The sequence below is a fragment of the Pseudomonas sp. Irchel 3E19 genome, from assembly GCF_900187585.1.
GTDB classification, from domain to species: domain Bacteria; phylum Pseudomonadota; class Gammaproteobacteria; order Pseudomonadales; family Pseudomonadaceae; genus Aquipseudomonas; species Aquipseudomonas baetica.
Genome location: NZ_FYDT01000002.1, coordinates 115,344 through 227,364 on the forward strand (window position 1 = coordinate 115,344; position 112,021 = coordinate 227,364).

The following is a 112,021-nucleotide window of genomic DNA, read 5'->3' on the forward strand; positions in this document are numbered from 1 at the left end:
GCCCAGAGGGAGCTTATTACCGTACGCATCTGGATCAGGGCTTTGTCGCCGGGGTGCCAGTGGCCAATGTTGTCGACACTGTGGGTGCCGGGGACGGCTTTGCGGTGGGGATGATCAGTGCCCTGCTGGAACACCAGAGCTTTGCCGAGGCAGTGCAGCGGGCGAACTGGATTGGCAGTCGTGCGGTGCAGAGTCGTGGAGATATGGAGGGGTTGCCGACCCGCCTGGAGTTATCGGTTGAATTTGAGTCTGCCTTCGCGAGCAGGCTCGCTCCCGCGTTTGAAATGCATTCCCTTGTGGGAGCGAGCCTGCTCGCGAAGAGGCCAGCCTAGTCAGCGAAAAATTTGAACCTGCTGCGACAAAAACAACAAGCTCAGGAGCAACACCATGAAAACCGCAACCCTCGCCGCCCGCCGCTGGTGGTACATCATGCCGATCGTGTTCATCACCTACAGCCTGGCGTATCTCGATCGCGCCAATTACGGTTTCGCCGCCGCGTCCGGCATGGCCGAAGACCTGATGATCACCCCGGGCCTGTCTTCATTGCTCGGCGCGCTGTTCTTCCTCGGCTACTTTTTCTTCCAGGTACCCGGTGCGATCTACGCGCAAAAGCACAGCGTGAAGAAACTGATTTTCGTCAGTCTGATCCTCTGGGGCGGCCTCGCCACGTTGACTGGCGTGGTCTCCAACGCCTATTGGCTGATCGTCATCCGGTTCATGCTCGGCGTGGTCGAAGCCGCCGTCATGCCGGCAATGCTGGTGTACCTGTGCCATTGGTTCACCCGTGCCGAACGCTCACGAGCCAACACCTTTCTGATCCTCGGCAATCCGGTCACGATGCTGTGGATGTCGGTGGTTTCCGGGTACCTGGTGCAGCATTTCAGCTGGCGCTGGATGTTCATCATCGAAGGTTTGCCGGCGGTGCTGTGGGCGTTTATCTGGTGGCGTCTGGCCGATGACCGTCCGGCCCAGGCCAAATGGCTGACCGACCAGGAAAAGCAGGATCTGGAAAGCGCCCTGGCCGCCGAACAGGTCGGCATCAAAGCGGTGAAGAACTACGCCGAGGCGTTCCGTTCGCCGAAGGTGATCATCCTGGCGTTGCAGTTTTTCTGCTGGAGCATCGGCGTCTACGGCTTTGTGCTGTGGCTGCCGTCGATCCTCAAGGCCGGCGCGCAAATGGACATGATCGAGGCCGGCTGGCTGTCGGCGTTGCCGTATCTGGCAGCGGTGATCGGCATGCTCGCCGTCTCGTGGGGCTCGGACAAACTGCAAAAACGCAAACGCTTCGTCTGGCCGCCGCTGCTGATCGCCTCGATTGCGTTTTACGGCTCCTACGCGCTTGGCGCGGAACATTTCTGGTGGTCGTACACGCTGCTGGTGATTGCCGGCGCCTGCATGTACGCGCCTTACGGGCCGTTCTTCGCGATCGTGCCGGAGATTCTCCCGGCCAACGTCGCCGGGGGGGCCATGGCACTGATCAACAGCATGGGCGCACTTGGTTCGTTCGGTGGCTCATATCTGGTCGGTTACCTGAACAGTTCCACCGGTTCGCCCGGTGCTTCATACCTGCTGATGAGCGGCGCGCTGATGCTGTCGGTGGTGCTGACGATTTTCCTCAAGCCCGGCGCCAGCGATCGCGTCGTCGCCAAAGCCGTGGCCACGCGTCCCGTGCCGGCTCACTCCTGAAGAGATTTTTGCCATGAAAAAACAGGTCGTTCTGTACAAGAAACTCTCGCCCGCGCTGATGGCGCGCCTGCAACAACAGTTTGACGTGACGTTGATTGAACGCCTCGACGCTGACGGTCTGATGCAACTGCGCGACGCCTTGCCCCGCGCCCACGGCTTGCTCGGTGCCAGCCTGAAGCTCAACGCCGCGCTGCTGGATCTGGCGCCGCAACTGGAGGCGATTGCCAGCGTCTCGGTGGGCGTCGACAACTACGACATCGACTACCTGACCCGGCGCAAGATCCTGCTGACCAACACGCCGGATGTACTCACCGAAACCACGGCTGACACTGGTTTTGCCTTGATCCTCGCCGCTGCCCGGCGGGTGGTGGAACTGGCCAATATGGTGCGCAGCGGTCAGTGGCATCGCAACATCGGCCCGGCGCATTTCGGCACCGATGTGCATGGCAAGACATTGGGGATTATCGGCATGGGGCGCATCGGTGAGGCGCTGGCTCAGCGTGGGCACTTCGGCTTTGGCATGCCCGTGATTTATCACAGCCAGTCGCGCAAACCTGCGGTTGAAGAGCGCTTTGATGCGCAGTACCGCAGCCTTGAAGATCTGTTGAAGCAGGCGGATTTCATCTGCCTGACTTTGCCGCTGACCGCGCAGACCGAAAAACTGATCGGCGCCGAACAGTTTGCGCTGATGCGCCCGGAGAGCATCTTCATCAATATCTCGCGAGGCAAGGTTGTCGATGAAGCGGCGATGATTGAGGCGCTGCGGCACAACCGGATTCGCGCGGCGGGGCTGGATGTGTTCGAACGTGAGCCGTTGCAGCATGATTCACCGTTGTTGCAGCTCAACAATGTGGTGGCGACGCCGCACATGGGTTCGGCTACGCATGAGACGCGCGAAGCGATGGCGCGGTGTGCGGTGGAGAATCTGTTGGCCGCATTGGGTGGGGAGAGGCCTGTGAATCTGGTGAGTCCATCGACTTGGCAGGGCTGAATTAATCAGTGACCGTAATGCCGCCTTCGCGAGCAGGCTCGCTCCCACACTGGATCTTCAGTGTTCACAAAACCAATGTGGGAGCGAGCCTGCTCGCGAAGAGGCCGGTACTGGCAACCCTAAATGTCAGGCACTGCGCGCCTGTAACAGCTGCACCGCACACAGCGCAATCCGCGCACAGGCATCTGCCAGTTTCACCCGATCCACCACCAGCCCGATGCGGATATGCCCTGCCGCACTCGGCCCGAAGGCTTCACCGGCCAGCACTGACACGCCATACCCCTCAAGCAAACGCTCGGCAAACGCCTGCGCGCCGAGCCCGGTCTGGCGCACATCGACCATCACGAACATCCCGCCATCCGGGCAAATCGGCTGCAACCCCGGGCAGCCGCGCAAGCGTTCGCACACCAGATCCCGACGCAGACGATATTCCTCGCGCATCTGCGTCACTTCCGGCAGATCTGTTTCCAGCGCCACTTGCGCGGCTTTCTGCACGAAATCCGGCAAACCGAACAGCATGCTCAATGACAGATTGACCAGATGTTCGGCCAACGATTTCGGCCCGATCATCCAGCCGACACGCCACCCGGTCATCGCGTGGGATTTCGACAGGCTGTTGATCGTCGCCGTGCGGTCGGCCATGCCCGGCAGGCTCGCCGGGCTGATGTGTTGCCCTTCATAAAGAAGTTCGCTGTAAACCTCGTCGCTGATCAGCCACAAGTCGTGGCGAATGCACAGCGCCGCCAGTTCCTGCCAGATGAGCAGTGACAGGCTCGCACCGCTGGGATTGTTCGGACTGTTGAGCAGCATGGCACGGGTTTTCGGCGTGATTCGCCCGGCAACATCCGCAGGATCGACGCGAAAACCGTTTTCCGGTCGCACCGGCACCGGCACTACGGTCGCTCCGCAAGCGCCGAACACGCCTTCATAGGTCACGTACATCGGCTCAGCGACAATCACCTCGTCGCCCGGATCGAGCAAGCATTGCGCCACCGAATACACCGCGCATTGCGCACCGGGCATGACGATCACCTGATCGGCATCGACCGTTTGCCCGCTGCGTCGGTGATGACGCTGGGCGATCAACTTGCGCAGCGCCAACCGGCCGCGCACGTCGGAATAATGCGTATCGCCGGCCAACAGGCTGTCGATGGCACCGTGGACGATCGGCAACGGTGTATCGAAATCCGGATCGCCGACGCTCAGCAGCAAAATATCGACACCCTCGGCGCGCAGTTCCAGCGCTCGGTCATGAATCTGCCAGGCCGCTGCTCCCTCGCCGGCGATTCGTTGGGTCAAGGCTGAATAGCGCATGTACGCCTCCTGGTTGCGCGGTCTCCAGCCTTCACCCTATCTCAAATCACATAACACGCCAGCGCGAAAAGCGAACTGTCAAGTTTGACAGTAGCGGGAAAAAAAATGCTTCGGCCTAATGTTGACTCTGAACCCAAAGGAGGTTTGACAAATGGAAAAACTCTCGCCGCTGAAAATCGTTGATGCGATGCCCAATTACGGAGTGAAAGAAGATTCCGGCAAAAGGATTGAAGCTGCCCATTCCGGTTATCGATGACAAACTGCTGGAAAACGGCGTGACCACTGATTACCTGAAAAGGCACTGTGACGTTGTACAGTTGGGAATTCCCCGTTACCCGCAAAGCCAGGCAGGGGATTACGTGGTCGTATACTTCGGACCGCCAAATCCTTACCCCGTGGCTGGAGCTGGATTTACAGCTGGGGCGCTGATTGATATCAATGCCCATATCAGCATGCTCGCTGTGCCTGGAGCGCTGTTCCGTGGCGTGGAGAAGGGCGTTCATTTAATGCACTACAGAATCTTCAGCCGTGCGGGCGGAGCCTCCGATATGTCGGTAGGGAAATTCATACGCGTCGATCTGGATACCGAAACGCCATAACCCATGAGCGTCGCAATGCCATTGGAGGGCCGGATAACGCCGGCCCTCCAATAGCGCGCAGTGCTCAAATCACAAAACGCGCCACCATGGCATTCAAATTCACCGCCAGACGCGACAGTTCGTGGGTCGCGGCGCTGGTCTGGTTGGCGCCGTCAGCCGATTGCGTGGCCAGGTCACGGATGTTGACCAGGTTGCGGTCGACTTCACGCGAGACCTGCGCCTGCTCTTCCGAAGCACTGGCGATCACCAGGTTGCGTTCGTTGATCTGGTGGATCGACTGGGTGATCTGCTCCAGTGCAACGCCGGCAGCACGGGCCATTTCCAGGGTGGACTGAGTGCGCTGGTTGCTTTGCTGCATCGAGGAAACCGCTTCGCCGGTGCCGTTCTGAATGCCGGCAACCATTTTCTCGATCTCTTGCGTCGACTGCGCAGTGCGGTGGGCCAGTGCGCGTACTTCGTCCGCGACCACGGCGAAACCACGTCCGGCTTCACCTGCGCGAGCGGCTTCAATGGCGGCGTTGAGTGCCAGCAGGTTGGTCTGTTCGGCAATCGCCCGGATCACGTCGAGCACTTTGCCGATGTCGCGACCTTGCGCGGCGAGGCCTTCGATCATTTGCGCGGTGTTCTGCACGTCGTGGGTCATGGTCTGGATCGCGTCGACGGTTTTCACCACTTGATCGCGACCTTCACGGGCGGCGTGGGTCGACTGGTTCGAGGCTTCGGAAGTCGACACGGCGTTACGCGCCACCTCCTCCACTGCGGCGGTCATCTCGTTGACGGCGGTGGCCGCCTGTTCGATTTCATTGTTCTGCTGTTGCAGGCCACGGGAGGCTTCTTCGGTGACGGCGCTGAGCTCCTCGGCGGCGGCGCCCAATTGCGTGGCGGAACCGGCGATCTGTTCGATGGTTTTGCGCAGGTTGGTCTGCATCGCGGCAAGGGCCGTGAGCAGGCGCGCCGGTTCGTCCTTGCCGTCGACTTCGATAAGCTTGGTCAGGTTGCCATCGGCGATGGTTTGCGCCGCCTCAACGGCACGGTTCAGCGGGGTGACGATGCTGCGCGTCAACAACAGCGCCAGCAACACGGTGGCGAGCGCGGCAACCACCGCGACGATGACGATGCCGGTGATGGCGCTGTCGTAATTATCGCCCGCCTGAAGCGATGCAGTTTTCGCATCGGCAGCGTTGATGGCGATCAGTCTATTCAACTGCTCGCCCATCTGGTCGGTACCGTCCTTGATCCGCGTGTTCATCAGAGTGCGCATGTCTTCGAGTTTGTCTTGACGCGACAGGTCCATCATCTGTTTTTGCGCTTGCAAGTAGTTATCCAGCGTCGATACGAAGGTCTGGTAGAGCGCTCGTTCCTCACCACCGGTCGGCAGCGCAGCATAGCTGGCTTGAGCTGCGCGCAACTTGTCGAGCACCGCGCCAATGAGCCCCGCAGTATCCTGCAAGTCGGAGGGTTCGCGATTGACCAGTGTGCGGTAGGACAAGATTCGCAGACGCAGAACGTTTTCCGTCACCGCGCTGAGTTGAGCCACGCCGGGAATCTGGTTCGACTCCATGTCGATGGAAGCCTGGCGGATGATCGACATGCGGTTGACGGCAAACACACCGAGCACGATCACCAACAAGGCAATAAACGCAAAACCAAGGAAGGCACGGGGCGCGATATTCAGGTTACGTAAGGACATGGTTGGGCTCTCGAAAGATAGAAGCTACGAGCGTCCATGCCCTGATCACTGGCCCGGAGGGCGGGCTACAGTGCGGCGTCACTGTTTTTGAGGATTTTTGTGCGCGCCTATTGGCTGTATCGGCCCGGCTTTAGAAAGGATGAGGGTAAAGATGAAATATTTTTCAGGGCGTTACAGCAATGAAACAGCTGACCGCCGATGTCGACAGCTCCTACAGTGCGGACGTCTCAGGGTTTTGCGGCGAGTTGCCACACGCGGGCGATATCGGTAGCGCGTTCACGCAGCAATCGTGGTGCTTCAGCGCAGGCCTGCTCCAGCGTCATGGGGCCACTGGTGACGGCAAACGCCGCATCGATACCGTGGTTGTAGAGTTCCTGATAGCCCTCTCCCAGCGTCCCGGCAATGACGATCACCGGCACGTCGTGTTGTCTGGCAATCCGCGCCACGCCGAACGGAGTTTTGCCACGCAACGTCTGCGCGTCGAAGCGCCCTTCCCCGGTGATCACCAGATCCGCGCCTTTGACCGCTTCGGCCAGCCCGACTAACTCGGCGACTACCTCGACCCCAGCTTGAAATTGCGCACCGAGAAATGCCTTGGCGGCAAACCCCAAACCACCTGCGGCACCGCTGCCGGGTTCGTCGCGAACGTCTTTGCCCAAAGCCTGCGCACTCAACTGGGCGAAATGCCCCAGGGCCTGATCGAGTTGTTGCACTTGCGCAGGCGATGCCCCTTTCTGCGGGCCGAAAATTGCCGAAGCACCGTGCGGGCCGCACAGCGGATTGTTCACATCAGCGGCAATATCGAAGCGCACGTGCGCCAGACGCGGGTCCAGTTCGCTCAAGTCCAGGTGCGCCAGTTGTGCCAATGCCAGACCACCGGGCACCAACGACTGGTTTTGCCCATCCAGCAATTTCCCCCCCAGTGCCTGCATGGCACCGGCGCCGCCATCATTGGTTGCGCTGCCGCCAATCGCCAGAATCACCCGTTGGGCACCGGCATCCAGCGCCGCCCGAATCAGCTCGCCCGTGCCGAACGTGCTGCTGATGCACGCATCGCGCTGCCCCGGCGGCACCAGTTGCAAGCCACTGGCCTCGGCCATTTCAATGATTGCGGTGTGGTTGTGCGGCAACCAGCCCCACGCGGCGTCAACCGGCGTGCCCAACGGGCCACGCACACGGTTACGGCGCAACTCGCCTTCGCACGCGGCGAGAATCGATTCGACCGTGCCTTCGCCGCCGTCAGCCATCGGGCATTTGATCAGCGTGGCGTGCGGCCACACTTGCGAAAGGCCCAGGGCAATGGCCTCGGCGACGCCTTGGGCACTCAGGCTGTCCTTGAACGAATCGGGGGCAATGACGATCTTCATGCGAATTCTCCAGTTCCAATGCCCCTCATGCTGCCAGTCGGCATGCGCCTTGACGCCTGTCCGCTGCACAATTGGCGCGGGGGGTTATTGTTCATTTCTACAAAACCCCCGGAAATGTGTGTTGGATACACCGGCCTCTTCGCGAGCAAGCCCACTCCCACAATGGGAATGCACTCCACCTGTGGGAGCGGGCTTGCTCGCGAAGGCGTCAGTGGCATCAGCCGATTAACTCGGATCAGTCTGCGGCAGCAGTTGCACGCCAAGGTACAGCGCCAACATCCCTTCCAGCCTTAACGGATCGACCCCACTGATCTCGGCAATCCGTTCCATCCGATAGCGCAGGCTGTTGCGATGAATCCCCAGCGCGTCGGCACACGCCTGGCTCTGTCCATCGTGTTCACACCAGCTGCGCAGCGTCGCGAGCAACTGACCGTTGCCGTCCTTGGCGATTACTTTGCGCAGTGGCTTGAGGAGTTCATCGAGCGCGTCATCGTTGCGATGGCGCCAGAGCATGACAGGCAATCGGTAGCGGTTAAGGTTGAGCAACCTGGAATGCGGCAAGACTTCGCGGCCATAGGCGAGCAGATCCGCGACCCGTCGATAACACCGGCGCAAACCGCTCAACCCCTCCGCTTGCCCGCCCACGGCGATGCGCAGAATGTTCCAGCCCAGACCGTCGAGTTTCTCCAGCAAACGATCATGTTCAATGTGCTGGCTCGCCGGGCGGCACCACAACAGTGACGACTTCGCCGAACTCACGCACCAGCTGTCCGGATAGCGCGACATCAGCCACGCACTCAGCGCATCGACGGTTTGCCCCGGCCCGTGTTCCAGACCCAGTTCAAACAGATACGGCACCCGCGTCAATTGTGGTTTGAGCCCCAGTTGCTGTGCCTCATCGAGCAACCGTGGCGAATCCCCGGCCTCACTCAGCAGCAATGCCAGCAAGTCATCGCAGCGTTGCCGCCGCCATTGCTGCTCGGCCTGCTGATTGCGCTGGCCGACCAACATCTCTGCCGTCATGCGCACCAGTTCGGCGTAAGTGCGCAGTTGCTCGGGCTCGCCGGTGATGCCAAGCACGCCGATCAAGCGTTGGTCGAGCATCAGCGGCAGGTTGATTCCTGGCTGCACACCCTTCAGATGCATGGCAGTCGGCGCGTCAATCTCCACCACCCGACCGTTGGCCAGCACCAGTTGCGCGCCTTCATGCCGGGTATTGATCCGCTCCGCTTCACCGCTGCCGAGGATCAGGCCCTGGCTGTCCATGACGTTGACGTTGTACGGCAAAATGGCCATGGCCCGGTCGACGATGTCCTGAGCGAGGTCGTGGTCGAGTTCGAACATAACGAAGCAAATCCTTATAAACAGGCACGGGCGGTTGTTCACGCGCACAGGGCTTGGCGACAAACCCTGTGCTCAGGCACAAAGACAATCCGGCCAAGGGTGGTCGAGACTCTCAGGGCGATCAACGTTACCCTTTGCATCGCAAAAAATCATAATAAAGAGAGAGCCGCTATGTCGCAGAGCGCCGCAGCTACCCAGACCATCGACGACGATAAAAACGCCGTTTATAAACGCATCACCCTGCGTTTAATCCCCTTCATCTTCATCTGCTACCTGTTCAACTACCTCGACCGGGTCAACGTTGGATTTGCCAAACTGCAGATGCTCGACGCACTGAAATTCAGCGAAACCGTTTATGGCCTTGGCGCCGGTATCTTCTTCATCGGCTACGTGCTGTGCGGCGTGCCGAGCAACCTGGCGCTGACCAAATTTGGCCCACGGCGCTGGATTGCCGTGATGATGATCACCTGGGGCACGCTGTCGACCTGCCTGCTGTTCGTCACCACCCCCACCGAGTTCTACACCCTGCGTCTGTTTACCGGTGCGGCGGAAGCCGGGTTCTTCCCGGGTGTCGTGTTGTATCTCTCGCAGTGGTTCCCGACCTTCCGCCGTGGGCGGATCATGGCGCTGTTCATGTCGGCGATCCCGGTTTCTGGACTGCTGGGTAGCCCGTTCTCGGGCTGGATTCTCAATCACTTCGCCGCAGGCCAGGGCGGTTTGGCCGGTTGGCAGTGGATGTTTCTGCTGCAAGGCATTCCGACCGTGATCCTCGGGGTGCTCGCCTACTTCCTGTTGAGCGACAGCTTCGCCAATGCCAAATGGCTGACTGCGCATGAGCGTGCCGTGCTCGAAGCGGATCAGGCCGAGGACCTGGCGAACAAGCCAAAGACCACCTCCGACTCATTGCTCGCGGTGTTCAAGAACCCGGCGATCTGGGCGTTTGGCTTGATCTACTTCTGTATCCAGAGCGGCGTGTACGCGATCAATTTCTGGCTGCCGTCGATCATCAAGAACCTCGGTTTCAGTGACAACCTGGTGATCGGCTGGTTGAGTGCGATTCCGTATCTGCTGGCAGCGGTATTCATGCTGGTGGTCGGGCGTTCGGCGGATCTGCGCAAAGAGCGCCGCTGGCATCTGGTGGTGCCAATGCTGATGGGCGCGATCGGTCTGGTGATCGCGGTGAATTTCGCAGCCAATCCGGCAATTGCGATTCTCGGTTTGACCATTGCCACCATGGGCGCGCTGACCGGGCTGCCGATGTTCTGGCCGGTGCCAACGGCCATGTTGAGCGCCGGCGCCGCTGCCGGTGGTTTGGCGCTGATCAACTCGATGGGGCAGATGGCCGGGTTCCTTAGCCCTTATCTGGTGGGTTGGGTCAAGGACAGCACCGGCTCGACCGATGCCGCGTTGTATCTGCTGGCGGGTGTGATTGTTGCCGGCAGCTTGCTGGCGTTGCGCATGACGCGGACGTTGCGGGCTTGATTTAAAAGATCAAAAGATCGCAGCCTACGGCAGCTCCAAGGGATCGGGGGCTGGCGCGGGCGTGGATCTTTTTGCTGTCAAGCGCGAGCATCCAGCTCAATCACCAACCCGCCCGGCATCTGTACAAAAATCTGCCAGATCCCATCCTCAGGCACTTGCGCCAACTGGTACGGCAAGCCACTTTCTCGCACCCGCTGCAACACCCTTTCTGCCGGCTCATCGGTGCGAAACGCGATGTGGCTCAGTGCGGTGTCGGCGAACGTCGACTGCTCGATCACATGCACCACGGCGTGCGCATCCTGATACAGCCAGCGACCCGGAAACGGGAATGGCGGACGACGCCCCGGTGCAAGGCCGAGCAATGCCGCGAAATTATCCTGCAAGGTCTGGCCGTCAGCGGCGTTGAAGGCCAGATGATCGAATGTCCAGGTCATGTTCCTCTCCTGCGCTTATTCATTGATTGCAGTATCCACACTTGCCAATCACGGAAAAATCCGGCTAAAACGCAAAGATCTTTAAAGGATTTTTACTAATGAGCTCGATTCTCGATCTGGAAATCTTCGTCCGCGTGGCCGATTCCGGGAGCATTTCCGCCGCCGCCCGGGATCTGGATCTGACCCCTGCGGCTTGCAGCATCGCCTTGAAACGCCTGGAAACCCGCCTCGGTATCCGCTTGCTCGCCCGCTCCACCCGCAGCATGCGCCTGACCGAAGAAGGCCGGCGTTATCTTGCAAGCGTGCGTCTGGCGCTCGGCACCCTGGCCGAGGGTGAACAGGCCTTGAAGCAACAGACCGAAGGCCTCAACGGTGCTTTACAACTGGCGGCGCCCTCGGACTTCGGACGCAATGTGCTGCTGCCGTGGCTGGACGATTTCAAGCGCGAGCATCCGCGTATTCAGTTGCAGCTGCTGCTCAACGACCGGCATGCCGATCTGTTTCGCGAAACCGTGGACATCGCGCTGCGCTTCGGGGTGCCGAGCGATTCGACGCTGGTGGCATTGCCGATTCTGCCTGCGCATCGTCGCGTTGCCTGCGCCAGTCCCGACTATCTTGCGCACCACGGTACGCCGCAAGATCCCCGCCAATTGAGCCAGCACAGCGCCCTGCTCTATCTGCGTAACGGCCGGCCTTACAACACTTGGCGCTTCAGTCGCGACGACGAAACGCTGGAAGTCGAAGTGCGCGGCGACTACCTCAGCGACGACGGCGAAGTCGCCCGCCGCTGGGCGCTGGCCGGGCATGGCATCGCCTACAAGGCCTGGCTCGATGTCGCCGAAGACGTGCGCGCCGGACGGCTGGTGACATTGCTCGATGACTGGCAAGGCGAGAGCGCGCCGTTCAATCTGCTTTGCCCGCATCGAATGCAGGTGTCAGAACGGGTTAAAGTCTTGCAGCTGTTTTTGCAGGAACGCTGCCGTGGGTTGAACCGATAATTCACTTTGCCGCATTGCAAGCATCTGGTATTTGATTAGCGTTCTCCCACCGACAAAAAGGATTTCGGCATGAGCTATCGAACACTGGGCCATTCGGGGTTGCAGGTCTCCACCCTCACCCTTGGCACGATGATGTTTGGCGAGCAGACCAGCACCGAGGAATCGCTGCGCATCATCGACAAGGCCTGGGATCAGGGCATCAACTTCATCGACACCGCTGACGTCTACACCAATGGCCGCTCCGAAGAGATCGTCGGCGAAGCGATTGCCGGCAACCGCCATGAATGGGTGCTGGCGACCAAGGTCGGTTTCGGCCCGGTGGACGGTGTGCCGAACCGTAGCGGTTTAAGCCGTAAACACATCTTCAACGGACTCGATGCCAGCCTGACCCGGCTCGGCACTGATTACCTCGACATTTATTACCTGCACCGCGAAGACCACAACACGCCGCTGGAAGTCTCGGTTTCGGCGATTGGCGACCTGATCCGTCAGGGCAAGATTCGTTATTGGGGCTTGTCGAATTATCGCGGCTGGCGGATTGCCGAGGTGATTCGCATCGCCGATAAACTCGGCGTTGATCGGCCGGTGATCAGCCAGCCGCTGTACAACATCGTCAACCGCCAGGCCGAGACCGAACAGCTCAGCGCTGCACAGACTTATGGTCTGGGCGTTGTGCCTTACAGCCCATTGGCCCGTGGCGTGCTCAGCGGCAAATACGCGCCAGACGTGACGCCGGACGCCAACAGCCGCGCCGGACGTCAGGACAAACGCATTCTGGAGACCGAATGGCGTGTTGAGTCGCTGCGTATTGCCCAGCAGATTCAGCAATACACCGAAGGGCGTGGTGTTGGCATTATCGAGTTTGCGATTGCCTGGGTGTTGAACAACAGCGCGGTGACCTCGGCGATTGTCGGGCCGCGCACTGAAGCCCAATGGGATGCGTACACCAAGGCGCAGGCGGTGAAGATCACGGCCGAGGATGAGGCGTTTATCGATTCGCTGGTAACACCGGGACATGCGTCGACGCCGGGGTTCAATGATGTGAGCCATTTTGTGTCGGGGCGTAAACCGCGTCAGGCTTGAAGTAAGCAGATTGCGGGAGCAATACAAATCCATTGTGGGAGCGTGCCTGCTCGCGAAGAGGCCGGCACATTCAACATCTGCGTTGTCTGACACACCGCTTTCGCGAGCAGGCTCGCTCCCACAGGTTTTGCGCTTATCTTCAGGATGTGGGGAATATTGATCACTCGGCCAATATTCAGCACAAAAACCACGTATCCTGCGCGCCCCGTTTGATCACCCACCCGCGAGGACAGTTTGTCTAAAGGTATCGCTTTATCGGTTTCGGCCTCGGTGCTGTTTGCCGTCATGTATTACTACACCTCGTTGCTCACCCCGTTGAGCGGCGTGGAGATCTTTGGCTGGCGGATGCTGCTGACCGTGCCGTGCATGACCGTGTTCATGCTGGTATCCGGGGAATGGCGGCGAGTGCTGGAGCTGGTCCGCCTGATGGCGGCGAAGCCGAAACTGATCGGCGCCTTGATCGTCTCTGCGGCCTTGCTCGGCGTACAACTGTGGCTATTCATGTGGGCGCCGCTCAACGGCTACAGCCTCGACGTTTCGCTGGGCTACTTCCTGCTGCCGCTGGCCATGGTGCTGACCGGACGGATTGCCTACGGTGACAGCCTGTCGTACCTGCAAAAGATTGCCGTGTTCTTCGCAAGTTTAGGTGTGTTGAACGAGTTGTATCAGGTTGGCGGGTTTTCCTGGGCAACGGTGGTGGTCGTGGTCGGCTACCCGCTGTATTTCGTTCTGCGCAAATACCTGAAAACCGACAACCTTGGTGGCTTGTGCAGGGTGGCGAGCAAGGCTTTGGCGTGTTCGATCAGTATCCGGGCTTGCTGTGGCTGATTCCGTTGCTCGGCCTGATCAGCGCATCGGCGCTGGTGGTGTACATCATTGCCAGCCGATTGCTGCCGTTCAGTCTGTTCGGTTTGTTGAGTTACGTTGAACCGGTGCTGTTGCTCGGTGTGGCGTTGTTGCTCGGCGAGAGTATCAAGTCGGGTGAATGGCTGACGTATATACCGATCTGGCTGGCGGTTGTGGTGCTGGTGTTTGAAGGCTTTAAACACCTGATGCGGCAGCGCCGTCCTTAAGCCCAACGCAAACAAATGTGGGACCAAGCTCGCTCCCACAGGGTTTGAGTGAAACAAAAAAAATCCCGACCCTGCATCGCAGCAGGTCGGGATTTTTTTATTTCAATTGCGGATTACTCGGTGGCAAGTACACCACGACGCACCTGGTCACGCTCGATCGACTCGAACAGTGCCTTGAAGTTGCCTTCACCGAAACCATCGTCGCCTTTACGCTGGATGAATTCGAAGAACACCGGGCCCATCAGGGTTTGCGAGAAGATCTGCAGCAGCAGGCGCTTGTCGCCCTGCTCCGACGAACCGTCGAGCAGAATGCCGCGTGATTGCAGTTGGTCAACCGGCTCGCCGTGATTCGGCAGGCGGCCTTCAAGCATTTCGTAGTAGGTTTCCGGCGGTGCGGTCATGAAGCGCATGCCGATTTTTTTCAGGTGATCCCAGGTCTTGATCAGGTCGTCGGAGAGGAACGCGACGTGCTGGATGCCCTCGCCATTGAACTGCATCAGGAACTCTTCGATCTGCCCGGCGCCCTTGGACGACTCTTCGTTCAGCGGGATGCGGATCATGCCGTCCGGTGCGGTCATCGCTTTCGAGGTCAGACCGGTGTATTCACCCTTGATGTCGAAGTAACGGATTTCGCGGAAGTTGAACAGCTTCTCGTAGAAGTTCGCCCAGTAAGCCATGCGACCGCGGTACACGTTGTGCGTCAGGTGGTCGATGATTTTCAGGCCGGCACCGACCGGATTGCGATCAACACCTTCGATAAACACGAAGTCGATGTCATAGATCGAGCTGCCTTCGCCAAAACGGTCGATCAGGTACAACGGCGCGCCACCAATGCCTTTGATCGCCGGCAGGTTCAGCTCCATCGGGCCGGTTTCGATGTGGATCGGCTGAGCGCCGATTTCCAGTGCGCGGTTGTAGGCCTTTTGCGAATCCTTGACGCGGAACGCCATGCCGCATACCGACGGACCGTGCTCGGCCGCGAAGTACGACGCCACACTGTTCGGTTCGTTATTGAGAATCAGGTTGATCGCGCCCTGACGATACAGGTGCACGTTCTTGGAACGGTGGGTCGCGACTTTAGTGAAGCCCATGATCTCGAAGATCGGCTCCAGGGTGCCAGGAACCGGCGATGCCAGCTCGATGAACTCAAAGCCCATCAGGCCCATTGGGTTTTCGTATAAATCTGCCATGGTGACGCCTCATCATTTCTTATCAATTAACCAGGGTTATTTGTCAGTCATGCCGAGACGTGGGTGGCGCACAGGAGATGCCGCGCACACTGCGGGCGAGGAAGTCACCGTAGATCAGTTGAAACCCGAATATCTTCATTGTCGACCCAAGGCTCTTGCGGGCGAGGCTTCTGCTGCCAGAAGACGATTATTATTGTATGCGTAACCCGATTCTACACAGCGTAAATAGGGTTGTCTGCCCTCTCTATAAAATCCGCTTTTTCAACGCCGGTGCAAGGGGTTTGTTACACAGGTAAATGCCTGCGAGGATCAGTGCGCCACCCAGGCACATGGCCAGTGTCAGTTGCTCACCGAGCAATAGTGCGCCGAGGATCACGGCGGTCAATGGGTTCAAGGCGATAAAAACGCCGGATCGGGTGGCGCCGATTTTGCGGATGCCATCGTAATAGCCGATGTAGGCCAGCGCCGAGCCGAGCACACCGAGATAGCCCAGACTGAGCCATTGCGCCGCGCCCAGCTGGACCAGCGCCGTCCAGCTCAATTCACCGCGAACCGCTGCCAATGTCCACAGCATCAGCGTGCCGATCAGGATCGAGTACGTCACGGTCTGCACCGGCCCAAGTGTCTGGTTGAGGCGGCGGGAAAACAGCGAATAAACACCCCAGCCCAATACGCAACCGAAAATCAACAGGTCCCCCATCCACGCATCCGGTGCCGCTGTCATCAGTTGCGGATGACGGCTGACAATGACCAGACCGGCGCCGGCAATGCAGATCGTGATACCCGCGACCTTCATACGTCCAAGGTGCTCTTTGAACAGCAGCCATGAAGCGAGGCCAATCACCGCAGGATTCAACGCAACAATCAACGAGGCCCGCGACGCGTTGATGTACTGAAGGCCATAAAAGAAGCACACGTTGTAGAAGAAGATGCCGAAGAACCCGAGCAGCGTCAGTTGCGACCATTGCCGTGGCGTCGGCCGCGCCAAGGGGATCCGCGCGAGCCACAAGAAACCGAGCAGCGCGGCACTGGCCAACAGGAATCGAAGGCTTGCAGCAAACATCGGACTGAGACTACCGGCCAGAAACCGGCCAGCGACAAATGTTCCCCCCCACACCATGGTGACGGCCGCGAGGCTCAGATACACCGGCATGTCTGATGGGGGTGTGTGGGCTTGCTCGGCATTAGGCATGACGCTCCAAACTGAGTGGCTGACAGATGACGTATCATTGGCCTCATGTCCAGTCATCGTAAAATGAGCAAAAACTCATGACCCTCACTCAACTCGAGATCTTCTCGCTGGTCGCCGAGCTGCGTGGATTCACCCTCGCCGCGCATCGCCTGGGCATTTCGCAATCGGCGGTGTCCCACGCGATGAAGTCGCTGGAGCAAGAACTGGGCGTTGAATTGCTGCGCCGGCATCAATCGCAGGTGGAACTCAGTGATATCGGCGAGCAGTTATTGCTGCGCGCCCGAGCGATGCTCGGTCTGGCCAACACGCTGCGCCAGGAAGCGGCGGACGCACGTGGCATGAAACGTGGCACTTTGCGTATTGGCTCATTCGGGCCGACTTCGTCAATCAGGTTGCTGCCGAGCATTTTGCGACGCTATCGCGAGGCCCACCCCGGGATTGAAGTGCACATCAATGAGGGCCCCGATCGGCAAGTCATTCAGTGGCTGGAAGAACGGCGGATCGACATCGGTTTCGTGGTGTTGCCCGAAGAACGATTCGATACTTTTGCCTTGATCGAGGACCAGATGGTTGCCCTGCTCCCCACCGCGCACCCCTTGGCGGCGCGGCCCGCGCTGAGCCTGAAAGAACTTTGTGCTGACCCATTCGTTCTCACCGAGGCCGGATCCTCAGAGTTGGTTTTAAGATTGTTTAACGCGGCGAAGCTGCAACCGAACATCCGTTATCGGTGCTCGCAATTGCTCAGCACGCTCGACACGGTCAGTCGGGGCGACGCGATCACCCTGGTAGCCGAAGCTTCACTGCCGGACACACAACAGCGCGATTACGTAACAATACCGTTGGTACCCACCGTGAATCGCCAGGTCGGTCTCGCTGTGCTCGACCGGCGCCAGGCCTCACCGGCAGCGCTGGCCTTTATCGAACTGGCCGCCCGCATGAATCACCGATGAGCGGCGCGAGCGTCATCTGCCATCTATCATCCCTTCTGGTTGAAATGTTTCCAGCGGCGCACCGATGACCGGCCCGCATTCGATAGCCCCACCTTTTCGCGACAGGATGCGCCCATGCCGTTGACCGTCAGCCCCCGCCGCAAACGCAGCACCCGCCTCGTGGTAACGCTGCTCAGTGGAATGCTCCCGGTGTTGCTGGGCGTCGCGATTCTTTACATGCAGGCCGAGCGTACGCTGGAGCACAGTTCACAGCAGACCGCCGAAGAGGCATTGCATCAATTCGAGTTGATGCTCGACAACACCGCTCAGGCCGCCCACGAGCTGCTGCCGCTGGCCGGACAACCGTGCGAAAGCGTCAAACTGGCGTTGCGCGAACAGGTCACTCGCCGCCCTTTCGTGCGCTCGACCAATCTGGTGTGGGACGACAATCTCTATTGCAGCTCATTGTTTGGTGACTATAAGGAAGCCGTTAACCCCGGTGACTACAACCAGGGCAAGTTGTGGTTGATGAACGGTAATCCGGTCACGCCGAATACTGCGCTGCTGGTTTACCGGCTCAGCGAAGGTCACGGCAGCGCGCTGACGACACTGGACGGCTATCACCTGAGCAACATGTTGCGCCTGATCGGCCGGCAAACATTGCTGATGCTGCAAGTGGGCGATAACTGGCTCTCCGCTGACGGAAAAGTACACAAAGGCGACCTGCCTGCGCTGCCGGTAGCGCAAAGCATGCTCGACTCTTCGCGCTACGCGTTCAGTATTTCAGCCGGTTTTCCGAAGGGGGAAATCTGGCGCTACATGGCCGAGGTTTATCCTCCCCTGTTCAGCTTGCTGATCTTTTTTGGTGTGGTCTCGGGTGCAATCGGTCATGTCGTGCAGATGCGCTCCACTTCGCCGAGCCATGAAATGCTTCGCGCCCTGGAAGCCGGGGAATTCATTCCGTACTTCCAGCCAGTGGTGCATGGCGACAGCAAACAGTGGTCGGGGGCCGAAGTGTTGATGCGCTGGAACCACCCAAAGGAAGGCCTGGTGCGTCCGGATCTGTTTATTCCGTTCGCCGAGCATTCGGGTTTGATCGTGCCGATGACCCGCGCCTTGATGCAGCAGACCGCTACCCTGCTTGGCCCGCTGTCATCGAACTTCGACAAACCGTTTCACATCGGTATCAACATCACCGCAAGCCATTGCAAGGATCTGCAACTGGTCAACGACTGCCGCGTGTTTCTCGCCGCGTTCGCGCCAGACAGCGTGAATCTGGTGCTGGAGTTGACCGAGCGCGAGCTGATCGAGCCGACCGAGATCACGCTCCAGCTGTTCGAACAATTACATGCGCTGGGCGTGATGATTGCCATCGATGACTTCGGCACCGGCCACTCGAGTCTCGGATACCTGCGTACATTCAATGTCGACTTTCTCAAGATCGACCAAAGCTTCGTCGCCATGATCGGTATCGACGCGCTGTCACGGCACATTCTCGATACGATTATCGAACTGTCGGCCAAGCTTGATCTGGGTATTGTTGCCGAAGGTGTAGAAACCCAGGCGCAGGCCGATTATCTGACTGCCCATCACGTCAACTTCCTGCAAGGCTATCTGTTCGGCAAACCGATGCCTGGCGCCGACTTCATCAATGCATTACGTCACCATTAACTAAATACAATTGAGCCTTGCGCATCACAAAGGCGCACCAAATTGATACAAAAGACCACCGTAGTTACATGAAGAAAAAGTCAGGATTTACTCTTGGCGCATTAACTACTACAATTTTTCTACCTGCGTAGAACCTGCAGGTGAGCCATTATCATCGAGTCGCCTCAAGGCTCTTGGCTTATAGCTTTTGTTTGCGGTTGGTATCAGCCAAACACACTATTGGAGTAAAGATATTGTCCAGACTCGCTGAATTTCGCGCAGCTGAAAAGGCCCTTCAGGAACAGCTCAAGCAGTTGGAATCGCTGAAGAACGATGCCGGGCTCAAGAAAGAAATCGAATTCGAAGAAAAGCTCCAGGGGCTGATGAAAAGCTACGGCAAAGGCTTGAAGGACATCATCGCCATTCTCGATCCGAATCCGGCAAAATCCGGCCTGCAAATCTCTGCAGCCCCGAAAACCCGCCGCGCTCGCGTGGTCAAGGTTTATCACAACCCACATACTGGCGAACTGATCGAAACCAAGGGCGGCAACCATCGCGGCCTGAAGGCCTGGAAGGAGCAATACGGTGCAGCCACCGTTGACTCCTGGTTGCGTGGTTAATTTCACGGCAACAAACAAGCCCCGCTTTATGCGGGGCTTTTTTTTGACAATATCTAACAAAAGCATCGAATTTCGCAGAGCAAGTTTGGATCTCCCTGTAACGCGCAGTTGACACCTGGCTAAACATTTTGCGCCCGGATGTTGCAGCGGCAACGATTACTCAACTTTATGCTTAATTCCTTGGAGTATCTAACCCCGCCACGCAGCGAACAGATGACTAAAGTTTCAGGCTGTTTCTAACCGCGACTATTTCGTCTGCGCTCGCCTTATAAGCCTCGGCCTGCCCAGCATAGGAAAGTACATAAGCCCTGTCGGCCTCGACCGCAGCGACCAACGTTTGTGACAACACATGCCGTCCGTTCTCTGTAATGGTGCAAGTGGTCTCCAGCGCCGACAACGAACCGAGCGACGCCGGGTGCACCTTGTTGCAGACGCTTTGATAGCCACCCCGGAAGAAGTCCTTCTGGATCGACTTGCGCATCTCCAACAGCACGCCTTGCAAATTGACCTGATGACCACTTTCAACTTGAGTCATGGTCAACTCCATGACCATGACCTGATTACCCTCGGCATCGTTTTTCACCGCTCGCTGCCGGGAAACCTGCGGTGCAGAATCGGTTAATGCCTCGACCTCCCAGCCTGCCGGCCAGGTGATGCTCGGCTCAGCCGCAGACGCGAATGCGCCGAGCACAAGCAAACCAAAGAAAACCAACAGGGATTTGAACAGTCGGATCATTGCCGGGCGCACTCACGAATTGAGCCGTAAAGTCTGAGCCCCGCCCGCGTTCAGGGCAAGCCTGCCCTTTCATTTGGCGATGCCGGCAGGCATGCGTATCATTACGTCCATTCACTCGCCCCATTTGTTACGGAGGGCTCATGAGCCTGCAAGAACTGAACACCTTCCCCGGCGTTACCGCCACGCCAGACAGCGCAACCCGCAATTTCGTGTTCAACCACACCATGTTGCGTGTGAAGGACATTACCAAGTCGCTGGATTTCTACACCCGCGTGCTGGGTTTCTCGCTGGTTGAGAAGCGCGACTTCCCGGAAGCCGAATTCAGCCTGTATTTCCTCGCTCTGGTCGACAAAGCGCAGATCCCGGCCGACGCTGCTGCCCGCACCGAGTGGATGAAGTCGATCCCGGGCATTCTGGAGCTGACTCACAACCACGGCACCGAAAACGATGCTGACTTTGCCTATCACAATGGCAACACCGACCCACGCGGCTTCGGCCACATCTGCATCTCGGTGCCGGACATCGTTGCCGCGTGTGCGCGTTTTGAAGAACTGGGCTGCGACTTCCAGAAGCGCCTGACCGATGGCCGCATGAAGAGCCTGGCGTTCATCAAGGACCCGGATGGCTACTGGGTCGAGATCATCCAGCCGGCGCCGATGTAACTGATAGCACTCCTACAATTGGATCTGTGTCAGGCATAAAAAAACCCATGATTGCTCATGGGTTTTTTCATTTCAGGCTTGGGGCTTACGCCGGCGCCGAAGTCCGGATCAGGTGATCGAAAGCACTCAGCGAAGCCTTGGCGCCCTCGCCCACCGCAATCACGATCTGCTTGTACGGCACAGTGGTCACGTCACCGGCAGCGAAGATGCCCGGGACCGAAGTCTCTCCACGGTTATCGACGATGATCTCGCCCCGCGGCGACAGCTCGATGGTGCCTTTGAGCCAGTCGGTATTAGGCAGCAAGCCGATCTGCACAAAAATCCCTTCCAGCTCGACGCTACGCAGCTCGTCGGTGTTGCGATCCTTGTAGCGCAAGCCGTTGACCTTCTCACCATTGCCGGTGACTTCAGTGGTTTGCGCACTGGTGATCACAGTCACGTTCGGCAGGCTGTGCAGTTTGCGCTGCAACACGGCGTCGGCACGCAGTTGCACATCGAACTCCAGCAGCGTGACGTGAGACACGATACCGGCCAAATCGATGGCTGCTTCAACGCCGGAGTTACCGCCGCCGATCACCGCGACGCGTTTGCCTTTGAACAGCGGGCCATCGCAGTGCGGGCAGTACGCCACGCCTTTGTTGCGGTATTCCTGCTCGCCCGGCACGTTCATCTCGCGCCAGCGCGCACCGGTCGCCAGAATCACGCTCTTGGCTTTGAGGGTCGCACCACTGGCGAAACGGACTTCATGCAGCTCGCCGTTTTTGCCCGGAATCAGTTTGTCGGCGCGTTGCAGGTTCATGATGTCGACGTCGTATTGCTTGACGTGTTCTTCCAGCGCCGTGGCCAGTTTCGGGCCTTCGGTTTCCTGCACGGAAATGAAGTTCTCGATGGCCATGGTATCCAGCACCTGACCGCCGAAACGCTCAGCCGCGACACCGGTGCGAATGCCTTTGCGCGCCGCATAGATAGCCGCCGAAGCACCGGCCGGGCCACCACCGACGACCAGCACGTCGAAGGCTTCTTTAGCGCTGATTTTTTCGGCCTGACGCTCGATGGCGCCAGTGTCGAGTTTGGCGAGAATTTCTTCCAGGCCCATGCGGCCCTGACCGAAGTTCTCACCATTCAAGTAGATGCTCGGCACAGCCATGATCTTGCGATCGTTGACTTCGTCCTGGAACAACGCACCGTCGATAGCGACGTGGCGGATGTTCGGATTGAGCACGGCCATCAGGTTCAGCGCCTGGACCACGTCCGGGCAGTTCTGGCAGGACAGCGAGAAGTACGTCTCGAAGCTGAACTGGCCTTTGAGCGAACGGATCTGCTCAATGACTTCAACACTGGCCTTCGAAGGGTGGCCGCCGACTTGCAGCAGGGCCAGCACCAGCGAAGTGAATTCGTGGCCCATCGGGATGCCGGCGAAGCGCAGACTGATGTCCGCACCCGGACGATTGATCGAGAACGATGGTTTGCGTGCATCGTCACCGCTGTCGATCAGAGTAATCTGGCTCGAAAGACTGGCAACGTCTTTCAGCAGTTCTAGCATTTCACGGGATTTCGCACCGTCGTCGAGAGAAGCAACGATCTCGATCCGCTGGGTGACCCGTTCCAGGTACGATTTCAACTGGGCTTTAAGATTGGCGTCCAACATACGGGCGATTTCCTTTATTTGAGGCGAAAAAAAGCCCGAGCGAATCTCGCCCGGGCTTTTCTATTGGGCGGTGCAGCTTACTTAAGTAGGTGCGGAGTTCCGCCCTGCGTTGCGTGTCACAGACTTAGATCTTGCCGACCAGGTCCAGGGACGGTGCCAGAGTGGCCTCGCCTTCTTTCCACTTGGCTGGGCAAACTTCGCCTGGGTGAGCAGCAACGTACTGAGCAGCCTTGATCTTGCGCAGCAGCTCGGAAGCGTCACGGCCAACGCCGCCATCGTTCAGTTCAACGATTTTGATCTGACCTTCCGGGTTGATCACGAAGGTGCCACGGTCAGCCAGACCGGCTTCTTCGATCAGCACGTCGAAGTTGCGGGAGATGACCTGAGTCGGGTCGCCGATCATGGTGTACTGGATTTTGCCGATGGCTGGCGAAGTGTTGTGCCAGGCAGCGTGGGCAAAGTGGGTGTCGGTGGAAACGCTATAGATTTCTACGCCCAGTTTCTGGAAGGCAGCGTAGTTGTCAGCCAGGTCTTCCAGTTCGGTTGGGCAGACGAAGGTGAAGTCGGCTGGGTAGAAGAACACGACCGACCACTTGCCTTTCAGGTCAGCGTCCGAGACTTGAACGAAGTCGCCGTTTTTGAACGCGGTAGCTTTGAACGGTTTTACCTGGCTGTTGATGATAGGCATTGATGACTCTCCGTCAGGGGTTAAGAAGTTGATGGGGTGAATCCTACCCACTCACTCGACGGATGGCTCATTGGCAAACCTGATGCTGCTGATTTGTTTTCGCTATTAGCTGACTGTATTAATAGAAGAAAACGTTATCTAGGCCGGTTTATCCGTAATCCGAGCCATTCCTTGAAAGGGGCTGGCTTCAACATAGCGCATTGCCGACTTCATATCCTTCCAACCAACGTAACTCATCAACGATTTCAGATCCCATCCACTCTGATGCGCCCAGGTGGCGAAACCACGACGCAGGGAATGACTGGTGTAACGGTCGGCAGCAATCCCCGCACGCTCCAGCGCCTGACGCAGTAACGGAATGATGCTGTTGGCGTGCAAGCCCTCCTCGCTCAGATTGCCCCAGCGGTCGATGCCACGAAACACCGGGCCGCGCACCAGTGCCGCTTCAGTGATCCAGTCGATGTAAGCCTGCACCGGGCACAACTTGAGAAGTGCCGGGGTCTGGTAGGTCTGGCCGAGGTTCTCTCTGTCACCCTTGCTGCGCGGCAGATACAACGTAATGCCGCTGCCGGCGTGCGCCTTTACATGCTCGATCTGTAATCTGCACAGCTCATCGCTACGAAAACCGCGCCAGAAGCCCAACAGAATCAGCGCACGGTCGCGATAAGCCTTGAGCAGTGCCGGACGATCCTGTTGCGCCTTCGCCACCTGCGCTTCCTGCTCCAGCCAGTCGATGACTCGCTCTAGATCCTGCAGTTGCAGGGGTTCTGCCTGCTTTTCCTGCGCCGGATGCAACGCACGAATGCCTTTGAACACCTTGCGCACCACCGGCGCCTTGGTGGGGTCGGCAAACCCCTGACTGTTATGCCACTGCGCCAATGCCGACAGGCGCAGCTTCAACGTGTTGATCGACAACACCCCCGCATGCTCGACCAGATAACGCGCGACGCTGTCAGCCGTGGCCGGCAGGAACCCACCCCAAGTGATTTCGAAATGCTCGATGGCTGCGCGATAACTGCGGCGGGTGTTGTCACGGGTGGCGGCTTGCAGATAGCGATCCAGATCGCTCATGGGCTGTTTTCTCGCTGGCGTACTGGTTCTGGGATGCAACAATGCATTTTGCCGCCTGACACGGGGTAATACCAGTATATCCCGCCCCTTTATTATCAAATATTTACCTTTATAACTGGCATGGTACACTGCGTACTTTAGTGGCATGTACCACAGTACGTAACCGTAGGAGTTCACATGGCCCGTGGCGGCATTACCAAAGCATTGGTTCAGATCGCGCGCACAGCGATCCTGGCCCGCGGCGAACACCCGAGCATCGATGCAGTACGCATTGAAATGGGCAATACCGGCTCGAAAACCACGATCCATCGCTATCTGAAAGAGCTGGATGACGGCGCTCAGCCGATCGAAGCTTCAGCCGAACCCATCGATGACGAGCTGACAGCGCTGGTTTCGCGCCTCGCCCAGCGCTTGAAGGAGCAGGCCCAAGAGCCCATCGAGCAGGCTCGCGAGCAGTTTGAGGAACAGCGCGACGCGCTCGAATCAGAGCTCAAGCAGGTGCGTCAGGCACTGGAACTACTGGAGCACCAGCACGACATTCAAGGCGCTGCGCTGGAGCGTGAATCCGAGGTGCTAAGCAACACCCGCTCGATGCTGCAGACTGAGCAAACCCGCAACGCCGGGCTGAATCAGGCGCTGGCCGATTTCGAATTGCGCTTGCAGGACAAGGACGAGCAGATCCGCTCGCTGGAAGAAAAACACCTGCACGCCCGTGATGCGCTGGAGCATTACCGCAACGCCACGAAAGAACAGCGCGAACAGGAACAGAGTCGCCACGAAGGGCAAGTGCAGCAATTGCAGGCGGAACTGCGTCAGGCGCAACAGAGTGCACTGGTACGACAGGATGAGATCACTCAGTTGCACCGCGACAACGAACGCCTGCTCACCGAAAACCGTGGTACCCAGCGCGAACTGAGCCTGATGCAGGATCAACTCAAGCAAAGCAATCAGCGTCAGGACCAACTGCTGGAGCAAGCGACCCGCGTCGACAGCGAGCGCACTCTCCTCCAGGAGCGTCTGCGCGTAGCAACACTGGAAAGCCAGACACTCAAACAGAGCGTCGAGGAGCAGACGCTACTCAATCAGTCACTGGAAAAGGATTTGACCAAGGCTCAGGCAAGCCTGGAAGACAGCCTGCGTCTGGCAGCTACCGTTGCGGCAGCGCCAGACTCAGCCAGACCGAAAGACGCTTAAGCGCCTACCGGCGTACGCAGGGTGACAAACTCTTCGGCGGCCGTCGGGTGCACCCCGATCGTGTCGTCGAAGTCGCGCTTGGTCGCGCCAGCCTTCAACGCAATCGCCAGGCCTTGCACGATCTCGCCGGCATCTGGACCGACCATGTGGCAACCCAGCACTTTGTCGGTCTTGCCGTCGACCACCAGCTTCATCAGCGTTTTCTCCTGGCACTCGGTCAGGGTCAGCTTCATCGGCCGGAAGCGGCTTTCGAAAATCACCACATCGTGACCCGCTTTGCGCGCCTCTTCTTCTGTCAAACCTACCGTGCCAATGTTCGGCAGACTGAACACCGCCGTCGGGATCATCTTGTAGTCCACTGGACGATATTGCTCGGGCTTGAACAGACGGCGCGCCACGGCCATACCTTCGGCCAACGCCACCGGCGTCAGTTGCACGCGACCGATCACGTCGCCCAGCGCCAGAATCGAAGGCTCACTGGTCTGGTATTGCTCGTCGACCTTGATGAAGCCCTTGTCATCTAGCTGCACGTCGGTGTTTTCCAGCCCCAGATTGTCCAGCATCGGACGGCGTCCAGTGGCGTAGAAAATGCAATCCGCTTCCAGCTCGCGGCCATCCTTGAGGGTGGCCTTCAAGCTGCCATCGGCCTGTTTGTCGATTCGTGCGATGTCGGCATTGAATTGCAGATCCATGCCACGCTTGGTCAGCTCTTCCTGCAAATGCTTGCGCACCGAACCGTCGAAACCGCGCAGGAACAGATCACCGCGATACAGCAGCGTGGTGTTAGCGCCAAGACCGTGGAAAATCCCGGCAAACTCCACCGCGATGTAACCGCCGCCGACCACCAGAACACGTTTCGGCAATTCTTTGAGAAAGAAAGCCTGATTGGAGCTGATCGCATGCTCGTGCCCCGGAATCTCCGGAATTTGCGGCCAGCCGCCGGTAGCGATCAGAATATTTTTCGCGGTGAAGCGTTCACCGTTGACCTCAACCTCGTGCGGGCCGACGATCTTCGCGTGTGCTTCGTGCAAGGTCACACCACTGTTGATCAGCAGATTGCGATAAATGCCGTTCAGACGATTGATCTCGCGATCCTTGTTGGCGATCAGCGTGGCCCAATCGAAATTCGCTTCGCCCAGGCTCCAGCCAAAACCTGCAGACTGCTCGAAGTCTTCGGCAAAGTGCGCGCCGTAGACCAACAGCTTTTTCGGCACACAGCCAACATTGACGCAGGTTCCGCCCAGATAACGGCTTTCAGCCACCGCCACTTTCGCGCCGAAACCGGCCGCAAACCGCGCAGCGCGCACACCGCCGGAACCGGCACCAATTACATAAAGGTCAAAATCGTAGGCCATTTCTATCTCCTCGGCAGGCGATCAGCATACCTGCAGATGCCCATTGAGCAAGCCTCTGCCGTTATGCCGATGACCAATGCCAAGGGTTCGAGCAGCAAGCTTTTGATCAGTGACATTCTGCGGACTGAGCCTTTGGTAACCGCAGCGTACGCCAGGCGATCAAAACCGCTATGAATGCCAAACCGAAAGCGACCCACGATACCAATGCAATTGCGCCTTCAAATGCACTTCCCGCCTGTTGCATTAACTGTTGCGCTTGATCCCCCGCCAACCCCGTCGCCACATGATGAGCGCCAGCCAGCGTTTCACTTGCCAGCATCGTCTGGGCATCGCTCAAAAACGCTGGAAGCTGCAAGTCTGCCCGATAGTGAGCCGTAACCAGGCCGCCAAGCAGGGTCGTCCCCAAAACGACTCCGACCTCATAGGCTGTTTCACTGATAGCGGAAGCTGCACCGGCCTTAGCTGGGGGCGCCGCCGACAAAATCACGTCATTGGAAACCGTAGCGATCGCGCCCACGCCGATATTCAGCAACGCGAACGCCGCAACCAGTACCGCAAGACTACTGCCCACGCTGGCCACGAGTAAAAACGCCGCAGCGGCGAAGGCGACCAGAATCGGTATCAGCACATGCACAGGCAGACGCTGAGCGACCGGGACGACCGCCATTCCAACCACAATCGCCATAATTTGACCCGGTACCAACGCCAGGCTCGCACTCAAAGGCGACATCTGCAGGACAATCTGCAAAAACTGAGTGGTGAAGAAAACAAAACCGACGAGGAACGCAAGACTCATCAAATTGATCAGAACAGACCCGCTGAAAGTCCCGTTGCGGAACAGAGTCATATCCATCAGCGGCACGGGAAGACGTAACTGGCGCCGGACAAACATCCAGCCCGCCAATACGCCGACCAGAAAGGCCCCCAGTACGACCCCGTCAAAACCCTCACTGGCGGCATGCTTGATGCCGTAAACGATGCCACCCAAGGCGGCCATCGACTGAAGAATGCTGATCGGATCCAACGGCCCAGATACATCACGCTCCGACTCAGGAAGCAATAGTGGACCCAACACCAACAGCGGAATCAGAACGGGGACCGCCAACAGAAAAATCGCGCCCCAATCAAAGAACTGCAACAACACTCCGCCCACCAAAGGCCCCAGAGCCGAACCGACGGTCAATGTCGTGGCCCAGATCGCGACAGCCAGCCTGCGCTCCTCTCGATCCTCAAACACCGAGCGTATCAATGCCAACGTGGAAGGCATCAGCATCGCCCCGAAAATCCCCATGCAGGCACGCCCGATAATCAACTGCAAGGCCGTCTCGGAATAGGCGGTCAGCACCGATACCACAGCAAATCCTAGCGAACCGATAAGCAGCAACTTGCGGTGCCCGACCCGATCTCCCAGACTTCCCATGGACACCAGTAGCCCGGCGAGAACCAATGAGTAGGCATCGATCATCCACAACTGCTGACTGGCAGTCGGACGCAACGCTTCTGCGATTTTGGGTAAGGCGAAACCCAGCACTGTGTTGTCAACGGTCACCAGCAGGACTGGCAACATTAATACGCCGAGGCCGAACCAGCGTTTTGATGTATTACTGCCGGTAGACTCATTTGTTAATGCCATGGATAAAGCTCCTTAGACAAAGATAATTTCACGGAGCATTTTTGATGACCCCGTGAAACTTTTTCCTACGCACTTCCCCGGCGTATATGGATTAGTTCAGCAGTGAAAACACGTGCTGACAATCGACTGCCCCCGAATTCAAACGGCGACCCAATGCATTTGAAACACCTTGCAGATCATTGCTAAATCCATCGTAATCTTGGCTACTAACACTCTCCATCAAGCGCCTCATTCCCTCTGCCAACGCCTCGCGCTGTTTGATGGCGTGGTCATTTTCCAGCTGAATATCCCAATAAACTTCGGGTGGATTCACCAATACGCGAGACAACAACGCCATCATGGTGCGCATAGGTGGCGGCATCACTTCCAGCGCGCTTTCAAGGTCCAGTGAGCACTTGGACAACGCAAGGCCAAAGCCAAGAATGGCGGCGTGAGGCAACGCCTGACAAAGCGCCATCAATTCGTCGTGGGCAACAGGCGTCATTCGCTTGATCTTCATTCCTGCGCCGAGCAGGTACTGCTCGATAAAGGTTGAAGGCGAATCCTCCTTATCCAAGCAAACAGCAACGGTACGCCCCTGAACGGAAAGCTTGGGTGAAAACATCGGGTTAATCCCGACAAAGGGCTGTTGAGGAGACTCATTCTTCAGAGCTCGGTAAAACGGATCCTGAACAGAACAGGTCGGAACAAATACAACATTGCTCGAAACAGCCCCAAGCACCCAAGGTATTGACCGAATCGCCACACTCTCAGGCAAAGCAAAAACAACCGCCGTCGCCCCTTCAAAAATGTATCCGGTATTATTGAACGGGCTGGTGACATCGACCTCATGAAAACCACTGGACTGTTCTGGAGGCCTACGATCTACCACGCGGACATTGCATCCGTATTGCATAAGTATGCGGGTGATGAGGGACCCCACCAGCCCCGCACCACCCAGCACGACTACCGTGTCGTTCATCACGCTTCGCTCCCTGCGATAAAACTGTAGTAAGGCACGCTAGCCTTTACCAATGTCTCTTCAAGTTCCTGTTGCGGATCAGAGTGTGCAACGATCGCGCCGCCAATACCAAAGGTCGCCTCGCCGTCCTGGACAACCGCTGTGCGTATGACAATGCTGAGCTCTGCAGCACCACTGAAAGATAACCATCCCAAAGCGCCAGAATAGATACCTCGTGCCGAGGATTCCAACACGTCAATGATTTCCATCGTGCGCTTCTTAGGTGCTCCGGTCATAGAGCCGCCCGGAAAACAGGCGCGAATTGCCTCCAGCGTTGCCACTTCAGATCTAAGGTGCCCGCGAACAGTGGATACCAGTTGATGTACCGACGAGAAGCTTTCGACCGAAAAAATCTCGGGAACATGTACGCTTCCTGGACGACACACCTGATTCAAGTCATGGCGGACCAGATCGACGATCATCAGGTTCTCGGCTCTGTCCTTAGATGAAGCCTGCAGTTCATCACGCAGCCTCTGGTCTTCAACAGGCAGCTTACTGCGCGGTCTGGTTCCTTTGATAGGCCGGGACTCGATCATCCCGCTGTCATCAATTCTAAGAAAAGTCTCCGGCGATGCACTGAGCACCGAGAACTGCGCAAATGAAAGATATGCCCCATAAGGTACGGGGCTGGCATGACGCATTCGCTTGTAAGCACTCAATGGAACACCGTCGTATGCCATTTTTGCGCGATTAGTCAGACAAATCTCGTAAGACTCGCCATCGGTAATGTACTGCAGCGACTGAGTGATCTTGGCAATGTAATCATCCGGTCCATCATCAAGTGAAAGCTTCAGTTGATCTACAGCCCCTGGAACGAACTTTTCACCAAAGAGGGCGGGCGTTTCTACAAGCTCGGCGATGCGAGGCAGCGCCGGCCAAACGCCCGCCTCTCCCGTGGCAGTGATCATGCACTGATAAGCTTTACCGTCCTGATGATCGAAGACCAGAAAGTGCGGCGCAAACATGAATGCCGCATCCGGATGACTCGACCGATAGATCTCTCCTCCCCCGGTCAGTGCTTTCAACTCATATCCTAGGTAACCGACAAAACCTCCCTTGAAACCAAATGGTAAGTACTGCGGAGTGGCGATCTGAACGGCTTCGAAAATTTGTGCAACCAAGGTGAAAAAGTCGCCTTTGATACTTTTTTTGCCTTTTGGCCCATCGAGTGTCAGGTATTCATCAGTGACATTGTAATCAAGCCTTATAGTGCCCTGCCCCTCCCCACTGCCCATGATCGAGTAACGAGCATTCGGTCTCTCCGACTTTTCGCTGTCCAGCCAGAACGCGAAACGGTCATTTGCATAAAGGGACGAAAATACCGCCTGGGGATCCAGGTTTTCGGGCAGCTCGCGGTACGCAAGCTGCATATTCAGCTCGCCCCCCACCGCGACATAGGCGCTTTTTGACGAAGCGCATTCCGTATCGGACTCCAGCCGACTTCTCACGCTGACATTGTGTTCAAGCGCCATGCGTATGAAGTTGCTCAGTAACGCATGCCCATATTCCGAATCTATGGACTCCGGGTGGAATTGTACGCCCCATATAGGCCGAGTGATGTGCTCGATTGCCATCACCACGCCTTCGGGCGTCCAGGCTGTGCATTGAAGCTCTAATGGCAAACTTGTGCACATCAACGAGTGGTACCTGACCACATCAAACTGCTCAGGCAAGTCCCGAAAAAGCCCTTTACCTGTATGCGTAATGGGGCTGCGATAGCCATGCACGGGACTTGGGGCATGCCCGACAGAACCGCCAAGGAATTGTGCAATACCCTGATGCCCTAGGCATATACCAAGTATCGGTACAGGAGAATGCAAAATGACGCTACCACAGACACCGAAATCCTCCTCTTCGGCGGGATGTCCGGGGCCCGGCGACAGCACCACAGCGTCATATCGTTCGATGCCCAGCTCGCTGTAGGAAACAGAGTTCTTTACGATGTCTGCAGATACCCCCGTTACCTCGAACAGATATTGGGCGATGTTATGGGTAAAGGAGTCGAAGTTATCAATCAACAGTATTTTCATGAGGACACGCTCTGGCTCAGACGCTGATTTATCAGCACGTCTTCCCGCACACACGTCTCCGCAATGATCAGATTGAATATCGATTCGGTGTATTCCGGCCTGAGCCCCGAAGCCAATGATCGTTCCTTGATCATATCGAGCACATAGGAAATTCGCCCGGGTTGCATCATCGCTATGCCATGTGCGGCTTTAAGCTCGGCAATATCCATGCACAATTTCATGCGCTCCGAAAGCAGATCAACCACCTGCAAATTTATCGAATCGAGCCTTTCTCGCAATGGTTGCAAAATGTTTGACGTTCCTGTCTGTGTTAACTGTCCATGTTGTTGCATACATGCACCTCCATTAGCCAATCTCTACAAGGTATACGACGGTCATATTCAGGCTGGTTCGCTGAGATTCGGTGCCCACGTCCCGTTTCGCGACAACTCTTGCAACGCAACCCCGAGCGATCTGATCTCTTGCTCACTGTGGTCAGCCGACACTGCAAATCGCAGCATTGCCTTACCTTTGGCGATGATCGGGTAAAAGACCGGGAACAGCAGCATGCCCTGATCGCGCAGGGCCCGTGCAGCCTGTAATCCGGCCTCTTCAGTTTCAAAGAAGGCCCCCCTGACTGGCGATTGGATGCCCGCATTGAGCAACTGGTGATCGGTGACAGAATCTAAAAGGCTGACGTTGTTCCAGAGGCGTCGTTGCAGCACCTCAATTTCATCAGTGAGATGAATTTGCGCCGAGGCAACATTCGCCGCGAGCATCGGCACCATAATGGAATGACCAAATATCAATGGGTTTGCTGAAGTTCGGATGATCTCGACATCCTGCGATTCCGAGACCACGACAAAACCACCTGCACCGCCGAAAGCCTTGGAAAGTGACCCGGCCAGAATAATATTTGCAGGCAACGAATGATCTACCGCAGAAAACGCATAACCCGCACCATGTCGGCCGACAATAGAAATACCGTGCGCATCGTCTACATATAGATATCCCTGCGCAGACTCTAATCGCCGGGAAAGTTCGGCAATGGGTACCAGACCACTCATTGATCCAATGCCATCAATCAAGAGCACTGGGGTTTCGCCCCTGTTCGAGCACGCTTTCAGCGTGTCGGTCAGCGACTCCAGGTCAGTCGATTCAACTCTGGAAACAGAACCGAATTGCTCAAGAATCCCCCTCAGAACTTGCATCGAAGCATGGGCAGTTCTGTCCATTAGCCAATGCACTCTCTTTCTGACAGGATAGCCCGCCAATGACCCACTGCCCAACAGAGGCAGAACACCTAGATGCACACTGCTGGTAGAGGTGAACACTGCAACCGCGCTACCTCTGTAAACCTGACCAAGCAGATCCTCCAAATGAGGCAGATAATGTGGACGCATCGCACTCCGAGAAGAGGACAGGTGCAGCCCGCATTTATTGAGTGCCCGTTGTGCAGCCTCAATCAGTGCAGGATGGGTTTCGAGCCCCAAATACGAGCACGACACAAATTCTGTGTACACACCTCCTTCCTGAAGGGTGATCTGCTTGCCGATACGACTCGTAACTGTAAAACCCGTCAGCCCTTCCTCATAGGCAGTTGTCAGTGCACCGGTGGTGTTGCCACGGCGAATGCTCATCCAGTCTTGCTTGACTTGCACATCCATTGCTTAAGCTCCTTTCCAAATTCACTTGGACTTGCGGCCGATAGTCATTACCGAGCTGCCCGACGCATCAGACTCGTCCTTGTCAATCACTGTTTGTATCTCTGCCAGATGAGCGCGCCTGAACAGTTCTCGCAACGCTTCGGCCTGATCTTCGCCGTGCTCCATCACAAGCCAGCCATCGCGAACGAGCAATCGGTCGGCGAGAGCAATAATCTGCCGAATCAACTCAAGACCATCGGACCCGGAATAAACAGACGTATGAGGATGGTGCTCACCCCATTCGGGCAGCAACTCCTGGGCCTGCGGAACGTAGGGAGGATTGGCGACAATAAGGTCGATCTGCTGATCGAATTGCGCAAACGCCTTTCCGTCGCGAATATCTGCCTGCAGGTGGTCTGCGTGTACGCCCTTGAACGACAAGCGATCAATATTGCGTTTGAGATACTGGATGGCTATCGGATCAAACTCTACGCAAGTGACGTCGAGATCAGGTCTGCGCCGGGCAATCGCCAGACCGATGGCTCCGCTGCCCGCACACAGATCCAGAACCTTTGAGCCCGACTCCAGCGCTGCACTGCGCTCGATCCATTTGTGAATGACTCTGCTATGAGGTCGCGGGATGAACACCCCACTCCCGACGACAAGCGACAAATCGTCAAAGTCCACCTTGCCGACAATATGTCCGAGCGGAATCCGGTTGCAGCGCTCTTTGACCGCCAACATGAACTCCTCCAGTGCCAAACTTTTATCCGCGCGCTCGATAAAGCGATCCACAAGACAACTCAGGTCTTCTTCCAGACTCCAGACGCCGGACTTTTGCAGCAGCTCTCGTGCCTGGTCAATAGCGAGGAATTCACGTTCAGTAAGACTCATGTCCACTCCCGGTAATATTGGGAGAGTTTATTCAGGATTGACTCGTATAGATAAGAAAACGCTACCAACTCCGGTGGCGGAGTAAACGACGGGTGCAAATCATCTATCAACTTTTGATAGTTGCGCGACAACCCCTCATCCAGCAGTGGAAACCAATAAGGCTTTATATCCCAGCGATACTCATAGCCCGTGGCAAACATCTGTTGCACGGTTTCTTTAACAGTATTTTCGCGGGCAAATCCGGCCAGCGGAGCGCGCACTGGCGTAAACGGACTAAGATCAAGACTATTACTTTTCATGCCAGTCAAACAGTCAGCTATATAGCCTGCCAATAACGGCGACTGATGCAACCCGTCCCGATAAGTGCCTGTTGCGAGCCAAAGCCCCTCTATACCGCACTCACCTATCAATGGGAATCCGTCTGCCGGAATGGGCCTGTTGCCGACCTGAATGGAAATGACTTCTGCTCCATGGAGATCCAGACTCAACTGATCGACAGCGCAATCAAGTAAGAACTGCACATCCGAAATCAGTGCGTGCTTCTTAGGCTGCTCGGAAATAATATTGGTCGCCCCAAGGTAAAGAATTCCATCACCACGGGGGACGCAGTGCAGGCCGCAGGCAAATGCACGGTTCGGGGTACGAATGACGGAGTTAGGCAGATCGCCCCCCTCCGGCATTTTCACCAATATGGACACGCCATACCCACTGAACAATGGTGGAATCCTCTTAACCACCTCGTCAAAGTGACTCAGCAGATCCAGAGAGTGAACGCCCGCAGCGACGATGACTTTTCGTGCCCAAAGTACCTCCCCACTGCCCAACTCCACGCCAGTGACTACACCGCCCTCTGCCAGCACTCGCTCGGCATTCTCATTCTTCAGAGTGCCCCCCTCAGCGACAAATGCAGCATCCAGTTTTTCCAGTAACAGGTGGGAATTCACTGAATGTTCGTTCGGAATGTACAACCCTCGTAGAGGACGAACGAGATGATTCGGCTTAAGCCACTCCATTTTACGTGGATCGATGACTTCGAAGGGTTCGCCATACTCAGTCAACGTGCTCTCGATGGTGTCGTAGTTGACGCTATCGACTTCGTCCATGCCCGCCGTATTGAGCAAAACGTGAGTCCCCATTGCAGTGAACAGGGATGTCGTATTACCAGAAGAAACGGCCAAACGTTCCGCCCAGCTTGGCCATAGTTGCTGGGCTTGACGATCCATATCCAGCTTCAGCCGGCCAAAATCACTCGCAAGCAACCCACTGGTAACCTCACCAAAGCAACCGTTCATTGCCCCGGCAGCCCTCGATGCTGCATTCGCACGATCGGTTTCGCCGACCCGACAGACTTTTAAACCTCGCGATGACAACTCATACGCGATTGAACCACCCACAGCACCCGCCCCTACAACAATGACGTCGAACTCCATGTTTTGACCTCAAAATATTACTTACGGCTTAAGAGAATTGAATTCCCACCTTTTAAAAACAAAACATTTCTATAGTTTCGTTACATACCAGCTCAACAGCGTATTTGTTTCATATTGTATCTTTGAAATAATTTCACATACTCATCTAAAAAAAAAACCAGCAAAGCCTAACAAATACGACGACTAACCAATCGGTTAATCATCGATAACTTAAATAAATATTTTTTCGACCGCACACCAAACTTAAATGTTAAGTTACAAAATATCGTTTTTTTCGGAAAAACCACTAACGCTGGCCGAACTTAGATATGGAAAAGACTGGAGACTAATTTTCCTTCTTGCACAAACGCAAACGCCCCGAACAAGTCGGGGCGTTTGTTTTTTGCGTCACACGAGCCGAGCCGTGTGACATACCTACAAACCAATCAAGCGCTATCAGTAAGCCTTGCCAGTCTTGTAGAAGTTTTCGAAGCAGAAGTTGGTCGCGTCGATGTAGCCTTCAGCGCCACCGCAGTCGAAACGCTTGCCTTTGAACTTGTAAGCCATCACGCAGCCGTTCTGGGCTTGCTTCATCAGGGCGTCGGTGATCTGGATTTCGCCGCCCTTGCCTGGCTCGGTCTGTTCGATCAGGTCGAAGATATCCGGGGTCAGGATGTAACGACCGATGATGGCCAGGTTCGACGGCGCATCTTCCGGCTTTGGCTTCTCGACCATGCTGTGAACACGGTAGATGTCGTCGCGGATCATTTCGCCAGCGATGACGCCGTACTTGCTGGTTTCCTGAGGGTCGACTTCCTGAATGGCGATGATCGAGCAGCGGAACTGCTTGTACAGTTTGACCATCTGGGTCAGTACGCCATCGCCTTCCAGGTTGACGCACAGGTCGTCCGCCAGCACCACGGCGAACGGTTCGTCACCGATCAGCGGGCGACCGGTCAGAATCGCGTGGCCCAGACCTTTCATTTCGGTCTGACGGGTGTAGGAGAAGGAGCACTCATCCAGCAGTTTGCGGATGCCAACCAGGTATTTCTCCTTGTCGGTGCCCTTGATCTGGTTTTCCAGCTCGTAGCTGATGTCGAAGTGGTCTTCCAGAGCACGCTTGCCACGACCGGTGACGATGGAAATTTCCGTCAGGCCAGCGTCAAGCGCTTCTTCAACGCCGTACTGGATCAGTGGCTTGTTTACCACCGGCAGCATTTCTTTGGGCATGGCTTTAGTCGCTGGCAGGAAGCGAGTACCGTAACCGGCTGCTGGGAACAAGCATTTCTTGATCATATAAGTCCTTGAAAGGGCTGTGTGTACGAGTTTCGGCGCAGTCTAATCAGGCGGCGTGCACCTTACAATGCCCCGCACTGGCTAACCGATGCCAACATAGAGAAATATTCTCGCTGATAGTTCCATCGGCAATTTTGCGTAACCCGATCAGCGTAGCTCAAAGATGCCGGCAAGCAGCCCCACCATACGCTCATCGTCCCCCAATGTGAGCATTTGCCGGTATCATGGCGACTTTGAACCAGCGAACGAGACAGACTAGATGGCCGCGGTAAAAATCATCAACGGGTACGTGATCGACAAGAAAGACGGCAAGTGGACACTGACCACTACCAATGGCGAGCACATCGCCGGTCCTTTCGACAGCGAGCAGATGGCGACTGATGTAGCGTCGGTGTTCACGGACACGCCAGCATCGGCCAAACGTCGTGGCAAAGATCAGGACTGATCAACTGCGGCGCGTGCCAAGCCCTGCCCTTGAGCAGGGCTTTTTTTGTGCTCAGGTACAAACAAGTGGCCAATCGCTATAACCTTTTCACCGCGGCGCTGTCAGAGCGTCTAGTCCCCCCCTCGCTGAAGACGACAAATATGAACATGAACAAATTTTTGCCATTGATTGCGGTACTGGCGTTAGGCGGCTGTGCCACTTCAGAGCCGACCACTCTGAACAACGGCGAACAGGGCCTGACCATCGACTGCTCCGGTGAAGCCAACTCCTGGGCCACCTGCTATGAGAAGGCAGACGCTTCGTGTGCCGGCACCGGTTATCGCATCGTTGGCACTGACGGAACACCCGCGCCGAAGGAAAGCGACAAGACCCTGGGGGTCGACGTCGGCAACTACAAGAACCGCAGCGTGGTCGTCGTCTGCAAGTAGACCTACATGTGGATTTCGGCGAACTTGATCCCGAGGCCGCGCACAACCTCAATGAGATCGTCGAGTCTGCTGAAGGACTCGACTTCGTCGTTTTCGTCCACCAGAAAGTAGCTGCGGCCGGCGCTTTTCTTGAAAAACACGATCCACTCGCCCGGATTTGCCGGGTTCTGGATAACGTGTGTGGCAGAGATCAGACCCTCTACATGGCGTTCCCGTACTTGCTCTCGCTTCATCGCGACTCCAGAAATGAAAATGCCGTCACAGCCTGGCTGCGACGGCATTGATGCTGATGACCAATAGTCTATCAGCCGGAAATGCACGCATTGGCAGCGTTACGTACATCGCGCGGGCGCACGGGCACATTTGACATGCGTTCATGCAGCTTGATGCTGCTGCCTCCCGAGCGGTCTTCGATATCGAACACGGCGGCCGGGCCGGAAGATAGTTTCCCCGGCACGATGACCCTGACGCCATCCTTGAACGGCTGCATTTGCAACGCACCGCGGCTTTCCGCCAGTTTCTCTGTCAGGCACTGAGCGTATTCATGGGGCTTCTTGCCGGAGATTACGCTCACGGTCGGTAGCGTTTCATTGATTTCGGAAACGCTCGCACAACCACCCACAGCCAAAACCAACGGCAGACACACCACACCCCACTTCATACAAAACCTCCGTTAAAGACCGTCCGACAGCACAAATGCCGTTTTTCTCCGGGGCCTTCTGCATTTAACCCGCATCCAATCGCGAATATCTGTTCAAAATTGTCAAACCAACGCCCGACGGCCAGATAATAACCCGTGCGGGCTGATAAACTGCGCGCAATTACAAGCTATCGTTTTGATTTAGTAGAAAAAGCCCTTCTGGAGGCGCCCATGAAATTCATTCACCAGCGCGAGCACCTCAACGAAGACGACATCGTCGTCATCCAGTGCTCGCAAACCTGCAACATCCGTTTGATGAGCGACGCCAACTTCCGCAGCTTCAAAAATGGCGGTCGTCACTCTTACCACGGCGGCGCTTTCGACACGTTCCCGGCGCGCATCACCGCACCGAGCACCGGTTTCTGGAACATCACTATCGACACCGTCACCACCCGCGCAATCAGCGTTACACGCAAACCGACGCTGACGCATTCGATCAAGATCATCCGCCGCTCCAGCTCCAAACTCAGCTGAGCCGCCCCGCCCACACAGACAGGTATTCATGACCGTGGCCCAAACGACCAAATACGTTATCAAGTACAAACTCAACGGTGAGCGCCGCTTCGAGTTCGCGCAACTGGAAAACGGCACCGCCGAAGAAGCCAAGGCTGCGCTGGATGCAATTCACGACCAGAGCGACGTGATCAGCGATATCGCCGTCAGCAAAGCGCTGTAAGGCACCGAACGGAGTTCGTCCGCAAGCGGCGCAGGGGCGAACGGGTATTTCCACTGCAAGTGGCGATTCTTCTGTCGGAACCCGGCCAGGACTTTACCGGTGGCGAGTTTTTTGCTCACCGAGCAGCGCCCGCGCATGCAGTCCCGGCCGCAAGCGCTGGACTTTAAGAAAGGCGACGCGGTGATTTTCGCCGTCAACCAACGTCCGGCCACAGGCGTGCGCGGCGATTATCGGGTGACCATGCGTCATGGCGTCAGTCGCCTGCACAGTGGAAAAAGGCATACCCTAGGCATCATCTTTCACGACGCCACATCAACGCCATGCACCCTCACACCTTCGATCTGTTCGCCGACAGCGAACCCGAACAGCAACCCGGCGCCGAACAGATTGGCGAACAAGCGTGGCTGCTGCGCGGTTTCGCCCTGCCGCTTATCGACCCGTTGTTGCCGGCGCTGGATGCCATTCTTGCCACGGCCCCGCTCCGACACATGATCACGCCCGGCGGTTTCAGCATGTCTGTGGGCACCAGCAGTTGTGGCGAACTGGGCTGGATCACCGATCGCAGTGGCTATCGTTACTCGCGTGTCGATCCGCTCAGCGGATCGCCCTGGCCGCAGATGCCGGCGGTGTTTGCCAAACTGGCGCATTCGGCGGCGATGGAAGCGGGGTTTTCCGACTTCAACGCAGATTCCTGCCTGATCAACCGATATGTCCCCGGTGCCAAGATGTCATTGCATCAGGACAAAGACGAAAACGCCTACGCGGCCCCCATCGTTTCGCTGTCGCTAGGCTTGCCGGCCATGTTTCTGTTTGGCGGATTCGCGCGGAGCGACAAGAGCCAGCGGATTCCCTTGCTGCACGGCGATATGGTGGTCTGGGGCGGCGTCGATCGTTTACGTTTTCACGGGGTGTTGCCGATCAAACAGGGTCGGCATTCGCGACTGGGTGAACAACGGATCAACCTGACTTTTCGTGTTGCTGGATGAACTGCAAAAGTTTGACCGCAAGGCCCGGAGTGTTGCGCTCACCCACCTTGGTTAACCTGTATCAAACAGGTCAACGGATTACCCGACATGAATACGCTTTCGAGCCATCTCAATACTGCAGACGATCCACGTTGGGCCGCCGTGCTGGCAAGGGATCCACGGGCAGACGGGCAATTTGTCTATGCCGTGAAAACCACCGGCATCTACTGCCGCCCAAGCAGTCTTGCGCGGTTGCCGAAACCGCAGAATGTCGAGTTCTTCGACACCGCCGAACAGGCTGAGGCCGCCGGTTATCGCCCCAGCAAACGCGCGAGTAAAGACCAGAGTGAGGTGAGCGTTCAGCATGCCGCCACGGTGGCAACAGCCTGTCGGCAGATCGAGTCCGCCGAAGCCCTGCCGGCACTCAACGAACTCGCTGAAACGGCCGGGTTAAGCCCCTTTCATTTTCACCGGGTATTCAAAGCCGTGACCGGACTGACGCCCAAGGGTTACGCCAGCGCCCACCGCTCGCGCAGAGTCCGTGAGCGCTTGGCCAACGGTGGTTCGGTGACCGAAGCGCTGTACGACGCAGGCTTCAATTCCAACAGCCGCTTCTACGAAGCCGCCGATCAACTGCTAGGCATGAAACCCGGTGACTATCGTGCCGCCGGGCAAAACAACGACATTCGTTTCGCCGTCGGGCAATGCTCGCTCGGAGCGATTCTGGTGGCGCAAAGCGACCGCGGGGTTTGCGCGATTCTATTGGGTGACGATCCTCACCAACTGGTGTGCGATCTGCAGGATCAGTTCCGCAAAGCCAATCTGATTGGCGCCGACACCGGGTTTGAACAACTGATCGCCAAAGTGGTGGGATTTATCGAAGCTCCCGCGCTTGGCCTGGATCTGCCGCTGGACGTGCGCGGGACGGCGTTTCAGGAGCGCGTGTGGCAGGCGCTGCGGGAAATTCCCGTGGGCAGCACCGCCAGTTATGCCGAGATTGCCCAGCGCATCGGCGCGCCAACTTCGATGCGCGCCGTGGCCCAGGCTTGCGGGGCGAATCGCCTGGCAGTGGCGATCCCTTGCCACCGCGTGGTGCGCAGCGATGGCAATCTTTCCGGCTATCGCTGGGGCGTGGAGCGCAAACGGCAATTGCTTGAACGTGAAACGCAGCCTTAACGATTGAGTCAGCGGTTGACGTCAACCACAACCCGCCCGCGCAGTTGTCCGGCCAGCAGTTTCGGCGCGGCATCGATGACTTCGCTCAAGGCGATTTCATGGCTGATCAATGGCAGCAAGGCAACGTCCAGATCCTTGGCCAAACGATCCCAAGCTTGCAGGCGACGCGCCTTGGGCTGAGTCACGCTGTTGATACCGGCCAGCGTGACTCCGCGCAAAATGAACGGTGCCACCGAAGCTGGAAAGTCCATGCCCTGAGCCAGACCGCAGGCAGCGACGGTGCCTTCTGCGCGCGTACTGGCGCAGGCGTTGGCCAAGGTGTGGCTGCCGACCGAGTCGATCACCCCCGCCCAACGCTCCTTGGCCAGCGGCTTGCCCGGTTCAGACAAGGTTGCCCGGTCGATGATTTCTCCGGCGCCCAATTGCTTCAGGTATTCATGCTCGGATACCCGGCCAGTGGAAGCCACGACCCGATAACCGAGTTTGCTCAGTAGTGCGATGGCGAAGCTGCCGACGCCGCCATTGGCGCCCGTCACCAGCACTTCGCCTTGATCCGGCGTCACGCCGTTACGTTCGAGGGCCAGAATGCACAGCATGGCGGTGTAGCCAGCCGTGCCAATCGCCATTGCCTGTGCCGCAGAAAACGCCTCGGGCAACGGAATCAGCCAGTCGCCATTGAGCCGGGCCTTTTGCGCCAGACCGCCCCAATGGCTTTCGCCCACACCCCAGCCGTTGAGCAGCACCTGATCGCCCACCCTGTAATCCGGATGCGAACTGACTTCGACCGTGCCCGCCAGATCGATTCCCGGCACCAGCGGAAATTTACGCACCACCGGGCTGCTGCCGGTAATCGCCAGGCCGTCTTTGAAATTAAGCGTGCTGTACGCGACGTTCACCGCCACATTGCCTTCTGGCAACTGCTCTTCGTTGATCCGTTGCAGGCTGGCGCGATAACCGCTGTCGTCTTTATTGATCAAAATACCGTTGAACATGATGGCCTCTCATGGATGGGTTTGCGGTTTCATGCCTTTCAAATATCACATCGCAACCTGTTGCCACACTCGACTTTCAGCCAATCCGCCAATCCACCGGATGTTTTCAAGGCGGGCGACTATGCTTTTTCGACGATGCTGCTTTTGCTGTTTTCTTTCAGAAACCGGTCTGTCGATGGAGCTGACAATGTTTTACAAACGCTCGCTTTCGGTGATGCTGATGCTGTGCCTGATGGCCTGTGCCAATGCCTGGGCGGCACCGGCTACCACGAACGCGGAAGCGGCGCCAAGCGAACCGACATGGCCGCAAGTCATCACCAGCGGCAAGGCCACGCTGACCGTGTATCAGCCACAACTCGACAGTTGGGACGGCTACACCCTCAATGCCCGCGCGGCCGTCGAAGCCAGGGGCGCCAATGGCAAGTCTACTTACGGCATCGTCCAGTTCAGTGCCAACACGCTGGTCGACAAGGCCACGCGTTGGGTCGCGCTCGATCAATACAAAATCATCAAGGCCGACTTCCCGGCTGACACCCGCCAGGCCGACATGTGGGTCGCTGCATTGCAGAAAGATGCGGCCAATCGCAAGAAAACCATTTCGCTTGATCAGCTGGAGGCCGCCGTCGGCGTGCTCTCGGCAGAACAGAGGGCTGACAGCGCACCGCTGGAGAACGCGCCACCGACTGTCATCAGCGCCGATGTACCCGCCCTGCTCGTTTATATCGACGGCGATGCAGCCTATCGGCCGGTGGAGGGTACGACGCTGCAACGGGTGATCAACACACGCCCGCTATTGCTGAAGGACACGCAGGGCAAACATTACCTGCATGTATTCGATGGCTGGATGGTCGCTGGCCAGATCAATGGTGACTACACGCGTCTGGCCATGCCATCCGCAGACCTCGAAAAAGCCATGCAGGCTGCCATCAAGAGCCGGCAGGTGGATCTGCTGACCGGACAAAGTGACCCGAAAGACAAGATCCCAAGCCTGACCAAGCCACCGCAGCCGAAAATTTTTGTTGCCTCCACGCCCACCGAGCTACTGGTCACCGACGGAGCTCCACAGTGGCAGCCAATTCAGGGCACAAGCCTGTTGTATGTCAGCAATACCACCGGACATATCTTCAAGGAAATCGCCGATCAGAACAGTTACGTGCTGATCTCAGGTCGCTGGTTTCGCGCCAGCGACATGAACGGGCCCTGGACATTTACCCCGGCGGACAAACTGCCGGCAGATTTTGCCAACATCCCCGACGACAGCCCGAAAGAAAACGTCAAAGCTTCGGTTGCCGGTACCCCACAAGCCAAGGAAGCAGCGATTGCCGCAACCATCCCGCAGACCTCGGCGATAAAGAAAAGCGCAGTAAAACTGACCGAACCGCAGTTCGATGGCGAGCCGCAACTCAAGGCCATCAACACCACATCGCTGCAATACGTAATCAACAGTGCTACGCCAATTATCCGGGTCGACAACAGCAGTTGGTATGCAGTGGAGAACGGTATCTGGTTCACTGCTACCACAGTCAACGGCCCGTGGGTCGTGGCCAGTTCCGTGCCAGCGGTGATCTATTCGATCCCGCCGAGTTCACCCATGCATTACCTCACTTACGTCAAAGTCTATGAGGCCAGCGGCGACACCGTGGTCGTCGGCTACACCCCCGGTTATCAGGGTTCGAATCTTGACCCGGCTACCGGTGTCGTGGTGTATGGCACCGGTTACCCGTACACGCCATGGGTCGGCAATGTCTGGTACGGGCCGCCGGTAACTTATGGTTTCGGCGTTGCCATCCGGTACACGCCATGGACTGGCTGGACCTTCGGTTTCGGCTTTGGCTGGAGCTGGGGCGGCAGCACCGTCGCCATGGGTTGGGGCTGGGGCGCGTATCCGTGGTGGGGCAATTACGGTTGGGGTTACGCCTGGGGCCCGCGCTTGTATCCAGCACCTTTAGCCTGGGGCGGCGCCGCTTACGGCTATCGCGGCGGTGCTGTGGCCTGGGGGCCGGGTGGATGGGCCGGTACTACTGGAAATATCTATCGTCAGTGGGGTGATCGAGCGACAGTCAGTCGCACTGGCGCCGGTTACAACGCATGGACCGGCAATCGTTGGGCGGGTCAGGTCGGCTCTTCCTATAACTCACGCACCGGCGTAGCGGCGGCTGGCCAGCGCGGCGCTGTGCACAATGTCTACACCGGCAACTATGCAGCCGGACGCAGTGGTGTGGCGACCGGGCCGAACGGTGGCGCGATTGCCGGTCAGAAAGTCACTGCAGGTAATGTGCGTAATGGTACGCAGGTCACTGCCAGTCGCGGCGCGGCGTACAACCCCAATACAGGCAATACCACTCAATATGGCGGTGTTCGCGGGAAAAACGGCGGCGCCGCGCGCGTTGGCGACAACGTCTATGCCGGCCGCGATGGCAATGTCTACAAGAAAACCGATGATGGCTGGCAATCAGTGGCCAAGAGCCGCGCTCCGCGCACCGCTCCAATCAATAACAACGCCCAGTTACAAAACCTGAACCGTGAGTCCGCCGCTCGTAATTTCGGCAACCAGCGCACCCATAACGTTCAAAACTCCTCACGAAACATGAACCGTTCCTATGGAGGAGGCGGCGGTGGCGGACTTCATCGACGCTGAGAGCCCGCGCTGGGCGATGTTCTGAATTTCAGAGTGGCCCTGAATTCGGTTTTACTGTTAAAAAACCGGCTGCGCCGTCCCTGCCCCGTTTCATCGTTCGGAGAACCGTTTCCATGAGCCAATGGCCAGATACTCGCATGCTCGACCTGCTCGGCATTGAATTACCGATCATTCAGGCCCCAATGGCCGGCGCCACGAACTCTTCAATGGTGATCGCGGTGTGCAACGCCGGTGGTTTGGGGTCAATGCCGGCGGCAATGCTGAGCACTGAGCAATTGCGTGAAGAGCTGCAGACGATTCGCGCCAACACCGACAAGCCTTTCAACGTGAATTTCTTCTGTCATCAGCCACCCGCAGCCGATGAGCAGCGCGCACGCGACTGGAAGAACTTGCTGGAACCGTACTACCGCGAACTGGGCGTCGACTTCGATGCGCCAACACCCGTGTCCAATCGTGCGCCATTCGATGCGGCGGCGTGCGAAGTGCTTGAAGAGTTCCGCCCTGAAGTCGTGAGCTTCCACTTCGGCCTGCCGGAAAAAACCTTGCTGGATCGGGTGAAGGCCACTGGAGCAAAAATCCTCTCTTCTGCAACCACTGTCGATGAAGCGGTATGGCTGGAACAGAACGGTTGCGACGCGATCATCGCCATGGGCTACGAGGCCGGTGGCCATCGCGGGATGTTTCTCAGCGATGACTTGAACAGCCAGGTCGGTACATTTGCGCTGGTGCCGCAGATAGTCGATGCGGTGAAAGTACCGGTGATAGCTGCCGGCGCAATTGCCGATGCCCGCGGTGTGGCGGCGGCGTTCATGCTGGGCGCCTCGGCAGTACAGGTCGGCACTGCGTATCTGTTCACCCCCGAAGCGAAAGTCAGCGCCTCGCATCACAAGGCATTGCGCACTGCCAAGGAAAGCGAAACAGCGATCACCAACCTTTTCACCGGGCGTCCCGCTCGCGGCATTCTCAACCGCGTCATGCGTGAACTGGGGCCGATGTCGCCGAAAGCACCGGCATTTCCATTGGCCGGTGGGGCATTGATGCCATTGCGTGCGAAAGATGACGCACAGTTCGCCAACCTGTGGGCCGGTCAGGCGTTCACGCTGGGCCAGGACGTCAGCAGCGCCGAACTGACGCGGCAGTTGGCCGAAGGTGCATTGATCAAACTGGTTCGACGTTGACGGCAATCGAGGTAAGCCATCAAAAGTCCTTACCCGCTTCTCACCAGCGCTTCCTGTTCGGCGGTATTTCGCTATATATTCCTATATATAGCGATTTCACCTCTGCATCGGCGCAGTCCATTCCAATAAAAACTGCCCTCTGCACCGCCAATAACGGAGCTGTTACATGACCATTCGTGCCTCACTTTTTGCGCCTGCCTGCCTTACTTCTTTGCTCGCAGCCTTCGCCGCCGGCGCCGTTCAGGCTGATGAAGTGCAGGTGGCGGTTGCTGCCAACTTCACCGCGCCGATCCAGGCCATCGCTGCCGATTTCGAAAAAGACACCGGGCACAAACTGGTCGCAGCCTATGGCGCCACCGGACAGTTCTACACCCAGATCAAAAACGGCGCGCCGTTCGAAGTATTCCTCTCGGCCGACGACACCACCCCGGAAAAACTCGAAAAAGAAGGCGACACCGTCAAAGGTTCGCGCTTCACCTACGCCATCGGCACGCTGGCACTGTGGTCGGCGAAGGACGGTTACGTCGATGCCAAGGGTGATGTGCTGAAGAAAAACGAATACCAGCATCTGTCCATTGCCAACCCAAAAGCCGCGCCATACGGCCTGGCCGCCACGCAAGTGCTGGAAAAACTGAAACTGACGGAAGCGACCAAAGCCAAGATCGTTGAGGGCCAGAACATCACTCAGGCCTATCAGTTCGTGTCCACCGGCAACGCCGAGCTGGGCTTCGTTGCGTTGTCGCAGATTTACAAGGACGGCAAAGTCAGCAGCGGTTCGGCGTGGATCGTGCCAGCCAGCCTGCACGACCCGATCAAACAGGACGCAGTGATCCTCAACAAAGGCAAGGACAGCGCCGCTGCCAAGGCGCTGGTTGAATACCTCAAAGGCCCGAAAGCCGCGGCGATCATCACGTCTTACGGTTACCAACTCTAAATGTCGCTGACGAGTGCCGATTTCGCGGCGATCTGGCTGACCCTGAAACTGGCGTCCCTGACCACTGTGATCCTGCTGGTTGTCGGCACTCCGATTGCCCTGTGGTTGTCGCGCACCCGCTCCTGGCTGCGCGGCCCGATCGGGGCAATCGTCGCCCTGCCCCTCGTGCTGCCGCCGACCGTCATTGGTTTCTATCTATTACTGATGATGGGCCCGCACGGCTTTCTCGGCCAGTTCACCCAATGGTTGGGCCTGGGCACGCTGACCTTCAGCTTCACCGGACTGGTGATCGGTTCGGTGATCTATTCCATGCCGTTCGTAGTGCAACCGTTGCAAAACGCGTTCTCGGCGATCGGCACCCGCCCGCTGGAAGTGGCCGCGACGTTGCGCGCCAATCCGTGGGATACCTTTTTCAGCGTGATCCTGCCGTTGGCCCGACCCGGTTTCCTCACCGCGGCGATCCTGGGTTTTGCGCATACCGTCGGTGAATTCGGCGTCGTGCTGATGATCGGCGGCAACATTCCTGAGAAGACCCGCGTGGTCTCGGTGCAAATCTACGACCACGTCGAAGCGATGGAATACGCCCAGGCCCACTGGCTGGCTGGCGCGATGCTGGTGTTTTCGTTTCTGGTGTTGCTGGTGCTGTACTCCAGCCGCAAAACCCGCGCGGGCTGGAGTTGATCGATGATTGATGCACGTCTGAACATCACTTATTCAGGCTTCAGCCTGGATGTCGATCTACGTTTGCCAGGCCGTGGTGTCAGCGCACTCTACGGTCATTCAGGTTCGGGGAAAACCACGTGCCTGCGTTGTATTGCCGGGCTTGAGCGCGCCGACCACGGTTTTATCCGGATCAACGAAGAAGTCTGGCAGGACAGCGAAAATGGGATTTTCGTCCCGCCGCACAAACGCGCACTGGGTTATGTATTTCAGGAAGCCAGCCTGTTCCCGCATTTGTCGGTGCTGGCCAATCTGCAATTCGGCCTCAAGCGCATCGCCAAGTCGCAGCGTCGCGTAGACATGACGCACGCTACCGAATTGCTGGGGATTGGCCATTTGCTCGAGCGGCATCCGCAGCATCTGTCCGGCGGCGAACGGCAGCGTGTCGGCATCGCCCGCGCGTTGCTGACCAGTCCGAAATTGCTACTGATGGACGAGCCGCTGGCCGCGCTCGACAGCCAGCGCAAAAATGAAATCCTGCCGTATCTGCAACGTCTGCATGACGAACTGGATATCCCGGTGCTGTACGTCAGTCATGCGCAGGATGAAGTCGCACGTCTGGCCGATCATCTGGTGCTGCTCAGCGACGGCAAGGTCTTGGCCAGTGGCCCGATCGGCGAAACCCTCGCCCGTCTCGATCTGCCGATGGCGATGGGCGACGACGCCGGCGTGATCATCGAGGGCCAGGTCAGTGCCTACGATGCCGATTATCAGTTATTGAGCCTGCAACTGCCGGCCACCGAAATGAACATCCGCGTGACTCACGCGCCGCTGGCGCTGGGCCAGGCCTTGCGCTGCAAGGTACACGCCCGGGACATCAGCCTGGCCCTGCACAACGACGAGTTCAGCAGCATTCTCAATCGCCTGCCGGTGACCGTGATCAGCGAGCAAGCGGCAGACAACGCAGCCCATGTGCTGATCCGTCTCGACGCCGGCGGCACCCCGTTGCTGGCGCGCATCACGCGCTACTCGCGCGATCAGCTGGGCGTGCATCCGGGCCAGCAACTCTGGGCGCAAATCAAGGCAGTCGCGGTGCTCGCCTAAATCATTCGGCACCACGGCTTCGGCGTGCGGTCAATCGTTTTACAGACCGCCGCGCTACAGGAAGCCGCCATGCCCGACACCGAGTTGACCGTCGAACTGCCATCCGACCTGCATTATGTCGATGACACGCAGCCAGGCATCACCCGCAAAAAACTGCGTGGCAAGTTCAGCTATTTCGAACCGTCGGGCCAGCGCATTACCGATGCCGATGAAATCAAACGTATCAATGCCCTCGCCGTGCCGCCGGCCTATGTCGATGTGTGGATCTGCCCAGATCCGCGTGGTCATCTGCAAGCGACCGGCCGCGATGCCCGGGGCCGCAAGCAATATCGCTATCACGCGCGCTGGCGCGAAGTGCGTGACGCCGACAAATACTCGCGGCTGCGCGAGTTCGGCATGGCGCTGCCAAAGTTGCGCAAACAGCTGGAAACCCTGTTGGCGGCTCCCGGTTTCAGCCGCGACAAGGTCATGGCCACGGTGATCACCCTGCTCGACGCTACGTTGATCCGGGTCGGCAACACGCAATATGCGCGAGACAATCGCTCTTACGGCCTGACCACCCTGCGCAGCCGGCATGTCGAAGTCAACGGTAGTGCGATCCTGTTCCAGTTCCGCGGCAAGAGCGGCATCGAACACCAGATCACCGTGAAGGATCGCCGTCTGGCGCGGATCATCAAGCGTTGCCTGGAGCTTCCTGGCCAAAACCTGTTCCAGTACCTGGACGAAAACGGCGAACGGCACACCGTCAGCTCTTCCGACGTCAACACCTACCTGCAAACCCTGACGGGCGCCGACTTCACCGCCAAGGATTATCGCACCTGAGCTGGCAGCGCCTTGGCACTGGCGGTTTTGCGCGAGCTTAAACATGAATCCGAAACAGAAGCCAAACGGCACGTGGTGGAAATGGTCAAAGGCGTCGCCAAACAGTTAGGCAACACGCCGGCGGTGTGCCGCAAGTGCTACATCCACCCGGCAGTGGTGGAAAAATTCATGCTCGGAGCCCTCGCCGAATTGCCCCGGCCACGTGTGCGCAAGGGCCTGCGCGCCGAGGAAGTCGCATTGGCAATGTTTCTTGAACGCATGAGCGAGATGACGGCTACGCCTTGATTGATATAGCGTCGTCCTCTAGGCTAGCCACCTTTCCCCTCCTCAGGACGACCGCAGAAGTGAACAACCCAGCCCTCTGAAAATGTAATCGCGGCACGCCGTAAACGGCGCTTGTCAGTTTTCACGACATTTTTCTGGAGGTGCCGATGACTCACGTCTCGCGTACGCCCGCACTCGTCTCGCTGAATCAACTGGGTTTTCAATTCGCCAATGGCGAGACGATTTTCAACGACCTGAATCTGAAATTCGATCATCTGCCGACCGCTATTGTCGGCCGCAACGGTGTCGGCAAAAGCGTACTCGCCCGGCTGATTGCCGGGCAGTTACGGGCAACTACCGGCAGCGTCGTGCGCTCAGCATCAGTGCATTACGTCCCACAAACCTTCGTCGCATCGCCTGGGCAAACCGTGGCGGACGCACTGGGGGCGGCCTCCGTTCTGGCGGCCCTGGGGCGACTCAACCAAGGCGACGTCAGTGCCGATGATTTCGACATCATTGGCGAACACTGGGACTTAGCGGAACGTTTGCGCCAGTTACTCGATGAGTCTGGACTAACCGGTATCGCGGCGAGCGATTTGACGGCGCCCCTCAGCGGCGGCCAGCAAGCCCGGATCGCCCTGATTGGCGCGCTGCTGAGCGAGGCGCAATTACTGGTGCTGGATGAGCCGACCAATCATCTCGACAGCGCGGGCCGGCAGTGGCTTACAAAAACGCTGGAACAATGGCGCGGCGGCTCGATCATCGTCAGCCATGACCGGCAGTTGCTGGAGCGAATGCGTAAAATCGTCGAACTCACACCTTTGGGCGCCAACGTCTTCAGCGGTCGTTATTCGGAATTTGCCGAACAGCGCCGAATCCATCAAGCCGCTGCGCAGGCTCAACTTGATCAAGCCCGGATCGAACGCCAGCGCGAGCGTTCGCGACTGCAACGCGAGCACGATGCAATCCAGCGCCACGCTGCCACCAGTCGGCGTAAAGCTGAAACCGCCAACGTCGCCAGCTTCGAACGGATGGCCGCCAAAGCCGCTGCGCGAGAAATCATGGGCAAGGTGCGGCGCGGCCACCAGGTACGTAAATCCGATCTGGATAATCGTGTACGCGACGCCTATGCGAACGTTGTGCCCGACGGCGCAGTCCTGATCAATTTGCCGGGGAGCGGCGTCCCCAATACGCGCCAGGTCTGCACGTTAGTCGACGCCTGCCTGCCACGGCTGCCGGTGGATGCGCCATCGTCGCGGCTCACCTTCGCCATCCACGGGCCCATGCGCATTGCTGTCAGCGGCCCCAATGGCTGCGGCAAATCAACCCTGCTGAACATGCTCGCGGGGGCGCTGGTGCCAGTCTCCGGTGAGTGCACCACTCACGTACCGTTTGCCTTCCTTGATCAACAACTGACGTTACTGGAGGCGCGGTCTTCCATTGTTGAACAGCTACAAGCGCAGCAGACACCGCTGAGCGAAGGCACCTTGCGCACTTATCTGGCGCACCTGCAATTGAATGCGCAACGCGTCACGCTGCCCTGTGCCTCACTCAGTGGCGGCGAACGCCTGAAAGCCGCGCTCGCGTTGGCATTGTGGTGCCAGAACCCGGCGCAATTGTTGCTGCTGGATGAGCCGACCAATCACCTTGATCTGGCTTCGGTGGAAGCTTTCGAACACGCCCTGCGGGCATTTCCCGGAGCGATTGTCGCGGTTTCCCACGATCAGGCATTTTTACAGGCATTAAACCCGACCCATGTTTTGCACTGGCACCCTGAAGGCTGGCAACTGCAACCGACGAGTTGACCTGTCTATTTTTTGCACGATTGCCGAGGGCTTCTATAGTTGATGTGACACGAATCAGCTGCGGTGACGCCATGGAAGACATTTTTGTCGTGAAGCGTTGCAACAAGATCATCATTCACGGTCGACGCGCCGGTGACAGCCAGCATGATCCTGCTGAACCCGTTGGCTGGTTTCGCATCCTCGATACCCGCACCGCGGGGTTCATCGGCGATGGCTACGACGCCGAAGAAGACGCCCGACGCGAATGCAAGCGTCTCAACGCAGTCAGTTCACCCATACCGGCCCGCGAGTCTTCCGGCTGATGCCGTTGCGCAGCGGGTCTATACTGAAACCAGCTGAGGGAGCAGCGCCCCAACGGCAGAAGGCTCGCGACTCGCGGGCTTTTTGCTGCCCCTCAGCGGTTTCATGAACGGAGGTGTTCCATGTCAGAGAAAGAGTCCATCACCACCCTCCTCACCCTGCTCGACGCCCGCCAGGCGCGGCTCGCGGCAGCTTGCAAAGAGATCGCCGACTGGGTCGATCACCAGGGCGGGCACCCCACCGCGCTGCGCATCCGTGATCGGCTGAACGATATCGAAAAAGATGCGCCGCTGATCCGCAGCACGCTGACAGCGCTCAAGCCAATCGATCGGCCGCTACCTCGATTCAGATAACAGCGGTTGGCAATAAGGCTTTGTATACGGTGCCCCTTGTGCCACCGCATTGCTGCGCGTTCGCTATTTATTGTCTTTGCATAAGGGCGAGGTTTTTTTCACGTAATCATCACATCGGTGCGCGTACATTCAAATCACTCCTTTGCAAAGCAACGTTTATCACCCGCCCGCATGCGGGTGTTTTTTTGCCTGCAGTTCCAGCTACCGAACGGCGCCATGGGGAAGTTGTCATAACCTGTACACGTCACTGAAGGAGACAGTTCATGGTTATCCACTTCAACGTCGACGGCCATCTGGCTTGTGGCCACAAGGGCGAGCAACTCACCGCGAGCAAAGAGCTCAATCGCGTGAAGTGCCGCAGTTGCCGCAATACCGATGCCTTCAAACAGGCGAGAAAAGACCAGCGCAACGCAGCTCGCCGCAGTGCAAGGCACGCCAAAACCAGTCATGGCGCAACAGACTGGCGCGCAGCATGGATAGAACGGCTGACGGCGATAGCTGGACGTCAGCGATTGCCTCGCGGATTTGCCGGGCAGGCATTTGTTTAGATCTTCATAAAAAAGGGCCGATTGAATCGGCCCTTTTTTCGTCATACGCAGGGCCGTTCCAAAGCTATGCGGACTGGCTCGCTGAAAGTAAAGAAATAAAACGACGTCAGTGTCAGTTGGTATTTGAAATCCAGCATTTCGATGTTCATCGATACGACACCGTTGTGCTGGAAGAAGAGTTGGTTCAAGCGTGACAAGTTATCCATTTTTTTACGACCTGTAGCACATATCGAGCGTGCGAGGATGAACATACGTTCACCGACAACATGGTTCAACGCGTCTACCCTGCGGTTTCCGACATAGTGACTACAGGAGTACCCACCATGTTCTCGCACGAAAGCATCCCGCTGATTATCATCTTCATCATCATGCTGCTTGGCGTGCTTGCGGCCTTTCTGCACCCGGTCCATGCGCTGTATAGCTGGCTTCGCAGACGGAGGGAAAGATTAGCTGCCGAGATCGCAGAAGACGTGGATTTGCGCTGAATGCTTATCCTGACAGGGCTAGCCCCGTGCGGGCTATTTGCTTGCTGATGGGGCGAGCGACTGGATGAATCAGAGGATTTTTACTGAGCAAAAAATAAGGGCTCGCATGAGAAATCTCGTGCGAGCCCTTGGTATTTCAATACGAGTCCCTAAAGCCGTCGGAGTCGAGTAATCGCATCTGTCATCGCTTTTACATTTGTGTCCAGGGCCTCCATGGCCATGAGTTTACTCTCCTGGCTAAATCTGAATCTGCTCTGCCACGATTTCGATGTTGTCTTCAGCTTTAATCAGGACATTACTATCCTCATCAATCTGATACGGAACATCCGCCTCTACACCGTCGGTCCCAGTCTTGACGACCACGTTGTTGTAGCGCTTGCCATCCCAGCAGCGGAAAACCAGAGTCGAATTCTCTCCGCCCGAAAGCGTCGAGCCGAGGCTACCTACGAGTCTGCTGTCGGCGCCTGCGGTCAACACGCAGTTTTTGCCCGCCGTCAGCTTGCTGCGATCACCGGCCATCAACACGCAATCGTCACCGGCGGTGAGTTTGCTGCGGTCACCAGCAGTGAGGTAACTGTTGCTACCCGCCAAGAGTTTGCTGCGATCGCCCGCAGTCTGAGTGCTGTCTGCGCCGGCAGTGAGCTTGCTGCGGTCTCCTGCCATCTGGATGCTTTTGGCGCCGGCTATTAACGTACTGCGAGAACCCGCTGTTTGCGAACTGCCTTTGCCGGCGATCAACATGCTTTTGTGTCCGGCAATCTGGGTGCTTTCCTGGCCCGCAATCAACGAACTCTTATGACTGGCAATCTGGTTGCTGCCATACCCGGCAGTCAGGCTGCTGTGCATGCCGGCAGTCAGGCTGCTGCCGTAACCGGCCGTTAGCACGCTTTCAAGGCCACTGATCAGAGTGCTGCCATAACCCGCGGTGAGGAAGCTGTTCATGCCACTGGTCAACGAGCTGCCGTATCCGGCAATCAGTGAGCTGTCTTGTCCCGCAGTACCGGTACTTCCATAACCGGCGGTGAGCGTGCTGTCGCGCTCCGCCATCTGAGTACTGCCATAACCTGCAGTCAACGTACTTTGGTAACCGGCTGTCTGCGAACTGCCGTAGCCGGCCATCAGCGAACTGCCAAATCCTGCTATTTCCGTACTGCCATAGCCTGCGGTCAGCGTACTGCCATCCAGGGCGGTCAGCGTACTGCCATAACCGGCGGTGAGGATACTGTCGTAACCCGCGGTTTGGGTGCTGCCATAACCCGCGATCAGCGAGCTTTCATAGCCTGCCGTCGAAGTACTGCCATAACCTGTCGTGAGACTGCTGTTGTATCCAGCGGTTTGAGTACTGCCGTAGCCTGCAGTCAGTGTGCTTTTGAAGCCCGCAGTTTGTGTACTGCCGTATCCGGCAATCAGACTACTTTCGAAGCCAGCGGTTGATGTACTGCCGTAGCCGGTAGTTAACCAACTGTTCTCTTGAGCCGTCTGGCAACTGCCATAACCCGCGGTGAGCGTAGAGTCGTAGCCTGCGGTCTGGGTGCTGCCATACCCGGCGATCAGCGAACTCTGATAACCCGCAGTCGAGGTACTGCCGTAGCCCGTGGTCAGCGAGCTGTTTTCCTGAGCGGTTTGCGTGCTGCCATATCCGGCAGTCAGCGTGCTCTCATACCCCGTTGTCTGAGTGCTGCCGTAGCCTGCAATCAACGAACTGTTGAAACCGGCAGTCGAGGTACTGCCATATCCTGTGGTAAGAGAACTGTCCTCTTGAGCCGTTTGGGTACTGCCGTAGCCTGCTGTCAGCGTGCTTTCATAACCTGCAGTCTGAGTAGTGCCATACCCTGCGATCAGCGAACTTTCAGGGCCTGCAGTGCTCGTACTGCCGTAACCTGCAGTGAGTGAACTGCCTTCCTGTGCCGTTTGCGTGCTGCCATAACCGGCAGTCAGGATGCTGCCGTGGCCGGCAGTTTGTGTACTGCCGTACCCGGCGATCAATGAACTGTCGTAACCACTGGTTTCAGTACTGCCGTAGCCGGCTATGAGATCACTGCTTTCCTGGGCTGTCTGAGTGCTGCCGTAGCCAGAGGTCAGAATGCTTTTGTAGCCCGCCGTCTGAGTGCTGCCGTAACCTGCAATTAACGCACTTCCGTGCCCGGCGGTTTGCGAGCTGCCGTAACCGGCAGTCACCATACTGCCTGATCCAGTCGTAGCCGTACTGCCGTAACCTGCGGTGAGATCACTTCCTTCCTGAGCCGTCTGCGTACTGCCATAACCGGCGGTCAGTGTGCTTTCTCCCCCCGCAGTCTGGGTGCTGCCATAACCCGCGATCAGCGAACTGTCGGAACCAGCGGTACTCGTGCTGCCATAGCCAGCGGTGAGATCACTGCCCAGTTGTGCTGTTTGCGTACTGCCATAACCTGCGGTCAACGAGCTGTCTTCGCCGGCGGTCTGCGTACTGCCATAGCCTGCGATCAGCGAACTGTCGGAACCTGCGGTGCTTGTGCTGCCGTAGCCGGCAGTGAGATCGCTACCATATTGAGCTGTTTGCGTACTGCCATAACCGGCAGTCAGGGTGCTATCTTCCCCGGCAGTCTGCGTACTGCCATAACCGGCGATCAACGAACTGTCGGAGCCAGCGGTGCTCGTACTGCCATAACCGGCGGTAAGATCGCTGCCCAATTGAGCTGTTTGGGTACTGCCATAACCGGCAGTCAGGGAGCTATCTTCCCCGGCGGTCTGGGTGCTGCCATAGCCTGCGATCAGCGAACTGTCGGAGCCCGCGGTGCTCGTACTGCCATAACCGGCGGTAAGATCGCTACCCAATTGAGCTGTTTGCGTGCTGCCGTAACCGGCAGTCAGAGTGCTGTCTCCGCCAGCAGTTTGAGTACTTCCGTAGCCTGCGATCAGCGAACTGTCGGAGCCCGCGGTGCTCGTACTGCCATAACCGGCGGTAAGATCACTACCTTTCCGAGCCGTTTGGGTGCTGCCATAACCCGCAGTAAGGGAGCTTTCTCCGCCGGCAGTTTGCGTACTGCCGTAACCTGCGATCAGCGAACTGTCCGATCCTGCGGTACCCGTGCTGCCGTAGCCAGCGGTGAGATCACTCCCCACCTGAGCCGTTTGGGTACTGCCGTAACCGGCTGTGAGTGAACTGTCTCCACCGGCAGTTTGGGTGCTGCCATAACCGGCGGTCAGAGAACTGTCTCCCCCGGCAGTCTGAGTACTGCCATATCCAGCAATAAGCGAACTGTCGGAGCCAGCCGTGCCAGTACTGCCGTAACCAGCGGTGAGATCACTGCCCACCTGAGCCGTTTGAGTACTGCCGTAACCGGCGGTCAAGGAACTTTCGCCTCCAGCAGTCTGCGTGCTGCCATAACCAGCAATGATCGAGCTGTCTGAGCCGGCCGTTCCAGTGCTGCCATAGCCCGCGATGAGATTACTGCCTAAGTTGGCTGTTTGTGTGCTCCCGTAACCCGCCATCAGGGAGCTTTCATCTCCGGCGGTTTGTGTACTGCCATAACCAGCAATGATCGAACTGTCAGAGCCCGAAGTTCCTGTACTGCCATATCCCGCGATAAGCGTGCTGCTATCTCCAGCAGTCTCCGTGCTGCCGTAGCCTGCAATAAGCTGACTTTGATTGGTACCCGTGAGGGTACTGCCATAAACAGCTGTTTCCAGTGTTTGCACAGCTCGCACGGTTGTCCGGCGCTTGACAGTCACGGGAGGACTGTCAGCTGTCAGCGCCAAGACTGGAATTACGCCACTGGTGTCTGACTGCACTTCAGGGGCAACAATCTTTTCAACCAAATTCTTCGTCGAAGATTCAAACTTTGAGGCATTCTCAGAAATGTAATCTAAGGCACTGCTTCGTGTGCCCACATGAACTACTTCAGCACGGGGAAACTTCACGCCCGCATCGTCATCCAGAAAAATCAGGTCACCCACAGCCACTTCGCAAACTACCCACTTCGCGTCTGCCTGCATGCTCAGTTGAGCATCCGCGCCTTGCCCCCACAGGACGCCAGCCAAACCATTTTCTAGCTTTATCGTAGGCTCCCAAAACTTGCACTCGACCAACCCTGAAACAGGCCAAATCAGACCGCAATGGTCGGCCATATTGTTGGCGCATGTCCGCAGACCCAGAACTTTTTCGGTTTTCATTTTGCAACACCTTCACAACTACTTTCTCTAAAATCCCTTGGAGACAAACGTCCATGATATGTACATATACAAATTCAAGACGGCCGATATTGCGCGCACTGACAAATTAAATTCACTGCGTCACGTTGGAAGCCGATCTCTTAAATACTGAGACTTGAGGGCAACTGTTACAACTTGAATTTACCGGCAAGAAACTCGATAGACTAGCGAAGTTACCACTGCCGGTCACATAAAACTTTGGTATTCATTGCCCGACATAACCCTTAAGACGCATGCAATCGTTGACAAGCTCGACCTGTTTTTCAGCAATGATAATGCCATCACCAACGGCATTGCCCATGCCGTGCGTTTCGTCGTTGGCCGACGGCGAGGAGTGGTAGCTTGCCGTCGCCCCTTTGGCTTCATACTGACATTGAGCTTTGTCATGCGCCGTGTCAGTTGTTCGCCCATCTGCTCTAGTCCAGTTCTGGACAGAAGTCGTGCAAGCACATAATGTCAAAGTGAAAAAAATCATAAACATAAGTTTCATGGCTTACTCCTGCGGGGCAAAAAAACTTTCGCTCCGCCATCCTTCAAATGTGGATGACGACTGGGTTAGACGTTGCACTGGCGAAAGCCACATTGTGTCGTCATGCAGCTATCATTGAACGAATTACGAAAAAAGTGAAGTAAATCGAAGTATATTTCATTTCCAATAAAAAATACTTAACCAGGAATGAAACCATGAAGCTTGATGCGAAGCAAATGCAGGCATTTTTAGCCGTTATCGAAAACGGTAATTTCGAAAAGGCAGCGGAACATCTGAAAGTTACTCCTTCGGCAGTATCGCAACGAATACACGCACTGGAGGTTTCATTGGGCAGTTCGGTGGTGCTGCGCGGACGGCCTTGCGAGCCGACTGAGATGGGGAAAAATTGATGGGTTATCTTCGACGCGCCACGGTGCTGGAGGACGAACTGCTTAACGATTTAGCAGGCGACGAAAATGAGTGTTTACGTTTGGTTATTGGCGTCAATGGCGATACTTTAAATACTTGGTTTTTTCCAGCACTTGCCGACGTTTTTATCAGAGAAAACATACTCTTGGATATCGTGGTCGATGACCAAGATCATACATATGCCTTGCTGGAGCGTGGTCAGGTTATTGGCTGCATCGGCACACGATCAGTGCCCATGCGCGGCTGCTTTGCAGAACCTTTAGGGTCGGTTAGATACCAATTAGTGGCGACGTCGGCTTTTCGGGCACGATGGTTTAACAAGGGGCTGACGCGCGAAGCTGCACGCAAAGCTCCAGTGTTTGCATACTCGCGCAAGGACACGCTGCAATCGGATTTTCTTCAGTCGCGCTTCGGTTTGCTTGCGGACGCTTTCCCGAGCCACTACCTCGCGCTCCCCGAGGCACGTTTTAGGGCAATATGTCATGGTCTCGGTTACGGAATGGTTCCACACATGCAAGCAAGTGCTTTGCTGCAAAGTGGAGATCTGGTTGATCTGATCCCTGGTCATTTTACCGAAGTGACGCTGTATTGGCATGCCTGGGTTTTGCAATCACCGCGGATGGAAATGCTTTCAGAGCATGCTGTAAATGCCGCCCGGCGCATCTTAAACTTCAAGGGATAGCAGTATTTTTGGCCTGCAACGCAGTAAATTAAATGTGGCTGCCCATCCGAGATGCATCCCTGCGTCAGAGAGAGGTAAAGTCTTCAGTGATTCTGACGAGACGCTTGCGCGTTCAGTCAGCCGAACGATTCCTAGTTTTTAAAATCGATACTGCAAGCCTGCAGACAGAGTATAAAACTTATTTTTGAGTCCGCCGGCACTAGGAGCTGATTGCCCGACCTCGTTTGCTTCTACATTGTAAACATCAACCGTACCTTTAGCTTCTGTATATTCAGTCTAGGTTCCATTTATGAATACGTTAGCCTCTGGGACGAAATAGTACGCCAGGTTCAACTCATAAGAATAGTACCGAGCATCTTCCCCCCTGGCTTCATAAATCATTCCTGTTTTGTAATGGTTGTCGTGATCATCCGAATTGACCCAGTCGCTGAACCTGGCTAGGCCACCCACCTCAAATCCCCAATCCGATAGTTTCCAATCACGCCGATAAATGGAATGTCATACGATTATTTGCATCCAATTATATTCTCCCCGTGCATGAAGCTTCCGATGTCCGTACCATTTTTGTAATTACAAGAACCCCCTTTCGCTTTCCAACTGAATTTAGACCATTGATAGCCGGCCTGTAGTCCAAGTCTGTAGTCATCGGTTCTGAACAGCCAGCCAGTCAAATGCCCTTCAACTTCGCTGGCAAACTTAAAGTTGTATCATTATGAATGAGCCTATCTGTGAAACGATTCTGATTTGTTTGCCAATCAAGGACCTTCAGTTGAACGTTGCCGTTACCAAAAGTTGACCACCCACGTGCACCGATAGACAGGTCACGAGGATTTTGGCAACTGTTTCACGCATGAAACATACTAGGCTCACGTATGATACATATCAGAAAACCTTACACTATCGACGGTGTCAGGGTCGAAGATGCCATTTGTCTGATTAAACTGCGTGTCTGCCAAAAAAAAGGGACAAGCGCGGGCTGCGCTAACAAGGTCTGCACTATAAAGAAACAGTGACGGACCTGGCTCCTGAGGTTCCTTTTTTTCAGTGCACATGTCGGCCGGTGAAAAAGGCTTCAGGTTATGTATTTTGATACACGGCCTGAGATTGACTTTTATTGAGATTCTTAGGGATCACTCTATGAATAACTTCCGTGTTTCCTTACCACTTTCGGCCACCGATCTGATAATTATCGTAGCTGTCGCTGCGTTGAGTGGTTGTCTAAGCGCAGCACAACAGGCTGCCGAAGATCAAAAGACTTGTGCCAGCTACGGTTACCAAGAGGGCTCGACGGCGTTTTCAAACTGCATGATGATTTCAGACCAGCGGCGCAAAAAAGCTCAAGCGGACTGGCAAGCAGAACAAAATCGGAAATGGGATCAACAAACTGCGCCACCCGCCATGCAAGAGTGCAGTACTACCGAGAGTGTTGATGTCCAAGGTGATGCGTCAATGGATGGTCAAAGCACCCGAACAAAAACCAAAACAGTCTGCGTAGGGCAGTAACACTCGACAAAAAAGACTAACAAGTAGCCCGACTAATTACTATCAGACGCGTATGCGATGTGCAGTTATAGACCATTGCCAATAAAACTCCGGTCGAGATGCAAATCGCTCTGGATCAGGAGCCTGAATGTGCGAAAGGCTGGACACAGAATCAGATCAACACGTCTGGTAGTAATCGACTCTGGGCAGCCGATGACGACCAGCATGCTCAGAAAAAGGTTCGATGACGCCAGGGAAGCAGCCGGGATTCCAAAAGCAGAATTTCAGATGCGCGACCTAAGAGCGAAAGCGGCGACAGATTAGGAGGAGTCAACAGGCAGCATCCGGGAAGCTCGGGATCAGCTCGGACATACAACCGTTAGGATGACAGAACAGTACATCCGAATGCGTAAGGGGATGAAGGTCACCCCTACGAAGTGACTGACGGTCACGAATTGCGGAAAAGATTTTTTGATTGCGGAAAAAAACAAAGGGCTCGCATGAGAAATCTCATGCGAGCCCTTGATATTCATGGTGCCCGAAGCCGGAATCGAACCGGCACGCCCTTACGAGCGGGGGATTTTAAGTCCCATGCGTCTACCAGTTTCGCCATTCGGGCGGTAGCGCGGTATTGCTCTGCTCAACCGCTGAGTCGCGATCCTGAAAGGATCCAGGCTTTAACAGTCGAGCGGGAAATATATACATCCGTTCCCGGTGAAGCAAGTTCACAGTGGCCATTTTCAAGACTAAATCTTGCAGGACACTGGAAATAAAAAAGCTCCGTAAATCATGGATCTACGGAGCTTGTTTATAGTGGAGGCCGAGGTCGGAATCGAACCGGCGTAGGCGGATTTGCAATCCGCTGCATAACCATTTTGCTACTCGGCCTCAAACGATCGCTGTCAGTAGCACAACAACAACCGCGTACAAATTGGAGCGGGAAACGAGACTCGAACTCGCGACCCCGACCTTGGCAAGGTCGTGCTCTACCAACTGAGCTATTCCCGCTTGGTGGTGCGCATTCTATAGAATTAAGAACGCTGGTCAACCCCTTGATTCAAAAAAGTTTTATTTCTTTTCAACGTCAGTCTTCAGATGTGGCCAGGCAGCGCGCAGGTATTGAACCATCGACCACAACGTCAGGCCTGCGGAGATCAATAGCAAGGCATAACCGAGCACAACCCAGAAGCTGAAGTCTCGCGGATTGGCCAGCAGGATCACCAGCGCGAGCATCTGTGCGGCGGTTTTCCATTTGCCGAGGTTGGACACGGCGACATGCGCGCGGGCACCGAGTTCGGCCATCCATTCACGCAAGGCTGATACAACAATCTCGCGACCGATGATGACGGCGGCAGGCAGTGTCAGCCACAAGTTGCCATGCTCCTGCACCAGCAGCACCAATGCAACGGCCACCATCAACTTGTCGGCGACCGGATCGAGGAACGCACCGAATGGCGTGCTTTGCTCCAGACGACGGGCCAGATAACCATCCAGCCAGTCGGTAGCCGCCGCAAAGGCAAATACCGAGGCGGAGGCCATATAACTCCACTGGTAAGGGAGATAGAACAGCAAAATGAAGATCGGAATGAGCAGGACGCGTAGAACGGTAATCAGATTAGGGATATTCATCGGCACAACTGGCTACGAGGTGAAGGGGCATTCTACTCGCTATGCAGGTTCGCATAAATCGACTCTGCGAGCTTTTTACTGATCCCCGGGGCTTTGGCGATCTCTTCGATGCTTGCACGAGACAGCTCCTGCAATCCACCAAAATGTTTCAACAAATCCCGACGTCGCGTTGGCCCTACTCCCGCAACGCCTTCCAGCGTTGACGTTCGGCGGGTTTTGCCACGGCGGGCGCGATGTCCGGTAATTGCAAAACGGTGGGCTTCGTCACGAATCTGCTGAATCAGGTGCAGCGCCGGCGAGTCGCCACGCAAGATGAACTCATGCGCGGCATCATTCAGATACAACGTTTCGAAGCCAGCCTTGCGCGTCGCCCCCTTCGCTACACCAAGAAGGATCAGATCCGGCACCGCCAATTCGTTGAGCACATCACGCGCCATCGACAACTGACCCTTGCCACCGTCTACCAGTAATATGTCCGGCAACTTGCCCTCGCCGTCCTTCAGCTTGCTGAAGCGTCGTGTGAGCGCCTGGTGCATGGCGGCATAGTCGTCGCCCGCGGTTACGCCTTCAATGTTATAGCGACGGTAATCGGATTTGATCGCGCCCTCCGGCCCGAACACGACACAAGAGGCGACCGTCGCCTCGCCGCTGGAATGGCTGATGTCGTAACACTCAAGGCGCTGCGGGGGCTCGTCCAGGTTCAGTACTTCAGCCAGCGCGTCGAATCGCGCAGCGGTGTGCTGACGGTTGGCCAGACGCGCGCCCAGCGCCTGCTCGGCATTGGTCACGGCCAGTTGTTGCCAGCGTGCCCGGGTGCCTCGCACCCGATGGCTGATGGCCAATTCACGGCCACGCAACTCGTGAATGGCCTCGATCAGTGTCGGAAAGTCTTCATGCATCACATTGACGATCAACTCGCTCGGCAAGTCGCGTTCCGGGCTGCTGATGAAATACTGACCGAGAAACGCGGCCATGACTTCAGACACGTCCTCTTCAATCCCCACTTGCGGGAAGAAATTCTTGCTGCCAAGGACCCGTCCGCCCCGCACGCTGATCAGATGAACGCAAGCGCCACCCGGGTTGACGAAGGCTGCGATGACATCGATATCACCCGTGCCGCCCTCCATGCTTTGCTGGTCCTGAACCCGGCGCAGCAGGGCAATCTGGTCACGCAACTCGGCAGCCCGCTCGAACTCCAGGTTAATGGCCGCCTCCTCCATCGCCGTTGACAGTTCGTTGGTCAGGGCATGACTGCGCCCCTCAAGGAACATCACCGAGTGACGAACATCGGCTGCGTATACATCCGGCTCGACCAGACCGACACAAGGCGCCTTGCAACGCTTGATCTGGTATTGCAGACAAGGACGAGTACGGTTCTTGTAATAGCTGTCTTCACACTGTCGGACGAAAAAGGTTTTTTGCAGCAGGCTGAGACTTTCACGAATCGCACCCGCACTTGGATACGGACCGAAATACTTGCCCTTGGCTTTTTTTGCGCCGCGATGAATGCTCAGGCGCGGGAACTGTCCGTCTGACAGAAACACGTAGGGATAGGATTTGTCGTCGCGCAACAGAATGTTGTACGGCGGCCGCCACTCCTTGATCAGCGTCTGCTCCAGCAGCAGCGCTTCAGTTTCGTTGGCCGTAATGGTGGTTTCGACCTGGGCGATACGCCCCACCAGCGCCGCGGTTTTCGGCGCGAGTCCGGTTTTGCGGAAGTAGCTGGCCAGGCGTTTCCTGAGGTTCTTGGCCTTGCCGACGTACAGCAGACGCGCATCGCTGTCGAACATCCGATACACGCCGGGGCGCCCGCTCACGGTCGATAGAAAGGCGCCGGAATCAAATGTTTCAGTCATGATCAGGCGCTGGCATCAACCATACCGTGACGAACCGCCAAGAGCGTCAGTTCGACATCGCTGCTGATAGAGAGCTTCTCGAAAATGCGATAACGGTAGGTGTTGACGGTTTTCGGCGACAGACACAACTTATCGGAAATGATCTGTACTTTCTGACATCCGACAATCATCAATGCGATCTGAATCTCTCGCTCGGACAAGGCGTCGAAGGGCGAATCGTTGGTGGGCTGGAAAGACTTGATTGCCAACTGCTGGGCGATCTGCGGGCTGATGTAGCGCTGACCGGCAAACACCAGGCGAATCGCCTGCACCATTTCCGGCAACCCTGCGCCCTTGGTCAGATACCCCGCGGCGCCAGCCTGCAACAGGCGAGTCGGAAAGGGATCGTCCTCACACACAGTCACCGCCACCACCTTGATATCAGGATGACTGCGCAGCAATTTACGCGTGGCTTCCAAGCCGCCGATGCCGGGCATCTTGACGTCCATCAGGACCACGTCGGGCTTCAACTCACGAGCCTTGATCAGGGATTCTTCCCCGGACTCGGCCTGCCCCACCACTTGCAGGCCATCGATATCGGCCAGCATACGTGTAATGCCTGTACGAACGAGATCATGGTCATCGACCACTAGCACCCTAATCAAGCAGACACCTCGCGATATGGTCTTATTGGGATGCCGGACACCTTAGCAAAAAGAGCCAGACAGACCTAGCGGCAAGCAGCATTTAAAAAGTTTCAATTCATCATTGAGGGCTTGTTGGCCGTGGCTTTCAGAGCACAGGTGTACTGAAATCGAGCTGCATCCTCAGGAAACACTCGTCCTCACCCTGTACCCGCATTCCTTTTCTCAGATACAAATTTTTCGCCGGATTGTTTTTGAACACCGTCAGGCGCAACGCAGGTCGGCGGTAGCGGTGGCTCATGGCGATAACCTGATCGATCGCCCAGGATCCGCCGCCCTGCCCCTGAAAGGTTTGTGCCACTTGCAATTCTCGAATGTACAGTGCCCGAAGATCCTTACTCAGACTGAAAAAGCCTATCGCGACGTCACTACGCACTATCAGCCAGTTCTCACGCCCGGCCCACGCCACGTCGAACGCCTCATCCTGCCACAACAAGTCGTGATCGATGTAATAGCGCAGCATGTTCTGACAGGTCAGTTCGCGCGCAAATGCCAGATCAGCGGCAGTGGCTCGACGCAACTCAAAGGCTGTATCTACGGCGTTCGGGCAGCTGCGATAAGTCAGTGTCGACATGATCGATCCTGGGTGCTCAGGCAAAGCACAGAGTGTGTCACAACGCTGAAGGCACTCAAGCAATAGGCTTTGTGTTGAATACGCGATAGCAATTTCTGATTGCTGATGCGCACCGGCCTCTAGTAAGCTCGGCGCATTCATTGGAGATCATCATGTTCAACGCCCTCTCACAGCTTCGTACCGCCAGCGCCCTGCGCTCGGTTGCGGCTGTCCGGGCAAATGACGTCTGCGCTCCAGTCAGCTTTTATTTTGGGTATTGGTTTAGCCACTGGCGCGCCTGATACCCAAACGGCGCCCATCATAACGGGTCGCCTACCAGAGAATTCTCAACCCCCGGTCGGCCTCCCGACCGGGGGTTTTGTTTTTTCAGGCTCCAGACTTTTCAGCAAGACACCAGACACTTTGAGGAATCACGAAATGAACTACGCCACTTATTACCGTTACGACACTTTTACCGCCTGGCGATTTACCAGCCTCCGCTCGGGACAGCCTGCCACCTCCGATCGGTCACCCACAGGTGGCAAACGCACACACGCAGCCAATACGGCAAATTGTCGAACATCCCAATAGCGGCCGAATGAGCGGGAAGTACCCGCCGCCAGCCCAGGAAGACCGAATATGAACTCGTCCGTTTCTGCTCTGCCACTGACCACCCGTGACTGCGCCAACGAAGCACTGACATTGCGTCTACCCAGCTCGTTGCAACTCAAGCAGCAATTGCCTTTGACCAATGCCTTGAGTCATCAGATCGCCGCCCACCGCCAGGCGGTCCGCGCGATTCTCAATGGCGAAGACCAGCGTCTGCTGGTGATCGTCGGCCCCTGTTCGATCCACGATGCGCAATCCGCCCGCGAATACGCTGAAAAACTCGCCCGCCTCGCCGAGCAGGTCAGCAACGAAATGCTCCTGGTGATGCGCGCCTATGTCGAAAAACCACGAACCACCGTCGGCTGGAAAGGCCTGGCGTATGACCCGCATCTGGATGGCAGTGATGACATGGGCGCAGGCCTGACGCTGTCGCGCGAACTGATGCTGGAAATGATCAGCCTTGGCTTGCCGGTAGCTACCGAATTGTTGCAACCCATGGCGGCCGGCTACTTCGACGACCTGTTGAGCTGGGTGGCCATCGGTGCAAGGACAACCGAATCGCAGATCCATCGTGAAATGGCCAGCGGCCTGAGCATGCCGGTCGGTTTCAAAAACGGTACCGACGGCGGTGTCGCCATTGCTGCTGATGCCATGCGCTCGGCAGCCCACCCGCACCGTCACTTTGGCGTCGACAGCCAGGGCCATCCGGCGATCATTCAAACTCCCGGCAATCCGGACACCCATCTGGTATTGCGCGGCGGTCATCAGGGGCCCAATTACGATCGCGTCAGCGTCCAACGGATTCACGCCGATCTCATCCGTTTGAAAATACCGGGCCGAATCATGGTCGATTGCAGCCACGCCAACAGTGGCAAGGATCCCCTGCGCCAGCCTGCAGTCTTCAACGATGTACTCGAACAACGCTTGCGCGGCGATCGCTCGCTGATCGGCATGATGCTGGAGTCCCACCTGTTCGAGGGCTGCCAGCCTTTGAGTGCTTCACTGCGCTACGGAGTTTCGGTGACCGATGGCTGCCTTGGCTTCAACGCAACGGAGCGCTTGCTTCTGGATGCGGCGCAGCGCCTCGCCGCAAACGTACAGGGCTGACGCCACCAGCCGTCCTCCGGCATCATACAAAACCGGAGGACGGACATGGGGTTATCAGCCGTCTACGCGTACCAGCGTTACCGCAGACGTCTGACTGACATCATCCAAACGCTCCACCGTATAACTCACGCGTATCGTTGAGCTCAGATGTTCACGCCAGAATCGGTGAGGCACGATGAATACCAGCGGCTGGTCAGCCGTGTCCCGGGTGATTTCCCGGTCGTCCCGGTGATTGAAAAGCTCACCGTCACACTTGAGATAAATCAGCTCCCCTTCTTGCGCCTGTACATTGCCGATCACGATGGTCACCCCATCAATCGCGTCCGCCATCGACAGCACGCCATCCGCCGCTTCAAGTACCTCGGGTGCGCCTGGTTCCTCGCGCAGGACCGGACCAACGAGAATCCTCGACACCTCGGATTCCTCAAGCGTTCCGGATGTTTTTTCGACTCGATAACTTACGCTCACCTCGCCGCCTAGATGGGCAACGATACACAGCGGATCGATCCAGAATGACAGCACTTCGCCAACGGCAAAGGCTTCAACCCTCAACGTGTCATTGAAAGACACGGGCGATGTTTCTCCTCGCCAAAACAGCGACACCTTGTCTCCTGGCGCCATGCGGGCGTATGGCTGAAGCGTGACCAGCGCGCCCTCGACCACCGTGTCCGGATTCAGTGCGCCACTCATCACGCTTTCAACCTGTGGCGCGCGAAGCTGGATCCGGACATCCCCGACAGTCAGTTGCTGGCGAACAGACGGTATCGGCTCCGGCCATCGAGTACTGACAAGCATCCAGTAGAGCTGGAGCGAACCACCATCCAGAGCAGCAACGTGCAGGCCTTTGATCACGAATATGACGTCTTTGCCAACCTGAGCCTCGCTGACGTATCGGACACTCTCGTACTGATACGAAAAGCCTTCGATATCCAGGCCGTCCCATCGGAGTATCAACTGATCGCCACACGCCATGTCTGTGTAAGGCGCCACGCGAACCACGACTTTGCTCAGGGAAGGATCAAGGACACTTCCTTCAAGGGCGTCGAGGGTGGCGGCGGGCAGCAGATCGGCTGACACACACAGGTTGACGGGATGGCAGGTGCGGTAGCGGGATTCGATTTCATGAGAGGTCATGAGTGGTTCCATTCCTTGGATAAGGCGCCGTCTTCATTGACGACGTCGGCAATGCCCATTGAACGCCACTCTTCGCGATATCGATGTCAGTTCGATGCACCGCAGGCACGCGGCAAAAGCATCTGTTCAAGTAGGCAAGTGGCACGAAAAACCATGCATTCAAGCTGCGGACGTCCAGAAGTTCCGATTCGTATTTCGCAAATATCGGAAATCCCCTACAAGCCCTAATGCGGATTCCACTGCCCTGTGAAGCCTCTTCGTACATCTTCAACGAGATGAGTGTTTTAGAGTGCCCAACAGATTTCTCCGACGAACTTCTGCGAAAAAGGTAAGAACATGCAACGGAATGCTACAACTCGTTATCCCATCCTGTTGGTACATGGCCTGTTCGGCTTCGAACGCATCGGCAGCTTCGAACTTTTTCAAGACGTCAAGGACGCGTTGAAAACCGCTGGCAACCGAGTGTTTGTACCGCACCTCTCGGCCACCCACAGCAATGAAGTACGGGGCGAACAGTTGCTCGCCCAGATTGATCGCGTACTGCAGGGCACAGGCGCCAGTAAAGTCAATCTCATTGGTCACAGCCAAGGCGCATTGGCCGCTCGATTTGCGGCGGCGCTTGCACCACACGCAGTGGCCTCGGTGACTTCGGTCAGCGGTCCGAACCACGGCTCGGAGCTGGCGGACTTCCTGCGCAAGGCGCTGATTCCCGGGCGCCTGCCAGAGGTAGTTGCGCAGAATGTCGCAACACGCTTCTCCGACTTTCTGTCATTGCTCAGCGGCAACCTGACCTTGCCGCAAAATGCGCTGGCAGCACTCAATGCATTGACGACCGAGGGTGTGGGCGAATTCAACGACAAATATCCGCAGGGATTGCCCGACACATGGGGCGGGAACGGGGCCGGGGAAGTCAACGGTGTCTATTATTACTCTTGGAGCGGCACGCTGCAGACCACTCAAACACTCGATCCGATCCAGAAGGCGTGTCAGGGGCTGGCGGCTTTTTTCACCACCGAAGCGCAACACAATGACGGCTTCGTCGGCCGTTTCAGCTCGCACCTGGGCACGGTGATTCGCTCCGACTATCCGTTCGACCATCTGGGTAGCCTGCGTCGTACTGCCGGTAAGAGTTCCGCCCTTCTCGACCCGATCGAGCTCTATGTCGAGCACGCCGCCCGCTTGCAGGCAGCTTATCTATGAACAAACCTTCGAAGCGACCGAACGGAACTTTGCCGAGAATTCGCCCACTGAATCCGGTAGGCTCCGCACTTTACTGAAATAGATTGGAGAGTTTCATCATGGCTAAAGCCACTGCCCGCCACATCCTGGTTTCCAGCGAAGACAAGTGCAACGAACTCAAGGCCCAGATCGAAGGCGGCGCTGATTTCGCCGAAGTCGCCAAGGCCAACTCCACCTGCCCGTCCAGCCGTCAGGGCGGTGATCTGGGCTCGTTCGGTCCTGGCCAGATGGTCAAGGAATTCGACACCGTGGTTTTCAGCGCGCCGATCAACGTCGTGCAAGGCCCGGTGAAGACCCAGTTCGGTTATCACCTGCTGGAAGTCACCAGCCGTCAGGACTGATCCGTCGCCTGATTGCTGTCCAACGGCCCGCCTTTTGGTGGGCCGTTGTGTTTCAGTTACACATACGGCTGGCGACTGACGCGCCTCTCGCGTACAACTTGCGCTTATCGATTACCCGGTTTCAAGGCTGACAATGCGACTGGTTTTCCCCACATTGATGCTCACCGCCCTCGCCCTGCTGTCGGGCGCCGCCGGTGTGAACGCTGCACCGCAACATGCGTTGACCGTGTATGGCGAACCCGCCAAGTACCCCGCAGGCTTCAGTCACTTCGACTACGCCAACCCGCAGGCCCCCAAGGGCGGAACGATGCGCCGCTCGGCGATCGAAATCGGTCACTTCGACCACATCCTTCCTTATATAGATAAAGGCATCGGCGTCACCCAGATTGACGGCTTGCTGTATTCGCCGCTGGCCCAGCGTTCGATGGATGAGCCCTATACCGTTTACGGTCTGGTCGCGCAAAAGATAGAACGCTCGGACGACGGCCTGTCGCTGCGCTTCTTCATCAATCCCAAGGCGCGTTTCGCTGACGGCAAACCGATCACCGCTGAAGATGTGCGCTACACCTACGATCGGTTGATGACCCAGGGCAGCCTGCGTTATCGCACCCAGTTCGCCGACGTCAAAGGCGTCGAAGTGGAAGCGCCATTGACCGTGCGCTTCGACTTCAAGAGCAACGAAAACCGCACCCTGCCACTGGATATCGCGACCCTGCCGGTGTTCCCCGAACATTGGTGGAAGAGTCGCGACTTCGCCGGCGGCGGTGGTTACGAGCCGCCCTTGGGCAGCGGCCCCTATCGCGTCGGCAAAGTCGATTCGGGGCGCAGCATCACGTTCGAACGCAATCCCGACTGGTGGGGCAAAGATCTGCCGGTCAGTCGCGGCCTGTACAATTTCGACCACTTCAGCATCGAGTATTTCGGCGACACCGACGTTGCGCGCCAAGTGCTGCGCGGGGGCGCCTACGATTACAACCGTGAGTTCTCCGCCACCGGTTATTCCATCGGCTACGACAGCCCTGCCCTGAGCGACGGACGCCTGCAAAAGGCCCACCTGGCGACTGAGGCCCCGCAGTCCGCCCAGGGTTTTGTGTTCAACCTGCAAAAGCCGATGTTCCAGGATCGGCGTGTGCGCCAGGCGCTGGCCATGCTGTGGGATTTCGAGTGGAGCAACCGGCAGATGATGCGCAACCTGTACATCCGCCAGCAAAGCTACTTTTCCAATACCGAACTCGCGGCTCGGGAACTGCCCGATGCGCAAGAGTTGAAAATCCTTGAGCCGCTGCGCGGACAGGTTCCAGACGAAGTTTTCACAAAAGTTTTCGAAGCGCCAAAAACCGATGGCAGCGGCCTGATCCGCGACAAGCAGTTGCAAGCCCTTGAGCTGCTTGAGCAGGCCGGCTGGAAACCCAAGGGTGATCAACTGGTAAACGCCGAAGGCGAGCCGCTGCGTTTTACCTTTCTGGTCAGCCAGAACGGCCTGGATCGCCTGCTGCTGCCATACAAGCGCACGCTGAAACAGATCGGTATCGAGTTGAATATCCGCCGCATCGACTCCTCGCAGTACGTCAATCGCCTGATGAGCCGCGATTACGACATGATCGTCACCGGCTACCCCGTCACCACTTCTCCGGGTGGCGAGTTGCTCAACTACTTCGGTTCAGCGTCGGCCAACGATCCGGGGGCCAACAACTACATGGTGTTGAAAAATCCGGCGGTCGACACCTTGATCAACGGCCTGATCCGCGCCTCGACGCAGTCCAACATGCTGCACTACGCCCATGCGCTGGACCGCGTGCTGCAATGGAACTACTACTGGATCCCCAACTACTATCCGCCGGGCACTTCAACCGTCTGGTGGAACCGTTTCGGCATTCCGTCGGTGCAGGCGAGCAATGACGAAGCCATCGAGAGCTGGTGGGAAATCAGCCGCACACCGCTGACCAATCAACAGATGACCGCTGAAAAGATCTCGCGCGGCAGACCCGGAGGGCCGCACTGATGTGGGGTTACATACTGCGGCGTCTGCTGCTGATCATTCCGACGCTGGTGATCATCCTGCTGGTCAATTTCGTGATTATTCAAGCCGCGCCTGGTGGTCCGGTCGAACAGGCCATCGCGCATTTGCAAGGCATCGGCGGCGCCAGTGTCGGCGGCGGCGCGAGCGAAACCATGAGCGGCACCTCTCGCGCCAGCCGGGGCCTCGATCCGCAATTGATCAAGGACATCGAAAAACAGTACGGCTTCGACAAGCCCGCCCATGAGCGCCTGTGGCTGATGCTCAAGAACTATGCGCAACTGGACTTCGGCAAAAGCTTCTTTCGCGGTGCCACGGTCACTGACCTGATCCTGGAAAAAATGCCGGTGACCATTTCACTCGGACTGTGGGCGACGCTGATCACCTACCTGGTGTCGATCCCGCTGGGCATCCGCAAAGCCGTGCACCACGGCAGTCATTTCGATATCTGGAGCAGCACGGCGATCATCATCGGCTACGCAATGCCGGCGTTCCTGTTTGCGATGTTTCTGATCGTGGTGTTCGCCGGCGGCACGTCGCTGAACTGGTTCCCGGTGCGTGGGCTGGTGTCGGACAACTTCGACTCGCTGTCGACCCTCGGCAAGATCGCCGACTATTTCTGGCATCTGGTGTTGCCGGTGACGGCGCTGGTCATCGGTGGTTTTGCGACTCTGACGATCCTGACCAAGAACTCGTTCCTTAATGAAATCACTCGCCAGTACGTGGTCACTGCCCGGGCCAAAGGCCTGAGCGAACGCCGCGTGCTCTACGGGCATGTGTTTCGCAATGCGATGCTGCTGGTGGTCTCGGGCATTCCCCAGGCCTTCATCAGCGTGTTCTTCGCCGGCTCCTTGCTGATCGAAGTGATCTTCTCCCTCGACGGCCTCGGCCGCATGAGCTACGAAGCCGCCGTGTCCCGGGATTACCCGGTGGTATTCGGCTCGTTGTTCATCTTCACCCTGTTCGGCCTGCTGATAAAACTGATCGGCGACCTCTGTTACACCCTGGTCGATCCGCGCATCGACTTCGCCGCGAGGAACGCCTGATGTTCAAGCTCTCGCCGTTGGGCCGTCGCCGCTTCGAGCGATTCAAGAAAAACCGCCGTGGCTGGTGGTCGCTGTGGCTGTTTATCGGTCTGTTTATCGTCACGTTGGGTGGCGAGTTGATCGCCAATGACAAGCCGCTGTTGGTCAGCTATCAGGGCCAGTGGTACTTCCCGGTGTTCAAGCGCTACACCGAGCAGGAATTCGGCGGACAACTACCGTTCCAGGCCGACTACCGCAGCGACTACGTGCAGAACCTGATCCGCCAGGACGGCGGCTGGCTGCTGTTTCCACCGATTGCGTTCAGCGACGACACACCGAATTACGACCTCACCAAACCGGCACCGAGTCCGCCCACGGCAGTCAACTGGCTAGGCACCGACGACCAGTCGCGGGATGTGCTGGCACGGGTGATTTTCGGCGCACGGGTGTCAATTCTGTTTGCCCTGATGCTGACGGTTGTCAGCGCCCTGATCGGTATCGCCGCCGGTGCGTTGCAGGGCTACTACGGCGGCTGGGTCGATTTGATCGGGCAACGCCTGCTTGAGGTGTGGTCGGGGTTGCCGGTGCTGTACCTGCTGATCATCCTCTCCGGTTTCGTCGAGCCGAATTTCTGGTGGTTGCTGGGAATCATGGCGTTGTTTTCCTGGCTGGCACTGGTCGACGTGGTGCGTGCCGAGTTCCTGCGCGGGCGCAATCTGGAATACGTCAAAGCCGCGCGAGCATTGGGTTTGACTGACCGCAAAGTGATCGTGCGGCACATTCTGCCCAACGCCATGAACGCCACGCTGAGCTACCTGCCGTTCATTCTGACCGGGGCGATTTCCACCCTCACCGCATTGGACTTCCTCGGTTTCGGCATGCCGGCCGGCAGTGCCTCGCTGGGCGAACTGATCGGCCAGGGCAAGCAGAATCTGCAAGCACCGTGGCTTGGGCTGACAGCGTTTTTCACTTTGGCGCTGATTCTTTCTTTACTGGTGTTCATCGGCGAAGCGTTGCGTGACGCCTTCGACCCTCGATCCTGAAGCGTGGCCATGACTGACAACCTGATTGAAATCCGTAATCTCAACGTTGCCTTCCATGGCCAGAACGTGGTGCGCGACCTGTGCCTGGACATTCGCCCCGGCGAGTGCCTGGCGCTGGTCGGCGAATCGGGCTCGGGCAAATCGGTGACGGCCCATTCGATTCTGCAACTGCTCCCCGACAGCGAAGCGCAAACCACCGGCAGCATTCGCTATCGCGGGCAGGAACTGGTCGGGGCCGACCCCAAGGTCTTGCGTGAACTGCGGGGCAACCGCATCGCGATGATCTTTCAGGAGCCGATGACCTCGCTCAATCCGCTGCACACCATCGAAAAGCAGATTGGCGAAACCCTGCTGCTGCACCGCGGCCTCGGCGGCAAAGCCGCGCAAAAGCGCATTGTCGAACTGCTCGAACTGGTGGGTATCCAGAAACCCAAGGAGCGTCTCAAGGCTTATCCGCATCAACTGTCCGGGGGACAGCGGCAACGGGTAATGATCGCCATGGCCCTGGCTTGCGAGCCAGAGTTGTTGATCGCCGACGAGCCGACCACGGCACTCGACGTCACCGTGCAACGCAAGATTTTGCTGTTGCTCAAATCCCTGCAACAACGTTTGGGCATGTCGCTGCTGCTGATCAGCCACGACCTTAATCTGGTGCGCAGCATTGCCCAGCGCGTCTGTGTGATGAAGGCGGGTGAGATCGTCGAGCAAGCACCCTGCGAAACCCTGTTTACCGAGCCGAAGCATCCTTACAGCTGCGTGCTGCTTAACGCTGAACCCGAAGGCGAAGCGCTGCCCCGGGATGAGCGCGAAAATGTGCTCGAAGTCGAAAACCTGAAGGTTGAGTTTGTCGTCGGCGCAGGATTGTTTCAGCGCAAGCAATACCTGCGCGCGGTGGACGGCATCAGCCTGAACATCCAGCGCGGCAAGACTTTGGGCATCGTCGGTGAGTCTGGCTCGGGTAAGTCGACGCTGGGTCAGGCGATCCTGCGCCTGCTCGACTCCGAAGGCAGCATCCGTTTTCAGGGTGAAGCGCTCGACGGTCTCAACCAGAAGCAACTACGACCCTGGCGCCGGCAGATGCAGGTAGTGTTTCAGGATCCGTTCGGCAGCCTCAGCCCGCGAATGTCGGTGGCACAGATCATCAGCGAAGGCCTTGAGGTCCATTGCGAGTCCACCGCCGATGAATGCGACGAGCAAGTGATCCGTGTACTCAAAGAGGTCGGCCTCGACCCCGAGAGCCGACATCGCTATCCCCACGAGTTTTCCGGCGGGCAACGCCAGCGCATCGCCATCGCCCGCGCGCTGGTGCTGAAACCGGCGCTGATCCTGCTCGATGAACCGACCTCGGCACTCGATCGCACGGTACAGAAACAAGTGGTCGCCCTGCTCCGCCAGCTTCAGGAAAAACATGGCCTGACCTATTTGTTTATCAGTCACGATCTGGCGGTGGTACGTGCACTGGCTCACGACATGATCGTGATCAAGGACGGCAAAGTGGTCGAACGTGGCGCCAGTCATGAGGTGTTTGACTCGCCGCAGCATCCGTATACCAAAGAGCTGTTGGCGGCGGCGCATCCGGGGTAGGCATAATCTGCGCATGACTTGGGACCGCGGCGCGGCCTTCGCGAGCAAGCCCGCTCCCACAGAATTTTCGCGTGTACACGATTTTTGTGAGCAACCGAGAAACCTGTGGGAGCGGGCTTGCTCGCGAAGAGGCCGGCACTGGCAACATATAATCAGGATCAGCCTCCATGAACACCACCGAAAGCCTCAAGGACTACCAACGGGTTCGCACGCTGGCGATCCGTTCGCTGTTCGAAATCATCGAGCAATCGAGCGAAGGCACGGTGATTGTCGATCGCGACGCCAATATCGTCTGGATGAACGAGCGTTACGCCCGGCGTTTTGGTCTGGCGTCGGCCGAAGGGGCCATCGGCAAGCCCTGTGAAAGCGTGATCCCCGGCAGCCTGTTGCGTGAAGTGGTGCGCACCGGGCGACCGATTTTGCTCGACATGCAGGACACACCGAAAGAACCGCTGGTGGTCATGCGCCTGCCGATCCACGACGACGCCGGCAGCGTGATCGGTGCCATCGGCTTTGCCCTGTTCGACGAGTTGCGAACCTTGTCGCCGATGCTCAAACGCTACCTGAGCATGCAGGAAGAGTTGGCCTCGACCCGCTCCCTGCTGCGGGCGCGCCAGACCAAATACAACTTTGCCCACTTTATCGGTACCAGCGCCGCCAGCCTCGAAGTCAAACGTCGCGCCCGGCGCAGCGCCAGTGCTGACTCGCCAGTGTTGCTGCTCGGTGAAACCGGTACCGGCAAGGAGCTGCTCGCTCAAGCGATTCACAGCGCCTCGCCGCGGGCGCACAAGGCGTTTGTCAGCATCAACAGCGCGGCGATTCCCGAGGCGTTGCTGGAGGCCGAGTTCTTCGGCACGGCGCCGGGGGCCTTCACCGGGGCTGATCGCAAGGGGCGCACCGGCAAACTGCAGATCGCTCAGGGTGGCACGTTGTTCCTCGACGAAATTGGCGACATGCCGCTGCCACTGCAAAGCAAATTGCTGCGCGTCTTGCAGGAAAAGGAGTTCGAGCCCGTGGGCTCCAATGAAGTGATTCACAGCGATGTGCGGGTGATCGCCGCCACGTCGACAGATCTGCAAGCGGCTATCAAACGCGGCGAATTTCGCGCAGATCTGTATTACCGCCTCAATGTCTTGCCGATCAACGTGCCGCCGCTGCGTGAGCGCCTGGACGATCTGCCGGCGCTCAGCGAAGCGATCCTTGAAGAACTACGCAGTCAGCATGAACTGCACCGCGAAGCGTTGGCATTGCTGGGACAGCATGCCTGGCCGGGCAATATTCGCGAGTTGCGCAATGTGCTGGAACGGGCGGCGCTGCTCAGTGATGACTTGATGCTGACCGAGCATGACATCCGCGCGGCTATTGGCACGTTTACCCCGGTGGAGCGTACTTCGCAGCCGCTGGTTGAAGCGCTGGCCGAGGAAACATTCGCTCAGGCGCGGGAACGTTTTGACCGGCAGTTGATTCAGGCGGCGCTTGCGCAATGCGCGGGTAAGGTGCCGGAGGCGGCGGCTCGGTTGGGGCTCGGGCGGTCGACGTTGTACAAAAAAATGGTTGCACTGGGGATTGCCGAGTCTCAATAACGAGACACCAATCTCTCCTTGTAGATATCCCATTGAAGATCAAAAGATCGCAGCCTGCGGCAGCTCCTACATGGGAATTCGAATCCCCTCTGTAGGAGCTGCCGCAGGCTGCGATCTTTTTTTGCCTACAGAAATCCACAATTTGAGACAGACACCTCGATCTTTTCCTTAAAAATAACAAAATATTCATATATTTCAGATAGTTAATGAGTTGGCACGCATCTCGCAATCGGATTTGCCTACAACCGTTTCACCCACAAAAATAACAATCCTGGAGAGACACACCATGAGTGTGATCATTGCCTTGGCAGCCCTCGCGCTGCTGATGCTGGCTGCTTACCGCGGCTACAGCGTTATCCTCTTCGCCCCGACCGCTGCCCTCGGCGCTGTCCTGTTGACCGACCCGTCCGCTGTCGCTCCCGCGTTTACCGGGGTGTTCATGGAAAAAATGGTCGGTTTCATCAAACTGTATTTTCCGGTGTTCCTGCTCGGTGCCGTGTTCGGCAAGTTGATCGAACTCTCTGGGTTCTCGCGCTCAATCGTTGCAGCGGCCATTCGCCTGTTAGGCACAAAGCAGGCCATGCTGGTGATCGTGCTGGTCTGCGCCCTGCTCACCTACGGTGGCGTCTCGCTGTTTGTCGTGGTGTTTGCGGTTTATCCGTTCGCGGCGGAGATGTTTCGCCAGAGCAACATTCCCAAGCGCCTGATTCCGGCGACCATCGCCCTCGGCGCATTTTCGTTCACCATGGACGCCCTGCCGGGCACGCCGCAGATCCAGAACATCATCCCCAGTACATTCTTCAATACCACCGCATGGGCCGCGCCATGGCTCGGTGTGATCGGCACGATTTTCGTGTTCTGCGCCGGCATGCTGTTCCTCCAGCGTCAGCGCAACAAGGCTCAGCGCACCGGTGAAGGTTATGGCACCGAACTGCGTAACGAGCCGGAAACCGCCGAAGACCTCAAGCTGCCAAACCCGTGGATTGCCCTGTCGCCACTGCTGGCGGTGGGCATCATGAACCTGCTGTTCACTCAGTGGATTCCGCAGTGGTACGGCAAGACCCACAGCCTCGCACTGCCAGGCATGACCACACCGGTAACCACCGAAATCGCCAAACTGACGGCGATCTGGGCCGTGCAAGCCGCATTGCTGGTCGGGATTGTGATGGTGCTGGCGTTCGGCTTTACGGCCATTCGCAGCAAGCTCGCCGAGGGCAGCAAAAGCGCGGTCAGCGGTGCGTTGCTGGCGGCGATGAACACCGCGTCCGAATACGGTTTCGGCGCGGTGATCGCCTCGTTGCCGGGTTTTCTGGTGCTGGCCGACTGGCTCAAGCAAATCCCCAATCCATTGGTCAATGAAGCGATCACCGTGACGTTGCTGGCCGGTATCACCGGCTCGGCTTCGGGCGGCATGAGCATTGCGCTGGCGGCGATGTCCGAGCAATTCATCAGTGCGGCGCACGCAGCGAACATTCCGCTGGAAGTGCTGCATCGGGTGGCGGCGATGGCCAGTGGCGGCATGGACACCCTGCCGCACAACGGCGCGGTGATCACCCTGCTGGCCGTCACCGGGCTGACCCACCGTGAAGCCTACAAAGACATTTTCTGTATTACGCTGATCAAGACCCTGGCGGTTTTCGTCGTGATCGGCACTTTCTACGCCACTGGCATTGTGTGAGGTATTGATGACCACTCTTTCCGGCAAGACCGCACTGGTTACCGGCTCCACCAGCGGCATCGGCCTGGGTATCGCCCTGAGCCTGGCCAAGGCTGGCGCCAACCTGATTCTCAACGGTTTCGGCGATGCCTCCAAAGTGATTGCCGAGGTCAGCCAGTTTGGCGGCAAGGTCGGTCATCACCCGGCCGATGTCAGCGACCCGGCGCAGATCGCCGAGATGATCGCCTACGCCGAGCGTGAGTTCGGCGGCGTCGACATTCTGGTCAACAACGCCGGGATTCAGCATGTCGCCGCCGTGGAAGAATTCCCCGTCGAGCGCTGGGATTCGATCATCGCCATCAACCTGTCTTCGGTGTTTCACAGCACACGCCTGAGCCTGCCGGGCATGCGCAGCAAAGGTTGGGGGCGCATCGTCAACATTGCGTCCGTGCATGGCCAGGTCGGATCAACCGGTAAAGCGGCTTACGTTGCCGCCAAACACGGGGTGATCGGCCTGACCAAAGTCGTCGGCCTGGAAACCGCCACCAGCAATGTCACCTGCAACGCCATTTGCCCCGGTTGGGTGTTGACGCCACTGGTGCAAAAGCAGATCGATGACCGCGCCGCCACGGGGGTTGATCCGCAGCAGGCGCAGCATGATCTGCTGGCGGAGAAACAGCCTTCGCTGGAGTTCGTCACGCCGCAGCATCTGGGCGAACTGGTGCTGTTTCTGTGCAGCGAAGCCGGCAGCCAGGTACGTGGCGCAGCGTGGAATATTGATGGCGGGTGGTTGGCGCAATAACCTGCGATCCCAGTAGGCGTGAACCTGCTCGCGATGGCGGACTGACATTCAATCTTGATGTTGGCTGATACAGCGCTATCGCGAGCAGGCTCACGCCTACAAGGGATGACTACCCTGGCTTGTGTGTACGAATCAGATAACAAGAGGCAAGCAATGTCCGACGCCCTCTGGCAACCCGACGCCCACCGTATCGCCCACTCGCGCATGGACGTGTTCCGGCACTTCATCAATCAGCGTCATTCGCTGAACCTTGACGGCTACCCTGCCCTGCACCAGTGGAGCGTCGAGCAGCGTGAAGCGTTCTGGCAGGCCATCGTCGATTTTTTCGATATCCGCTTTCATAGCCCGCCCGACGCGGTACTGCGCGAAGGCCAACAGATGCCCAGTGCCGAATGGTTTCCCGGCGCGACCCTGAATTTCGCTGAACATCTGCTGCGCCGCCGCGACGATGCCGTTGCTGTCATCGCGGTCGCGGAAAACGGTCAGCGCGAGCAACTGACGTGGGCCGAACTGGCGCATCAGGTCGCCGGCTTTCAGACCAGTCTGCAAGCCGCCGGCATCGGACTCGGCGACCGGGTGGCGGCGTGCATGCCCAACACCTGGCAAACCCTGGTGGCGATGCTCGCGACCACCAGCCTGGGTGCAATCTGGTCGTGCTCTTCACCCGATTTCGGTACCCATGGAGTGATTGATCGATTCGGTCAGATCGAACCGAAAGTGTTGATCACCTGCGCCGGCTATCGCTATGCAGGCAAGGCGCTCGACCAGACCGCCAAACTCAACGAAATCCTTATGCAACTGCCGTCGCTGCAACAGTTGATCATCGTGCCCTACGCACGCGAAGAGGCGCGTGCCGAGGATTACCGGACGCCAGCCGATGTGACGCTGTGGAGTGATTTTTATCAGCCCGGCGATGAGCCGCGCTTCGTCCCGGTGCCGTTCAATCATCCGTTGTACGTGCTGTATTCCAGCGGTACCACGGGGGTGCCGAAGTGCATCGTGCACAGCACCGGCGGCGTGCTGCTGCAGCACGTCAAGGAACACGGCTTGCACGTCGATCTCGGCCCCGGCGACCGCCTGTTCTATTACACGACGTGCGGCTGGATGATGTGGAACTGGCTGGTCTCGGCGCTCGCCGTCGGCAGTGCCGTGGTGCTGTACGACGGCTCGCCGTTTCACCCCGGCAACGAACGTTTGCTCGATTTGATCGACGATGAACGCATCAGTGTGTTCGGCACCAGCCCCAAATTCCTCGCGACACTGGAAAGCAGTGGCGTCAAACCTCGCGACAGCCATGATCTGCGCAGCCTGAAAACCCTGCTGTGTACCGGCTCGGCGTTGTCGCCGCAAAGCTACGACTTCGTCTATCGCGACGTCAAAACGGATGTGTGCCTGGCCTCGATGTCCGGTGGCACCGATATCGTCTCGTGTTTCGTCAATGGCAATCCGCTGCTGCCGGTACGGCGCGGCGAAATCATGGGTAAAAGCCTGGGCATGGCGGTTGAGGTGTGGAATGACGCCGGCCAGCCAGTGGTCGGTGAAAAAGGTGAACTGGTGTGTACCCGGCATTTCCCGGCCATACCGATTGGCTTATGGAACGACCCCGACGGCAGCCGCCTGCGCCAGTCCTATTTCAGCCTGTTTCCTGGCGTATGGGCGCAAGGCGATTACGCCGAACAACTGCCTCACGGCGCGATGCTGATTCACGGCCGCTCGGATGCCGTCCTCAACCCCGGCGGTGTGCGCATTGGCACGGCAGAAATATATCGTCAGGTCGAGAAGGTCCCGCAAGTGCTCGACAGCGTGGCGATCGGGCAGCACTGGCAGGATGACGTGCGCGTGGTGTTGTTCGTACGTCTGAAGGATGGCGCCGAACTGGACGAGGCGTTGCAACAGCAGATCCGTCAGGTCATTCGCGCCAACACCACGCCACGGCATGTGCCGGCGAAAATCCTCGCGGTGACCGACATCCCGCGCACCATCAGTGGCAAGGTGGTGGAGCTTGCGGTGAGAAACGTGGTGCACGGGCAAGCCGTGAAGAATACCGATGCGCTGGCCAATCCCGAAGCGCTGGAGCAGTTTCGGGATCGGCCGGAGCTCATGAGCTGAATCGCTCGAACGCACAATCTTTGAGCGTTACCGCCGCAAAGTCTGCGGTAACGTCCTCACTTATTTGGCATTCATGTTGACCCATACCTCACCGCCATCGTTACTGGCAACCGCACGCGTCAGTGTCTCGATATTCTCCGAAAACTTCGGATAATCAGTTATTACCTGACTGAGCAAGGCGGTGGTCACTGCGTAGGAGTCGGCATTGGCCAAGGCTTCGTTACGGCTGTGGAAGTCGGTGCTCTGCACGTCAGGCGACTTCGGTAGACGACCCGCTGCCAGCTTCAACAGAGCGGCCACATTTAAACCTTGAGCATTCTCTCCCGCCGCAGCGGCAGTCACCCTGTCGACCCGACCCGCACCGGCACGGAACATTTCATGAATCAGGTCATCGGCAATTTCACCGTACTTGAAGCCGGCAGCACCTAAACGGTCATTAAGGTTTTGAGCATTGACCGCCAGAAATTGATGAGAAGCCTTATCTGCGCCTGACAGCTCCTTCCACTGTGTGAAATTCACAGGCCTGACCTCAACAATAGTCACATCGTCCTTCAGCGGGTCCAATATGAAATTGCTCAAGGAGATACCACCAAAATCTGCTTTGATGACTCGCAGACAGTTGAGCAAACTGTCCCGCGCCTCTGCTGTAGTGCCCAGAAACAAACCAATGGCGGGGTCGGTTTTAAGGTTGAGCCGAGCGTTTGACAGGACCGCAATGGCATTGTCGATTTTACGAGTGACCAAGGGAATGCTTTGCTCGATAACATGTTGGATATAGCTGGCCGGCAACTCTCTGCGAATTTCAGGCCCCTTGAATGCTTGCTTGAAGTCAAATTCGAGTGGCTTGCCCCATGGTCTGCCGAAACGGTTGACGCCATACCAGCGATTGTTTCTGGCGATGGCAGAGACATCAAAAATATCGACTGAATGACCACGAGGTCGCCATTTACCCTTGCCGATTTGAGGCAGCGCACTCGCCTTTAGCAAGTCCGCACAGTCCACTTTGCCGGTCAGAACCTGTATCTGTAGTGTGGCCAGTTCTATCAGCTGTGCGCCTTGCTTGCCCAGTTGTAAACCGTTTCTCAAGAGCTTTCTGGTTAGTTGGTAGCCTAAGGTTGGCACCCCATCAAGCGGGTTGAGCGTCGACACCGTCAACTTCAAACCAAACTTCAGACTGCTGACCAACTTCGACGTCATTGACGCCGTTCTGGAGGCGATGCTCAATACTTTGGAGGTCGCTCCCAGGACCGTAAAGAGGATGCCGATGGCATCCATTGTGCAGCCGAACACGCCATCGGCCACCCGGTTTTTATCGCCCGAGGACAAGTCCTCAATACATTTTTTGAAGGGTACGACCAGATCAATGATGAACGTCACCACTTTGTCGGTAGTCGCACGGGTCTGTTCTCGCTCTGTGTAGACGGTGAGCGCTTCGGTGTACTCCTGAACGGTTGCCAGCGGACGATGAGTCGTAATGAAGTGCGCAATAGCGTGAGCGCGTGGGCTGACGTAGTACTGGTAAGCACTGGTTTTCAATGTCGGCGTGAACGTGGGTGCCTTCAAAGTGCCCAGTTTGTCAATCACGGCATGGCTGAACTGTTTCGATCGAGGTGCAGTGCCATTGGTGTAACTGTCGAGGTCGACTGGTGTGTTTGTTCCAGCATACGCGGCTGGCATGTCTTCATTCATGGACCCTTTGAAATCCAGTCTTGCGGGTTGATTCACGCACCCACGATTATGAATGTAGCCGCCCAGATTGTTATTTCTTCGACATTCACCGCGCAAGTTGAACATTTCGTAGCAAAGGTACTGATCCCGGCCGATCGAAACATACATCACGACCCCGAAACGACCTGTCGCTGCATCTATCCTCGCCTGAGTTTCCTTGGGTCGCGCGGTGCTAAGGTTAGCTCCTGTCAGCCCTATACTTGAACTCGACTGGCCGACAATTTCAGCAACCGGCGGACGAATCGTAAAGAAATGGATCTCGCTTTTATCAAAAATATCGCGATCCTGACTCGGCATGGATGCAATCGCCAATCTGACATTTGACGCCAGCGCCTCATGAAGCTTTTGGTGATGGCTGTGAGCCTGTCTCTGGAAGTTGACCTGATTGGAACTCATACGGGTCAAGCCTGGATAAACATCGTAAAGGCTGCGCGCTTCGCGCCAGTCCCATTCCCCACCCACCAACTCACCTTCCACGTGCAAGTCGAGCATGGACATCTTGTATGAGTTTCCTAGTGTATCGGTGTAGTGCCTGAGTATTTTCTTGCTCAGGAAGTCACAGCCCGGCGCAGCCGCTTGCAGTGCCTCCAATGCTGTCTCTATCCGATCCGGCGGTGCTGTTGCCCATATTTGAGCACATTTGGCCAAGTACTTTACGTGGGCTTGATAAACATCAAGGGCAGTCTCAGAGGCAACCGGTGCATCGGTTTTCAGGTCTTCATGGCTGATGACATCGTTGACTAACCCCCAATCGATGATCGCGTCGACAGACACCAGACTCTGCAATTGTCCCAATGTCGAACTGAACTCCTCCATATCGGCAAACTTCATGACCTGGTCGTACGTCATGAAACGGGATGCACCTTTGGCGTTCATTTCGACGAAGGCTACCGCCTGGCAAAACGTCACCCAGCCAATCGATCCCAATGTGATGCCAGGAGGGACGTCTTTCACCAGTAGCGCTGGAGCAAGGTTGGCCAATAGTAGATGAGATGCCAGAGGCGCTGTCTCGTTGGAGACCGTTGGAGAATGTGACAAATACTCGTCCAGTCCCTTGCGAATTACGCTCCCCGGCTTGTCTGCGAACAGCACAGGATCGTGAAGATCAAAGGTGCCTACGAAGTTGCGTTTTTGCTCTGTGCCAATGAAGTGATTGAGTTCGACAAGAATCGCCGTGAGCAGAAACTGCGCCAAGTCATGCGCTTGCCCTTCATCACCGTCACGCACACCGCACCAACCCAAAGCATCGATGTATTGTTTTGCCAGCGCTTGCGAAGAAGTATGGTTCACCAGCTTCACTAACGTTTCATTTGCACTCTGCCAGTCCGGATTCCCGGAAAGCGTAGACCGTACTTTTGCATATAAGGTGTTCAACAGACCCACCCCACCAGGACACAGTGTGGCGGTCAACCTGCGAATTTCTTCGTAGTCGTCTTGAACCAATACAACTGATTCCGAATCCTGACCACTGATATAACTCCAGTAGTTTCCAAACTGATCATTTTCCGGCCACTTCCACGCCATAAAGGATAAAAGTTTTCTGGTTCCTCCTACTGTTGTCGGCACCTTGAAACCATGGAAACGCAACCATTGCTCTACAGTAGCTGTCAGGCCCTTTCGAATACGGCCGCCCGAAGCATTTACCGCTTCGGCCAAGCGCTTTAACTTTGGTGCATCATAAGGATCGGCTTTCAGTTCTTCAGTCAGGTCGTCCCAGCTCCCCGGCCCCAGAGGAAAGATCAGGGAACCATAGTAGGTGACATAAACGTCGTCGCGGTTAGAGTAGCCTTTCGATTCGGCTCGATCTATAAAGGCGTCCGAGTCGACAAAGTCGCTCAGCATTTTACGCAGCGGAATACAGATTCGATTCAGCGAGGAATCTTCCTCCATCCTGAAATCGATGTTCGCCAGATTTATTTTATCGCCATCTGCCTTCCCGTCAAGGTAGGACCCAAGGATGCTGACTAAACGATCTCCCTCCACCCAATCACCGTCACCACACATCAATTCACTACGCCCGTCGAACAACGCCAGCGGAGTTTCTGAACTTCTGTTTTTCATTGCAACTTCCAAACTACAATTAATGGAAGACCAACTTAACAAAAGTGCAAAAGTTGCAAACCAGGATTATGTTAATCCGTATTGCGATTCAGAAAAACAAAATCTACCAACTCTAATCCAACACCTCCCAACTTCCCGAATTACCGACAACCGCCCCACCCGAATCGGCGTGAAGTTTCAGGCGCAACCTTAAATCATTAATAGAGTCTGCATATTTCAGCGCTTCACTCTCAACAACAACCCCCTCCACCACCAACTTATAAAGTGCAGCATCAAACGTTTGCATCCCGGATTCTGCTGACTTATCCATGATCGTTTTCAACTCACCCAATTCATTGCGGCGGATCAAATCAGCAATCGTCGGCGTACCCAGCATCACCTCAACCGCGGCCCTGCGTTGCCCGTCAACAGTGCGCACCAAGCGCTGCGAGACAAATGCTTTCAGATTGTTGCCCAAGGCATGCAGCAACTGCGCACGACGTTCTTCGGCGAACATATTGATGATGCGCTCCAGCGCCTGATTGGCATTGTTGGCGTGCAAGGTCGAGAGCACCAAATGTCCGGTTTCGGCAAACGCCAACGCGTGTTCCATGGTCTCGCGATCACGGATTTCGCCGATCAGCACCACGTCCGGGGCCTGGCGCAAGGTGTTCTTCAGCGCCGCATGAAAACTGCGCGTGTCGACGCCGACTTCGCGCTGATTGATGATCGACAACTGGTGCCGGTGGATGTACTCGATCGGGTCTTCGATGGTGATGATGTGCCCGGCACTGTGCCGGTTTCGATAGTCGATCAGCGCTGCCAGCGATGTCGATTTGCCGGAGTCGGTGGCGCCGACGAACAGGATCAGGCCTTGCTTGAGCATCACCGTTTCGAGCAGCACCGGCGGCAGTTTGAGGTCTTCGAAGCGGGGAATATCGAGTTTGACATTGCGGATCACGATCGACACATCGTTACGCTGTTTGAACAGGTTCACCCGGAAGCGGCCGATGCCCGGCCGTGAAATCGCCAGGTTCATTTCCAGATCGCGGTCGAACTCCTTGCGCTGCTCGGCGTCCATCAGGGTGTTGGCGATGGCGGCGACTTCACCGGGTTTCAAAGGCTGCTCACCCAGCGCGCTCAGCACGCCCTGGAAACGCGCACTGGGCGGCGCGCCGGTCGACAGGTACAGATCGGAGCCATGCCGGCTGGCCAGTTGTTGCAACAGTGCATCGATTTCCATGGCAAAAATGACCTGCGAAGCATTCAATGATCAGAAGATGGCCAGACGCGTGACGCGACGGGCCATACTGCGTCTACCGCTTTGCAACAATAGTAGACGCTGCCTTACCGACTGACGCTCAGGACTCACGTGATGAATGCTACACCCGCCAACGACGACGCTCAGGCGCTGATTGCCCGCACAGACTGGAGCAACAGCCCGCTGGGCGCCTCCAGCACCTGGCCGCAAAGCCTGCGCACGGCGGTCGACATCGTGCTGCACTCGCCGATGCCGATGCTGTTGCTGTGGGGGCCGCAACTCACGCAGATTTATAACAACGGCTTTGCCCTGCTCGCCGGCAGCAAGCATCCCTATGCGTTCGGCCAGCCAGCGCACCAGACATGGCCGGAACTGCACGACTTCACTGACCCGATTTACCGCGCCGTCCTGCAAGGCCAGGTGCGCACTTACAGCGAGCGACGTTTCACTCTGCAACGCGATGGCAAGGAGGCCGACTTCTGGCTCGACCTGACCTACAGCCCGATTCGCGATGAAACCGCCGAGGTCGCCGGTATTCTCGTGACCGCCATCGAAACCAATGAACGCCGGCGCATCGCTCTGGAACTGCAACAACGCTCCGATGAAAGCCTGCGCGTGCAACGGGAAACCGAAGAGCGCCTGCAACTGGCGCTGGCCGCCACCGACGCCGTCGGCACCTGGGACTGGGACATCGGCGAAGACCGCTTCATCGCTGACGCGCACTTCGCCCAGCTGCACGGCATCGATCCGGCGCAGGCCGGGCAGTTGCCGATCAGCGATTACCTGCAAGGCGTGCACCCCGAAGACCGCGCCATGATCGCGCGCAGCATCAAGCATTGCATCACCCATGGCACCGAATACGCCGAGGAATATCGCTTGCTGCAAGCCAATGGCGAGTTGCGCTGGGTATTCGCGCGCGGGCGCTGCTACAAGGATCACCATGGCCGACCGGTGCGTTTCCTCGGCGCCGCACTGGACCTGACCGAACGCAAAAACACCGAGCAGGCGCTGCGTCAGAGCCAGACCGAATTGCAGTTGATCATCAACGCCATGCCGATCCTGATCAGCTACGTCGACTGCGAGGAGCGGTTTCGCCTGAACAACGCGGCCTACCTCGACTGGTACGGTTTGACGCCACAGGAGCTCTACGGCCGGACGATTCGCGAAGTGATCGGTGAGGAAGCCTATTTTCTGCGCGCACCGTACATTGCCGAGGCGCTGGCCGGGCGCTCCTGCTCATTCAGCCTGTACACCCCGCACCGCGATGGCAGCAACCGCCATGCCCTGATGAATTACCTGCCACGCTACGGTGCCGACGGTGCGGTCAACGGCTTTTACATCTTTGTGATCGACGAAAGCGAACGCAAGAAAACCGAAGAAGCGCTGCGCAACCTTAACGAAACCCTGGAGGAGCGGGTCACTGCCCGCACCGAGCAACTGGCCCAGGCCAACCAGCGTCTGCAGAACGAGATGTTCGAACGCGAACGCGCCGAGGACGCCCTGCGTCATGCGCAGAAAATGGAAGCGGTCGGTCAACTCACCGGCGGTATCGCCCATGACTTCAACAACATGCTCACCGGGATCATTGGCAGCCTCGACCTGATGCAGCGTTACATCGCCAACGGTCGCGCCAATGAGATTGGCCGCTTCACTGAGGCCGCCGTGGCCTCGGCCAACCGCGCCGCCGCATTGACCCACCGGTTGCTGGCGTTCTCGCGGCGGCAGTCGCTGGATCGCAAGCAACTGAACGTCAACGAGCTGATTCACTCACTGGAAGATCTGATCCGCCGCACCAAAGGCGACCCGATCGACCTCAAACTGCGGCTGGCCGATGACCTGTGGCCGGTCAGCACCGACGTCAGTCAACTGGAAAACGCCCTGCTCAACCTGGTGATCAACGCCCGCGACGCCATGCCAGAGGGCGGTGAACTGCTGATCGAAACGGCCAACGTCTACCTCGACGGCAGCGACATCACCACGCTGGAACCGGTCAAGGCCGGCGACTACCTGATGCTCGCGGTGAGCGATAACGGGACTGGCATGACGCCGTCGGTCAAAGCCAAGGCATTTGATCCGTTCTTCACCACTAAACCGATCGGTCAGGGCACCGGCCTCGGTCTGTCGATGATTTATGGTTTTGCCCAGCAGTCAGGCGGCCACATCAGCCTCGACAGCCTGCCGGGCCAAGGCACATCTGTGCGGCTGTTCTTGCCACGAATGTTCGGCCTGGAGCCCGAGCGTCCGGCCAGCGCGCCGGCGCTGCAATCGGCAGCCGCCGAAACCGGCGAAACGGTGGTGGTGGTCGAGGACGATCCGGCGGTGCGCATGCTGGTGCTCGACCTGCTCAAGGAGCTGGGTTACCAGGCTCACGAAGCCGAAGATGCCAAGACCGCCCTGCCGCTGCTGGAATCGGCGTTACGCGTGGATCTGCTGGTGACCGACGTCGGCCTGCCGGGCATGAACGGCCGGCAATTGGCGGAAATCGCCCGCCAGCATCGCCCGGGCCTGAAGGTGTTGTTCATGACCGGTTACGCGCAAAAAGCCGCCGAGCGACAGGGTTTTCTCGAGGACGGCATGGACATGGTCGCCAAACCGTTTTCGATTGAACTGCTGGCCAGCAAGATTCGCATGATGATCAACCAAACCGCGTGACTTGAGGCATAATCGCGCGCCCCGCCGTCACCCCGTTATCAGGTACCGCAAGATGAAAGCCCAAGCCCGCCATATTCTGGTGAAAACCGCCGAAGAAGCCGAACAGCTCAAACAGCGCATCGCCAAGGGCGAAGCGTTTGATGTGCTGGCGAAGAAATTTTCCACCTGCCCGTCCGGCAAGCGCGGCGGTGATCTGGGTGAAGTGCGGCCGGGGCAAATGGTCGGCGCGATTGATGCGGTGATTTTCAAGAAGCCTTTGCGCACCGTGCATGGGCCGATCAAGAGCAAATTCGGTTATCACCTGGTGCAGGTGTTTTACCGCGATTAGGGGATGGCTTTCGGCCCCCTTCGCGAGCAGGCTCGCTCCCACAGGAGAACGTATTCCAATGTGGGAGCGGGCTTGCTCGCGAACCGATTGCGCAGCAAGCGGCCATTCAGCGTTTACTTCGCAATCAACGCACCCGGCACTTGAATCACTTGGCTTGCCAGTCGGTGGCCGGCCTCGGCAGCCTCCGCCGGACTGCCACCCGATAGTCGACTGGCCAGATACGCCGCACTGAACGAATCCCCCGCCGCCGTGGTGTCCACCACCGTTTCAACCTTCTGCGCCGGCACCTCGAATGACTCGCCATCACAGCGAATCAAACAGGCTTCAGCGCCACGCTTGAGCACCACTTCTGGCGTGCCGATATGCGCATAAGCCTCAAACACGGTCTCGGAGTCAGCAAAACCGAACAGCGCCTGCTCGTCATCCAGCGTCAGCAATGCCAGATCAATGTGCGGCAACACGCTGCGATAGGCCGCTCGTGCGTCTTCGGGTGACGCCCACAGACGGGGCCGATAGTTGTTGTCGAAGACGATTCGAGCATCGCGCTGGCGCGCTTCGAGCAAGGTCTGGATCAACCTTTCGCGGCCCTGCGCACCGAGTACGGCCAGGGTGATGCCACTGAAATACAGCACGTCATAATCCGGCAACGCCGCCAGAATCGGTTCGGCGGCCGGGGTGGTGAAGCAATCACGCACCGCCGCTTCGTTGCGCCAGTAGAGAAAGCGCCGCTCGCCGTTGGCGTCGGTCTGGATGCAATACAGGCCCGGCAAACGGCCCGGCAGGCGTTGTACGAGATCGAGGCCAATGCCTTCGCTGGTCCAGATCTGGCACATGGCATCGCTGAAGCTGTCATCGCCCAGCGCGGTGACGTAATCGACCTGAGCCTTGTCGCCCAAAGCGCGGGAGAGGTAGACAGCGGTGTTGAGGGTGTCACCGCCGAAGCTTTGCTGCAGGCTGCCATCGGCGCGCTGCTGCAGTTCGATCATGCATTCGCCGATCAGGGCAATGCGTGGGGTGTTGGGGCCCAAGGGGCTGAGGGTGGTCATTTTGTGGTGTCTCTGGTTGATCAATGGTGTCTGGACAAGCGCTTTCGCGAGCAGGCTCGCTCCCACAGTTAGAGTTCGATCCCTGTGGGAGCGAGCCTGCTCGCGAATGGCGGCGCCTCGGTCTAGAGCCTTAGAAACAAGTCTCCATGGTTTCAATCACCGACAACTGCTCATCCACCAGCAAGCCCACACGCCATTTATCAAAAGTCAGGCACGGGTGCGACGTACCAAAGGAAATAATGTCCCCGACCCGCAATTCAACCCCCGGCGCCACCGTCATGAACGCATGCTGATCCATCACCGCCGTGACCTTGCAGGCGCCAACATCGTCGCCCACCGCCGGCACCACACCAGCCTTGTAACGCAATAACGGCACCGGCAACCCGGCATCGTATGCCACATCACGTTTGCCCAGCGCAATCACCGCAAACCCCGGCTCCGGCAGCGACTGGACGTGCGCCCAGACTTCCAGCGCCGGGCGCAGCCCTTCGTGCAAATCGCTACGACGATCGAGCACGCAGCACTGCGCCTCTTTGTAGATGCCATGGTCGTGCGCCACGTAACTGCCCGGACGCAACACGCTGAGGAAACGCCCGCCCGCGTTCTGCACTTCGAACGACTCGGCGATCAAGTCATACCACGCCGAACCCGAGGCGGTGATGATCGGCTTGGGAATGGCAAACGCGCCGCTGTCCTGCAATTGCACCGCCAGACGCACCAGCGACGCGGCGAACTCGCGAATACCGCTAACCGCATGATCGCCATGAATAACGCCTTCGTAACCTTCGATACCGGTCAGCGCCAGCGCTGGCTGCGCGTTGATCGCCTTGGCCAGTTCGATGACTTCCTGCTCGCTGCGACACCCGCAACGACCGCCGACCACACCGTACTCAATCATCACGTTGAGTTTCACGCCGCGCGAAGCAAAGTAGGCGCCAAGATCGGCAACGTTGGCCGGGTGATCGACCATGCAATAGAAATCAAATGACGGATCCGCCAGCAGATCGCCAATCAGCGCCATGTTCGGCGTGCCGACCAATTGGTTGGCCATCAGCACCCGACGCACGCCGTGGGCATAAGCCGCACGGGTCTGGGTCGCGCTGGCAAGGGTGATGCCCCACGCGCCAGCGTCGAGCTGACGCTTGAACAACGCCGGGGTCATGCTGGTCTTGCCGTGGGGCGCCAGTTCGGCGCCGCTGTCGCTGACGAACTTCTGCATCCAGCGAATGTTGTGCTCCAGCGCCTCGCGGTGCAGCACCAGCGCCGGCAGGCTGATGTCCCGCACCAGGTGCGCGTCGATGGCGGCGTCGCCCTTTTCCACAGCAGTATTGATGGCAGTCGTCATGGTCAAACTCCTCGCATTCATTCGCGGCTGCAGGCAGTCGCGGTTATTCGTTGATGCGCCGGGCGAGGCTGTTGGCGCTCTCGATCAGCACCCGGCGATAGTCGTTGTAATTGTTCTTCGCATCGGCCCGTGGGGCGACGATGCACAGAGTGCAGATGGCTACGCCGTGTGGGTCTTTGACCGGCGCGGCGAAGCAATGGGTGAAGGTGTCGGCGACGCTGTCGAAGGAGAAGAATCCATCGATGCCGGCCTGACGGATTTCCGCCAGAAAGCGTTCCAGCGGCAGGCGTTCGCCGTCGGGCAGGATGTAGTCGTCTTCGTCGATCAGGTCGATGATCTGCTGATCGCTCAGATGCGCCAGTAGCAGGCGCCCGGATGCGGTCCACGGGATCGGTGCGTTCTCGCCGATGTCGGACGAAATACGGAAATGCCGCTCGCCCTCCTTCATCAGCGCCACGGTGTATTTGCGCCCGTTGAGCAGGCACATCTGCGCCGTTTCATGGGTCTGGCTGACGATCTCCTGCAAGGCGTGATCGGCCTCGCGGCTGAGGTCGAAATGACGCAGATGCGCCTGGCCGAGGAAGTACAACTGGCGACCGAGATAGACGTGACCGTCCTTGCCCACCGGTTCCAGAATCCGCCGTTCCAGCAATGAGGCGACCAGTTCGTAGACCGTCGATTTCGGGCTGCCGATGCCGTTGGCGATGTCGTTCGGGCGCAGCGGCTGGCCGATCTCCTTGAGGAAGTCGAGGATATCGAACGCCCGGTCCAGACCGCGTGCCCGGCGTTTGATGGTGTCTTCGGTCATGTCAGTGGTTCCCATTCAAAGTCGCCGGGAGTTTACCGAGAGTATTGCGTCGCTTGGTAGACCGCTTTCGCGAGCAGGCTCGCTCCCACAGGGGAATGCATTTCAAATGTGGGAGCGAGCCTGCTCGCGAAGAAGTCAGCACAGATTTCAGGGTTTCTTCTTGTAGGCGATGCAATCAATCTCAACCTTGCAATCCACCATCATGCTCGCCTGTACACAGGCCCGTGCCGGCGCGTGTTCCGGCTTGAAGTACTCGCCGAAGACCTTGTTGAAACTGCTGAAGTCACGCGGATCATCCAGCCACACGCCGACACGCACGACATCTTCCAGGCCATAACCGGCCTCTTCAAGAATTGCGATCAGGTTCTTCATGGTCTGGTGGGTCTGCTCGACGATGCCGCCAACAATGATCTCGCCATCTACCGCCGGCACCTGGCCGGATACGTGTAGCCAGCCATCCGCTTCCACGGCGCGGGCGAATGGACGAGGCTGACCGCCAGCGGCAGTGCTGCCGGTACCGTAACGCTTAATGCTCATGAGTGTTTCTCCTGATTACAAAAGTGAAAATTCAGAACCGCGTGCTTTTCAGAAACTCAGCCAGACGCGGCGATTGCGGGCGTTCGAACAGCGCCTTGGGAGGCCCCTGCTCTTCGATCCGCCCCTGATTCATGAAAACGATTTTGTCCGAGACCTCGAAGGCGAAACGCATTTCGTGGGTCACCAGCAACATGGTCATGCCGTCTTCGGCGAGGCCCTTGATCACATTGAGCACTTCGCCGACCAGTTCCGGGTCAAGCGCTGAAGTGACCTCGTCAAACAGCATCAGGCTCGGGTTCATCGCAATCGCCCGGGCAATCGCCACGCGCTGTTGCTGGCCGCCGGACAACTGGCCGGGAAAGTGATTGCGCCGCTCCAGCAGGCCGACCCGCTCCAGCCATTTCTCGGCCAGCACCACGGCTTCGTCCTTGTGCATCTTCTTCACCTTGAGCAAGCCCAGGGTAACGTTCTGCAACGCGCTCAGGTGCGGAAACAGGTTGAATTGCTGGAACGCCATGCCGGTCATGGCGCGATGCCGTGCGATGACTTTTTCGCCATGGCGCACGCGCTTACCGTTGACCTCGTCATAGCCTATCGATTCGCCCTCAAGCAGGATCTGCCCGCCCTGGAATTCTTCGAGCATGTTCACGCAGCGCAGCAGCGTGGTTTTACCCGAGCCGCTGGAACCGATCAGCGTCACGACGTTGCCGCGTTGCATGCTGAGGTCGACACCCTTGAGCACTTCGACCGCGCCGTATTGCTTGTGCAGACCGCGAATATCCAGCAGCGGCTGGCTGTTTGCAGCGTTGGAAACTTGAGCTTCAGTCATGGCAAGGCCACCCGCTTTTCAATGTGCCGGCCGAGTAATTCGATGCCGTAGTTGATGACGAAGAACAGAAAACCGGCGAACAGATAGAACTCCAGTGTCATGAAGGTCCGGGCGATGATCTGTTGGGTGCTGAGGAGCAATTCGGCCACGCCGATCACCGAGAGCAAGGTCGAGGCCTTGACGATTTCGGTAGACGAATTGACCCAGGTCGGCAGGATCTGCCGCAACGCTTGAGGCAACAGCACGTAACCGAGCGATTGATAAAACGTCAGGCCGATGGCCTTGCTGGCTTCCATCTGCCCACGAGGCAACGCTTGCAACGCGCCGCGCACAATCTCGGCAACGTGTGAGCCGCAAAACAGCGTCAGACCCAAGGCACCGGCCTGAAACGCGCTGATCTGCCAGCCCAGTGCCGGGGCCATGTAGAAGCAAGCCAAAACCAGCACAAACACCGGGGTGCCGCGAATGATGTCGACGTAAAAGCGAAACGGCGCGCGCATCCAGAAGCGGCCGTAAGTCAGCACCAGACCGGTGACGACACCGAGCAACGTGCCGAACAAGATTGCCAGCGCCGACACTTGCACACTGGTCAGAAAACCTTGCCAGAGCGGCTCGCGCGCGACCCACAACTCATGCAACCAACTGGGAGATTGGTACATTGCTGCCTCCTATCGGCGGATCGCCAGACGCTGCTCGAAGTAACGCAGCAGCATGGCAATGAGGTAACAGGCCGCGACATACAGCGCCGTGGTCACCAGCCAGGTTTCGATCACCCGGTAGCTCTCGACGTTGATCTTGCGCGCGTAATAGGTCAGCTCCGGCACCGCAATCGCGGCGGCCAGCGAGGTGTCCTTGAACAGCGAAATGAAGTTGTTCGACAGCGCCGGCAACACGTTGCGCAGCATCACCGGCACGGTGACGTAGGCCTTGACCTGCCATTCGCCGAGGCCGATCGCCAGCCCGGCTTCGCGCTGCCCTTTGGGGATGCTCAGCAAACCGCCGCGGAACACTTCGGTCAGATAGGCGCCGGCATACAACGACAGCGTGATGATGAACGAGGGGATCTTGTCGAGCCGAATCCCAAGACTTGGCAACGCAAAGTAGATCAACAGAATCAACACCAGAATCGGCGTGTTACGGACCACCGTGACGTACACCGATGCCAGCACCCGCAAAGCGCGATGCTTCGACAGCAAGGCAAACGCCATCAGCAGGCCGATCACGCAGCCAATGGCGATCGACACCAAGGCCAGTTCAAGGCCCAGACCGAGCCCCGCCAGCAAGGTGTCGAAATCGCGCCACACGGCGGCAAAGTTCAACTGATAGTTCATGGTCAGCAGCACCTTGAGCGGGGCGCGTTATCGGCGCCCCGCTCTCACGGGATCATTTGAATTCGACAGGGAAACCGATGGCCGGCGATGGCAGATCCACGCCAAACCATTGTTTAAACGAGGCGGCGTAAGTCGGGAACTCAACGCCGGTCATGGCTTCATGCAGGGCTGTGTTGACGAAGTTCAGCCAGTCTTGATCGCCGCGTTTAACCGCGCAGGCGTAGGTCTGCGGGCTCCAGGCATAGGCCGGGCTGCGGTAGCGGCCCGGGTTCTGCACCATCAGGTATTTGACCGAAGACTGGTCGGTGGCGGCGGCATCGGCGCGGCCGGAGTTCACGGCCTGATACATGAGGTCGACACTGTCGTACTGATCGACCTTGGCTTTAGGCAAGGCCTGGTGCACCAATTCTTCGGCATAGACGTTTTGCAACACCGCCACGGTGACGCTGTCGCCACCGGCCTGGAGGTCTTCGATTTCCTTGTACTTGCTGTTGGTCGGCAGCAGCAGGCCAACGCCTTCGCGGTAGTACGGCAGGGTAAACGCCACCTGCTGGGCGCGGCTGGCAGTGACGGTGATGAACTGGCAGCTCATGTCGACCTTGTCGGTGAGCAGATTGGGAATCCGCGCATCGGACGACTGCACCACAAACTCGACTTTGCTCGGGTCGTTGAACAGCCCTTTGGCCACCATCCTGGCGATGTCGATATCAAAGCCCTGCAACTTGCCGTCCGCGCCCTGGAAATGCCACGGTGCATTGGTGCTGCCAGTGCCCACAATCAATTTTCCACGGGCCAGAACTGCATCGAGCTTGCTGTCGGCTGCCTGGGCCATACCCATGACAGCAGAAGAAGCCGCGAGAACAAAAACACACGCTTTGAACAAGGAAGGTCGGCGATGCATGGCAAGCACTCCAGGATGGTGTTTATTCCGCTATACCGGAACACGGCTTGCTACTACGGAATAGACAGCAGAAAGTGTGCCACAGGAATGGATGAAAATCTGCGGGGGATTAAAATTACTTGAAAATCAGTAGCATACGAAGAGCCGAGGAAATGAGTCCATGAAGAAAAGGATCATTCACGCTACTGAGAGACACGCTGATCGGGTACTTTTGCCACACGCCTACGCTATTTACTTCCCAAAATGGTGCGTGTTGATGAGCAGACGCCACTCAAGGTAGCATTGAGCCACCACCTATAAGGAAGAGACTATTTTATGGCGTTAGATATCGCCTACAGCATTGAAGCTGACGACTTTATTGATGCGGACCGAGCCTATGATTATTTCTGGTCGGATCGTATAAAAGATAAAACAGCCTTTCTGTGTCCTGGAACGAACTGCTCCGCAAAAGTAACTTGCGCAAACATGGATAAAGACACACAGGATATGAAGGTCGTTGTCCACTACCGAATAATTGGAAAAAACCATTCCAGTGAGTGCGAGATAGACCAGAAAACACCACTAAACTTAATCTATGAAAAAAATAATTTACCTAGCGGACAGAACCCTGCAATTGACGACTCAATTGTCGATCAATTCTTCCTGAGTCGTCCTGAATCATACTATAACGAAAAAGCCCACGATCCACTTCAGGATGAGCGAAAGCGAAAAACAAGCACTGCGAGCAAAAAAGCACTAGCGCGCCTTAGAGAGACAGGCAGAACAAGTAGCATTTACTCCGTCCGACAGATAGTCAGTCGCTACTTACGCTACCAAAAAGATGGCTCATTAAAGCACCGCCGCATCGCCATCCGAGGCAACGACGCAACTTACGAATCCTTTCTACAAAGCATTCGCGAGGATGATTTAGGAGAACTCTCAAATAGCCCATTAATTTACTACGGATGGGCCTATATCAATAGAGTCAGGGCCGACGACGCTTACCAAATTAAATTTAAAAAGAAACTAAAGAGCGGTGAAAAATCACTGACGACCACTATATTGATACCTGACCAACTGATTGAAAACTATAGAATAAAAAAACTCATAACGACGCGATTAAAGAAGGTTCACGAAGCCGCTCACCCGACTGCTTTCATATTTGTATATGGAAAACCAAAGCAAAGCAAATCCGGGGATTATGCAAATTTCCACATATCAAACCTCGACATGATTGACATCAGCTACAGCTGCCCATTTCTTTCACAGCATGACAAAGTATAACCCATCCGATTCTCAAATCACGCCTGTAAGTCCACACTTACAGGCGTGGTACTTTCACCCACGATTAATATAGATAGCTTCAGAGCTTCCCTTACCAAAAAACCTCTCGTACTCCTCAGCAGCAAAGGAGTCCATCATGCCCGCGATATAGTCAATTACAACCCTGCCCTTACTGTCAGGCAGCCCCCGCAGCTCAGGCGGAAGCAGAATGTTGTCTCTGTTGTAATTTTCGTCCGAATACACCTCATACAAACCCCTGATTATTTTCTCCCCTCGACGTTCATACAATTGAACATCCTTCTTCCTTAATATAGCTTTAAACAGCAACTTTTTCAGGCCAAGGGCCAACATAGAATCATTCTTGTAACCCAAGCATTTTTGCCCATCCACCTCAACCACATCAATATCTCGGCACAACGCGTTTACAATTCTTGATGTAAGTTCCTTTCTTAAAACAACCGAATACTCCTCGGACGTATCTTGCCTATGGCAATTCAGGGCTTCCGCTTGAGAAAACTCTACTATCTCGAAAAGCCGCTCGAAAGCCACACTATATTTATCGCTAATCTTGAACTCATGAAGAATTTCACCAATCGTGACCACCCTAAAACTAAGGGCATCTTCGAGATCGTGGGCTGCGTATGCAATCTCGTCGGCCAGATCCATAATCTGAGCATCGATACTTTTTCTAACCGACACGTCGCGACGATGTAATTCTTCTTGCAAAAAATCGTAGTCACTATCGTAGAGAAATTTTTTTGGGTTATCACTTCTCTTATGAAAATATTTAGTAATCCCAAGCATCGTTCGCAATGTAAGATTCAAACCATCATAGGAGTGATGCTTTTTCTCAAGCGTTCTCAATATTCTGAACGCCTGAGCATTTCCCTCATACCCGCCGCTTTCCGCTGAAAGCTCGTTAAGCACTACTTCACCATAATGCCCAAACGGTGGATTCCCAATATCGTGCGCGAGAGAACATGTCTCGGAAACGACGGTTTTCTTTAAACCTAAATCAAAGGCGATGGATCTTGCGATCTGTGCCACCTCTAGACTATGAGTAAGCCTGTTTCGATTAAACGTATGAGCATTGACCCCCAACAATTGCATCTTTCCTTGCAATCGTCTGAATGAAGAAGAGTACAGAACTCTCGCATAATCTCTCATGCACTCCTCTCGCACCCTGTCGTCATGAGTGTCCGCCACTCTATACTCAAGAACTTTAACCAGTTGTTCCTGCTCTTCAGCAAACTCTCTCGCCTCTGCTGAATAGATTTCGTTTTCGTTACTGGTGTACATGGAATGTCCTTATTAATATTTTTTATCGTATCAGCAGATACGCATAAACCCTTTGTAACTCTAGCCAATCACGCCGTAACGCAAAAATCCAGTGAGCGCTGGCGCATCAGATTTCGACACCATAAGGGTCCATGAAAGGTAGCACTCAAGATAGCGGATGGCATTTAGCTTTTAGTCTGCCCCGCTCCTACCTGTAATTTCTGACAGTAGTCACTTTTTCTTGCCTCTATTAATCTCACCAGCCCCCTTAGCTCGTTGAAAAGGAGTTTTCAATGAACGCTGACAACCCGAGTTCACCTCTGGCTCCGATCTACCGCAAAGCCTTGAAAACCTGGCGGCCGGTAATCCTGTATTTCGCCAACGAACGCTGCCCTGCCTGCGAATGGGCCGGGCCGATCTTCAAACAGATCGCCGAGCAGTATCGGCACCGCGCCAATATCTACATGCTCATTACCAGCCAATCGCCGCGCCATCCGCTGGTCACGGGCACGCCAACGGTGCTGTTCTACCAGAACGGCAGGCTGGTGAAAAAACTCAAGGGGATTGGCACGGAGGAAACATTGGCGGCGGATTTCGCCTGGCATATTGGCAAGACCAAGGCGCCGTTGTTGCAGCGCAAGCCACGACATGACCTGCCATGGTTGCGCCGCACGTTGAGCGGGCTCTGCACAATCACGCGTGCGCATCGCCGGGTGATTTGAGGCCGTGCATTTCCCGTCATCGTCGCGGTGACTGACACATCGCTTTCACGGGCAAGCCTGCTCCTACAGGGGTCAACGTCTCGTGTACGACGCGGACACTGTGGGCGCGGGCTTGCCCGCGAAGGGGCCGGCACCGTCAGCGCAAGAATGCTGACTTACGCAGAATCGCGCACCAGCAACACCCGCGTCACTCGCCGCTCCTCCACAGCCTTGACGGTCATCTGCCAGCCTTCATATTCCAGGCGATCACCCATCATCGGCAGCCGGTCCAGCAAGCTCATGACCAAACCGGCCACAGTCTGATAATCCTCGGTCGGCTCGGCAGCGAAACCGGTGCGCTGGCGAACTCGCGTCAGGTTCAATGCGCCACTGACCATGAAGCCGCCCTGCTCCTCGACCACGTCCGGGCCTTCGATCTCGCTGGCATCGGGCAGTTCGCCGGCAATCGACTCGAGAATGTCGGTCATCGTCAGCACGCCGACAAAGTCGCCGAACTCGTTGACCACAAAGGCAATGTGGGTCGACGCCGCGCGCATCTGTTCCAGCGCGTTCAGGATCGAATAGCTGTCGAGCAGGTTGATGGTCTTGCGCGCCAGATGCTCCAGGTTCGGCTCGGTGCCGGCCAGGTACTCCTTGAGCAGTTCCTTCTTGTGCACGAAGCCCAGCGGTTCATCCACGGCGCCATCACGGATGAGCGGCAGGCGCGAGTAGGACGAGTGCATCAACTTGGTACGAATCGCCTCGGCATCGTCTGCCAGGTCAATACTGTCGATGTCGGCCCGCACGGTCATCAGTTGGCGGATCGGCCGCTCGGCCAGTTGCAGCACACCGCTGATCATCACTCGCTCGCGACGGTCGAACAGCTCGGCGCTCGGCGCATCACCGTTATCCAGCAAATCGGAAATCTCCTCGCCGACTTCTTCCGCCGCCAGCGTGCGACCTCCCAGCAGACGCATGACCGCGTGAGCGGTGCGCTCACGTATCGGGCGCAGGCCCTGCATCGAGCGTTTGCGTCGAGCGCGAGCGATCTGGTTGAACACCTCGATCAGGATCGAAAAACCGATAGCCGCGTACAAGTAGCCTTTCGGGATGTGGAAGCCCAGACCTTCGGCGGTCAAGGCGAAACCGATCATCATCAAAAAGCCCAGACACAGCATGATCACCGTCGGGTGAGCGTTGACGAAACGCGTCAACGGCTTGCTCGCAACGATCATCAGGCCGATGGAGATGATCACTGCGATCATCATCACCGCCAGCTCATCGACCATGCCCACGGCAGTAATCACCGCGTCGAGGGAGAACACGGCATCCAGCACAACGATCTGCGCAACGATCGGCCAGAACAGTGCGTAAGTGGTGTTGCTCGTACGCTCGCCGACATGGCCTTCGAGTCGTTCATGCAACTCCATGGTGGCCTTGAACAACAGGAACACACCGCCAAACAGCATGATCAGGTCACGGCCGGAGAAGCTCTTGTCGAACACCTCGAACAACGGCTGCGTGAGGGTGACCAGCCAGGAAATACTCGCCAACAGGCCCAAACGCATGATCAACGCCAACGACAGGCCGATGATTCGTGCGCGGTCACGCTGATGCGGGGGCAGTTTGTCCGCCAGGATTGCGATGAACACCAGGTTGTCGATACCCAGCACCAGTTCCAGCACGATCAAAGTCAACAAGCCTAACCAGGCCGTGGGATCCGCTAACCATTCCATAAAACGTCTCGATCTCTCTTCAGTAAATTCAGGCTGCCGGACACGGCAAAGCGCAACGCGAAGGCTCTGGGGCCGCGTTATCAACAATAGACGGGGGTCGGAAAACCGGATGCTGCGAGTGCGTCAAGACCGCGCCGTGGCGCGAGGGGAATGGATAACCGGGAGGCTCCGAGAGGGTGTTCATGTAAATCCTGAATGAAAAATGGCCTTGAAGCGTACAGCCTGGAGTGACTTTTCCTACAGTGCGAAATCATTTCAAAATCTGTAAGCGGTAAAGGTGGGTGGTTACTGATGACCTCTTCGCGAGCAAGCCCGCTCCCACATGGGAACGCGATCACCTGTGGGAGCGAGCCTGCTCGCGAAGGGGCCAGAGAGAAAACGGCTACCGTCCGGCAAAGCGCATTCGGGACAGCTCGCGCAACCCCCCTTCGACGTAATAATCATTGGTCCAATGGTCATCCACCGCCAACGGACTCACCTGCTTCAACGCCAGTTTCTTCGCGAAGTAACGAAAGCGGTAATGCTCATAAAACCGCAGCAACTCCAGACCATAACGATCGGCCAGATCCGTATCGCCACGAATGATCAGGTAGTTCTCGTCATTGCCATTGCTGGCCGAGGCGCTGAGGTTGTGGCTGCCGCTGATGATGGTCGGATTGTCCGTGGTGAAATCAGTGACCACCGCTTTAGTGTGCACCAACAGATTGCCCTTCTGGCCCTTCATGTTTTCGCGCAGCCAGCCTTCCAGACCGGTGTTGAGTAACGCGGTGGCGGCGAATTCGGCGCTGCGATCGGCGTGAAACCCGGTGATGCGGCTGGCAGTGTTTTGCAGACCGTAACGCAGAATGTCGTCGTGTGGCTGGCCGAGCAGCGCGTTGAGGATTGCGTCAGGCAAGGCGAACGCGGTGACGAACAACACGTCCTTTTTCGCCGCAGTGATGATCTCGACAAACTCACGCAAATCAGCGCCACCCGTGCGCGGTGAAAAACCGGCGAACAGCGATTGCGCGGCATCCATCGGGTTGTGTTCAGTGATCCACTCGCGAGTGACACCCACAGCATCAGGCTGCGCCCAGATCTGCTCAAAGGGTTGCAGATAACTTGCACTAACCCTCGCGTCGTCCAGCACATGCACCACGTTGGCCTGACGATAAACGCCATTGGCGGTGAAATTGGTGCTGCCGCACAAAACGGCTTGCGGCTGGCGCTCGCCCGCATTGTCGATCCGGCTAAGAACAATGAATTTGTTGTGGAAGATGTTGTGTGTCACCCGTCCACGCTTGCTCGTCGCTGGCAGCTTCGCCAGGCTCGCTTCGTTGATCGTGGTGTCTTCGTCATCGGCGCGGGCGTGATACAGCACCCGCACCTGCACACCCCGCTCAAATGCCGCGTTCACCGCATCGACGATGGCTTGCAACTGATACTCATAAATGGCGATGTCCAGCGCCCACTGACCATCGACCGCGCGCTCGATAAACCCCAGCAGACGCCCGAGCAAGCCGTTCTCCAACCATTGCCGTGCGGCATCGGGCCAGGCTTCGATGGGCATGTTCCTGTTGGCGCTGATCTGCGCATCGAGGTCGGGAAATTTGCGCTGGAACGCCTGACTGGCGGCCACGGCGCGGTTGAAAATCAGACGTTGATTGGCGGGTTGGCCGTCGTCTGAAGTGATGGTCAACTCCAGCGATTCGCCCAGTTGCGGCGCATCCGGCGTGCCATAAGCCAGGTGGACCCGGTAATGAATCGTCATCCCCGGATTGACCGCGTAATCGGCCCAGCGGAATTTTTGCAGCGGGGCCTTATCGCTGGGGGTGGCGTGGAACTGGGGGAATGTGTGGGCTTTGCCGGGGAAGGTCAGGCTGTTGAACAGGAACAACCACGGTTTGGCGCCCTGCTGCTTTTCGATCGCAAACCCAAGCAGGCCGCGGCGACGCGGCTCGGCGAGGTCCATCGTCAACAGCACACCGTTAGTACCGGCGTAGGCTTTGACGCGGAAATCGTCCTGAGCATTCTTGACCAGAATTCGCATCGCTCACTCCTTGTGATTGGGGCTGGAGTGCAGCATAGAGCAGCGATGCGAATTGTGGTCAACAGATCCGAGTCCGAGTGGCTGCCATCGCGGGCAAGCCCGGCTCCCACCGTTCCCGAGGCGGGCACAATGCCTGGGTTCAGCAGAAAAACCTGTGAGAGCGGGCTTGCCCGCGATGAGGCCCGGTCAGACGACACCAGAATCAAGGTCGTCGATATGCCGATACTCCGCGTCTAGCGCCCCCGCCAGATCCTTTGCCCGGCCCAACCGGATCGGCCCACGCTCGATATCGATCAGCAGCCCCGGACATTCCAGCACCGGTAACCCTGCCCACATTTTCAAACGCCCATCCGTCACCACCAGCAAACGCTGTTGCTCGGCAGGAAAGCGCTTGCGCCGCACTGCCAGCCATTGCTGCGCCTGCGCCAGCGCCGCCAGCAACGGCGTGCCGCCGCCGGCGCCCAACCCCTCCAGCCAGGCGCGCAAACCGCTTGAGGCCTTCAGCCCTTGCACCTGCCACTTCGGCGCCGCTCCACTGGCGGTCAACAACGCCAAACGCGCGCGCTGGCGATAAGCGTCATCGAACAGTTGCGCGAGCAAGCCCTTGGCATCGCTCAGTGCGTTATGCCGGCGCGTCGAGGCTGAGGCATCGACGATCACCAGCCACAACTCATGGGGCGAGCGGGTGCGCAGTTGAAACAGCAGATCTTCACGGCGTTGCGGACGACCATTGAGCAGCGTGCCCGGCCAGTTCACCGAACCACTGCGAGCGGCATGACGTTTACCCAGGCGTCCGTTATCGAGTTGCCCGGCGCGGGGTCTGGCATTCGCCCCCGCGTCGGACCGGGGGCGAATGCCTAAGGCTTTTTTGGCCAGCTCGGCACTTCACGGCGGCTGCCGGTGGCGAGTGCCGGGGCCGGCATGTCGCCCCACTGGCCCTGCCCTTCATTGGGGCTGGCCTGCGCGTTTGCCGGGGATGGCGCCGGTTGTTGCTGAGGGCTCGACGGGGTTTGTTCGCGACGACGATGGCGCAAGGCAAATTCCGCCACCGCGTCGATGTCCTCTTCAGCGATGGCCGTGGCGCCGCGCCAGGCGGCATGGGCCCGGGCCGCGCGCAACCAGACGAGGTCGGCACGCAACCCATCGACGCCAGCAGCAAAGCAACGCTCGGTGATTTGCGCCAGCGCCGCATCATCCAGAGGAATGCCGGCCAAGGCGCGGCGGGCGTTTTCGCAGCGTTCGCGCAGGGTTTGCTGCTCGGCTTCCCACAGAGCGCAGAACGCGTGCGGGTCGCTGTCAAAATCCAGCCGGCGGCGGATGATTTGCCCGCGCTCGGTCGGTGCCGTTTGGCCGCTGAGGGCGACGTTCAAGCCGAAGCGGTCGAGCAGTTGCGGGCGCAACTCGCCCTCTTCCGGGTTCATCGTGCCAATCAGCACGAACTTCGCCGAATGCCGATGGGAAATGCCGTCGCGCTCGATCAGGTTGGTGCCGCTGGCAGCGACGTCGAGCAGCAGATCGACCAGATGATCAGGCAGCAAGTTGACTTCATCGACGTAGAGCACGCCGCCATCAGCCTTAGCCAAAACGCCGGGGGAAAACTGCGCGCGACCATCGCTCAGGGCGGCATCGAGGTCGAGGGTGCCGACCAGGCGTTCTTCGGTGGCGCCCAGCGGAAGCGTGACGAACTGGCCGCTGGCGAGCAGATCCGCAAGGCCACGGGCCAAGGTAGATTTGGCCATACCGCGTGGGCCTTCGATGAGTACGCCGCCGATTTTCGGATCGATGGCGGTGAGGCACAGGGCGAGTTTCAGATCGTCGGCGCCGACCACGGCGGAGAGCGGAAAATGTGGGGTGTCGGTCATCGTCATTACTCGGTCATGGTCGGTGAAATGCTTTCAAACGGTGGGAGCGGGCTTGCTCGCGAAGGCGGTGTGTCATTCAACGCATTGGGTGTCTGATACGACGCTTTCGCGAGCAAGCCCGCTCCCACATTTGAAATGAGCTGCGTCAGGTGTCTTCTTCTATGTCCAGCAGCAGATTTTCGAGAGCCTCTTTATAAGCCCCCGGTTCCTGCCACATCCCGCGTTGCTGGGCTTCGAGCATCCGCTCGGTCATGTCCCGCAGCGCATGCGGATTATGCTCACGAACAAAATCACGCGTCGCCGGATCAAGCAGATACGCATCGGCCAGCAACGCGTATTGATGATCGTCGATCAACTGCGTCGTGGCGTCGAAGGCAAACAGGTTATCAACCGTCGCCGCCATTTCGAACGCGCCTTTATAGCCGTGACGCTTGACCCCGTCGATCCATTTCGGATTCGCCGCCCGCGAGCGGATCACCCGGTTCAGCTCCTCTTTCAAGGTGCGAATCTTCGGCAGATCCGGCTGACTGTGATCGCCGTGGTAACTGGCCGCTGCTTCGCCGCGCAGGGTTTCCACGGCCGCGAGCATGCCGCCCTGGAACTGGTAGTAATCGTTGGAATCGAGCAAGTCGTGCTCGCGATTATCCTGATTCTGCAACACCGCTTGCACCTGACTCAGGCGCTGGACGAATTGTTCGCGAGCCGCCGTGCCTTCGTCGGAACCGCCATAAGCATAGGCGCCCCAGTTCAGGTAAACCTCGGCCAGATCCTCGCGGCTCTGCCACAGCCGACCGTCGATGGCGCCCTGCACGCCGGCGCCATAGGCACCGGGTTTGGCGCCGAAGATTCGCCACCCGGCCTGACGCCGCGCGGCCTCTTCATCCAGCCCCGACTGCAGCAGCGCCTCGCGTTCTGCGCGCACTTTGGCGGCCAAGGGGTTGAGATCATCCGGCTCGTCCAGCGCGGCAACCGCTTGCACGGCCGCGTCGAACAGCCGGATCAAGTTGGCGAAGGCATCGCGGAAGAATCCGGATACCCGCAACGTCACATCGACACGCGGGCGATCCAGCAGGCTCAGCGGCAGAATCTCGAAATCATCGACACGCTGACTGCCGGTGGCCCACACCGGACGCACGCCCATCAGCGCCATGGCTTGGGCGATGTCGTCGCCGCCAGTGCGCATGGTCGCGGTGCCCCACACCGACAAGCCCAGCTGGCGCAAGTGATCGCCGTGATCCTGCAAGTGCCGCTCAAGAATCAGCGCGGCCGACTGGAAGCCGATGCGCCATGCGGTGGTGGTCGGCAGGTTACGCACGTCGACCGAATAGAAGTTGCGCCCGGTGGGCAATACGTCGAGGCGACCGCGGCTGGGTGCGCCACTCGGGCCTGCCGGGACGAAACGGCCGCTCAAGGCGTCGAGCAGGCCGCGCATTTCAGCGGGACCGCAGGCGTCGAGGCGTGGGGCGACCACTTCGCGCAGGTGGTCGGTGATTGCACTCACTTCCATCCAGCCCGGCCCCTGTGGGAGCGGACTTGCTCGCGAAAGCGGTGGTTCAGTTAAATCTTTAGCGACTGACACGACGCCTTCGCGAGCAGGCTCGCTCCCACAGGGAATTTGCAGGGATTCGCAGATCAACGCAGTAGCGAATAGTTCAAGGCGTTCGCGGGTATCGCCGGCAGTGCGCCAGATTTCGTCGCTGAACGATACCAGCTCAACCGGACGCGGGCCAAGCCACGGATCAGCCAGTGCGCAATCGAGTGGATCAAAACCCAACTCGAACGCCTTGGCCAATGCGCGCAGCAAACTCGACTGCGCGCCCTTGCCGTCACCACGCGGAATGCGCAGCAACGCCAGCAACGTATCAATGCGCAAACGCCCGGTCGGCGACTCGCCAAAGATGTGCAGGCCATCGCGGATTTGCGATTCCTTCAGATCACACAAGTAGGTGTCGAGCCGCGGCAGCCAGATCGCCGCATCGGCGTCGCTGTCCAGTGCTGCGTCGAGCTGCAGTTCACGATCGATTTGCGTATCGCGCACCAGTTGCAGAATGTCGCGTTGCAACTCGCGGGCACGGCGCGGATCGAGCAGCTGCGCTTCGTAGTATTCGTCGGCCAACAGCTCCAGATTACGCAGCGGGCCATAGGTTTCGGCGCGGGTCAGCGGCGGCATCAAGTGGTCGATGATCACCGCTTGTGTGCGTCGTTTGGCCTGGGCGCCCTCGCCCGGGTCGTTGACGATAAACGGATAAATGTTCGGCAGCGGCCCGAGCAACGCATCCGGCCAGCAGTTCTCGGACAGTCCGACACCTTTGCCCGGCAGCCATTCGAGGTTGCCGTGCTTGCCGACGTGGATCACGCCGTGGGCGCCATAGGTGTTGCGCAGCCAGAAATAGAACGCGAGATAACCGTGGGGCGGCACCAGATCCGGATCGTGATAGACCGCGCTCGGATCGACCTGATAACCCCGCGCCGGTTGAATACCGACAAAGGTCAGGCCCAAACGCAGACCGGCGATCATCATGCGCCCGTTGCGGCACATCGGATCGTTCTGCGGCGGGCCCCAACGCTCGACCACCGCCGCGCGGTTGGCGTCAGGCAGTGCATTGAACATCGTCAGATAATCGTCCATCGCCAGACTTTGCTGGCACGGGCGCAGGTCAATCGTGTCCAGATCGTTGCTGACGCCGCCGAGCAATTGCTGGATCAGCTCGGTGCCGGTTTTGGGCAACTCTGCCGTGACCGGATAGCCCTCGGCCTGCAACGCACGCAGGATATTCAGCGCCGCCGCCGGCGTATCGAGGCCGACGCCGTTGCCGATGCGTCCGTCGCGGGTCGGGTAATTGGCAAGGATCAACGCGATGCGTTTCTCGGCGTTCGGCACCCGCGCCAGATCGATCCAGCGCCGCGCCAGTTCGGCGACAAAATCCATGCGCTCCGGTTGCGCGCGGTAGCAGACCACATCGGACTGACTGCGCTCGCTACGCCAGGCCAGATCCTTGAAGCTGATCGGCCGGCTGATGATGCGCCCGTCGAGTTCCGGCAGGGCAATGTGCATCGCCAGATCCCTTGGCCCAAGGCCCTGCTCGCTGTCGCGCCAGCCCGGCTCGTTGTCCTGGGCACAGATCGCCTGGATCACCGGGATGTTGCGACGAAACGGCCGCAGATGCGGCGCTTCAGGGCTGGACTGGGCGAAACCGGTGGTGTTGAGAATCACCCCCGCTTCGACTTCATCCAGCCAGTCCTCGACCACCGACAGACAGCCGGGCTCTTTCAGACTGGCTACCGCGATCGGCAACGGATTCAATCCAGCAGCCTGCAGGCGCTGGCAAAAAATATCGATGAACGCGGTGTTCGCCGCTTGCAAGTGCGAACGGTAAAACAGCACCGCCGCCACCGGTTGCTCGGGCAGCCATTCGGCTTGCCAGTCACTCAGTGCGGCAGAAGTTTTGTGCGGATGGTAAATCGCCGTGCGCGGCAGCGTTTGCGGCTCACCCCAAACGTAATCGCGGGCCAGCCAACGGTTGGCCAGACAACGAAAGAAGTCCAGCGCGTTGCCCATGCCCCCCTGGCGCAAGAACTGCCAGAGTCGATCGCGATCCTCGGCTGCGACGGTGCTCAGATCGCTGAGTTCCGGATCAGGGCGATCGTCACCCGGCACCAGAATCACCTGCACACCGCGCTCAGTCAGCTCGATCAGACGCTCGACGCCATAACGCCAATAAGCAATGCCACCATGGAGCGAGATCAGGATCACCTTGGCGTGGCGCAACACTTCGTCGACGTACAAATCGACCGAGGCGTGATTCTGCACCTGCATCGGATTGGCCAGACGCAGGCTCGGATAATCCTCGGGCAACTGCTGCGCGGCTTCGGCGAGCAGCGCCAGACTGGAATCACCGCTGCACAGGATCACCAGCTCGGCGGGGGTTTGGCCAAGGTCGGCAATGTTGTCATCCGAGACGAAACCGCCGGGCTGGGTCCTGAGCAGGTGCATGGCTTAAACGCTGAGCGCGGCGCGCAGTTGCGCTTCGAGTTGCGCCGCGTCGAGCTCCTGACCGATCAACACCAGACGCGTGACGCGCGCCTCATCGGCGCCCCACTGACGGTCGAAGTGCTTGTCGAAACGCGTACCCACACCTTGAATCAGCAGGCGCATCGGCTTGTTCGGGATCGCCGCGAAGCCCTTCACACGCAGGATGCCGTGCTGGACCACCAGTTGCGTCAGCGCATCGAGCAGCAGGCTTTCGTCAGCTTGCGGCAGTTCGATGGAGATCGAATCAAAAGCGTCGTGATCGTGGTCGTCGTGATCGTCATCACCGTCGTGGTGGTGATCGTGATGGCTGTGGCGGCTATCGATGTGTTCTTCGGAACCGGCGCCGAGGCCGATCAGCACGTCCAGCGGCAGGCGGCCGTTGCTGGCTTCGATGATTTTTACTGCGGGCGGCAGCTCTTCGGCGACTTCAAGGCGCACGCGCGCGAGGTCTTCCGGGCTGGTCTGGTCGGCCTTGTTGAGGATGACCAGATCGGCGCTGGCCAGTTGGTCAGCGAACAGTTCGTGCAGTGGCGATTCGTGGTCCAGGTTCGGGTCGAGTTTGCGCTGGGCGTCGACCTGATCCGGGAACGCGGCGAAAGTGCCGGCGGCCACGGCCGGGCTGTCGACCACGGTGATCACCGCATCAACAGTGCAGGCACTGCGGATTTCCGGCCACTGAAAGGCTTGCACCAATGGTTTCGGCAGGGCCAGACCGGAGGTTTCGATGAGGATGTGGTCGAGGTCACCACGACGTGCCACCAGCTCGCGCATCACCGGGAAGAATTCTTCTTGAACGGTGCAGCACAGGCAGCCGTTGGCCAGTTCATAAACGCGACCGGAGGCTTCTTCTTCGGTGCAGCCGATGGTGCACTGTTTGAGGATTTCACCGTCAATGCCCAACTCGCCGAACTCGTTGACGATCACTGCGATGCGGCGGCCCTGAGCGTTATCGAGCATGTGCCGTAGCAGCGTGGTTTTGCCCGAGCCGAGGAAGCCGGTGACGATGGTGACGGGGAGTTTGGCCAGTGTTTTCATCGGTATGCCCTTTGGCAAAGTGGCGGGCATACGGGACGAGAACCGGCATCGCGCGTGCGTGCCTGGAGAGTTCGCCACCGGATCACCCCGCCCGGTTGTAGTGAGAATCTGTGACGAGGCAGGTCTCCTGGCTGACGGTGTTCAGGCGCTGGGCCTGGCGTTCGTTGCGCCTTCCCGCGGGCTCTGTGGATTGAGCTGGCAGTGGCTTGGCAACGAACTTCACCGTTCACAGTTGCGGGGGCAGCCGCGGCATTGACCGCGTTCCCTTCTTAGCTTCGGCATGGGCCGAAGAACCTCGAAAGCGCAAGGCTACGCATGGCTTGAAGATGGGTCAATGTTTGGATTGGGGGCATATCCGTTGCTGCGGCTGGGGCCGCTGGCGGTTTCGCTCTTACAGCCATCCCTTTCAGGGGATTTTACCTAAGACCTTGAAAGGGATGGCTCTTACAGCGAGTCACCTTTTCCAAACGCCGAAAAGGTAACCCAAAAGGCTTTGCCCCGGCGTACGGCACTTCGCTGAGGCTCAGTGTTCCCTCGCTACGGTGTCCATCCGGGGGCATCGCCTACGGTTTGCTTCGCTGCACCTCCTCTCGATGAATGCGGCTGCGCCGCACGGCGCTGCGCGCCTCCCCCCCCGGATGGACACCTTCGCTCGGCCTGCCGAAGGGGCAAAAAATCAAAAGCCACATCAAAAGCCAAGCAGATCAAAAGATCGTCCGATCGCGGCCCGAGCCTTCGGCAGCTTCTACAGGGAGGTTGAGCACATCTATCGAAGCTTGGTCGGCTGTCCGGCCGCCTTCGCGAGCAGGCTCGCTCCCACAATGGGATCGAGTACACCCGCCAGAACTTGGTCGGCTGTCAGGCCGCCATCGCTGGCAAGCCAGCTCCAATAGGAAAACAAGTACACCCCCGCACGCGGCGCATGCCGCCCCACTCAACACAATGAGCGCAAGCTCGAGTACCGCTTTTGATCTTAGAGCGCCCGTCGGCAGGCTGAGTGGAGGGGTTGATCCGGGGGTGGGAGCGCAGCGACCGTTTGGCGAAGCCAAACACATCGAGAGGAGGTGCAGCGAAGCAAACCGGAGGCGATGCGCCCGGATCAATCCCGCAGCGAAGGAACCCGAGCCTAAGCGAGGGCCGAACGTCAGGGTAAAGCCTTTTCGGTTACCTTTTCGGCGTTTGGAAAAGGTGACTCGCCGTAAGGGCCATCCCTTTCAAGGTCTTAGGTAAAATCCCCTGATACTTCAGCCAGGAGGACCCGAACGATGTGGGCCGATGTTCTAGCGCGTTTCGAGAAAAAAGCACCTGCCAGTGTCATGGCCAAATTGGCGCTGGAGCAGGCCATTGCGCCTGAGTGGATTGATCAGGTCTTCGAAGAGCATCGGCAACGGCAGTATTCTCGTGAGCTACTGTTCTCGACCATCATCAAGCTGATGTCCCTTGTTTCATTGGGCTTGAAGCCATCACTGCACGCCGCCGCGCGGCAACTGGAAGATCTTCCTGTCAGTTTGGCTGCCCTCTACGACAAGATCAGTCGTACTGAACCTGCGCTGTTACGCGCTCTGGTCACCGGTTGTGCGCAACGTCTGACTCCGACCATCAAGGAGCTGGGCTGCACCAAAACGTTGCCGGGCTGGCAGCTTCGAGTGGTGGACGGCAATCATTTGGCTTCCACTGAGAAACGTCTGGGCGCTCTAC

General features: G+C 57.6%; 94 protein-coding genes, 3 tRNA genes, 7 pseudogenes and 1 riboswitch (1 of these 105 running past the window's edge). Of the genes and pseudogenes, 52 read left to right on the forward strand and 52 right to left on the reverse strand.

What is annotated here, in order from left to right:
- The 3 genes in view from CKW18_RS02035 to CKW18_RS02045 are tightly spaced (at most 55 nt apart) and all read left to right on the forward strand, a layout consistent with a single transcriptional unit that may run on beyond the window.
- Nucleotides 1–332 carry the 3' end of a sugar kinase gene (locus CKW18_RS02035; protein ID WP_095187224.1) on the forward strand. 688 nt of this gene lie to the left of the window's left edge, so only the last 332 of its 1,020 coding nucleotides appear in the window; its start codon lies beyond the left edge, outside the window; the stop codon is at nt 330–332.
- A 55-nt stretch (nt 333–387) separates the two neighbouring features.
- The gene (locus tag CKW18_RS02040) at nt 388–1,686 is read left to right on the forward strand and encodes an MFS transporter (RefSeq protein ID WP_095187225.1); all 1,299 of its coding nucleotides are present in this window, start codon (nt 388–390) and stop codon (nt 1,684–1,686) included.
- A gap of 13 nt (nt 1,687–1,699) precedes the next feature.
- A complete protein-coding gene (locus CKW18_RS02045) occupies nt 1,700–2,677 on the forward strand; it encodes a D-glycerate dehydrogenase (protein WP_095187226.1) in 978 nt (325 codons plus the stop codon).
- A gap of 126 nt (nt 2,678–2,803) precedes the next feature.
- Here CKW18_RS02045 and CKW18_RS02050 read toward each other — a convergent pair whose 3' ends face one another.
- A complete protein-coding gene (locus tag CKW18_RS02050) occupies nt 2,804–3,991 on the reverse strand; it encodes a pyridoxal phosphate-dependent aminotransferase (protein WP_095187227.1) in 1,188 nt (395 codons plus the stop codon).
- Between the two features lie 227 nt (nt 3,992–4,218).
- On the opposite strand from CKW18_RS02050, the gene CKW18_RS02055 reads away from it, so the two are divergent.
- Complete coding sequence (locus tag CKW18_RS02055; RefSeq protein WP_141233062.1) at nt 4,219–4,590, forward strand: hypothetical protein; 372 nt, start codon at nt 4,219–4,221, stop codon at nt 4,588–4,590.
- Between the two features lie 64 nt (nt 4,591–4,654).
- Here the strand turns inward: CKW18_RS02055 and CKW18_RS02060 are convergent, their stop codons facing one another.
- From CKW18_RS02060 to CKW18_RS02070, 3 genes are all read right to left on the reverse strand, one after another.
- Complete coding sequence (locus CKW18_RS02060; protein WP_095187229.1) at nt 4,655–6,280, reverse strand: methyl-accepting chemotaxis protein; 1,626 nt, start codon at nt 6,278–6,280, stop codon at nt 4,655–4,657.
- A 227-nt stretch (nt 6,281–6,507) separates the two neighbouring features.
- Nucleotides 6,508–7,647: a glycerate kinase gene (locus CKW18_RS02065; RefSeq protein WP_095187230.1), complete on the reverse strand. Its 1,140-nt coding sequence runs from the start codon at nt 7,645–7,647 to the stop codon at nt 6,508–6,510.
- A 225-nt stretch (nt 7,648–7,872) separates the two neighbouring features.
- Nucleotides 7,873–8,991, reverse strand: coding sequence for a sugar diacid recognition domain-containing protein (locus tag CKW18_RS02070; protein WP_095187231.1), 1,119 nt, complete (start codon nt 8,989–8,991; stop codon nt 7,873–7,875).
- Nucleotides 8,992–9,162: 171 nt separating this feature from the next.
- On the opposite strand from CKW18_RS02070, the gene CKW18_RS02075 reads away from it, so the two are divergent.
- Nucleotides 9,163–10,473, forward strand: coding sequence for an MFS transporter (locus CKW18_RS02075; protein WP_095187232.1), 1,311 nt, complete (start codon nt 9,163–9,165; stop codon nt 10,471–10,473).
- 77 nt (nt 10,474–10,550) lie between these two features.
- On the opposite strand, the gene CKW18_RS02080 is transcribed toward CKW18_RS02075, so the two are convergent.
- Nucleotides 10,551–10,907: a hypothetical protein gene (locus CKW18_RS02080; protein ID WP_095187233.1), complete on the reverse strand. Its 357-nt coding sequence runs from the start codon at nt 10,905–10,907 to the stop codon at nt 10,551–10,553.
- Between the two features lie 98 nt (nt 10,908–11,005).
- Between CKW18_RS02080 and CKW18_RS02085 the strand changes: the two genes are divergently transcribed.
- From CKW18_RS02085 to rarD, 3 genes and pseudogenes are all read left to right on the forward strand, one after another.
- Nucleotides 11,006–11,905, forward strand: a complete 900-nt coding sequence (locus CKW18_RS02085; protein WP_095187234.1) for a LysR family transcriptional regulator — start codon at nt 11,006–11,008, stop codon at nt 11,903–11,905.
- 69 nt (nt 11,906–11,974) lie between these two features.
- Nucleotides 11,975–12,988, forward strand: coding sequence for an aldo/keto reductase (locus CKW18_RS02090; RefSeq protein WP_095187235.1), 1,014 nt, complete (start codon nt 11,975–11,977; stop codon nt 12,986–12,988).
- Nucleotides 12,989–13,222: 234 nt separating this feature from the next.
- A pseudogene (gene rarD, locus CKW18_RS02095) lies at nt 13,223–14,061 on the forward strand (EamA family transporter RarD).
- A gap of 113 nt (nt 14,062–14,174) precedes the next feature.
- On the opposite strand, the gene hppD reads toward rarD, so the two are convergent.
- Both hppD and CKW18_RS02105 read right to left on the reverse strand, forming a co-directional pair.
- On the reverse strand, nt 14,175–15,251 hold the full coding sequence (gene hppD, locus CKW18_RS02100; protein WP_095187236.1) for a 4-hydroxyphenylpyruvate dioxygenase: 1,077 nt from the start codon (nt 15,249–15,251) through the stop codon (nt 14,175–14,177).
- A gap of 244 nt (nt 15,252–15,495) precedes the next feature.
- Nucleotides 15,496–16,443: a DMT family transporter gene (locus CKW18_RS02105; RefSeq protein WP_095187237.1), complete on the reverse strand. Its 948-nt coding sequence runs from the start codon at nt 16,441–16,443 to the stop codon at nt 15,496–15,498.
- A gap of 77 nt (nt 16,444–16,520) precedes the next feature.
- Between CKW18_RS02105 and CKW18_RS02110 the strand changes: the two genes are divergently transcribed.
- The 3 genes from CKW18_RS02110 to CKW18_RS02120 all read left to right on the forward strand — a co-directional run bounded on the left by CKW18_RS02110 (nt 16,521) and on the right by CKW18_RS02120 (nt 19,642).
- Entirely contained in the window at nt 16,521–17,393 is an 873-nt protein-coding gene (locus CKW18_RS02110) for a LysR family transcriptional regulator (protein WP_095187238.1), read from the forward strand.
- A 114-nt stretch (nt 17,394–17,507) separates the two neighbouring features.
- The gene (locus tag CKW18_RS02115; protein WP_095187239.1) at nt 17,508–19,043 is read left to right on the forward strand and encodes an EAL domain-containing protein; all 1,536 of its coding nucleotides are present in this window, start codon (nt 17,508–17,510) and stop codon (nt 19,041–19,043) included.
- Between the two features lie 233 nt (nt 19,044–19,276).
- The gene (locus CKW18_RS02120) at nt 19,277–19,642 is read left to right on the forward strand and encodes a histone-like nucleoid-structuring protein, MvaT/MvaU family (protein WP_095187240.1); all 366 of its coding nucleotides are present in this window, start codon (nt 19,277–19,279) and stop codon (nt 19,640–19,642) included.
- A 217-nt stretch (nt 19,643–19,859) separates the two neighbouring features.
- On the opposite strand, the gene CKW18_RS02125 is transcribed toward CKW18_RS02120, so the two are convergent.
- The gene (locus CKW18_RS02125) at nt 19,860–20,378 is read right to left on the reverse strand and encodes a DUF4946 domain-containing protein (RefSeq protein WP_095187241.1); all 519 of its coding nucleotides are present in this window, start codon (nt 20,376–20,378) and stop codon (nt 19,860–19,862) included.
- A 140-nt stretch (nt 20,379–20,518) separates the two neighbouring features.
- On the opposite strand from CKW18_RS02125, the gene gloA reads away from it, so the two are divergent.
- Complete coding sequence (gene gloA, locus CKW18_RS02130; RefSeq protein ID WP_095187242.1) at nt 20,519–21,040, forward strand: lactoylglutathione lyase; 522 nt, start codon at nt 20,519–20,521, stop codon at nt 21,038–21,040.
- An 85-nt stretch (nt 21,041–21,125) separates the two neighbouring features.
- Here gloA and ahpF read toward each other — a convergent pair whose 3' ends face one another.
- The 3 genes from ahpF to CKW18_RS02145 all read right to left on the reverse strand — a co-directional run bounded on the left by ahpF (nt 21,126) and on the right by CKW18_RS02145 (nt 24,447).
- Nucleotides 21,126–22,688, reverse strand: coding sequence for an alkyl hydroperoxide reductase subunit F (gene ahpF / locus CKW18_RS02135; RefSeq protein WP_095187243.1), 1,563 nt, complete (start codon nt 22,686–22,688; stop codon nt 21,126–21,128).
- Nucleotides 22,689–22,812: 124 nt separating this feature from the next.
- Nucleotides 22,813–23,376 (reverse strand): alkyl hydroperoxide reductase subunit C, encoded by a 564-nt coding sequence (gene ahpC / locus CKW18_RS02140; RefSeq protein ID WP_007958941.1) that lies wholly within the window; start codon nt 23,374–23,376, stop codon nt 22,813–22,815.
- A gap of 138 nt (nt 23,377–23,514) precedes the next feature.
- On the reverse strand, nt 23,515–24,447 hold the full coding sequence (locus CKW18_RS02145) for a site-specific integrase (RefSeq protein WP_095187244.1): 933 nt from the start codon (nt 24,445–24,447) through the stop codon (nt 23,515–23,517).
- Nucleotides 24,448–24,624: 177 nt separating this feature from the next.
- Here CKW18_RS02145 and CKW18_RS02150 point away from each other — a divergent pair, with 177 nt between their 5' ends.
- Nucleotides 24,625–25,641, forward strand: a complete 1,017-nt coding sequence (locus CKW18_RS02150; protein ID WP_095187245.1) for a DNA-binding protein — start codon at nt 24,625–24,627, stop codon at nt 25,639–25,641.
- Here CKW18_RS02150 and gorA read toward each other — a convergent pair.
- The 9 genes from gorA to galU all read right to left on the reverse strand — a co-directional run bounded on the left by gorA (nt 25,638) and on the right by galU (nt 36,883).
- The gene (gorA, locus tag CKW18_RS02155; RefSeq protein ID WP_095187246.1) at nt 25,638–26,996 is read right to left on the reverse strand and encodes a glutathione-disulfide reductase; all 1,359 of its coding nucleotides are present in this window, start codon (nt 26,994–26,996) and stop codon (nt 25,638–25,640) included. The genes CKW18_RS02150 and gorA overlap by 4 nt on opposite strands.
- A 106-nt stretch (nt 26,997–27,102) precedes the next feature.
- Entirely contained in the window at nt 27,103–28,629 is a 1,527-nt protein-coding gene (locus tag CKW18_RS02160; RefSeq protein WP_095187247.1) for an MFS transporter, read from the reverse strand.
- A gap of 91 nt (nt 28,630–28,720) precedes the next feature.
- Nucleotides 28,721–29,590 (reverse strand): prephenate dehydrogenase dimerization domain-containing protein, encoded by an 870-nt coding sequence (locus CKW18_RS02165; RefSeq protein ID WP_095187248.1) that lies wholly within the window; start codon nt 29,588–29,590, stop codon nt 28,721–28,723.
- Nucleotides 29,590–31,659: an aminodeoxychorismate synthase component I gene (pabB, locus tag CKW18_RS02170; protein ID WP_095187249.1), complete on the reverse strand. Its 2,070-nt coding sequence runs from the start codon at nt 31,657–31,659 to the stop codon at nt 29,590–29,592. The genes CKW18_RS02165 and pabB overlap by 1 nt, the downstream gene beginning before the upstream one ends.
- Complete coding sequence (locus tag CKW18_RS02175; RefSeq protein WP_095187250.1) at nt 31,656–31,991, reverse strand: chorismate mutase; 336 nt, start codon at nt 31,989–31,991, stop codon at nt 31,656–31,658. Before CKW18_RS02175 ends, pabB begins: the two co-directional genes overlap by 4 nt.
- Nucleotides 31,992–32,039: 48 nt before the next feature.
- The gene (locus CKW18_RS02180; protein ID WP_095187251.1) at nt 32,040–33,305 is read right to left on the reverse strand and encodes an aminotransferase class I/II-fold pyridoxal phosphate-dependent enzyme; all 1,266 of its coding nucleotides are present in this window, start codon (nt 33,303–33,305) and stop codon (nt 32,040–32,042) included.
- Nucleotides 33,306–33,326: 21 nt separating this feature from the next.
- On the reverse strand, nt 33,327–34,178 hold the full coding sequence (locus CKW18_RS02185; RefSeq protein ID WP_095187252.1) for a HemK/PrmC family methyltransferase: 852 nt from the start codon (nt 34,176–34,178) through the stop codon (nt 33,327–33,329).
- Nucleotides 34,175–35,608: an FAD-binding oxidoreductase gene (locus CKW18_RS02190; RefSeq protein ID WP_095187253.1), complete on the reverse strand. Its 1,434-nt coding sequence runs from the start codon at nt 35,606–35,608 to the stop codon at nt 34,175–34,177. Before CKW18_RS02190 ends, CKW18_RS02185 begins: the two co-directional genes overlap by 4 nt.
- A 435-nt stretch (nt 35,609–36,043) precedes the next feature.
- Complete coding sequence (gene galU, locus CKW18_RS02195; protein ID WP_095187254.1) at nt 36,044–36,883, reverse strand: UTP--glucose-1-phosphate uridylyltransferase GalU; 840 nt, start codon at nt 36,881–36,883, stop codon at nt 36,044–36,046.
- Nucleotides 36,884–37,142: 259 nt separating this feature from the next.
- Here galU and CKW18_RS02200 point away from each other — a divergent pair, with 259 nt between their 5' ends.
- Nucleotides 37,143–37,328, forward strand: coding sequence for a hypothetical protein (locus tag CKW18_RS02200; RefSeq protein WP_007912238.1), 186 nt, complete (start codon nt 37,143–37,145; stop codon nt 37,326–37,328).
- Nucleotides 37,329–37,474: 146 nt separating this feature from the next.
- Nucleotides 37,475–37,756, forward strand: a complete 282-nt coding sequence (locus CKW18_RS02205; RefSeq protein WP_170947208.1) for a hypothetical protein — start codon at nt 37,475–37,477, stop codon at nt 37,754–37,756.
- Between the two features lie 2 nt (nt 37,757–37,758).
- Here the strand turns inward: CKW18_RS02205 and CKW18_RS02210 are convergent, their stop codons facing one another.
- Together CKW18_RS02210 and CKW18_RS02215 are read right to left on the reverse strand one after the other, a co-directional pair.
- The gene (locus CKW18_RS02210) at nt 37,759–37,989 is read right to left on the reverse strand and encodes a hypothetical protein (RefSeq protein ID WP_095187256.1); all 231 of its coding nucleotides are present in this window, start codon (nt 37,987–37,989) and stop codon (nt 37,759–37,761) included.
- Between the two features lie 71 nt (nt 37,990–38,060).
- Nucleotides 38,061–38,417 (reverse strand): hypothetical protein, encoded by a 357-nt coding sequence (locus CKW18_RS02215; RefSeq protein WP_095187257.1) that lies wholly within the window; start codon nt 38,415–38,417, stop codon nt 38,061–38,063.
- Nucleotides 38,418–38,627: 210 nt separating this feature from the next.
- Here CKW18_RS02215 and CKW18_RS02220 point away from each other — a divergent pair, with 210 nt between their 5' ends.
- From CKW18_RS02220 to ada, 5 genes and pseudogenes are all read left to right on the forward strand, one after another.
- Nucleotides 38,628–38,930 (forward strand): DUF1883 domain-containing protein, encoded by a 303-nt coding sequence (locus CKW18_RS02220; RefSeq protein WP_042559354.1) that lies wholly within the window; start codon nt 38,628–38,630, stop codon nt 38,928–38,930.
- Nucleotides 38,931–38,958: 28 nt separating this feature from the next.
- On the forward strand, nt 38,959–39,132 hold the full coding sequence (locus CKW18_RS30480) for a hypothetical protein (RefSeq protein WP_170947203.1): 174 nt from the start codon (nt 38,959–38,961) through the stop codon (nt 39,130–39,132).
- Nucleotides 39,133–39,167: 35 nt separating this feature from the next.
- Nucleotides 39,168–39,441, forward strand: a pseudogene (locus tag CKW18_RS02230) (2OG-Fe(II) oxygenase); the annotation flags it as partial.
- Between the two features lie 11 nt (nt 39,442–39,452).
- Nucleotides 39,453–40,118, forward strand: a complete 666-nt coding sequence (gene alkB / locus CKW18_RS02235) for a DNA oxidative demethylase AlkB (protein ID WP_095187258.1) — start codon at nt 39,453–39,455, stop codon at nt 40,116–40,118.
- Between the two features lie 87 nt (nt 40,119–40,205).
- The gene (gene ada, locus CKW18_RS02240; protein WP_095187259.1) at nt 40,206–41,273 is read left to right on the forward strand and encodes a bifunctional DNA-binding transcriptional regulator/O6-methylguanine-DNA methyltransferase Ada; all 1,068 of its coding nucleotides are present in this window, start codon (nt 40,206–40,208) and stop codon (nt 41,271–41,273) included.
- Nucleotides 41,274–41,281: 8 nt separating this feature from the next.
- Here ada and CKW18_RS02245 read toward each other — a convergent pair whose 3' ends face one another.
- Entirely contained in the window at nt 41,282–42,265 is a 984-nt protein-coding gene (locus CKW18_RS02245) for an MDR family oxidoreductase (RefSeq protein ID WP_095187260.1), read from the reverse strand.
- 187 nt (nt 42,266–42,452) lie between these two features.
- Between CKW18_RS02245 and CKW18_RS02250 the strand changes: the two genes are divergently transcribed.
- From CKW18_RS02250 to CKW18_RS30495, 12 genes and pseudogenes are all read left to right on the forward strand, one after another.
- Complete coding sequence (locus CKW18_RS02250; RefSeq protein WP_095187261.1) at nt 42,453–44,903, forward strand: autotransporter; 2,451 nt, start codon at nt 42,453–42,455, stop codon at nt 44,901–44,903.
- Nucleotides 44,904–45,016: 113 nt separating this feature from the next.
- Nucleotides 45,017–46,081 (forward strand): nitronate monooxygenase family protein, encoded by a 1,065-nt coding sequence (locus CKW18_RS02255; RefSeq protein WP_095187262.1) that lies wholly within the window; start codon nt 45,017–45,019, stop codon nt 46,079–46,081.
- A 166-nt stretch (nt 46,082–46,247) separates the two neighbouring features.
- Nucleotides 46,248–47,015, forward strand: coding sequence for a molybdate ABC transporter substrate-binding protein (gene modA / locus CKW18_RS02260; protein WP_095187263.1), 768 nt, complete (start codon nt 46,248–46,250; stop codon nt 47,013–47,015).
- Complete coding sequence (gene modB, locus CKW18_RS02265) at nt 47,016–47,696, forward strand: molybdate ABC transporter permease subunit (RefSeq protein ID WP_095187264.1); 681 nt, start codon at nt 47,016–47,018, stop codon at nt 47,694–47,696.
- 3 nt (nt 47,697–47,699) lie between these two features.
- Nucleotides 47,700–48,779 (forward strand): molybdenum ABC transporter ATP-binding protein, encoded by a 1,080-nt coding sequence (gene modC / locus CKW18_RS02270; protein WP_095187265.1) that lies wholly within the window; start codon nt 47,700–47,702, stop codon nt 48,777–48,779.
- Between the two features lie 69 nt (nt 48,780–48,848).
- A pseudogene (locus CKW18_RS02275) lies at nt 48,849–49,886 on the forward strand (DNA topoisomerase IB).
- Between the two features lie 146 nt (nt 49,887–50,032).
- Complete coding sequence (locus CKW18_RS02280) at nt 50,033–51,670, forward strand: ABC-F family ATP-binding cassette domain-containing protein (protein ID WP_095187266.1); 1,638 nt, start codon at nt 50,033–50,035, stop codon at nt 51,668–51,670.
- Between the two features lie 71 nt (nt 51,671–51,741).
- Complete coding sequence (locus CKW18_RS02285; protein WP_095187267.1) at nt 51,742–51,972, forward strand: hypothetical protein; 231 nt, start codon at nt 51,742–51,744, stop codon at nt 51,970–51,972.
- Nucleotides 51,973–52,092: 120 nt separating this feature from the next.
- Nucleotides 52,093–52,323: a hypothetical protein gene (locus CKW18_RS02290; RefSeq protein WP_095187268.1), complete on the forward strand. Its 231-nt coding sequence runs from the start codon at nt 52,093–52,095 to the stop codon at nt 52,321–52,323.
- A 263-nt stretch (nt 52,324–52,586) separates the two neighbouring features.
- On the forward strand, nt 52,587–52,871 hold the full coding sequence (locus CKW18_RS30855) for a hypothetical protein (protein ID WP_095187269.1): 285 nt from the start codon (nt 52,587–52,589) through the stop codon (nt 52,869–52,871).
- On the forward strand, nt 52,796–53,065 hold the full coding sequence (locus tag CKW18_RS30490) for a hypothetical protein (RefSeq protein ID WP_170947205.1): 270 nt from the start codon (nt 52,796–52,798) through the stop codon (nt 53,063–53,065). Before CKW18_RS30855 ends, CKW18_RS30490 begins: the two co-directional genes overlap by 76 nt.
- Before the next feature lie 129 nt (nt 53,066–53,194).
- A complete protein-coding gene (locus CKW18_RS30495) occupies nt 53,195–53,356 on the forward strand; it encodes a hypothetical protein (RefSeq protein ID WP_167394902.1) in 162 nt (53 codons plus the stop codon).
- 237 nt (nt 53,357–53,593) lie between these two features.
- Here the strand turns inward: CKW18_RS30495 and CKW18_RS02300 are convergent, their stop codons facing one another.
- Both CKW18_RS02300 and CKW18_RS02305 read right to left on the reverse strand, forming a co-directional pair.
- Complete coding sequence (locus CKW18_RS02300) at nt 53,594–57,508, reverse strand: Ice nucleation protein (protein WP_095187270.1); 3,915 nt, start codon at nt 57,506–57,508, stop codon at nt 53,594–53,596.
- A gap of 244 nt (nt 57,509–57,752) precedes the next feature.
- Entirely contained in the window at nt 57,753–58,037 is a 285-nt protein-coding gene (locus CKW18_RS02305) for a hypothetical protein (protein ID WP_095187271.1), read from the reverse strand.
- Nucleotides 58,038–58,231: 194 nt separating this feature from the next.
- On the opposite strand from CKW18_RS02305, the gene CKW18_RS30860 reads away from it, so the two are divergent.
- Nucleotides 58,232–58,426 (forward strand): LysR family transcriptional regulator, encoded by a 195-nt coding sequence (locus tag CKW18_RS30860; protein ID WP_256586883.1) that lies wholly within the window; start codon nt 58,232–58,234, stop codon nt 58,424–58,426.
- Nucleotides 58,426–59,127 carry an ArgP/LysG family DNA-binding transcriptional regulator gene (locus CKW18_RS02310; RefSeq protein WP_256586884.1) on the forward strand — a complete coding sequence of 234 codons (702 nt, stop codon included), beginning with the start codon at nt 58,426–58,428 and terminating at the stop codon, nt 59,125–59,127. The genes CKW18_RS30860 and CKW18_RS02310 overlap by 1 nt, the downstream gene beginning before the upstream one ends.
- Nucleotides 59,128–59,265: 138 nt before the next feature.
- On the opposite strand, the pseudogene CKW18_RS31365 reads toward CKW18_RS02310, so the two are convergent.
- Both CKW18_RS31365 and CKW18_RS31370 read right to left on the reverse strand, forming a co-directional pair.
- A pseudogene (locus CKW18_RS31365) lies at nt 59,266–59,619 on the reverse strand (omptin family outer membrane protease).
- A 14-nt stretch (nt 59,620–59,633) separates the two neighbouring features.
- Nucleotides 59,634–59,947 (reverse strand): annotated as a pseudogene (locus CKW18_RS31370) (omptin family outer membrane protease).
- 317 nt (nt 59,948–60,264) lie between these two features.
- Here CKW18_RS31370 and CKW18_RS02325 point away from each other — a divergent pair.
- Nucleotides 60,265–60,630, forward strand: coding sequence for a hypothetical protein (locus tag CKW18_RS02325; protein WP_141233064.1), 366 nt, complete (start codon nt 60,265–60,267; stop codon nt 60,628–60,630).
- A gap of 129 nt (nt 60,631–60,759) precedes the next feature.
- Nucleotides 60,760–61,050: pseudogene (locus tag CKW18_RS30865) on the forward strand (tyrosine-type recombinase/integrase); the annotation flags it as partial.
- Nucleotides 61,051–61,141: 91 nt separating this feature from the next.
- On the opposite strand, the gene CKW18_RS02335 reads toward CKW18_RS30865, so the two are convergent.
- The 7 genes from CKW18_RS02335 to CKW18_RS02365 form a co-directional block, all read right to left on the reverse strand.
- Nucleotides 61,142–61,228, reverse strand: a tRNA-Leu gene (locus tag CKW18_RS02335).
- A gap of 195 nt (nt 61,229–61,423) precedes the next feature.
- Nucleotides 61,424–61,497: transfer RNA gene (locus tag CKW18_RS02340), tRNA-Cys, on the reverse strand.
- Between the two features lie 44 nt (nt 61,498–61,541).
- Nucleotides 61,542–61,617: transfer RNA gene (locus tag CKW18_RS02345), tRNA-Gly, on the reverse strand.
- 60 nt (nt 61,618–61,677) lie between these two features.
- Nucleotides 61,678–62,238 carry a CDP-diacylglycerol--glycerol-3-phosphate 3-phosphatidyltransferase gene (gene pgsA, locus CKW18_RS02350; RefSeq protein ID WP_095187275.1) on the reverse strand — a complete coding sequence of 187 codons (561 nt, stop codon included), beginning with the start codon at nt 62,236–62,238 and terminating at the stop codon, nt 61,678–61,680.
- 32 nt (nt 62,239–62,270) lie between these two features.
- The gene (gene uvrC, locus CKW18_RS02355) at nt 62,271–64,094 is read right to left on the reverse strand and encodes an excinuclease ABC subunit UvrC (RefSeq protein ID WP_095187276.1); all 1,824 of its coding nucleotides are present in this window, start codon (nt 64,092–64,094) and stop codon (nt 62,271–62,273) included.
- 2 nt (nt 64,095–64,096) lie between these two features.
- Nucleotides 64,097–64,738 (reverse strand): UvrY/SirA/GacA family response regulator transcription factor, encoded by a 642-nt coding sequence (gene uvrY, locus CKW18_RS02360; protein ID WP_095187277.1) that lies wholly within the window; start codon nt 64,736–64,738, stop codon nt 64,097–64,099.
- Nucleotides 64,739–64,865: 127 nt separating this feature from the next.
- Complete coding sequence (locus tag CKW18_RS02365; RefSeq protein WP_095187278.1) at nt 64,866–65,351, reverse strand: GNAT family N-acetyltransferase; 486 nt, start codon at nt 65,349–65,351, stop codon at nt 64,866–64,868.
- Nucleotides 65,352–65,969: 618 nt separating this feature from the next.
- Here CKW18_RS02365 and CKW18_RS02370 point away from each other — a divergent pair.
- Nucleotides 65,970–67,046 (forward strand): 3-deoxy-7-phosphoheptulonate synthase, encoded by a 1,077-nt coding sequence (locus tag CKW18_RS02370; RefSeq protein WP_095187279.1) that lies wholly within the window; start codon nt 65,970–65,972, stop codon nt 67,044–67,046.
- 54 nt (nt 67,047–67,100) lie between these two features.
- Here CKW18_RS02370 and CKW18_RS02375 read toward each other — a convergent pair whose 3' ends face one another.
- Complete coding sequence (locus tag CKW18_RS02375; RefSeq protein WP_095187280.1) at nt 67,101–68,180, reverse strand: hypothetical protein; 1,080 nt, start codon at nt 68,178–68,180, stop codon at nt 67,101–67,103.
- 336 nt (nt 68,181–68,516) lie between these two features.
- Between CKW18_RS02375 and CKW18_RS02380 the strand changes: the two genes are divergently transcribed.
- From CKW18_RS02380 to CKW18_RS02425, 10 genes are all read left to right on the forward strand, one after another.
- Nucleotides 68,517–69,380, forward strand: a complete 864-nt coding sequence (locus CKW18_RS02380) for a triacylglycerol lipase (RefSeq protein ID WP_095187281.1) — start codon at nt 68,517–68,519, stop codon at nt 69,378–69,380.
- A gap of 98 nt (nt 69,381–69,478) precedes the next feature.
- Complete coding sequence (locus CKW18_RS02385; RefSeq protein ID WP_007912303.1) at nt 69,479–69,760, forward strand: peptidylprolyl isomerase; 282 nt, start codon at nt 69,479–69,481, stop codon at nt 69,758–69,760.
- Between the two features lie 133 nt (nt 69,761–69,893).
- On the forward strand, nt 69,894–71,762 hold the full coding sequence (locus CKW18_RS02390) for an extracellular solute-binding protein (protein WP_095187282.1): 1,869 nt from the start codon (nt 69,894–69,896) through the stop codon (nt 71,760–71,762).
- Complete coding sequence (locus tag CKW18_RS02395; protein ID WP_095187283.1) at nt 71,762–72,823, forward strand: microcin C ABC transporter permease YejB; 1,062 nt, start codon at nt 71,762–71,764, stop codon at nt 72,821–72,823. The genes CKW18_RS02390 and CKW18_RS02395 overlap by 1 nt, the downstream gene beginning before the upstream one ends.
- On the forward strand, nt 72,823–73,845 hold the full coding sequence (locus CKW18_RS02400) for an ABC transporter permease (RefSeq protein WP_095187284.1): 1,023 nt from the start codon (nt 72,823–72,825) through the stop codon (nt 73,843–73,845). The genes CKW18_RS02395 and CKW18_RS02400 overlap by 1 nt, the downstream gene beginning before the upstream one ends.
- A 9-nt stretch (nt 73,846–73,854) precedes the next feature.
- Nucleotides 73,855–75,429, forward strand: coding sequence for an ABC transporter ATP-binding protein (locus CKW18_RS02405; RefSeq protein WP_095187285.1), 1,575 nt, complete (start codon nt 73,855–73,857; stop codon nt 75,427–75,429).
- A gap of 167 nt (nt 75,430–75,596) precedes the next feature.
- Entirely contained in the window at nt 75,597–77,012 is a 1,416-nt protein-coding gene (locus CKW18_RS02410; protein WP_095187286.1) for a sigma-54-dependent Fis family transcriptional regulator, read from the forward strand.
- Nucleotides 77,013–77,298: 286 nt separating this feature from the next.
- A complete protein-coding gene (locus CKW18_RS02415; RefSeq protein ID WP_095187287.1) occupies nt 77,299–78,690 on the forward strand; it encodes a GntP family permease in 1,392 nt (463 codons plus the stop codon).
- Between the two features lie 7 nt (nt 78,691–78,697).
- Nucleotides 78,698–79,471: a 3-hydroxybutyrate dehydrogenase gene (hbdH, locus tag CKW18_RS02420; RefSeq protein ID WP_095187288.1), complete on the forward strand. Its 774-nt coding sequence runs from the start codon at nt 78,698–78,700 to the stop codon at nt 79,469–79,471.
- A gap of 153 nt (nt 79,472–79,624) precedes the next feature.
- Complete coding sequence (locus CKW18_RS02425; RefSeq protein WP_095187289.1) at nt 79,625–81,580, forward strand: acetoacetate--CoA ligase; 1,956 nt, start codon at nt 79,625–79,627, stop codon at nt 81,578–81,580.
- Nucleotides 81,581–81,640: 60 nt separating this feature from the next.
- Here the strand turns inward: CKW18_RS02425 and CKW18_RS02430 are convergent, their stop codons facing one another.
- Nucleotides 81,641–85,369: a hypothetical protein gene (locus CKW18_RS02430; RefSeq protein WP_095187290.1), complete on the reverse strand. Its 3,729-nt coding sequence runs from the start codon at nt 85,367–85,369 to the stop codon at nt 81,641–81,643.
- Nucleotides 85,370–85,481: 112 nt separating this feature from the next.
- Complete coding sequence (locus CKW18_RS02435) at nt 85,482–86,591, reverse strand: PilT/PilU family type 4a pilus ATPase (RefSeq protein WP_095187291.1); 1,110 nt, start codon at nt 86,589–86,591, stop codon at nt 85,482–85,484.
- Between the two features lie 132 nt (nt 86,592–86,723).
- Here CKW18_RS02435 and CKW18_RS02440 point away from each other — a divergent pair, with 132 nt between their 5' ends.
- Together CKW18_RS02440 and CKW18_RS02445 are read left to right on the forward strand one after the other, a co-directional pair.
- Entirely contained in the window at nt 86,724–89,261 is a 2,538-nt protein-coding gene (locus CKW18_RS02440) for a PAS domain-containing sensor histidine kinase (protein ID WP_095187292.1), read from the forward strand.
- A 52-nt stretch (nt 89,262–89,313) separates the two neighbouring features.
- The gene (locus tag CKW18_RS02445; RefSeq protein WP_007912322.1) at nt 89,314–89,589 is read left to right on the forward strand and encodes a peptidylprolyl isomerase; all 276 of its coding nucleotides are present in this window, start codon (nt 89,314–89,316) and stop codon (nt 89,587–89,589) included.
- Between the two features lie 113 nt (nt 89,590–89,702).
- On the opposite strand, the gene CKW18_RS02450 is transcribed toward CKW18_RS02445, so the two are convergent.
- The 8 genes from CKW18_RS02450 to CKW18_RS02485 form a co-directional block, all read right to left on the reverse strand.
- Nucleotides 89,703–90,635, reverse strand: a complete 933-nt coding sequence (locus tag CKW18_RS02450; RefSeq protein ID WP_095187293.1) for a sugar kinase — start codon at nt 90,633–90,635, stop codon at nt 89,703–89,705.
- Between the two features lie 130 nt (nt 90,636–90,765).
- Nucleotides 90,766–91,980 (reverse strand): amino acid deaminase, encoded by a 1,215-nt coding sequence (locus CKW18_RS02455; protein ID WP_095187294.1) that lies wholly within the window; start codon nt 91,978–91,980, stop codon nt 90,766–90,768.
- Between the two features lie 43 nt (nt 91,981–92,023).
- The gene (locus tag CKW18_RS02460) at nt 92,024–92,788 is read right to left on the reverse strand and encodes an IclR family transcriptional regulator (RefSeq protein WP_095187295.1); all 765 of its coding nucleotides are present in this window, start codon (nt 92,786–92,788) and stop codon (nt 92,024–92,026) included.
- Between the two features lie 147 nt (nt 92,789–92,935).
- The gene (locus tag CKW18_RS02465; RefSeq protein ID WP_095187296.1) at nt 92,936–93,325 is read right to left on the reverse strand and encodes a RidA family protein; all 390 of its coding nucleotides are present in this window, start codon (nt 93,323–93,325) and stop codon (nt 92,936–92,938) included.
- Between the two features lie 31 nt (nt 93,326–93,356).
- The gene (locus CKW18_RS02470; protein WP_095187297.1) at nt 93,357–94,154 is read right to left on the reverse strand and encodes an amino acid ABC transporter ATP-binding protein; all 798 of its coding nucleotides are present in this window, start codon (nt 94,152–94,154) and stop codon (nt 93,357–93,359) included.
- On the reverse strand, nt 94,151–94,813 hold the full coding sequence (locus tag CKW18_RS02475; RefSeq protein WP_095187298.1) for an amino acid ABC transporter permease: 663 nt from the start codon (nt 94,811–94,813) through the stop codon (nt 94,151–94,153). Before CKW18_RS02475 ends, CKW18_RS02470 begins: the two co-directional genes overlap by 4 nt.
- A 9-nt stretch (nt 94,814–94,822) precedes the next feature.
- Nucleotides 94,823–95,485, reverse strand: coding sequence for an amino acid ABC transporter permease (locus CKW18_RS02480; protein ID WP_095187299.1), 663 nt, complete (start codon nt 95,483–95,485; stop codon nt 94,823–94,825).
- A gap of 52 nt (nt 95,486–95,537) precedes the next feature.
- Nucleotides 95,538–96,386, reverse strand: coding sequence for a transporter substrate-binding domain-containing protein (locus CKW18_RS02485; RefSeq protein ID WP_095187300.1), 849 nt, complete (start codon nt 96,384–96,386; stop codon nt 95,538–95,540).
- Between the two features lie 315 nt (nt 96,387–96,701).
- Between CKW18_RS02485 and CKW18_RS02490 the strand changes: the two genes are divergently transcribed.
- Complete coding sequence (locus CKW18_RS02490; protein WP_095187301.1) at nt 96,702–97,649, forward strand: hypothetical protein; 948 nt, start codon at nt 96,702–96,704, stop codon at nt 97,647–97,649.
- 54 nt (nt 97,650–97,703) lie between these two features.
- Here the strand turns inward: CKW18_RS02490 and dgt are convergent, their stop codons facing one another.
- A complete protein-coding gene (dgt, locus tag CKW18_RS02495; RefSeq protein WP_218274339.1) occupies nt 97,704–98,948 on the reverse strand; it encodes a dGTP triphosphohydrolase in 1,245 nt (414 codons plus the stop codon).
- A gap of 272 nt (nt 98,949–99,220) precedes the next feature.
- On the opposite strand from dgt, the gene CKW18_RS02500 reads away from it, so the two are divergent.
- Nucleotides 99,221–99,649 carry a co-chaperone YbbN gene (locus CKW18_RS02500; protein WP_095187302.1) on the forward strand — a complete coding sequence of 143 codons (429 nt, stop codon included), beginning with the start codon at nt 99,221–99,223 and terminating at the stop codon, nt 99,647–99,649.
- A gap of 155 nt (nt 99,650–99,804) precedes the next feature.
- On the opposite strand, the gene CKW18_RS02505 is transcribed toward CKW18_RS02500, so the two are convergent.
- The 6 genes from CKW18_RS02505 to cobW all read right to left on the reverse strand — a co-directional run bounded on the left by CKW18_RS02505 (nt 99,805) and on the right by cobW (nt 110,323).
- Nucleotides 99,805–101,364 carry a TerC family protein gene (locus CKW18_RS02505; RefSeq protein WP_095187303.1) on the reverse strand — a complete coding sequence of 520 codons (1,560 nt, stop codon included), beginning with the start codon at nt 101,362–101,364 and terminating at the stop codon, nt 99,805–99,807.
- A gap of 382 nt (nt 101,365–101,746) precedes the next feature.
- On the reverse strand, nt 101,747–103,393 hold the full coding sequence (locus tag CKW18_RS02510; protein ID WP_095187304.1) for a phospholipase D-like domain-containing protein: 1,647 nt from the start codon (nt 103,391–103,393) through the stop codon (nt 101,747–101,749).
- Nucleotides 103,394–103,579: 186 nt separating this feature from the next.
- Entirely contained in the window at nt 103,580–104,269 is a 690-nt protein-coding gene (locus CKW18_RS02515; RefSeq protein WP_095187305.1) for a VWA domain-containing protein, read from the reverse strand.
- Entirely contained in the window at nt 104,251–105,255 is a 1,005-nt protein-coding gene (locus CKW18_RS02520) for an ATP-binding protein (protein WP_095187311.1), read from the reverse strand. Before CKW18_RS02520 ends, CKW18_RS02515 begins: the two co-directional genes overlap by 19 nt.
- 145 nt (nt 105,256–105,400) lie before the next feature.
- Nucleotides 105,401–109,249: a cobaltochelatase subunit CobN gene (cobN, locus tag CKW18_RS02525; protein WP_095187306.1), complete on the reverse strand. Its 3,849-nt coding sequence runs from the start codon at nt 109,247–109,249 to the stop codon at nt 105,401–105,403.
- 3 nt (nt 109,250–109,252) lie between these two features.
- Nucleotides 109,253–110,323 carry a cobalamin biosynthesis protein CobW gene (gene cobW / locus CKW18_RS02530; protein ID WP_090283224.1) on the reverse strand — a complete coding sequence of 357 codons (1,071 nt, stop codon included), beginning with the start codon at nt 110,321–110,323 and terminating at the stop codon, nt 109,253–109,255.
- A 99-nt stretch (nt 110,324–110,422) separates the two neighbouring features.
- Nucleotides 110,423–110,636: riboswitch (cobalamin riboswitch) on the reverse strand.
- 1,003 nt (nt 110,637–111,639) lie between these two features.
- On the opposite strand from cobW, the pseudogene CKW18_RS02535 reads away from it, so the two are divergent.
- A pseudogene (locus CKW18_RS02535) lies at nt 111,640–112,021 on the forward strand (IS4 family transposase); the annotation flags it as partial.

What these genes read in the sequence shown, in the direction of transcription:
- CKW18_RS02305 (WP_095187271.1), bottom strand. Translation starts at nt 58,037, where the DNA reads ATGAAACTTATGTTTATGATTTTTTTCACTTTGACATTATGTGCTTGC.
- CKW18_RS02090 (WP_095187235.1), top strand. Translation starts at nt 11,975, where the DNA reads ATGAGCTATCGAACACTGGGCCATTCGGGGTTGCAGGTCTCCACCCTC.
- CKW18_RS02425 (WP_095187289.1), top strand. Translation starts at nt 79,625, where the DNA reads ATGTCCGACGCCCTCTGGCAACCCGACGCCCACCGTATCGCCCACTCG.
- CKW18_RS02250 (WP_095187261.1), top strand. Translation starts at nt 42,453, where the DNA reads ATGTTTTACAAACGCTCGCTTTCGGTGATGCTGATGCTGTGCCTGATG.
- CKW18_RS02440 (WP_095187292.1), top strand. Translation starts at nt 86,724, where the DNA reads ATGAATGCTACACCCGCCAACGACGACGCTCAGGCGCTGATTGCCCGC.
- CKW18_RS02205 (WP_170947208.1), top strand. Translation starts at nt 37,475, where the DNA reads ATGAACAAATTTTTGCCATTGATTGCGGTACTGGCGTTAGGCGGCTGT.
- ahpC (WP_007958941.1), bottom strand. Translation starts at nt 23,376, where the DNA reads ATGCCTATCATCAACAGCCAGGTAAAACCGTTCAAAGCTACCGCGTTC.
- CKW18_RS02370 (WP_095187279.1), top strand. Translation starts at nt 65,970, where the DNA reads ATGAACTCGTCCGTTTCTGCTCTGCCACTGACCACCCGTGACTGCGCC.
- CKW18_RS02385 (WP_007912303.1), top strand. Translation starts at nt 69,479, where the DNA reads ATGGCTAAAGCCACTGCCCGCCACATCCTGGTTTCCAGCGAAGACAAG.
- CKW18_RS02065 (WP_095187230.1), bottom strand. Translation starts at nt 7,647, where the DNA reads ATGAAGATCGTCATTGCCCCCGATTCGTTCAAGGACAGCCTGAGTGCC.
- CKW18_RS02280 (WP_095187266.1), top strand. Translation starts at nt 50,033, where the DNA reads ATGACTCACGTCTCGCGTACGCCCGCACTCGTCTCGCTGAATCAACTG.
- CKW18_RS02085 (WP_095187234.1), top strand. Translation starts at nt 11,006, where the DNA reads ATGAGCTCGATTCTCGATCTGGAAATCTTCGTCCGCGTGGCCGATTCC.
- modB (WP_095187264.1), top strand. Translation starts at nt 47,016, where the DNA reads ATGTCGCTGACGAGTGCCGATTTCGCGGCGATCTGGCTGACCCTGAAA.
- CKW18_RS02465 (WP_095187296.1), bottom strand. Translation starts at nt 93,325, where the DNA reads ATGAGCATTAAGCGTTACGGTACCGGCAGCACTGCCGCTGGCGGTCAG.
- CKW18_RS30860 (WP_256586883.1), top strand. Translation starts at nt 58,232, where the DNA reads ATGAAGCTTGATGCGAAGCAAATGCAGGCATTTTTAGCCGTTATCGAA.
- CKW18_RS02080 (WP_095187233.1), bottom strand. Translation starts at nt 10,907, where the DNA reads ATGACCTGGACATTCGATCATCTGGCCTTCAACGCCGCTGACGGCCAG.
- CKW18_RS02255 (WP_095187262.1), top strand. Translation starts at nt 45,017, where the DNA reads ATGAGCCAATGGCCAGATACTCGCATGCTCGACCTGCTCGGCATTGAA.
- CKW18_RS02470 (WP_095187297.1), bottom strand. Translation starts at nt 94,154, where the DNA reads ATGACTGAAGCTCAAGTTTCCAACGCTGCAAACAGCCAGCCGCTGCTG.
- CKW18_RS02475 (WP_095187298.1), bottom strand. Translation starts at nt 94,813, where the DNA reads ATGTACCAATCTCCCAGTTGGTTGCATGAGTTGTGGGTCGCGCGCGAG.
- CKW18_RS02145 (WP_095187244.1), bottom strand. Translation starts at nt 24,447, where the DNA reads ATGAGCGATCTGGATCGCTATCTGCAAGCCGCCACCCGTGACAACACC.
- gloA (WP_095187242.1), top strand. Translation starts at nt 20,519, where the DNA reads ATGAGCCTGCAAGAACTGAACACCTTCCCCGGCGTTACCGCCACGCCA.
- CKW18_RS02445 (WP_007912322.1), top strand. Translation starts at nt 89,314, where the DNA reads ATGAAAGCCCAAGCCCGCCATATTCTGGTGAAAACCGCCGAAGAAGCC.
- CKW18_RS02500 (WP_095187302.1), top strand. Translation starts at nt 99,221, where the DNA reads ATGAACGCTGACAACCCGAGTTCACCTCTGGCTCCGATCTACCGCAAA.
- CKW18_RS02215 (WP_095187257.1), bottom strand. Translation starts at nt 38,417, where the DNA reads ATGAAGTGGGGTGTGGTGTGTCTGCCGTTGGTTTTGGCTGTGGGTGGT.
- CKW18_RS02245 (WP_095187260.1), bottom strand. Translation starts at nt 42,265, where the DNA reads ATGTTCAACGGTATTTTGATCAATAAAGACGACAGCGGTTATCGCGCC.
- CKW18_RS02150 (WP_095187245.1), top strand. Translation starts at nt 24,625, where the DNA reads ATGGCCCGTGGCGGCATTACCAAAGCATTGGTTCAGATCGCGCGCACA.
- CKW18_RS02180 (WP_095187251.1), bottom strand. Translation starts at nt 33,305, where the DNA reads ATGGATGTGCAAGTCAAGCAAGACTGGATGAGCATTCGCCGTGGCAAC.
- CKW18_RS02510 (WP_095187304.1), bottom strand. Translation starts at nt 103,393, where the DNA reads ATGCGAATTCTGGTCAAGAATGCTCAGGACGATTTCCGCGTCAAAGCC.
- pgsA (WP_095187275.1), bottom strand. Translation starts at nt 62,238, where the DNA reads ATGAATATCCCTAATCTGATTACCGTTCTACGCGTCCTGCTCATTCCG.
- ahpF (WP_095187243.1), bottom strand. Translation starts at nt 22,688, where the DNA reads ATGTTGGACGCCAATCTTAAAGCCCAGTTGAAATCGTACCTGGAACGG.
- CKW18_RS02480 (WP_095187299.1), bottom strand. Translation starts at nt 95,485, where the DNA reads ATGAACTATCAGTTGAACTTTGCCGCCGTGTGGCGCGATTTCGACACC.
- CKW18_RS30495 (WP_167394902.1), top strand. Translation starts at nt 53,195, where the DNA reads ATGTTCTCGCACGAAAGCATCCCGCTGATTATCATCTTCATCATCATG.
- CKW18_RS02310 (WP_256586884.1), top strand. Translation starts at nt 58,426, where the DNA reads ATGGGTTATCTTCGACGCGCCACGGTGCTGGAGGACGAACTGCTTAAC.
- CKW18_RS02045 (WP_095187226.1), top strand. Translation starts at nt 1,700, where the DNA reads ATGAAAAAACAGGTCGTTCTGTACAAGAAACTCTCGCCCGCGCTGATG.
- CKW18_RS30480 (WP_170947203.1), top strand. Translation starts at nt 38,959, where the DNA reads ATGACCGTGGCCCAAACGACCAAATACGTTATCAAGTACAAACTCAAC.
- CKW18_RS02040 (WP_095187225.1), top strand. Translation starts at nt 388, where the DNA reads ATGAAAACCGCAACCCTCGCCGCCCGCCGCTGGTGGTACATCATGCCG.
- CKW18_RS02375 (WP_095187280.1), bottom strand. Translation starts at nt 68,180, where the DNA reads ATGACCTCTCATGAAATCGAATCCCGCTACCGCACCTGCCATCCCGTC.
- CKW18_RS02220 (WP_042559354.1), top strand. Translation starts at nt 38,628, where the DNA reads ATGAAATTCATTCACCAGCGCGAGCACCTCAACGAAGACGACATCGTC.
- CKW18_RS02395 (WP_095187283.1), top strand. Translation starts at nt 71,762, where the DNA reads ATGTGGGGTTACATACTGCGGCGTCTGCTGCTGATCATTCCGACGCTG.
- CKW18_RS02290 (WP_095187268.1), top strand. Translation starts at nt 52,093, where the DNA reads ATGTCAGAGAAAGAGTCCATCACCACCCTCCTCACCCTGCTCGACGCC.
- CKW18_RS02060 (WP_095187229.1), bottom strand. Translation starts at nt 6,280, where the DNA reads ATGTCCTTACGTAACCTGAATATCGCGCCCCGTGCCTTCCTTGGTTTT.
- pabB (WP_095187249.1), bottom strand. Translation starts at nt 31,659, where the DNA reads ATGAAAATACTGTTGATTGATAACTTCGACTCCTTTACCCATAACATC.
- cobN (WP_095187306.1), bottom strand. Translation starts at nt 109,249, where the DNA reads ATGCACCTGCTCAGGACCCAGCCCGGCGGTTTCGTCTCGGATGACAAC.
- CKW18_RS02450 (WP_095187293.1), bottom strand. Translation starts at nt 90,635, where the DNA reads ATGACCACCCTCAGCCCCTTGGGCCCCAACACCCCACGCATTGCCCTG.
- CKW18_RS02505 (WP_095187303.1), bottom strand. Translation starts at nt 101,364, where the DNA reads ATGGAATGGTTAGCGGATCCCACGGCCTGGTTAGGCTTGTTGACTTTG.
- CKW18_RS02390 (WP_095187282.1), top strand. Translation starts at nt 69,894, where the DNA reads ATGCGACTGGTTTTCCCCACATTGATGCTCACCGCCCTCGCCCTGCTG.
- CKW18_RS02430 (WP_095187290.1), bottom strand. Translation starts at nt 85,369, where the DNA reads ATGAAAAACAGAAGTTCAGAAACTCCGCTGGCGTTGTTCGACGGGCGT.
- CKW18_RS02300 (WP_095187270.1), bottom strand. Translation starts at nt 57,508, where the DNA reads ATGAAAACCGAAAAAGTTCTGGGTCTGCGGACATGCGCCAACAATATG.
- CKW18_RS02160 (WP_095187247.1), bottom strand. Translation starts at nt 28,629, where the DNA reads ATGGCATTAACAAATGAGTCTACCGGCAGTAATACATCAAAACGCTGG.
- CKW18_RS02285 (WP_095187267.1), top strand. Translation starts at nt 51,742, where the DNA reads ATGGAAGACATTTTTGTCGTGAAGCGTTGCAACAAGATCATCATTCAC.
- ada (WP_095187259.1), top strand. Translation starts at nt 40,206, where the DNA reads ATGAATACGCTTTCGAGCCATCTCAATACTGCAGACGATCCACGTTGG.
- CKW18_RS02075 (WP_095187232.1), top strand. Translation starts at nt 9,163, where the DNA reads ATGTCGCAGAGCGCCGCAGCTACCCAGACCATCGACGACGATAAAAAC.
- CKW18_RS02200 (WP_007912238.1), top strand. Translation starts at nt 37,143, where the DNA reads ATGGCCGCGGTAAAAATCATCAACGGGTACGTGATCGACAAGAAAGAC.
- CKW18_RS02165 (WP_095187248.1), bottom strand. Translation starts at nt 29,590, where the DNA reads ATGAACGACACGGTAGTCGTGCTGGGTGGTGCGGGGCTGGTGGGGTCC.
- CKW18_RS02325 (WP_141233064.1), top strand. Translation starts at nt 60,265, where the DNA reads ATGAATAACTTCCGTGTTTCCTTACCACTTTCGGCCACCGATCTGATA.
- CKW18_RS02365 (WP_095187278.1), bottom strand. Translation starts at nt 65,351, where the DNA reads ATGTCGACACTGACTTATCGCAGCTGCCCGAACGCCGTAGATACAGCC.
- uvrC (WP_095187276.1), bottom strand. Translation starts at nt 64,094, where the DNA reads ATGACTGAAACATTTGATTCCGGCGCCTTTCTATCGACCGTGAGCGGG.
- CKW18_RS02050 (WP_095187227.1), bottom strand. Translation starts at nt 3,991, where the DNA reads ATGCGCTATTCAGCCTTGACCCAACGAATCGCCGGCGAGGGAGCAGCG.
- CKW18_RS02435 (WP_095187291.1), bottom strand. Translation starts at nt 86,591, where the DNA reads ATGGAAATCGATGCACTGTTGCAACAACTGGCCAGCCGGCATGGCTCC.
- CKW18_RS02455 (WP_095187294.1), bottom strand. Translation starts at nt 91,980, where the DNA reads ATGACGACTGCCATCAATACTGCTGTGGAAAAGGGCGACGCCGCCATC.
- CKW18_RS02110 (WP_095187238.1), top strand. Translation starts at nt 16,521, where the DNA reads ATGACCCTCACTCAACTCGAGATCTTCTCGCTGGTCGCCGAGCTGCGT.
- hppD (WP_095187236.1), bottom strand. Translation starts at nt 15,251, where the DNA reads ATGGCAGATTTATACGAAAACCCAATGGGCCTGATGGGCTTTGAGTTC.
- CKW18_RS02415 (WP_095187287.1), top strand. Translation starts at nt 77,299, where the DNA reads ATGAGTGTGATCATTGCCTTGGCAGCCCTCGCGCTGCTGATGCTGGCT.
- CKW18_RS02125 (WP_095187241.1), bottom strand. Translation starts at nt 20,378, where the DNA reads ATGATCCGACTGTTCAAATCCCTGTTGGTTTTCTTTGGTTTGCTTGTG.
- dgt (WP_218274339.1), bottom strand. Translation starts at nt 98,948, where the DNA reads ATGTACACCAGTAACGAAAACGAAATCTATTCAGCAGAGGCGAGAGAG.
- galU (WP_095187254.1), bottom strand. Translation starts at nt 36,883, where the DNA reads ATGATCAAGAAATGCTTGTTCCCAGCAGCCGGTTACGGTACTCGCTTC.
- CKW18_RS02405 (WP_095187285.1), top strand. Translation starts at nt 73,855, where the DNA reads ATGACTGACAACCTGATTGAAATCCGTAATCTCAACGTTGCCTTCCAT.
- gorA (WP_095187246.1), bottom strand. Translation starts at nt 26,996, where the DNA reads ATGGCCTACGATTTTGACCTTTATGTAATTGGTGCCGGTTCCGGCGGT.
- cobW (WP_090283224.1), bottom strand. Translation starts at nt 110,323, where the DNA reads ATGAAAACACTGGCCAAACTCCCCGTCACCATCGTCACCGGCTTCCTC.
- CKW18_RS02490 (WP_095187301.1), top strand. Translation starts at nt 96,702, where the DNA reads ATGGCGTTAGATATCGCCTACAGCATTGAAGCTGACGACTTTATTGAT.
- CKW18_RS02380 (WP_095187281.1), top strand. Translation starts at nt 68,517, where the DNA reads ATGCAACGGAATGCTACAACTCGTTATCCCATCCTGTTGGTACATGGC.
- CKW18_RS02070 (WP_095187231.1), bottom strand. Translation starts at nt 8,991, where the DNA reads ATGTTCGAACTCGACCACGACCTCGCTCAGGACATCGTCGACCGGGCC.
- CKW18_RS02190 (WP_095187253.1), bottom strand. Translation starts at nt 35,608, where the DNA reads ATGGAGTTCGACGTCATTGTTGTAGGGGCGGGTGCTGTGGGTGGTTCA.
- CKW18_RS02105 (WP_095187237.1), bottom strand. Translation starts at nt 16,443, where the DNA reads ATGCCTAATGCCGAGCAAGCCCACACACCCCCATCAGACATGCCGGTG.
- CKW18_RS30490 (WP_170947205.1), top strand. Translation starts at nt 52,796, where the DNA reads ATGGATAGAACGGCTGACGGCGATAGCTGGACGTCAGCGATTGCCTCG.
- CKW18_RS02400 (WP_095187284.1), top strand. Translation starts at nt 72,823, where the DNA reads ATGTTCAAGCTCTCGCCGTTGGGCCGTCGCCGCTTCGAGCGATTCAAG.
- CKW18_RS02520 (WP_095187311.1), bottom strand. Translation starts at nt 105,255, where the DNA reads ATGACCGACACCCCACATTTTCCGCTCTCCGCCGTGGTCGGCGCCGAC.
- CKW18_RS02115 (WP_095187239.1), top strand. Translation starts at nt 17,508, where the DNA reads ATGCCGTTGACCGTCAGCCCCCGCCGCAAACGCAGCACCCGCCTCGTG.
- CKW18_RS02185 (WP_095187252.1), bottom strand. Translation starts at nt 34,178, where the DNA reads ATGAGTCTTACTGAACGTGAATTCCTCGCTATTGACCAGGCACGAGAG.
- CKW18_RS02210 (WP_095187256.1), bottom strand. Translation starts at nt 37,989, where the DNA reads ATGAAGCGAGAGCAAGTACGGGAACGCCATGTAGAGGGTCTGATCTCT.
- CKW18_RS02175 (WP_095187250.1), bottom strand. Translation starts at nt 31,991, where the DNA reads ATGCAACAACATGGACAGTTAACACAGACAGGAACGTCAAACATTTTG.
- modA (WP_095187263.1), top strand. Translation starts at nt 46,248, where the DNA reads ATGACCATTCGTGCCTCACTTTTTGCGCCTGCCTGCCTTACTTCTTTG.
- alkB (WP_095187258.1), top strand. Translation starts at nt 39,453, where the DNA reads ATGCACCCTCACACCTTCGATCTGTTCGCCGACAGCGAACCCGAACAG.
- hbdH (WP_095187288.1), top strand. Translation starts at nt 78,698, where the DNA reads ATGACCACTCTTTCCGGCAAGACCGCACTGGTTACCGGCTCCACCAGC.
- CKW18_RS30855 (WP_095187269.1), top strand. Translation starts at nt 52,587, where the DNA reads ATGGTTATCCACTTCAACGTCGACGGCCATCTGGCTTGTGGCCACAAG.
- CKW18_RS02485 (WP_095187300.1), bottom strand. Translation starts at nt 96,386, where the DNA reads ATGCATCGCCGACCTTCCTTGTTCAAAGCGTGTGTTTTTGTTCTCGCG.
- CKW18_RS02410 (WP_095187286.1), top strand. Translation starts at nt 75,597, where the DNA reads ATGAACACCACCGAAAGCCTCAAGGACTACCAACGGGTTCGCACGCTG.
- CKW18_RS02460 (WP_095187295.1), bottom strand. Translation starts at nt 92,788, where the DNA reads ATGACCGAAGACACCATCAAACGCCGGGCACGCGGTCTGGACCGGGCG.
- modC (WP_095187265.1), top strand. Translation starts at nt 47,700, where the DNA reads ATGATTGATGCACGTCTGAACATCACTTATTCAGGCTTCAGCCTGGAT.